General features: G+C 65.5%; 92 protein-coding genes and 2 pseudogenes (1 of these 94 running past the window's edge). 49 read left to right on the forward strand and 45 right to left on the reverse strand.

Annotation, left to right across the window (positions count from 1 at the left end; translation table 11 throughout):
• A protein-coding gene (gene proC / locus VHK65_00780; protein ID HVS04687.1) for a pyrroline-5-carboxylate reductase crosses the window boundary here: on the forward strand, positions 1-159 show its final stretch. It extends 711 nt beyond the left edge of the window; only the last 159 of its 870 coding nucleotides appear in the window; the start codon falls outside the window, past its left edge; the stop codon is at positions 157-159.
• Positions 160-175: 16 nt separating this feature from the next.
• On the opposite strand, the gene VHK65_00785 is transcribed toward proC, so the two are convergent.
• Genes VHK65_00785 through ilvD form a run of 3 tightly spaced genes read right to left on the reverse strand, consistent with a single transcriptional unit; the run spans position 176 to position 4100 of the window.
• Complete coding sequence (locus tag VHK65_00785; protein ID HVS04688.1) at positions 176-1756, reverse strand: ATP-binding cassette domain-containing protein; 1581 nt, start codon at positions 1754-1756, stop codon at positions 176-178.
• A gap of 20 nt (positions 1757-1776) precedes the next feature.
• On the reverse strand, positions 1777-2400 hold the full coding sequence (locus VHK65_00790; protein ID HVS04689.1) for a hypothetical protein: 624 nt from the start codon (positions 2398-2400) through the stop codon (positions 1777-1779).
• Positions 2401-2405: 5 nt separating this feature from the next.
• The gene (gene ilvD / locus VHK65_00795; GenBank protein HVS04690.1) at positions 2406-4100 is read right to left on the reverse strand and encodes a dihydroxy-acid dehydratase; all 1695 of its coding nucleotides are present in this window, start codon (positions 4098-4100) and stop codon (positions 2406-2408) included.
• Positions 4101-4183: 83 nt separating this feature from the next.
• Between ilvD and ppc the strand changes: the two genes are divergently transcribed.
• Positions 4184-6892: a phosphoenolpyruvate carboxylase gene (gene ppc, locus VHK65_00800; protein HVS04691.1), complete on the forward strand. Its 2709-nt coding sequence runs from the start codon at positions 4184-4186 to the stop codon at positions 6890-6892.
• Position 6893: 1 nt separating this feature from the next.
• Here ppc and pheA read toward each other — a convergent pair whose 3' ends face one another.
• Entirely contained in the window at positions 6894-7799 is a 906-nt protein-coding gene (gene pheA / locus VHK65_00805) for a prephenate dehydratase (protein ID HVS04692.1), read from the reverse strand.
• Positions 7800-7830: 31 nt separating this feature from the next.
• Here pheA and VHK65_00810 point away from each other — a divergent pair, with 31 nt between their 5' ends.
• The gene (locus tag VHK65_00810; protein ID HVS04693.1) at positions 7831-8160 is read left to right on the forward strand and encodes a hypothetical protein; all 330 of its coding nucleotides are present in this window, start codon (positions 7831-7833) and stop codon (positions 8158-8160) included.
• Between the two features lies 1 nt (position 8161).
• Here VHK65_00810 and VHK65_00815 read toward each other — a convergent pair whose 3' ends face one another.
• Positions 8162-9547, reverse strand: a complete 1386-nt coding sequence (locus VHK65_00815; GenBank protein HVS04694.1) for a glycosyltransferase family 39 protein — start codon at positions 9545-9547, stop codon at positions 8162-8164.
• 94 nt (positions 9548-9641) lie between these two features.
• On the opposite strand from VHK65_00815, the gene VHK65_00820 reads away from it, so the two are divergent.
• Both VHK65_00820 and VHK65_00825 read left to right on the forward strand, forming a co-directional pair.
• Complete coding sequence (locus tag VHK65_00820) at positions 9642-10067, forward strand: hypothetical protein (protein ID HVS04695.1); 426 nt, start codon at positions 9642-9644, stop codon at positions 10065-10067.
• Between the two features lie 55 nt (positions 10068-10122).
• A pseudogene (locus VHK65_00825) lies at positions 10123-10410 on the forward strand (MmcQ/YjbR family DNA-binding protein).
• Here the strand turns inward: VHK65_00825 and VHK65_00830 are convergent.
• The 4 genes from VHK65_00830 to VHK65_00845 form a co-directional block, all read right to left on the reverse strand.
• Positions 10407-12581: a glycogen debranching N-terminal domain-containing protein gene (locus VHK65_00830; protein HVS04696.1), complete on the reverse strand. Its 2175-nt coding sequence runs from the start codon at positions 12579-12581 to the stop codon at positions 10407-10409. The pseudogene VHK65_00825 and the gene VHK65_00830 overlap by 4 nt on opposite strands.
• Before the next feature lie 79 nt (positions 12582-12660).
• Complete coding sequence (locus VHK65_00835; protein HVS04697.1) at positions 12661-13695, reverse strand: nitronate monooxygenase family protein; 1035 nt, start codon at positions 13693-13695, stop codon at positions 12661-12663.
• Positions 13696-13748: 53 nt separating this feature from the next.
• Complete coding sequence (locus VHK65_00840) at positions 13749-13937, reverse strand: hypothetical protein (GenBank protein ID HVS04698.1); 189 nt, start codon at positions 13935-13937, stop codon at positions 13749-13751.
• Positions 13938-14199: 262 nt separating this feature from the next.
• The gene (locus VHK65_00845) at positions 14200-15408 is read right to left on the reverse strand and encodes a hypothetical protein (GenBank protein ID HVS04699.1); all 1209 of its coding nucleotides are present in this window, start codon (positions 15406-15408) and stop codon (positions 14200-14202) included.
• Positions 15409-15521: 113 nt separating this feature from the next.
• On the opposite strand from VHK65_00845, the gene VHK65_00850 reads away from it, so the two are divergent.
• Complete coding sequence (locus VHK65_00850; protein HVS04700.1) at positions 15522-16298, forward strand: LuxR C-terminal-related transcriptional regulator; 777 nt, start codon at positions 15522-15524, stop codon at positions 16296-16298.
• On the opposite strand, the gene VHK65_00855 is transcribed toward VHK65_00850, so the two are convergent.
• Both VHK65_00855 and VHK65_00860 read right to left on the reverse strand, forming a co-directional pair.
• Positions 16295-16999 (reverse strand): response regulator, encoded by a 705-nt coding sequence (locus tag VHK65_00855; protein HVS04701.1) that lies wholly within the window; start codon positions 16997-16999, stop codon positions 16295-16297. The genes VHK65_00850 and VHK65_00855 overlap by 4 nt on opposite strands.
• On the reverse strand, positions 16996-18603 hold the full coding sequence (locus tag VHK65_00860) for a sensor histidine kinase (GenBank protein ID HVS04702.1): 1608 nt from the start codon (positions 18601-18603) through the stop codon (positions 16996-16998). The genes VHK65_00855 and VHK65_00860 overlap by 4 nt, the downstream gene beginning before the upstream one ends.
• A 113-nt stretch (positions 18604-18716) precedes the next feature.
• On the opposite strand from VHK65_00860, the gene VHK65_00865 reads away from it, so the two are divergent.
• Genes VHK65_00865 through VHK65_00875 form a run of 3 tightly spaced genes read left to right on the forward strand, consistent with a single transcriptional unit; the run spans position 18717 to position 21472 of the window.
• On the forward strand, positions 18717-19526 hold the full coding sequence (locus VHK65_00865) for an ABC transporter ATP-binding protein (protein ID HVS04703.1): 810 nt from the start codon (positions 18717-18719) through the stop codon (positions 19524-19526).
• A 37-nt stretch (positions 19527-19563) separates the two neighbouring features.
• Positions 19564-20412: an ABC transporter permease gene (locus tag VHK65_00870; protein ID HVS04704.1), complete on the forward strand. Its 849-nt coding sequence runs from the start codon at positions 19564-19566 to the stop codon at positions 20410-20412.
• A gap of 16 nt (positions 20413-20428) precedes the next feature.
• Entirely contained in the window at positions 20429-21472 is a 1044-nt protein-coding gene (locus VHK65_00875; GenBank protein ID HVS04705.1) for an ABC transporter substrate-binding protein, read from the forward strand.
• 64 nt (positions 21473-21536) lie between these two features.
• Here the strand turns inward: VHK65_00875 and VHK65_00880 are convergent, their stop codons facing one another.
• The 4 genes from VHK65_00880 to VHK65_00895 are packed head-to-tail and all read right to left on the reverse strand — an operon-like array spanning position 21537 to position 25970.
• Positions 21537-22112 carry a DinB family protein gene (locus tag VHK65_00880; GenBank protein HVS04706.1) on the reverse strand — a complete coding sequence of 192 codons (576 nt, stop codon included), beginning with the start codon at positions 22110-22112 and terminating at the stop codon, positions 21537-21539.
• 48 nt (positions 22113-22160) lie between these two features.
• Positions 22161-23744: an FAD-dependent oxidoreductase gene (locus VHK65_00885; protein ID HVS04707.1), complete on the reverse strand. Its 1584-nt coding sequence runs from the start codon at positions 23742-23744 to the stop codon at positions 22161-22163.
• The gene (locus VHK65_00890) at positions 23741-25165 is read right to left on the reverse strand and encodes an NAD(P)/FAD-dependent oxidoreductase (GenBank protein HVS04708.1); all 1425 of its coding nucleotides are present in this window, start codon (positions 25163-25165) and stop codon (positions 23741-23743) included. Before VHK65_00890 ends, VHK65_00885 begins: the two co-directional genes overlap by 4 nt.
• Positions 25158-25970 carry an MBL fold metallo-hydrolase gene (locus VHK65_00895; GenBank protein HVS04709.1) on the reverse strand — a complete coding sequence of 271 codons (813 nt, stop codon included), beginning with the start codon at positions 25968-25970 and terminating at the stop codon, positions 25158-25160. The genes VHK65_00890 and VHK65_00895 overlap by 8 nt, the downstream gene beginning before the upstream one ends.
• A gap of 133 nt (positions 25971-26103) precedes the next feature.
• On the opposite strand from VHK65_00895, the gene VHK65_00900 reads away from it, so the two are divergent.
• From VHK65_00900 to VHK65_00925, 6 genes are all read left to right on the forward strand, one after another.
• Positions 26104-27420, forward strand: coding sequence for an adenylate/guanylate cyclase domain-containing protein (locus VHK65_00900; protein ID HVS04710.1), 1317 nt, complete (start codon positions 26104-26106; stop codon positions 27418-27420).
• Between the two features lie 3 nt (positions 27421-27423).
• Entirely contained in the window at positions 27424-29529 is a 2106-nt protein-coding gene (locus VHK65_00905; protein ID HVS04711.1) for a sensor histidine kinase, read from the forward strand.
• A gap of 128 nt (positions 29530-29657) precedes the next feature.
• Complete coding sequence (locus VHK65_00910; protein ID HVS04712.1) at positions 29658-30407, forward strand: ABC transporter ATP-binding protein; 750 nt, start codon at positions 29658-29660, stop codon at positions 30405-30407.
• Between the two features lie 4 nt (positions 30408-30411).
• Positions 30412-33300 (forward strand): ABC transporter permease, encoded by a 2889-nt coding sequence (locus VHK65_00915; GenBank protein ID HVS04713.1) that lies wholly within the window; start codon positions 30412-30414, stop codon positions 33298-33300.
• Positions 33301-33310: 10 nt separating this feature from the next.
• Positions 33311-36109, forward strand: a complete 2799-nt coding sequence (locus VHK65_00920; protein HVS04714.1) for an FtsX-like permease family protein — start codon at positions 33311-33313, stop codon at positions 36107-36109.
• Position 36110: 1 nt separating this feature from the next.
• On the forward strand, positions 36111-37397 hold the full coding sequence (locus VHK65_00925) for a GAF domain-containing sensor histidine kinase (GenBank protein ID HVS04715.1): 1287 nt from the start codon (positions 36111-36113) through the stop codon (positions 37395-37397).
• Here the strand turns inward: VHK65_00925 and VHK65_00930 are convergent.
• The 4 genes from VHK65_00930 to VHK65_00945 form a co-directional block, all read right to left on the reverse strand.
• A complete protein-coding gene (locus VHK65_00930; GenBank protein HVS04716.1) occupies positions 37384-38160 on the reverse strand; it encodes a cupredoxin domain-containing protein in 777 nt (258 codons plus the stop codon). The genes VHK65_00925 and VHK65_00930 overlap by 14 nt on opposite strands.
• On the reverse strand, positions 38157-38951 hold the full coding sequence (locus VHK65_00935) for a cyclic nucleotide-binding domain-containing protein (protein ID HVS04717.1): 795 nt from the start codon (positions 38949-38951) through the stop codon (positions 38157-38159). Before VHK65_00935 ends, VHK65_00930 begins: the two co-directional genes overlap by 4 nt.
• 335 nt (positions 38952-39286) lie before the next feature.
• Positions 39287-41038, reverse strand: a complete 1752-nt coding sequence (locus VHK65_00940) for an FAD-dependent oxidoreductase (GenBank protein HVS04718.1) — start codon at positions 41036-41038, stop codon at positions 39287-39289.
• A gap of 3 nt (positions 41039-41041) precedes the next feature.
• Positions 41042-41710: a response regulator transcription factor gene (locus VHK65_00945; GenBank protein ID HVS04719.1), complete on the reverse strand. Its 669-nt coding sequence runs from the start codon at positions 41708-41710 to the stop codon at positions 41042-41044.
• Between the two features lie 114 nt (positions 41711-41824).
• On the opposite strand from VHK65_00945, the gene VHK65_00950 reads away from it, so the two are divergent.
• Together VHK65_00950 and VHK65_00955 are read left to right on the forward strand one after the other, a co-directional pair.
• The gene (locus tag VHK65_00950; protein ID HVS04720.1) at positions 41825-42199 is read left to right on the forward strand and encodes a response regulator transcription factor; all 375 of its coding nucleotides are present in this window, start codon (positions 41825-41827) and stop codon (positions 42197-42199) included.
• A gap of 34 nt (positions 42200-42233) precedes the next feature.
• Positions 42234-42779 carry a hypothetical protein gene (locus VHK65_00955; GenBank protein ID HVS04721.1) on the forward strand — a complete coding sequence of 182 codons (546 nt, stop codon included), beginning with the start codon at positions 42234-42236 and terminating at the stop codon, positions 42777-42779.
• On the opposite strand, the gene VHK65_00960 is transcribed toward VHK65_00955, so the two are convergent.
• The 4 genes from VHK65_00960 to VHK65_00975 are packed head-to-tail and all read right to left on the reverse strand — an operon-like array spanning position 42776 to position 51265.
• Positions 42776-44788 carry a hypothetical protein gene (locus tag VHK65_00960; GenBank protein HVS04722.1) on the reverse strand — a complete coding sequence of 671 codons (2013 nt, stop codon included), beginning with the start codon at positions 44786-44788 and terminating at the stop codon, positions 42776-42778. The genes VHK65_00955 and VHK65_00960 overlap by 4 nt on opposite strands.
• A complete protein-coding gene (locus VHK65_00965) occupies positions 44785-46953 on the reverse strand; it encodes a histidine kinase (GenBank protein ID HVS04723.1) in 2169 nt (722 codons plus the stop codon). The genes VHK65_00960 and VHK65_00965 overlap by 4 nt, the downstream gene beginning before the upstream one ends.
• On the reverse strand, positions 46950-49112 hold the full coding sequence (locus VHK65_00970) for an ATP-binding protein (GenBank protein ID HVS04724.1): 2163 nt from the start codon (positions 49110-49112) through the stop codon (positions 46950-46952). Before VHK65_00970 ends, VHK65_00965 begins: the two co-directional genes overlap by 4 nt.
• Positions 49109-51265, reverse strand: a complete 2157-nt coding sequence (locus VHK65_00975; GenBank protein HVS04725.1) for a histidine kinase — start codon at positions 51263-51265, stop codon at positions 49109-49111. Before VHK65_00975 ends, VHK65_00970 begins: the two co-directional genes overlap by 4 nt.
• Positions 51266-51405: 140 nt before the next feature.
• Here VHK65_00975 and VHK65_00980 point away from each other — a divergent pair, with 140 nt between their 5' ends.
• Both VHK65_00980 and VHK65_00985 read left to right on the forward strand, forming a co-directional pair.
• A complete protein-coding gene (locus VHK65_00980; protein ID HVS04726.1) occupies positions 51406-51912 on the forward strand; it encodes a pyridoxamine 5'-phosphate oxidase family protein in 507 nt (168 codons plus the stop codon).
• Entirely contained in the window at positions 51902-52369 is a 468-nt protein-coding gene (locus tag VHK65_00985) for a hypothetical protein (protein ID HVS04727.1), read from the forward strand. Before VHK65_00980 ends, VHK65_00985 begins: the two co-directional genes overlap by 11 nt.
• On the opposite strand, the gene VHK65_00990 is transcribed toward VHK65_00985, so the two are convergent.
• A complete protein-coding gene (locus VHK65_00990; protein ID HVS04728.1) occupies positions 52287-54389 on the reverse strand; it encodes a sensor histidine kinase in 2103 nt (700 codons plus the stop codon). The genes VHK65_00985 and VHK65_00990 overlap by 83 nt on opposite strands.
• A gap of 21 nt (positions 54390-54410) precedes the next feature.
• Here VHK65_00990 and VHK65_00995 point away from each other — a divergent pair, with 21 nt between their 5' ends.
• The 4 genes from VHK65_00995 (at position 54411) to VHK65_01010 (ending at position 59872) form a co-directional block, all read left to right on the forward strand.
• A complete protein-coding gene (locus tag VHK65_00995; GenBank protein HVS04729.1) occupies positions 54411-56576 on the forward strand; it encodes a glycogen debranching N-terminal domain-containing protein in 2166 nt (721 codons plus the stop codon).
• Between the two features lie 159 nt (positions 56577-56735).
• Positions 56736-57983: an ABC transporter substrate-binding protein gene (locus tag VHK65_01000; protein HVS04730.1), complete on the forward strand. Its 1248-nt coding sequence runs from the start codon at positions 56736-56738 to the stop codon at positions 57981-57983.
• Between the two features lie 62 nt (positions 57984-58045).
• Complete coding sequence (locus tag VHK65_01005) at positions 58046-58993, forward strand: sugar ABC transporter permease (GenBank protein HVS04731.1); 948 nt, start codon at positions 58046-58048, stop codon at positions 58991-58993.
• A gap of 9 nt (positions 58994-59002) precedes the next feature.
• Positions 59003-59872, forward strand: a complete 870-nt coding sequence (locus VHK65_01010; GenBank protein HVS04732.1) for a carbohydrate ABC transporter permease — start codon at positions 59003-59005, stop codon at positions 59870-59872.
• Between the two features lie 42 nt (positions 59873-59914).
• Here the strand turns inward: VHK65_01010 and VHK65_01015 are convergent, their stop codons facing one another.
• The 5 genes from VHK65_01015 to VHK65_01035 are packed head-to-tail and all read right to left on the reverse strand — an operon-like array spanning position 59915 to position 66194.
• Positions 59915-60985: a glycosidase gene (locus tag VHK65_01015; protein HVS04733.1), complete on the reverse strand. Its 1071-nt coding sequence runs from the start codon at positions 60983-60985 to the stop codon at positions 59915-59917.
• A 23-nt stretch (positions 60986-61008) separates the two neighbouring features.
• Complete coding sequence (locus VHK65_01020) at positions 61009-63054, reverse strand: hypothetical protein (GenBank protein HVS04734.1); 2046 nt, start codon at positions 63052-63054, stop codon at positions 61009-61011.
• A gap of 12 nt (positions 63055-63066) precedes the next feature.
• Entirely contained in the window at positions 63067-63975 is a 909-nt protein-coding gene (locus VHK65_01025; protein HVS04735.1) for a carbohydrate ABC transporter permease, read from the reverse strand.
• A gap of 2 nt (positions 63976-63977) precedes the next feature.
• The gene (locus VHK65_01030; GenBank protein HVS04736.1) at positions 63978-64892 is read right to left on the reverse strand and encodes a sugar ABC transporter permease; all 915 of its coding nucleotides are present in this window, start codon (positions 64890-64892) and stop codon (positions 63978-63980) included.
• Between the two features lie 21 nt (positions 64893-64913).
• A complete protein-coding gene (locus tag VHK65_01035) occupies positions 64914-66194 on the reverse strand; it encodes an extracellular solute-binding protein (GenBank protein HVS04737.1) in 1281 nt (426 codons plus the stop codon).
• Positions 66195-66322: 128 nt separating this feature from the next.
• Here VHK65_01035 and VHK65_01040 point away from each other — a divergent pair, with 128 nt between their 5' ends.
• Positions 66323-67582, forward strand: coding sequence for a Gfo/Idh/MocA family oxidoreductase (locus VHK65_01040; GenBank protein ID HVS04738.1), 1260 nt, complete (start codon positions 66323-66325; stop codon positions 67580-67582).
• On the opposite strand, the gene VHK65_01045 is transcribed toward VHK65_01040, so the two are convergent.
• Complete coding sequence (locus tag VHK65_01045; GenBank protein ID HVS04739.1) at positions 67579-68280, reverse strand: class I SAM-dependent methyltransferase; 702 nt, start codon at positions 68278-68280, stop codon at positions 67579-67581. The two genes, VHK65_01040 and VHK65_01045, sit on opposite strands and share 4 nt — an antisense overlap.
• On the opposite strand from VHK65_01045, the gene VHK65_01050 reads away from it, so the two are divergent.
• Positions 68270-68818: a hypothetical protein gene (locus VHK65_01050; protein HVS04740.1), complete on the forward strand. Its 549-nt coding sequence runs from the start codon at positions 68270-68272 to the stop codon at positions 68816-68818. The genes VHK65_01045 and VHK65_01050 overlap by 11 nt on opposite strands.
• A gap of 7 nt (positions 68819-68825) precedes the next feature.
• Here VHK65_01050 and VHK65_01055 read toward each other — a convergent pair whose 3' ends face one another.
• A complete protein-coding gene (locus VHK65_01055) occupies positions 68826-69479 on the reverse strand; it encodes a hypothetical protein (protein ID HVS04741.1) in 654 nt (217 codons plus the stop codon).
• Positions 69480-69524: 45 nt separating this feature from the next.
• Here VHK65_01055 and VHK65_01060 point away from each other — a divergent pair, with 45 nt between their 5' ends.
• Positions 69525-70271, forward strand: coding sequence for a hypothetical protein (locus tag VHK65_01060; protein HVS04742.1), 747 nt, complete (start codon positions 69525-69527; stop codon positions 70269-70271).
• Positions 70272-70315: 44 nt separating this feature from the next.
• Positions 70316-70765 (forward strand): hypothetical protein, encoded by a 450-nt coding sequence (locus VHK65_01065; GenBank protein ID HVS04743.1) that lies wholly within the window; start codon positions 70316-70318, stop codon positions 70763-70765.
• Here the strand turns inward: VHK65_01065 and VHK65_01070 are convergent.
• The 3 genes from VHK65_01070 to VHK65_01080 all read right to left on the reverse strand — a co-directional run bounded on the left by VHK65_01070 (position 70758) and on the right by VHK65_01080 (position 77438).
• Positions 70758-72839: a sensor histidine kinase gene (locus VHK65_01070; protein ID HVS04744.1), complete on the reverse strand. Its 2082-nt coding sequence runs from the start codon at positions 72837-72839 to the stop codon at positions 70758-70760. The genes VHK65_01065 and VHK65_01070 overlap by 8 nt on opposite strands.
• A gap of 91 nt (positions 72840-72930) precedes the next feature.
• Positions 72931-74073 carry an RNA polymerase sigma factor RpoD gene (gene rpoD, locus VHK65_01075; protein ID HVS04745.1) on the reverse strand — a complete coding sequence of 381 codons (1143 nt, stop codon included), beginning with the start codon at positions 74071-74073 and terminating at the stop codon, positions 72931-72933.
• Between the two features lie 143 nt (positions 74074-74216).
• Positions 74217-77438: a PAS domain S-box protein gene (locus VHK65_01080; protein ID HVS04746.1), complete on the reverse strand. Its 3222-nt coding sequence runs from the start codon at positions 77436-77438 to the stop codon at positions 74217-74219.
• 206 nt (positions 77439-77644) lie between these two features.
• On the opposite strand from VHK65_01080, the gene VHK65_01085 reads away from it, so the two are divergent.
• Positions 77645-78187, forward strand: a complete 543-nt coding sequence (locus VHK65_01085; GenBank protein HVS04747.1) for a hypothetical protein — start codon at positions 77645-77647, stop codon at positions 78185-78187.
• A gap of 48 nt (positions 78188-78235) precedes the next feature.
• Entirely contained in the window at positions 78236-79243 is a 1008-nt protein-coding gene (locus VHK65_01090; GenBank protein ID HVS04748.1) for a winged helix DNA-binding domain-containing protein, read from the forward strand.
• A gap of 51 nt (positions 79244-79294) precedes the next feature.
• Here VHK65_01090 and VHK65_01095 read toward each other — a convergent pair whose 3' ends face one another.
• Together VHK65_01095 and VHK65_01100 are read right to left on the reverse strand one after the other, a co-directional pair.
• Positions 79295-79462 (reverse strand): hypothetical protein, encoded by a 168-nt coding sequence (locus VHK65_01095; GenBank protein HVS04749.1) that lies wholly within the window; start codon positions 79460-79462, stop codon positions 79295-79297.
• Between the two features lie 254 nt (positions 79463-79716).
• On the reverse strand, positions 79717-80529 hold the full coding sequence (locus tag VHK65_01100; GenBank protein ID HVS04750.1) for a hydrolase: 813 nt from the start codon (positions 80527-80529) through the stop codon (positions 79717-79719).
• 26 nt (positions 80530-80555) lie between these two features.
• On the opposite strand from VHK65_01100, the gene ilvA reads away from it, so the two are divergent.
• The 5 genes from ilvA (at position 80556) to clpX (ending at position 89200) form a co-directional block, all read left to right on the forward strand.
• Positions 80556-81797, forward strand: coding sequence for a threonine ammonia-lyase IlvA (ilvA, locus tag VHK65_01105; GenBank protein HVS04751.1), 1242 nt, complete (start codon positions 80556-80558; stop codon positions 81795-81797).
• Between the two features lie 1629 nt (positions 81798-83426).
• On the forward strand, positions 83427-84473 hold the full coding sequence (locus tag VHK65_01110) for a sodium:calcium antiporter (protein HVS04752.1): 1047 nt from the start codon (positions 83427-83429) through the stop codon (positions 84471-84473).
• Positions 84474-84699: 226 nt separating this feature from the next.
• On the forward strand, positions 84700-85083 hold the full coding sequence (locus tag VHK65_01115; protein ID HVS04753.1) for a hypothetical protein: 384 nt from the start codon (positions 84700-84702) through the stop codon (positions 85081-85083).
• Between the two features lie 305 nt (positions 85084-85388).
• On the forward strand, positions 85389-87923 hold the full coding sequence (locus VHK65_01120) for an ATP-dependent Clp protease ATP-binding subunit (protein HVS04754.1): 2535 nt from the start codon (positions 85389-85391) through the stop codon (positions 87921-87923).
• Positions 87924-87931: 8 nt separating this feature from the next.
• The gene (clpX, locus tag VHK65_01125; protein ID HVS04755.1) at positions 87932-89200 is read left to right on the forward strand and encodes an ATP-dependent Clp protease ATP-binding subunit ClpX; all 1269 of its coding nucleotides are present in this window, start codon (positions 87932-87934) and stop codon (positions 89198-89200) included.
• A 59-nt stretch (positions 89201-89259) separates the two neighbouring features.
• Here clpX and VHK65_01130 read toward each other — a convergent pair whose 3' ends face one another.
• Together VHK65_01130 and VHK65_01135 are read right to left on the reverse strand one after the other, a co-directional pair.
• Positions 89260-90153 (reverse strand): TIGR03621 family F420-dependent LLM class oxidoreductase, encoded by an 894-nt coding sequence (locus VHK65_01130; protein ID HVS04756.1) that lies wholly within the window; start codon positions 90151-90153, stop codon positions 89260-89262.
• A gap of 72 nt (positions 90154-90225) precedes the next feature.
• Complete coding sequence (locus VHK65_01135; protein HVS04757.1) at positions 90226-90585, reverse strand: hypothetical protein; 360 nt, start codon at positions 90583-90585, stop codon at positions 90226-90228.
• A 105-nt stretch (positions 90586-90690) separates the two neighbouring features.
• On the opposite strand from VHK65_01135, the gene VHK65_01140 reads away from it, so the two are divergent.
• Together VHK65_01140 and VHK65_01145 are read left to right on the forward strand one after the other, a co-directional pair.
• Positions 90691-92430 (forward strand): ABC transporter ATP-binding protein, encoded by a 1740-nt coding sequence (locus VHK65_01140; GenBank protein HVS04758.1) that lies wholly within the window; start codon positions 90691-90693, stop codon positions 92428-92430.
• On the forward strand, positions 92430-94397 hold the full coding sequence (locus VHK65_01145) for an ABC transporter ATP-binding protein (protein ID HVS04759.1): 1968 nt from the start codon (positions 92430-92432) through the stop codon (positions 94395-94397). Before VHK65_01140 ends, VHK65_01145 begins: the two co-directional genes overlap by 1 nt.
• 1064 nt (positions 94398-95461) lie before the next feature.
• Here VHK65_01145 and VHK65_01150 read toward each other — a convergent pair.
• Both VHK65_01150 and VHK65_01155 read right to left on the reverse strand, forming a co-directional pair.
• Positions 95462-96091, reverse strand: a complete 630-nt coding sequence (locus tag VHK65_01150; protein ID HVS04760.1) for a histidine phosphatase family protein — start codon at positions 96089-96091, stop codon at positions 95462-95464.
• Positions 96092-96123: 32 nt separating this feature from the next.
• Positions 96124-96534: a cyclic nucleotide-binding domain-containing protein gene (locus VHK65_01155; protein ID HVS04761.1), complete on the reverse strand. Its 411-nt coding sequence runs from the start codon at positions 96532-96534 to the stop codon at positions 96124-96126.
• Positions 96535-96825: 291 nt separating this feature from the next.
• On the opposite strand from VHK65_01155, the gene VHK65_01160 reads away from it, so the two are divergent.
• Together VHK65_01160 and VHK65_01165 are read left to right on the forward strand one after the other, a co-directional pair.
• Positions 96826-97293, forward strand: coding sequence for an adenylate/guanylate cyclase domain-containing protein (locus VHK65_01160; protein HVS04762.1), 468 nt, complete (start codon positions 96826-96828; stop codon positions 97291-97293).
• 100 nt (positions 97294-97393) lie between these two features.
• Positions 97394-98410 carry a twin-arginine translocation signal domain-containing protein gene (locus VHK65_01165; GenBank protein ID HVS04763.1) on the forward strand — a complete coding sequence of 339 codons (1017 nt, stop codon included), beginning with the start codon at positions 97394-97396 and terminating at the stop codon, positions 98408-98410.
• A 7-nt stretch (positions 98411-98417) separates the two neighbouring features.
• Here VHK65_01165 and VHK65_01170 read toward each other — a convergent pair whose 3' ends face one another.
• Positions 98418-101477, reverse strand: coding sequence for an ABC transporter substrate-binding protein (locus VHK65_01170; GenBank protein HVS04764.1), 3060 nt, complete (start codon positions 101475-101477; stop codon positions 98418-98420).
• A gap of 53 nt (positions 101478-101530) precedes the next feature.
• Here VHK65_01170 and VHK65_01175 point away from each other — a divergent pair, with 53 nt between their 5' ends.
• The 8 genes from VHK65_01175 to VHK65_01210 all read left to right on the forward strand — a co-directional run bounded on the left by VHK65_01175 (position 101531) and on the right by VHK65_01210 (position 108119).
• Positions 101531-102226: a L,D-transpeptidase gene (locus tag VHK65_01175; GenBank protein HVS04765.1), complete on the forward strand. Its 696-nt coding sequence runs from the start codon at positions 101531-101533 to the stop codon at positions 102224-102226.
• Between the two features lie 126 nt (positions 102227-102352).
• A complete protein-coding gene (locus tag VHK65_01180; protein HVS04766.1) occupies positions 102353-103237 on the forward strand; it encodes a C39 family peptidase in 885 nt (294 codons plus the stop codon).
• Positions 103237-104265, forward strand: coding sequence for a peptidoglycan bridge formation glycyltransferase FemA/FemB family protein (locus tag VHK65_01185; protein ID HVS04767.1), 1029 nt, complete (start codon positions 103237-103239; stop codon positions 104263-104265). Before VHK65_01180 ends, VHK65_01185 begins: the two co-directional genes overlap by 1 nt.
• A gap of 40 nt (positions 104266-104305) precedes the next feature.
• Entirely contained in the window at positions 104306-104836 is a 531-nt protein-coding gene (locus tag VHK65_01190; GenBank protein HVS04768.1) for an RNA polymerase sigma factor, read from the forward strand.
• Positions 104836-106017, forward strand: coding sequence for a hypothetical protein (locus VHK65_01195; protein ID HVS04769.1), 1182 nt, complete (start codon positions 104836-104838; stop codon positions 106015-106017). Before VHK65_01190 ends, VHK65_01195 begins: the two co-directional genes overlap by 1 nt.
• The gene (locus tag VHK65_01200) at positions 106014-106775 is read left to right on the forward strand and encodes a crotonase/enoyl-CoA hydratase family protein (GenBank protein HVS04770.1); all 762 of its coding nucleotides are present in this window, start codon (positions 106014-106016) and stop codon (positions 106773-106775) included. The genes VHK65_01195 and VHK65_01200 overlap by 4 nt, the downstream gene beginning before the upstream one ends.
• Before the next feature lie 84 nt (positions 106776-106859).
• Positions 106860-107564 (forward strand): hypothetical protein, encoded by a 705-nt coding sequence (locus VHK65_01205; GenBank protein HVS04771.1) that lies wholly within the window; start codon positions 106860-106862, stop codon positions 107562-107564.
• A gap of 75 nt (positions 107565-107639) precedes the next feature.
• Positions 107640-108119, forward strand: coding sequence for a hypothetical protein (locus VHK65_01210; GenBank protein HVS04772.1), 480 nt, complete (start codon positions 107640-107642; stop codon positions 108117-108119).
• A 3-nt stretch (positions 108120-108122) separates the two neighbouring features.
• On the opposite strand, the gene VHK65_01215 is transcribed toward VHK65_01210, so the two are convergent.
• On the reverse strand, positions 108123-108908 hold the full coding sequence (locus VHK65_01215; protein ID HVS04773.1) for a maleylpyruvate isomerase family mycothiol-dependent enzyme: 786 nt from the start codon (positions 108906-108908) through the stop codon (positions 108123-108125).
• A gap of 18 nt (positions 108909-108926) precedes the next feature.
• On the opposite strand from VHK65_01215, the gene VHK65_01220 reads away from it, so the two are divergent.
• Positions 108927-109946, forward strand: a complete 1020-nt coding sequence (locus VHK65_01220) for a hypothetical protein (protein ID HVS04774.1) — start codon at positions 108927-108929, stop codon at positions 109944-109946.
• Here the strand turns inward: VHK65_01220 and ligD are convergent.
• The 3 genes and pseudogenes from ligD to VHK65_01235 form a co-directional block, all read right to left on the reverse strand.
• Positions 109943-110899: a non-homologous end-joining DNA ligase gene (ligD, locus tag VHK65_01225; GenBank protein ID HVS04775.1), complete on the reverse strand. Its 957-nt coding sequence runs from the start codon at positions 110897-110899 to the stop codon at positions 109943-109945. The genes VHK65_01220 and ligD overlap by 4 nt on opposite strands.
• Positions 110865-111143 (reverse strand): annotated as a pseudogene (locus VHK65_01230) (thioredoxin family protein). Before VHK65_01230 ends, ligD begins: the two are co-directional and overlap by 35 nt.
• Positions 111144-111155: 12 nt before the next feature.
• A complete protein-coding gene (locus VHK65_01235) occupies positions 111156-111620 on the reverse strand; it encodes a hypothetical protein (GenBank protein ID HVS04776.1) in 465 nt (154 codons plus the stop codon).
• A 648-nt stretch (positions 111621-112268) separates the two neighbouring features.
• Between VHK65_01235 and VHK65_01240 the strand changes: the two genes are divergently transcribed.
• A complete protein-coding gene (locus VHK65_01240; GenBank protein HVS04777.1) occupies positions 112269-113222 on the forward strand; it encodes an NAD-dependent epimerase/dehydratase family protein in 954 nt (317 codons plus the stop codon).
• Positions 113223-113247: 25 nt separating this feature from the next.
• On the forward strand, positions 113248-113650 hold a 403-nt coding region (locus tag VHK65_01245; GenBank protein HVS04778.1), incomplete at its 3' end, for a GNAT family N-acetyltransferase.

A 113650-nucleotide genomic window follows, 5' to 3' on the forward strand; every position in this document is an offset into this window, starting at 1 on the left:
GGGACGTCAGCGGCGGCGCTGCACGAGCTCGAGCGCGGCCGCCTGCGCACGGTGCTGGCCGATGCCGTCTGGGCCGCCTATCGGCGGACGATGTCCTTGTCGGACAGCCTCAGCGCCGGCAAAGATCCGGAGCCAATGCCGCCCCGCTCGGATAACTGACGCCGTCGCCTGTCCCTCAGTTCCAGGTCGGGTCGTCAGACTCCTTCACCAATCCGTCTGAGCCGAACACGAGAAAGCGCTGAAAGGACTTCAGCAACCAGCGGTCGTGCGTGACCGCCAGGATGGTGCCCTCGTACTTCCAGAGCGCGTACTCGAGCGCATCGGCCGAGGCGACGTCGAGGTTGTCGGTCGGCTCGTCCAGGACGAGCATCGTCGATCCGCGGACCTCCAACACGAGAATCTGCAAGCGGGCCTGCTGGCCGCCCGAGAGTTTCTCAAACGGGACGTCGGCGGCGCCGTCGAGTTCGTAGCGGCGTAGCGTCCCCATGGCGGCGGTGCGGTCGACCCCTTCACGGCTCAGGACCGCGAGCGGCGCGGCGCGGGCGAGGTGCGGCGAGTCGTGCAGCTGCGAAAAGTAGCCGACGGTGACGCGGGCACCCAACATCCAGTCTCCCGTGTGTTCGACCGCGTGACCTGCGAGCAGCCGGACGAAGTGACTCTTGCCCGTCCCGTTCTTGCCAATCACGCCCACGCGCTGACCGAAGAGGATCTCGGTGCTGAACGGTCGCACGAGCCCCGGGAAGGCGAGCTCCTTGATCCGCAACGCGATCGTGCCGGTGCGGCCCCCGCCTAACCGGATCGTGACTTTCTGCTCGCGCGGCCGCTCGACCAGCTCGGTTTTTTCGTCGAACAGGCGAAGCCGGCTCTCAGCCGCTCGGACTTTCGGGCCCCACACGTCCGAAGATTGCGCACGGCGGCGATACTCCTTGAGCGTCGCGATCAATGCCGAGCGCTGCTCCTGATAGCGGCGGTGATCCTCCTCCAGGCCGGCGATGCGTGCTTGACGCGCATCCTCATAGGTGCCGAACGGTGCGGGATGCGTCCAGCTGCCCTTCGCCTCGAGGGTCACGATCTGCGTCGAGGTGTTGCCCAGGAATTCGCGGTCATGGCTCACATAGAGGATCGTCTTGCGGCTGGCAGTCATGGTGGCCTCGAGCCACTCCTTGCCGACGACATCGAGGAAGTTGTCCGGCTCGTCCAGCAGCACAACTTCCGCATCGGAGCGAAACAGCGCTTCGAGCAGGACGCGTTTCAACTCGCCGCCCGAGAAGGTGTGTGCCACGCGCGCGCCGATTGCCTCGAACGGCTCGCCCATGGCTGTCATGGACGCGGCGTTCCAGCTGACTTCGAGCTCGTAGCCACCGAGCTCGCCCCAGCGATGGACGGCATCGGCGTACGCGACGCCGGCAGCCTCCGTCGCGCCAGCCTGCATGATGCGCTCGGCCGCCACCAGCGCCGCCCCCGCACGCGCCAGCTCGACTGGGGCCTGGGCGAGGAGCAGCTCGCGAAGCGTGGCGGGGGAGTGGGGATCGTGGACGAGCTGCGGCATCCGGGCCAGCCGCCCGATCACGCGGATCAGGCCCTGATGCGCCTCGTCGGCCTCGGCGATCAACCGCAATAGCGTGGTCTTACCCACGCCGTTGGCGCCGACGAGGGCCACGCGCTCGCCATCGGGGACTTTGAAGGAGACCTTGTCGAACAGGGTCCGGCCACCGGGAAAGGCGTAGCCGACCTCGACCAGCTCGATGAATCCCACGCGGTTAGCCTACGGCGCCGTCAGCGGGACGTGATCGTGCCGCAGTCGAATGACCCACTCATCGTCACCGGGGCCGCGGCGATCGCTCGCGCGTTCATCAGTACCGCGGTGATCTGCCCGGATTTTTGATCCGCGTTGAGCGTGAGCGAGACCTGCCCCACCGGGGGTTGGTGCCCGGCGTTGACCTGCGACGTTCGCGCGAACGCTGGGTTCGGGTTGCTGCCGTATTCCGTGGCCGTCGGAGCGTTTGGCGGGATGGTTCCGAGGACGACGTGAACCGGCGCGCCCACCCTTGGACGGATGCCGGTCCCCTGGTAGAGCGTGCGCGTGTCGATGACAGCCGGATCCGCGTACTTTCCCGGCCCGGTGTAGGGACTCACGCTGATCAACAACACCATGTGATCCCTTCCGACGACACTGACAAAACCGCCGTTCCATTGTTGCGTGCCCTGGACCCTGCTGGTAAAGCACCCCGAGTTGAAGTCGCGATAGTTCAACAGCTGGGTCATCTTTCCACTCAAGGCTCCCGAAACAGTGAGTCCCGCCGACGGGTGGTGGGTTAGCTGACTGAGGAAGGGACCGACGAGCAGAATGGTGGCCACGGCAAGCCCCACGCCGACGATCAGCCAGAACCGCCGCAGCACACGCCCTAGCGCGGTCGAGTAACGGCTCCCTCGCTGGCTGACGAGACCAGCGCGGCGTACTTGGCAAAGACACCCTGGGCATAGCGCGGCGCCGGTGGCTGCCAGTCGTTGAGCCTCCGAGCGATCTCGTCCTCGGACAATTCGACATTCAACTGGCGATTGGTGACATCGACGACGACGGTGTCCCCATCGCGGAGGGCTGCGAGCGGGCCGCCGCGCGCGGCCTCCGGTGCGATGTGGCCCACCATCAGACCGTGCGTCGCGCCGGAGAAGCGGCCGTCGGTGATCAGCGCGACGGCATCGCCGAGGCCTTCACCGACGAGCGCGCCGGTCACGCCCAGCATCTCACGCATCCCGGGGCCGCCGACCGGTCCCTCATAACGGATCACAACCACATCGCCCGCCTTGATCTTGCGCGCTTGGACCGCGGCGAACGCCGCCTCCTCGCTGTCGAAGACCCGAGCCGGGCCCCGATGCAGGAGGCGTTCGTGGCCGGCGAGCTTGACCACGCAGCCTTCGGGCGCGAGATTGCCGCGGAGAATGGCAAGGCCGCCGGTCGCCTTCAAGGGCTTGGCGAGCAAGGTCACCACCTTCTGGCCCGGCGTCTCCACCGCGGCGGCGGCCACCTGCGCCATCGTCCGGCCGTCGACCGTGCGGGCGGCGCCGTTGATCAGCCCGCCTTCGGCCAGGCGCTGCGCGACCAGCGCATTGCCCCCAGCATCGTGCAGGTCCTTCGCGACGTACGCGCCGCCCGGTTTGAGGCTCGCCACGACAGGAGTGCGCGCGGCGACGCGCTCGAAGTCGTCGATGCTCAACGGCACACCGGCCTCTCGCGCAATCGCGAGCAGGTGCAGGACGCCGTTCGTCGATCCCCCGGTCGCGGCGACCGAGGCAATGGCGTTTTCCAGGGCGGCCCGTGTGACGATCTGGCGCGGTCGAACGTCCTTGGTGATCAGCTCCATGACCAGCCGGCCTGCCTGCTCCGCCACATCATCTTTGTGCGGGTCGAGCGCGGGGACGTCATTCGCCCCCGCCGGGCTGATCCCCAGGAACTCGATCGCGGTCGACATCGTGTTCGCGGTGAACTGGCCGCCGCAAGCGCCTGCGCCCGGACACGCGCTCTCTTCAACCTCGCGCAGCTCCGCGGCGTCCATCTTGCCGGCGGCGACCGCGCCGACCGCTTCGAAGACGTCCATCAGCGTGATGTCGCGGCCACGATGGCGGCCGGCGGCGATCGTGCCGCTGTACAGGGCGAGTCCCGGGATGTTGATCCGGACGAGGGCCATCACGGCGGCCGGGATCGTCTTGTCGCAGCCGACGATCAAGACCAGGCCGTCGAAGAGGTGCCCTCGCGCGACCAGCTCGATCGAATCAGCGATCACCTCGCGGCTCACGAGCGAGGCTTTCATGCCCTCGGTGCCCATCGAGACGCCGTCGGAGACGGCGATGGTGTTGAACTCCATCGGCGTGCCGCCCGCCGCACGGATCCCGGCCTTGACCTTTTCCGCGAGGCGCCGATGGTTGAAGTTGCAGGGCATCGTCTCGATCCAGCTGTGCCCCACCCCGATGATGGGCTTGGCCAGGTCCTCACGGGAGAACCCAATCGCCCGCAGCATGGCGCGCGCGCCCGCTCGGTCGTCGCCCTCCGTCAATCGCGCGCTCTGCCGCTTGAGCGGCGACGCGCCGATTGGGTCCGGCATGGATTCACCCTCCTTCGAAGCCCCGATTCTACCGTCCGAACCGGTACGATGCGACGACACACAGCGAGGACAGCAGTACCCAGATGAGCGCCAGCACCACCGAAGCGATCCTCCCCGAGGCCGGTCTGCGCGCCGAGATCCGCCTCCTTGGGCAGCTGCTTGGCGAGACGCTGCGCGAGCACGAGGGCCTGGCGTTGTACGAGTTGGAGGAGTCGATCCGGCTGCGCACGAAGGAGCTCCGCCAGCGCTACGACGCCAACGATGAGGTCACCCTGGTCGCCGAACTCGGGCGCATCCCGCTCGAGGACGCCGCCCGGCTGGTCCGGGCTTTCGCCACCTACTTCCAGCTGGTCAACCTCGCCGAGCTCGAGCGCCAGGCTCGATCCGTGGCGGAGACAACGGAGGACGCTGGGGAGCTGGACCGATCCGTCGCTCGCTTCGCGGCGCAGCGCATCTCCGCCGACCGGCTGACCGCCACGCTCCAACAGCTGGAGGTGCGGCCGGTGCTCACCGCGCATCCCACGGAAGCCGTCCGGCGCAGCATCCTCGACCACCAGGACCGAATCGGCCAGGAGCTGGCGCAGCTGCGCGCACCGCTTTCAACCCGTGAGCGCGACCGAGTCAGGCAACGGATGGCCACCCAGGTCGAGGTCCTCTGGCATACGGATGAAGTCCGATCGGTCCGTCCGCGCGTGCTCGATGAAGTCGGGAATGCGCTGTTCTACCTGGAGCGCACCTTCTTCGACGCCATTCCGGACGTGCATCAGCAACTCGCCGAGGCGCTGGTTCGGCACTACCCGGGCATCCAGGTGCCGCTGGACCCGCCGATTCGGCTTGGCTCGTGGGTCGGAAGCGATCAGGATGGCAACCCCAACGCCAATGCCGCGATGCTGACCGAAACGCTGCGGCTGCAACGGCGCACGCTCCTGACCCGCTACCGGGAGCGCGTGCGCGAGCTGGCGCGGGACCTCAGTCAATCCACGCGCCTGACGCAGGTGAGCGACGAGCTGACGGCGTCGATAAGGCGCGATGAGGCGGTGCTGGCGGACTATGCCGAGACCCTCTCACCCGGGACTAAGGACGAACCGTACCGGCGCAAACTCTCCTTCGTCTGGCGGCGGTTGGGCGCCACGCTTGATGGAGAACCCGCGGCCTACGCGTCGGCCGATGAGCTGGCCGCGGACCTCGACCTGCTGGACGTCAGCCTTCGCCGCCACGCCGGCGCCGCTGTCGCGGACGGCGATTTGCTTCGCTTACGCCGCCAGGTGCGGGCCTTCGGATTCATCGGCGCCCGCCTCGATGTCCGCCAGCATCGCGCCGTGGTCCGCGCGGCTGGGATCGAGGTGGTGAACCGCCTCGGGGCTGCATCGGATCGGCGCCGATCCGCGACGCTCAACCCACCGCCGATCTCGCTCGACGCGGGCCGCTGGTCAGCCGCGACGGGCAACCTGCTCGCCACACTTTCGGCGATGGCAGCGGCGCAAAAGGCGGCGCCCGGCTCAGCCCAGACCTTCATCCTGAGCATGACCGAAAGCGGCGACGACATCCTGCAGGCCCTCTTCCTTGCGGGCCTCGCGGGCCTTCACGACCTCTCTGCCGACCCGCCGAGGAGCGACCTCGATATCGTGCCGCTCTTCGAAACCTCCGAGGCGTTAGAACGCGGCCCCGCGATTATCGAGAGCCTGTTGAGCGATCCGGTCTATGCCCGCCAGCTCGACGGACGGGGCGGGATCCAGGAAGTGATGCTCGGCTATTCGGACAGCAACAAGGAGGTCGGGTATCTTTCCGCGGCCTGGGCGCTGGACCGCGCGCACCAAGCGATCGCTACGGTCGTCGCGCGGCATGGACGGCGGCTGCGGATCTTCCACGGGCGCGGCGGAACGGTTGGCCGCGGCGGCGGCCCAACCCATGAGGCCATTCTGGCTCAGCCGGCGTCCGCGCCGGATCCCAGAATCAAGATCACCGAACAGGGCGAGGTCATCCATCGCAAGTACGCGCGCCCCGAAACCGCGCGCCACAACCTGGAGCTGGTACTTGGCGCCACGCTCGAGCACGTCTTGATGCCGGCTGAGGTGCGCGAACCGCATCCGGCGTGGCGAGACGCGATGGACGCGATGGCCGAGGAGAGCCGCCGGCAGTATCGCGCGCTCGTCTACGAGGACCCGGGCTTCCAGTCGTACTTCCAGCAGGCGACGCCGATCGAGGAGATCGCCCAGCTCAACACCGGCTCACGTCCGGTAAGTCGCGGCGGTACGCTCGCCGTCCAGGATCTGCGAGCCATTCCCTGGGTGTTCGCCTGGATGCAGAACCGGCACCTGCTGCCGGCCTGGTATGGTGCCGGCTCGGCATTTGCCACGTACGCGCAGCGACCTGGCGGCCTCGAATGCCTGCGCGACATGTATCAGCACTGGCTGTTCTTCCGATCGCTGGTGGACAACCTCCAGATGGTGCTGGCCAAGGCGGACATGCGGATCGCCCGGCAATACGCGAACCTGGTCGCCGACGCGGGCGAGCGGGACCGCCTCTTTTCGATCATCGAGGCGGAGTTTCAGCGGGCGCATGACGCGGTACTGCAGATCACTGGCCAGGAGTCTGTCCTCGAGCGGCAGCCCCAGCTTCTGGCGAGCCTCCGGCTTCGAGACCCCTACATCGATCCGATGAGCTACTTCCAGGTGCGTTTGCTGCGCGAGCTGCGCGGCCTCCCCGCCGGCGATTCGCGTCGCGCCGCACACTTGCAGGCGGTGCTGCGGACGATCAATGGCATCGCGGCCGGCATGCAAAACACCGGCTGATTTACGGTTCGGCGGGCGAGCGTCGCTTTCGGCTACGGCGTTTCGGCGGGGCGGCCGGTGGGAGGGCTCGGGTGTAGGTCCCCATCACCTGCAAGAACGTGGTAGCGTGCCGCGCCGCCCGCAGCGACTCCGCGACATGCTTCTCGGATCGGCCGCCGTCCAGGTCGAGGTAAAAGAGGTACTCCCACGGCGGGTCGCGGCGCGGCCGTGACTCCAGCTTGGTGAGATTGACGCCCGTGTTGGCAAAACAAGCGAGCAAGCGAAAGAGAGCACCAGGCTCGTTGGCGACGGCGCAGACCACGGAGGTCTTCTTCCCGTGGCGCGGGCGCTTGATGCGCGGTGGCTTGGGCCGGCGCGGACCCCGCCGGGTAATGAGGAAGAAGCGGGTGATGTTCTCCTGCACCGTCTGGATCCGCTCCGCCATGATTTCCAATCCGTACAGCTCGGCGGCGCGACGCCCGGCGATCGCCGCCTGGTCCTTGCGGCCCTCCCGTTGAATCTGCTTCGCGGCCCCGGCCGTGTCATAGGCAGGGATGGGTTCGAGATGTTCTCGCACGATGAAGGCCTCGCACTGCGCCAGTGCCTGCGGATGTGACAGGACGCGGTTGATCCGGCCGCGCTCGGCGCCTGGCATTGCCAGGAGGCAGTGGTCGACCTGGAGGGCCACCTCCGCGACCACGAGCGCGCGGTACTCGAGCAGGAGGTCGTAGGTCTCGAGCACGCTGCCCCCCTGCGAGTTCTCGACCGGGACCAACGCGAAGTCCACCGACTGGTCGGCAACCCGGTGGAAGGCATGCCGCAGCGTTCGAAACGCCTGAGGCTTCGCGGTGGGGAAGGTGGCGTGGAGCGCCTCTTCGGAATAGGCGCCCGGTTCCCCCTGGTAGCCGATCGTGAGATCGCTGGCGATCTCGCAACTCTATCGAACCTAGGATCTATTCATGAGCCAGGTCAATGTCATCGTGATCCACGTGCGAGCGAAGCAAGCGGCCGAGTATGAAAAGTTGTTCGTCGAACGTCAGCTGCCGCGGTGGCGCGACTATCACAAACGGGGCAAGTTCATCAGTGCCCGGTTTTTCCGATCACAGTTCGGTTCGGACGAACGCAAGTCTGTTGTCAAATACGTCATCGTCGTCGAGGTTCCCAGCATGGCGGAGCACCACGAACATGACTCGGACCCCGACTTCCAGGAGTTCGATCGGCTGGCCGACGAGTTTCAACCGGAAGGCCCCCTGGTTTTTGGAGGAGATCTGATCCACTCCGTGGGTTGAGCTAATCGAGGGCTTTCAGGCGCGGCCAGGCCTGGTCGAGCGGAACCAGCGGGCTGCGACAGATCCAGATCGCCTTTCCGTATTCCTCGTTACGCAGTCCGTAAGAGTTCGTGATGGTGCCGGCCTGCTGGATGTCGCCAAAGAGCGTCGCCAGGTATCCCCGTGGATAGCCGACCACGATGACGGTCGACGGCGCCATGTGCGCCGGCGCCCAGTAATAGTAGGTAAGGTGTGCCGACACCACCGGCGGCAGGCCGTGCCCGTAGAAATCGAGCGCGCCGGCCTCGCCGTAGTTGCTCGCCAGGATCATCACCGAACTGCGGTCGGATAACGGCAGCCGCTGGTAGACGGTGGTCACCTGTTCGACCAGGTCGGGCCAGCCGTACATGTCGGCAAAATCTTTTCGCGCCTTCCAGATGCCCGAGTCGGCCATGGCCTTCGCAGGCAGGATCGGCAACCCAATGGGCAGGAGGACGAGCGTGATCGCCACGGCGACCGACACCGCGACGCGGCGGATCCAGCGATGGCGCACCGCCTCGACGAACCAGATGGCCCCCGCCGCGTAGGCGAGCGGATAAATCGGCGCGGGATAGTAGGCCTTTCCGCCGACGAGGAAGAAGAACAGCTCGACGGCAATGATCGTGACCGCGGCCGCCTTGAGGCGTTCGTCGCGCCAGAGCCACCACACACCCATGACGATGGGAGGGAGGAGCTGCGGACCGGCAAGCAGGAGTTGCTGCAGGACGTAGGCGATGGGACCGTCGGTGGCCCCACGGTGGTGGATCGTATACGCGACGCTGTCCCAGTGATGCCCAACCTGCCAGACGAGGTTCGGCACCAGGAGAAGGATGGCGATGCCGAAGCCAAGCCACGGCCAGCGGCTCGCAAGATGCCAGCGGGCCTTTGTGGCGAGGAGTCCGACCAGCATGGCGATGCCGAGGCCGATCACGGTGTACTTCGTCTCCAGGCCGACGCCGAACACCACTCCGAGCAGCAGCCACTCCCTCGGGTCGGCTCCGCGGAGCAACCGGACGAAGAGCAGGCACACGACTGCCCAGACGAGCTCGTCGAAGCTGACCGTCTGGTAGAGGATGTTGGCCCCGACGAACATCGGCGAGATCAACACGGCCAGCGCCGCGAGCGTCTGCGCCAGCCGATTGCCGCCAAGCTCGCGGGCAATGAGGGCCGCGACGACGATGATCCCGGCGCCGGCCAGCACAGTGAGCAACCGTAGCGCCGGCAGCAAACCCGGGAAGATCGCCTGGTCGAGCCTCGCCAGCAATGGGGTGATTGGCGGGTAGTCGACGTAGCCGAGGGCGAGATGCTGGCTCGACGCCAGGTAGTAAAGCTCGTCTCGGTGCCAGCCGTAGCGGTCCGCGACCGCCATCGTCACCCCCACCTTGGCAGCGACCAGCAGGAGCAGGGCCGTCCAGGGTGGGCTTGCCTTGATGGTGCCAAGCTAGCACAGCGATAATTGCTTGATGGACTCAGAGGGACAAACGGGCGTCACGGCGGCCGACGAACAGTTCCTCGCCGCGTTCGAGGCAGGAAAGATCGCCAATCAGGACTTCCATCATCGCGACCACCTTCGGCTGGCCTGGATCCAAATCCGCCGGCTGGAACTCGATCGAGCAGCCGATACCGTCGCCGGGGCGATCCGGCGATTCGCCGCCCACCACGGGCATGCCGACCGCTACCACGAGACAATGACGCGCTTCTGGGTGCGCGTGGTCGGCATGGGAATCACCCGTCACCCGACGCTGTCCTTTGACGACCTGCTGGCCGCTGAACCGCACCTCCTCGACAAGAACCTGCCGTTCCGTCACTGGTCGCGGGAGCGCATGGCCAGCGATGACGCGAGGCGGCAGTGGTTGGAGCCGGATATCAGGCTGATGCCCGCGTCGTAGTCCTCATCCCGAACGTCTCAAACGCTCGCATGGCACTGAAGCGCCGCTCGCGTGGGCCGACGGGCCCGGGGGCGAGCGGACGATCAAAGTCCGCGGCAAGATCTTTGCCTTTCTCAGCGAGGACGGGGAGAAGCTGTACTTGACGGTCAAGCTGCCAGAATCCTCAGAGGCCGCGCTCGGTTTGCCGTTCACCTTCCCGACCCGCTATCGCCTTGGTCGGAGCGGCTGGGTTTCGGTACGGTTTCCGAAGGGCTCCGCGATCCCGGTGGACATGTTCCGGGATTGGATCGCAGAGAGCTATCGTGCGGTCGCGCCGGCGAGCCTGGTCAAAAAACTGGGCTAGGTCCGCGCTAGCGGCGTTTCCTGGAGCGGCGGTCGTGGCATTCGACCGTGGACGATCTCGAATCCCGTCGTATTGCTCAGGACGTCGACCTCGTCGCGTTTCAACCGCAGCTGGGCGGCACCTTTACCGGCGCGCAGATTGGTCAGCGTCAGGTCGGGCAGCCAGTCGGGTAAGTCGGGATTCACATAGATGACCTTCGCGTTGCCGGCGGTATGAATCCCACAGAGGACGGCGACCAGTCGAAAGATCGCGGCGGCCGCCCAAGCTTGGGGCACGTTGGTCCCGAGATAGGGGACCGGATAGGCTCCCGGCTCGCGCGCAACCCCCGCCCACAGCTCCGGCAGGCTGTAGTGTTCGAAGCGCTCGGCGGCGGCGAAGATGCCCTCCGCGATCTGGTGCGCCTCGGTGTGCCGGCCGGCACGTCGAAATCCGCCGGCGATCGTGGCGTTGTCGTGCGGCCAGACCGATCCCAGGTGATAGGAGTTGGGATTGTAGGAGGGATGCTTCATCGAGAGCGTGCGGATGCCCCAGCCGCTCCACATATCGGGCTGCATCAGGCGGTCGACAACGCGGTTGGCACGATCGGGTGGGACGATGCCGCTGGCGAGGCAGTGCCCCGCGTTCGACGCCACCGATCGGATGGGCCGTTTCTCACCGTCGAGGCCCAGGTAATAGGTGCCCTCTTCCTCCCACCAGAACCGCTCGTTGAACTCTTCAAAGAGGCGGATGGCACGTTGTCGCAGCTCCGCGGACCGTGCGTCGTCGCCCCAGATCTGATAGGCCTCCGACATGCGCAGCAGCGCGTCGAAGGCGTAGCCCTGGAGCTCGCACAACGCAATCGGTAGCGGGGCAATCGTGCCGTCCTCGTGCTGGATGCTGTCGTGCGAGTCTTTCCATCCCTGGTTATAGAAGCCGACCGGCGAGCGTGTCTTGTATTCCTGGAAGCCATCGCCGTCACGGTCGCCGTACTCGAGCATCCATTTGAGCGCGGCCTCGGCATTCGGCCGGTAGCGGTTGAGGATCTCCTTGTCGCCCGACCATTGGTAGGCATAGGAGAAAACGATCAGGAACAGGAGCGTGGCATCCGCCGTGCCGTAGTAAGGCGTGAAGGGAAGGAGGCCGAGGCTGGCCAGTTCCCCATAGCGCAGCTCGTGCGGGATCTTGCCTGGTTCTTTGTCCTGCGTGGGATTGTCATCGGTCGCCTGCACCCGCGACAGCCGATCGAGGGCGCCGAAGGCGAACTCGGGAAAGCCGCTGATGCTTTCCATCGCGACCACCAGTGAGTCACGACCGAAGAGCGTCACGTACCAGGGGATGCCGGCCGCGGGAATGTAGACGCCGCGGCGCACCGCGAAATCCGACATCCGGAGTGCCTCCATGTCGGCGACGGCTTGACGCCAGATGCGGGGCAGCGTCGCGTGGCCGGTGGCGGCGACGGCGACCGCCGGCAGCACGCCGGTGGCCATCTCCGGGTCGCGGTTCTGGATGGCACGGCAGGGCAGCACCCGGGCGCGCTTCCCACCGATGACGGGCAGCCACTCGATGCAGGTGTGCCAGGTCTGCTTCGGTGCGAGGTTGATGACGAACTGCATCCGGCCATTGGCGAACTCGGGGTGCGAGTCTTCCCGTTCGACACAGACATGCAGCTCGCGCTTGAACGAGCCGTTGGTGTAGGTCGTGCGCAACTCACCGGCTTTCTCGTGCCACGAACTCTGCAGGTCGCCGCGGCGCACCAGCCGCTTTCGCCGCACGTCGAAGATGTCGGCGAAGTCCGACTCGATGGCGACTTCCAGGATCAGGCGGACCGGATGCGCCGCGTAACTGACCAGGTCGTAGTCCTCGTGGACCCCTTCGAAGATCGTGCGATCGAGGCGGAAGCCGATCGCCCGTTCTTTGAGGACGATGTCGTGTTCGGCGCCATTCTGCGTGCCGGCCAGCGGAAGTTCCGGGGTGGTGAACTCGTGGCGCACCGAAAAGTGATCGATCGTGCTGGCGTCGAGCAGGAGCGGGACCCGCCCGTTGATCGTGACGGAGTAGCTGGACACGAAACGGGTATCGCGGGCGAAGAAGCCGAAGGCGCCAGTCGGATCCAGCGTGGCGTTGGGGTCGGAGACCATGAACTGGTGGTCGTGGTTGATGGTGATCGTCGGCAAGCCGTGGGTGACCGGCATCTGCGGTGTCTCCTAGCGTAGCTGGAGGTTGGCGTCAACGCCACTTCCACGCGTCGTCACCCGTTGTCTGCCTGCGCCGTCACCGAGCCGGGATCGCCTGCGGGGCCATGCGAATACGCGCCAGGCGGTCGATGACCTCCTCGGCTTCGCGGACGATATCGCGCACGATCTGGCCCGCCGGTTTGATGTCGTGTACGAGGCTGACCGACTGGCCGGCCCACCAGGCGATGGCTTCGAGATCGCCAGTGAAATTGGTACTGGGCATGACGGCTCCGTAGCGTGGAACCTCCCAGGTCTTGCCGGCGCGCGTGATGCTCCCCACGATCTTCCCTTCGCCGGGGCGATATCCGCTCCGCGGCCTTCCCGCCGCCTCCCATTCGCGCACGATGGCATTACGCAGGACCCGGTGTGGGGCGTCCTTCCAACCGACGTCGAATAGGTCCTCGCTGTAGATGGTGTCTTCCGCCCGTCCGGTCACGATTCCCTCTTTGTAGATTTGCGGGACGAAGGCCTCGACGCTGGCGACGAATCGGGTGCCCAGCGAAACGCCCTGCGCGCCAAGGGCCAGCGCCGCGACCAAACCCCGTCCGTCGGCGATACCGCCGGATGCAACCACCGGAACCGGGGCGATCGCGTCGACAACGGCGGGAACAAGGACGGAGAGTGCCGTCGTGCCTCGCACATGGCCACCGGCTTCGACACCCTGGGCGATCACGAAATCGACGCCCGCGTCGGCCGCCGCGGCCGCCTCTTGGACCGAGCCGACCTGGATGGCCACCTTCACGCCATTTCTGTGGGCCGGCACGACGTACGGTCGAGGATCACCCCAGAAGAAGACAAGCAGCGGGACGCGCTCATCGATGCATGTCTCGATCGGGCCTTCTTCAATCTGTTCGAGGATGACGTTGACACCGAATGGCTTCGCTGTCAGGGCTCGCACCCGCTGGATCTGTTCGCGCAGGTAGGGGAGTGGATAGCGAGCCCCGCCGCCCAACACGCCGAAGGCACCGGCGTTCGACACGGCCGCAACCAGCTCTGGCCCGGCACCGGCGCCAAAGCCCACCGAAAGAATCGGGTGCTCGATGCCAAGGCGCTCGCACAGCTTCGTCTTCATCGAATTCCCTCCTTGCCGCCCGGCTTGCCGGACCGGACACCGCTCAGCCTAGGCTAGCGCGGCGGCATAATCGGCGGAGGCGCGAGGTTCATGTCGTTGAAATCCGCATGCGTGTTGACGTAGGACTCGCTGTCGACGATCTGCGTCTTGAGGAGCGCGAGCCTGGCCGCGCTGTCGCCCAATTGGCACCTGGCATAGCGGTGCCTTAGCTCGTCCCAGAACATTCCAACCGTGAGATTCACGCAGGAGCCGCCGGTGACCGCCGAATGATCGCCGACCTGGTCCGACGTCGATTTAACGCGCTCGAACGTAGGGCATTCCCGGAAGTCATCCGGAAAGGGACGCGAGTAGGGGCAGGCATCGTTTGGGAGCTTCCCGATTCCTTATCCACACCACGTCTGGACCGTGTGTGTCAACGCGTCGAGTTCACGCCGGCACGTTATTGCTGAGCTTGGTCGCGGGGCGCGGGCCCGGGCCCAACGCGGGGCCCGGGCTCCCAGACCGTTAGCTACCGACCGTGATCGTGCCGGTCATCCAGTCGTGGATGGCGCAGAAATATTGGTGCGCGCCCAGGGCGCCGGCCTTGACCGACCAGTGATCGGCGCCCAGTGCGCCGTAGTACTGGGCGTAGCTGGAGCCAACGATCAAGCCGGAGTCGGTGGTGTCCGCGAGCAGCGCGCCGGAGACCTGGCTTCCCGGATCGCCGATGAGTTCCACCGGGAAAATGCCTGGCTCGGGCTCGGGTGCACCGGACGGGCAGATTGGCTGCTGGTCCGGGCCGGACAGCGGCGCATAACTCGTCTCACAATCAACGCCGAACGGCGAGACCGGTGCGAACTCTACCGTGTGAATGACGTTCGTCTGCCACTGATAGCGCACCATGTCGCCGGGCTTGAGGCTGAGGTTCGAGGGCAGCATGTCGTGGATCGCGATGTGCCGATCGCGGCTGGTGACGCCAACGTGGACGTTGTACACCGTGGGCCCCGAATCGTGTTGCTCTGCCTCGACCTGGTTGGCCTCGTTATACAGCGCGACGGCCTCGCGCTGAGCGCGACGGAACTGCACCGCCGCCAGGCGGTCGATCTGACTCTGAGATTGAATGTCGCGATTGCCCCGCACGACGTTGAGCGTGCCGCGCATTCCCGGATGAAGGTGACAGAAGTAGGTATATGTTCCGGGCGCGGCATCGATTTGGATGAACCAGTCCGGCGACTTCGCGACAAAGCCGGGATCCGATGGGGCTGTGCCAATGAAGACACAGTGGGTCTTCGCCGTTTGGCCACAGGATGGCGTGCCGCCGAAGCCCAGAAAAACCGCGGGCCCGAGCACGATTTTCGGTCCGCCCGAACCGAGCGCGTTTCCTTCGACGGCGGTGACCTCGTCAGGTGTGAACAGCGGCAACGCCTGCCGGGCCGCAGCTTCGTTCGACGCCACCTGGATCAGGTGGTCGGGGATGGCGAAGTGGAAATCCACGGTATCGCCCTGATGGACCTTGATGGACCTCGTGAAGAAGTCGGTGTACTCGAAGACCTTCGGCTGCACGCCGGGGGGCGCGGTGGAGCGCCCGTTGGAATCGAGTTGCTGGTTCGCCGGATCAGCATGGTCGACGCCGATGGTGAAAGTCTGCGCCGACGCTGCTGACGCGGTCACAGGGACCCCCATCCAGATCACGGTTGATAGGCCGGCGATCCCGGCCAGCGCTCGTAGACGCATGTTCCCTCCTCGGTGCCCTGGGCACCACCTACCGTCGCCCCCAGCCTGTCTACGCTGGACGATCCGTGGCGTCAATACGCCACAAGGCGTATGCTGCCTGCCAGGAGAGGGCCTTGGAGCGGTTGGGACCGTCGGACTATCAGTCGGTGCTGAACGTCGTACGCGAAATCCATGAGATCGAGCGTATGGACGACTTTCCGCATCGGGCGATGGCCGGCATCGGCCGCCTCATCGAAAGCGACCTGCTGACCTACAACGAGATCGATACGCGGCGTCGGCGCGCCTTTATGGTCCAGGAGCCTGCCGGTGCCATCGGTGCTACCCAGCTCCAGACCTTCGAGCGGCTTGCCCACCAGCATCCCTTGATCAACCACTACGCGCGCATCCGCGACAGCCGGCCCCGAAAGATTTCCGACTTTCTCAGCCTCGCGGAATTCCGGCGGCTCGACCTGTACCAGGAATTCTTTCGCGATGTCGCGGTCAGCTATCAGATGGCCGTGACGATCCCCTCCGCAAACGCCCTGGTCATCGGTATTGCCCTCAATCGTGCCCGGCGAGATTTCTCGGAGCGTGACCGATCAGTGCTCGACCTATTGCGGCCGCACCTGGTGCAGGCGTACCGGAATATCGCCGAACGAGGCACACTCCAAGAGCGCGCCGAAGCCGCTGAGCGAGCGATCTGGGCCGAATCGGCCACCGTCCTCGCCTCGCTGACGACGCGAGAACACGAGATCCTCGTGCTCGTCGCGGGCGGCAAGACGAACCCGCAGATCGCCGGCCGCCTCTTGGTCAGCCCGCGGACCGTGCAAAAGCACCTCGAGCACGTCTATGACAAGCTCGGCGTCCGCACGAGGACGGCGGCCGCGATGAAGTTGGGCCAGGCCTCCTAGGGCGTCGGTCGGGCCATCGAGCCGGCCGCGACCAGGTGATAGCGGTGCTCGGGCCGCCCGGGTGATCCGTAGCGCATCACGACTTCCACCCGGCCCGACTGCACCAGGTGGTCGAGATAGCGCCGAGCGGTGACGCGGCTGAGGCTGGCGACGTCGGCAACCTCGACCGCCGCCAGGTCGCGCCCGGCCTCCTGCAGGATGCGAGTGACCAGGTCAAGCGTCGGTCGCGAGAGGCCCTTGGGCAGCGTCTCGCCGCCGCCGCCGTGCCTGAGGATCGTGTAAAGCGTGTCGACCGCGTGCTGATCCGCCTCTGAGAGTTGCTTGAGCCGCTGGTGCATCGCGGCGTAGCTGCGCAGCTTCTCCTCGAGAGCGGCGAATCGAAACGGCTTGATCAGGTAGTGGACGACACCGCCGTGCATCGCGGCCCGCAGACTCTCCACGTCGCGGGCGGCCGTAATGGCGATCACGTCGACGCGAGACGCGCCGCCTTCGCGGATGGTGCGCATCACGTCCAGTCCCGAGATGTCTGGCAGATAGATGTCGAGCAGGACGAGGTCGGGTTTGACTTGTGTGATCAGTCGCAACGCATCGCCACCCGTTCCGGCCTCCCCAACGACGGTGAAGCCCGGCATCTTCTCGACGTAGGCGCGGTGCAGGGCGGCTACCCGGAAGTCGTCATCGACGATCAGGGTCCGGATCAAGGCGTTGCCACCGATACCGGTTTTGTGAAAAGGGGCAGTCGGACGGTAAACAGGGCGCCACCCTGGTTGACGACGGTGACCTCACCGCCGCGACGCGCGGCGACCTGCTGCACGAGAGCGAGGCCGAGTCCGCGGCGCGAGCCGGGATCCGCCACCTTTGTCGTGTAGCCCTCGGAGAAGATCTGCCCTAGGTGAGCCGGTCCGATCCCAGGGCCGGAATCGTGCACCTGGATCACGACGTCGCCGTCGGCCTTGTGGATCGAGACTTCAACCCAGCGCGCGCCACCGTTCGACGAGGTGGCGGCCGCGTCCAGCGCGTTGTCGATCAGGTTTCCGACCACCGTGATCAAGTCGCGCGGGTGACCAGCGTCGCCGTCGAGGCGGCTCTCGGGCGACAGCCGAAATTGGATGCCGCGCTCGGCGGCCACGGCAGACTTTCCGAGCAAGAGCGCGCCGAGCACCGGGTCGCCCACCCGCTCGAGCAACGACTCGGTGAGTTCCTGCGACACGCTCGATGATTCGGTCGTCAGCTGGATCGCTTCCTCCTGGCGTCCGAGCTCGATCATCCCCGCGATGGTGTGCAGCCGATTGGAGAAGTCGTGCGCCTGTGCGCGCAACGCCTCGCTCACGCTGCGCGCATTGTCCAGCTCGCGCAGCAGGTTCTCGAGCTCGGTGCGATCCCGGAAGGTCGCGACATGTCCGATCGTGCGCCCGCGCACCACGACCGGCATCCTGCTCACCACCAGCACACGGTCGGCGGCGAGCACCACCTCGTCGGCGCCGGTGATCTCACCGGTCAGCAGTTCGCGGACTCGCCCCGGAGGCAGAACCTCCGTGAGCGGCCGTCCCTGGCTGTCCGCGGACAGCCGGAGCAGTCGGCGTGCCTCGTCGTTGATCAGCGTGATGCGGCCTTCGATATCGGTCGCGACGGTTCCTTCGCGGATCCCATGCAGGCTCGCCTCGCGTTGTTCGAGGAGCGCCGCGATCTCGCCCGGCTCCAGGCCGAAGGTCTGCCGCTTGAGCCGCTGCGCAAGAAAGATTGATCCGGCGACGCCGAGGGCGAGGGCCACGAGCATGTACAGGACAAGCTGCGGAAGCATAGCCGCGAGCTGCTGCGAAAGTGTTCCTTCGGTGAAGCCGACCGACACGATTCCGATGACGCGGCCCTGCCCGTCGAAGATCGGTGCCTTTCCGCGCGCTGACGGGCCGAGGGTGCCCTGCTCGACACCCTTCCATGGCTTTCCGGCGAGGACGGTGCGGAAGTCCTCATCGATCGGCTTGCCGATCAATGCCGAATTCGGGTGGGAGTAGCGGACCCCATTCACGCCGGCGATCACGACGAAGCTTGCGCCCGACGCCTTACGGATCCCCTCAGCGAGCGGCTGTAGGGTTCGGGACGGATCCGAGTCGCGGAGTCCGTCGCCCACGGATGGCATGCCGGCTACCGATTGCGCGATGGTGAGCGAGCGCTGCTCGTAGCGCTGATCGAGCTGCCGGCTTTCGTTGAGGTAAGACGCGGCGGCGCCAATAATCAGCGCTCCCAGTACGATCGCGAGCTGGAAGACGAGGATCTGCGACGCCAGGCTGAGGCGAGGTCGGCGCACCGACCTCATCGTATCCCGTCGTCACGAGTGCCGGCAGCGACCATAACGACCACAACGGTCGCAAACTCCGCAAGGCTATTCAGCGGCCGTCCGGCCCATTTACGGTAGCGGCAATGGCCGGGCCGGCGATCGAGCTGCGTGGCGTCACGAAGCGCTTCGCCACGCCCAAAGGGGGCATCTACACGGCGTTGCGCGACCTGACGCTGGACGTGGCGCCGGGCGAGTTCTGCGCCGTGGTCGGGCCGACCGGCTGTGGGAAGTCGACGACGCTGGCGCTGATTTCCGGCCTCGAGCTGGCCAGCGCCGGCGAGGTTCGGGTCGAGGGCCGCCCGGTCAAGGGCATCACCGAGGGCGTCGGTTACGTCTTTCAGAGCGATGCCGTCTTCCCCTGGAAGACCGTCCTGGAGAACGTCGCGGCCGGTCCCCGTTACCACGGTGCAGCGGGCCGCGACGCCCGGGTCCGGGCGAGGGAGTGGATCACTCGCGTTGGGCTTGCCGGCTTCGAGGATCGCTACCCGCACCAGCTGTCCGGCGGCATGCGCAAGCGGGTTGGTCTGGCGCAAAGCCTGATCAATGGTCCACGCATCCTACTCATGGACGAGCCGTTCTCCGCCCTCGATGTCCAGACGCGGAGCCTGATGGAGAACGAACTGCTGTCCCTCTGGTCATCGACGTCGGCGTCAGTGGTTTTCGTTACGCATGACCTGGAGGAAGCGATTGCGCTCGCCGATCGGGTGGTTGTTATCACCGCCGGTCCGGGAACGGTCAAGGGTACTTATGAGGTCGACCTGCCCCGGCCGAGGAACGTCGCCGAGATTCGCTTTCAGCCGCGATTCACCCAGATCTACGAGGCGATCTGGAGTCAGCTGCGCGACGAGGTGTTGGTGAGTTATGAGCGTCAGAAGCACGCTGCCGCGGTCTAGCGTGGTCGGATCCAACCCGAACCCGCCTCTGCAAGCGGTGGAGGCGAATCCGATCGATGCCGAGCTGACGGCACGCCGGGCACGGGCCGCGCGCCGCCGGCGCGTGATCGTCTACACGCTGCGCCTGGCGTTCGCGGTGGTCTGGATCGGCAGCTGGGAGCTATCGACCCGCCTTAACTGGGTGGACCCCTTCTTTGTCGGCATGCCATCGGGCGTGGTGCAGCGGTTGTGGACCTGGATCACCGACGGAACAGCCCTGGGGCCGCTCTGGCTGCAGGCCGCCGTGACGATGGAGGAAGCGGTCGTGGGCTTCATCATCGGCTCGGCGCTGGGCGTGGTCTTCGGCATCCTGCTGGGCCGCATCGAGCTTCTGGCGGAAACGCTCTCGCCCTTCATCAAGGCCGCGAACGCCATCCCGCGTGTCGTTCTCGGCTCACTCTTCGCCATCATGTTCGGTTTGTCACTCTGGGGCAAAGCGGCGACGGCCGTGGTGCTCGTGTTCTTCGTCGTCTTCTTCAACGCCTTCCAGGGCGTGCGTGAGGTGGACCGCAACCTGATCGCGAATGCACGGATCCTCGGGGCCAACAACCGCCGCCTGACGACCGAGATCATCATCCCGTCGGCCCTGTCCTGGATTCTCGCCAGCCTCCACATCAGTTTCGGCCTCGCCATCGTCGGCGCCGTGGTCGGGGAACTGTTCGGCGCAACCGCGGGCCTCGGCCAACTCATCTACAACGCCGGACACACCTTCGACGTCAATGGCGTGTTCGCGGGCATGTTCGTGCTGGCTGTCCTCGCGCTCATTGCGGAGGGGCTCATCAGCGCGCTCGAAAACCGGCTCATCAAGTGGCGACCCAGTCGTGTCAGCGGCGAAATACCGATTTAGGGAGGAGAAACGATCAATGCACGGACTCAGTCGTAAAGCGTTTCTGGCGGCGGGGGCGATGGTTGTCCTCGGCGCCTGCGGAAGTTCGGCGAACAACGCCGGCGGAGGCAGCTCGCCCGCCGCGATGACGCCGGTCGACCTCAAGATGATGGTCGGCGGACTCAACAAACAGATTTATCTGCCGAACATGCTCGCTAAGCAACTCGGCTACTTCGACGAGCAGAAGATCAACATCACCCTGGTGGACGAGGGGTCCGGACAGGGGACCGAGCTCGAGGTCGTCGCCGGCAACGTCGACGCGGGCTCGGGCGCGTACAGCCATCCGATCGAGCTCAACGCCCTGGGGAAAAAGATCGAGACGATCTGCCAGTTCGGCATCGCGCCGGGTGAGGCGGAGATGGTCGCGAGCAGCAAGGCCGGCTCCATCAAGTCGGCCGCGGACCTCAAGGGGAAAAAGCTGGGGGTCACCGACATCGGCTCGGGTACACACACGATCAGCCTGGCGCTCCTCGGGAAGGCCGGCTACAAGGGATCCGACGCAACCTTCGTGGCGGTCGGCGCAGGCAACACGTTCATCGCGGCCATCAAGAACGGTCAGATCGATGCCGGCATGACGACCGAGCCGACCATCACCCGGCTGCTGCAGAGTGGCGACGCGAAGGTTCTGATCGACCTCCGCACGCCTGAGACGACCCGCGCGGCCCTTGGCGGTGACTACCCATTCATCGGCATCTTCGCCAAAAACGACTGGGTGAACAGCCACAAGGACGTCGCCCAGCGGTTGGTCAACGTCTACGTGAAGACGCTGAAGTGGATGAAGGCCCACACGGCGGCCGAGATCGCCGACAAGATGCCGGCCGACTACCTAGTTCCGAGCAAGGACCTGTATGTGTCGGCGCTCCAGAACCAGCTGTCCATCTTCGGGACCGACTGCAAGATGCCGGCCGCCGGGCCGCAGACCGTCTTGAGTATCGAGCAGAACTTTGTCTCGAGCTTCAAGGGCAAGAACGCCAACCTCCCGGAGACGTTCACGAACGAATTCGCCAACAAGGCGAGCTAACTCGCGTTGACGACCCCCACCCCGACCCTCCCCCCCACAAGGGGGGAGGGGACGGGTGAGGCGCCTACTCGGTCTTTTTCGCCCGCAGGCTTTGAAGCACGATATCAATCTCGCCGGCGTGGACCCGAATATGTGAAACACACGGGCGGGCGAGGATCTGCCAGGTTGGAAGTCCGGCGAGATCCCTCACCTCGCTCCAGACCTCAGGCGTCAGATAGCGGGGCTTGACCCGCTGGTGGGCCTCGAGGTCGGGCGCGCGGTCCAGGTCTTGGTCGCTCAGATCCCCGAACCAGCCCAGCGCGGCCTGTCTGACCTCAGCGATGTATCCAACCATGTCTGTAGGGTTGACGGAGTGAGCGACTGAGTCGGCTTCCTGCTGTGAGATACCGGCCCCATAAGCGAGCTCGGTCGCGTGAAGCCCGCTCCATTGGGGCCGGTCGGCGACCTCGGGCACACCCTGAATCGCGCAGTGAATGCCCCAGTCGATGATCCGCGCCGCATGCCAAAAGGTAAAACCGGGCAGGCTGGTTCCTGGAATCTCGCGAGCAATCCATTCCTGGTCAGTGACCGACGCCAGCCGGTCCCGCAAGATGTTCAAGGAACCCGTGAGTTGCAGCTCGAGGAGGGTTTTCCCGGTCATCTTGGCGTCTGGCTCACTGAAGAACTTAGCAGGTGTCAGGAGTGGTGACTACTTCAGGTCGTCGGGCGGTCCCAGCGCATCCTGCAGCGCGGGCAGGTGTTCAACCAGGGCAGCGAAATCCTGCCGGGCCAGGCTCAACACGCTGGTGTCGGTCACGGTCCGCACGGTCGCCGTCCGTCGCCGGTTGCCGAGCAGCGCGATCTCGCCGAAGTGGTCGCCCGGGCCGAGCCGGCGGATCAGGCGCTCCTTGCCGTCGACTTGCTGCACGACCTCTACCTGGCCTGAGGTGATGATGTAGAAGCGCCCGCTCATGTCGCCTTCGCGCACGATCAACTCGCCCGCGCCGAACCGCATCGGGATGACGGTATTGCTACGACCGAGCGGCAGCGGCGTCAGGTGGTCGGGTAACACGGCGCTGCCCATCCAGTGCAGCGCCAGGGCGAGCCGCCGACGCCAGGTCGGCATGAAGGAGAGGAACAGTCCGCGGGAGACGACCGACGCGGGCCATCCATGCAACGCGATCCCTCGGACCTGCGCGACACCATAGCGACGGCTAAGCAATGCCACCTCACCGAAGCGCGCCGGGTGGCATGGCTCCAGTGGCTGGCCGCGCACATCGGCCACGATGTTGCGCGCAGCCTGTGACCCCTCGCCGAACGCGACCATGACCATCGCGCCGTAGGGTTGGCCACTGCCGGGGTCGGGGACCGCGGCGTTGTCCCCGACGGCATACACACCCGGCCAACTCGGGACTCGACAGAACGGGTCGCAGGGGATGCGTCCACGCTGCAGCTCGAGCGGCATGGTCCTCACCAGGGGATTTGTCCCGATGCCGACGGTGGCGATGATGCTGCGCGTCTCGATCCGCGAACCGTCGGCCAGCACGATCGCGCTCGCCGTCGCGTCCTTGATGCCGACGCCGAGCCGGAGCTCGATGCCGCGTTGCCGCATTCGGTCGAGTACGCGTTGGGCGAGCCCATCGTTGAAGGTGGGAAGAACACGAGTGAGGATGTCCACCGTGATGATGCGCAGCTCGGACGGCGAGATCATCGGATAGGAGCGGAGGGAGGCTCGCAGGAACTCATTTGCCTCGGACGCGATCTCCACTCCGGCGTAGCCCGCGCCGGCGATCACGAAGGTCAATCGTCGCTGTCGCTCGGCGGCGTCGGTTGTCACGCTGGCCGCCTCCAGCATCTCGATCAGGTGGTTGCGCAGATGGATGAAGTCACCGATCGTCTTGGTTTGCAGCGCGTGCTCGGTCAAGCCAGGGAATCGCGAGAGGTCGGTGACCGAACCGAGGGCGATGACGAGATAGTCCGCGTCCAGCACCACCTCGTCCCCCTCGCCATCGAGGCTGAGCGTGGCTCGCCGGTTGACCGGGTCGATCGATTCGATCTCTCGCGTGTAGATCGTGACGCCGGGAAGGATCTCGCGGAGCGGGATGAGCACGTGCTGCGCCTGCAGCACGCCGGAGACGATCTGGGGCATCAACCCATGCCAGACCTCGACGTTCTCCCGGCTGACGATGGTGATGTCGATCTCGTCGCCGGTCCGCCGGTGTTTGATCAGCTCGCGGGCGCATCGGACGCCCGCATGACCGCCACCGAGGATCAGGACCCTCTTTCGGCTCATGACCAGCGGGCCCGTTCGAGCGCTTTGCGCGCCCCGAAGTAGCCGCACATCCCGTGCACGCCGCCGCCCGGCGGCGTCGAGGCCGAGCACAGATACAGCTGCCGGTTCGGTGTGGCGTACAGGCGCGGCGTTGGACGGATGAAGAGCTGCCGCAGGTCGGCGATGCCGCCGTTGATGTCGCCACCGACGTTGTTCGCGTTGTGTCGTTCGACGTCGGCCGGACCCATGACGTGACGAGCGAGGATCCGGGACGTGAAACCGGGGGCGAACCGCTCGACCTGCGCCTCGATCCGCTCGCGCATGTCGACGGTCGATCCGTTGGGAACATGGCAATAGGCCCAACCGACATGCTTGCCGGCCGGGGCGCGCGTCGGGTCGGCCATCGTGGGCTGGGCGAGGATCACGAATGGCCGCTCCGCCACGTCGCCCGCGGCCACCGCGTCCTCGGCCGCCACCACCTCGTCGAACGCGCCGCCAACGTGGACGGTGCCGGCCCGCCGGCAGGCCTCGGCGCGCCAGGGGATGGGGCCCTCGAGCGCCCAGTCGACCTTGAACACGCCCGGCCCATAGCGAAACCGTTGCAGCTGCCGGCTGAAGCCGTCCGGCCACTGGCCGCTCGCGATCGGAAGCACCTGGCGTGGTGTCAGGTCGAATAGCACAACCCGACTGCCTGAAACCTGGGCCATGCCGTCCACGCGGCAATCAGTGTCGATCGTCACGCCTCGGGCTCGGAGTAGGGCGACGAGCGCGTCGGCGACGCGTTGCGAGCCACCATGGGCAAACGGCCACCCGTAAGCATGGCCCGCCGCGGCGAGGACCAGGCCGAACGACGCGGTTGCGGGCCGGCGGAGCGACAGCATCGAGTGCGCCCCTAGTCCCGCGAAGAGCGCGCGCGCGTGCGCGGTCCGGAAGCGGCTGGCGGCCAGCGCCGCCGCTGAACGCAGCGCCGGAATGCCAAAGCGCGCCAGCGTCACCAGGTGCAGCGACGGGCGCGGGGGACCTAGGAACTGCCTCGTTAAGAGGTCTGCGTGCCGGACGATCGGTTCCATCAGGCGGCGGTAGGCCGCGCCGTCCCCGCCCAGCCCGCTCGCCGTCACGTCAACCGACCGATCGAGCACTGCCGCCGAGCCATCATCGAGCGGGTGGGCCAGCGGGATCGCCGGATGGTCGTACGTCAGCCCGTGCTCCGCCAGCGGCAGCGTGCGGAAAAAAGGCGACGCGTGCGCCAGCGGCAGGACCGATGAGCAGACGTCGTGAATGAAACCGGGAAGCGTCAGCGCCTCCGATCGCGTACCACCGCCGATGGTTGCTTCCGCCTCGAGCACACGGACCTTCTTGCCGGCGCCAGCGAGGACGATGGCCGCCGCGAGCCCGTTCGGTCCGGCCCCGATGACGACGGCGTCGACCTGGCCGTCAGCCAAGGTCGATGACAGTGCCCTCCGCGGCGGCTTCGACCGGGATGGCATTGCCGCGATGGGCCGCGACGATCGCATCGATCTGGTCGTCGGTCCGCGCCGGGTCATGGTGAAACAGGAGCAGCCGCTTGACGCCGGCCGCTTCGGCAAGGCCGACGGCGTAGTCCACGGCCGAGTGCCCAAACGGCGAGAGCGTCGGGAACTGGGCCTTTGTTAGCTGCGCGTCATGGATCAGGAGGTCCGCCCCCCGTGCCAGGGCTATCGCGGCGGGATGATAGGCGCCCAGCCCGGCCGGTCCGGGCCCGAACGCGATCGGGCTGTGGTCCGAGAGGTAGGCGATGGTCGCTCCGGCGCCGGTCACCCGGTACCCATAGGTCAGGCCGCCCTTATGCGGGATCTCGCGGGCGACGACGTCGAATCCCTCGACAGCCCGAGGGCCTTCCTGGATTCCGAGGAAGCGCCATTTGCCGCGGAGCTCCGCCGGTTTTATCGGGAAGTGGGGCGGCGACATGACCCGCGCCAGCACATTGGCCGGATCACCCTGCGCCGGCATCACGAGTGTGACCTCGGCGTCGGGACGGTCGCCGGCGGCAAAGAACGGGATTCCATGGGTGTGGTCCCAGTGCAGGTGCCCGAGCAGGATCGAGCCTCGAAACGGGCGACCGTCAAGCAGGGGGGTCAGCCGCTGCAGGCCGGTGCCGGCGTCGAGCACCAGGGTTGGCGCTTGCTTATCGTGGGCGAGCGCGATGCAGGAGGTATTGCCTCCATAGCGCACGAACGCAGGCCCCGGCGATGGCGTCGAACCTCGCACTCCGCAAACGAACAAACGCACCGAAGGGGAGTGTACGGGTTACAGGCCGTCGCGAAGAGGTGGTCAGTACGAAATGGAACCTCGTAGCTACCTCCCTTGACCGATCTGGCTCCGCAGGCTCAAATAGGGGGGCATGCCTGAGCCCAGGATCACGGTATTCCTAGCGGACGACAACTTGATCGTCCGGGAGGGGGTGCGAGCGTTGATCGGCAGCGCTCCGGACATGGAGGTCGTGGGGGTCGCCGGTGACTACGACGGACTCGTCGCCGGCGCCGAGCAAGCCGCGCCGCAGGTGGTCGTGACCGATATCCGGATGCCGCCGACCTTCCAGCGTGAAGGAATCGAGGCGGCCAAGCAGGTGCGCAAGCGCCACCCGGGGACCGGGATCGTAGTGCTGTCGCAATATGACGAACCCGATTACGCAATCTCGCTGCTGAGCGAAGGGGCTGCCGGCTACGCCTACCTCCTGAAAGATCGAGTCGCCGAAGGGGACCAGTTGTTCCGCGCAATCCGGGCGGTCACGACCGGCGGCTCGATGCTTGACCCGCGGATCGTCGAGGCGCTCGTACGCCCGGCGAGCCAGGGTACGGACCTTTCATCGGAGGAAGAGGAGTTGCTCCAGGAGCTCGCCGAAGGTCGGCCGATGAAAGCGATCGCGGTTGCCCACGGGACGACGCCGGCCGACGTCGACGACGCGATCCAGAAGCTGTTCCTCAAGCTGGCGCAGGCCGCCAGCAGCGGCGCGGCCGGCGCGCTGCGGCGGCTGAAGCTGCTGCACCAGGCGATCGTCGACCGGGAGGAGCAGGGTGAGAGCCTGAGCCGGCTTCTCCCCACCGGGATCGCGGAGAAACTGCGCCGCGAGGGTCGCAACATAAGCGGAACCGAGACCCTCACGGTCACCGTCCTGATGTCGGACATTCGGGGCTACTCGACGATCGCGGAGGACGCCGACCCAACCGTCCTGGCCCGCCAGCTCAACGAGCATCGTGCCGAGATGAATCGTGCGATCCTGGCGCAGAGTGGCACCGTGATGCAATTCGTCGGCGATTCGGTGATGGCGGTCTTCGGCGCCCCGATCCCGGAACAGGATCATGCGCAGCGAGCGCTTGCTGCCGCCCACGCCATGCACGAGGCGCAGGCGGAGGTCAACGCGCGCTGGGCCGGGGAGCGGCTGCCGGCATTTCAACTCGGGATCGGCCTGTCCACGGGGCAGGTGGCGGCGGCGCTCCTCGGGTCGGAGGAGCGACTCGAGTATTCGGTGGTCGGCGACAGCGTCAACCTCTGCCAGCGTTTGCAACAGTTCGCCAAGGGTGGCGAAACGGTGCTGAGCGACGCCACCTATCGCGCGTTGGATGGCTCGGTCGACGCCGATGCCCTGCCGCTGGCCCAGGTCAAAGGACGGCACGCGCCGGTCCAGGCTTACCGGGTCGCCGCGCTGACGCCCGCCTGACCAATGACGATCGCCGTTCGCCGAGGCACGACACCCACGCTCCGCCGGTCGTTCGTCGTGCCAGCTTTGCTCTGGGTCGTGCTGATGGCTCTGCTGGTGTTTCAGTTATTCCTCACCTTCGGCTTCGACTGGCGCAGCGCACCGGCCACATTTCGGCCGAACGCTTCGTCGGTCGCCGGCTTCGTAGCGATCCTCGCCATGAGCAGCGTCGGCGCTCTTCTTGCCTGGCGCCGTCCGTCCAACCGCATCGGATGGTTGTTGCTGGCAATCGCACTGAATGCGATTTTTATCGACGTCCCTCGTCTGTACGTCGGCGTCGCCGTTTATGTGCATCCTGGTCTGCTACCGGCCGCGCTCTGGGTGGCCTGGCTTGGTCAAGTGGTCTGGATCTTTCTCTTCACGCAGCTTCTTGTCGTGCTCCCGTTGGTGTTCCCGACCGGAACCCTCTTGAGCCGCCGCTGGTTCTTCGTTCTATGGCTGGCCGCGATCCCGGTGCTTCTGGTAGTCATCGCCTCGCTCGATCCGACGGCGACGGCCCCGCTTCCGAACCCGATGGGGGTCAAGGCAGTGGCGGGATTCCTCAACAGCTCGCTTCAAGTCCCATTTGGCGTCACCTTCTTTGCGACTTCCGTGTTGGCGACCGCCTCGCTCATCCTTCGCTTTCGCCGGGGCGACGAACGAGAGCGACAGCAGATCAAATGGTTGCTCGCCGCGGTTTTGCTGGTGCTTGGATCTTTCATCGCTCAGTCGTTGTTCCCGCAACTCCAGAATGCGCCGCTGCTCCCCTTGGCCGCCGCGACCCTGCCCGTGGCGATCGGGATCGCGGTCTTACGCTACCGCCTCTATGACATCGACGTCATCATCAACAAGGCGCTCGTGTTCGGGGGACTCGCGGCCGTCATCACAGCTGTGTACGTCCTGCTCGTCGTTGGCATCGGGGCGCTGATTGGAAGCAATCAACGGTTCTTGCTCTCATTGGTCGCAACCGCCGTCATTGCGCTCGCGTTCCAGCCACTGCGTCACCGAGCTCAGCGCCTTGCCAACCGGTTCGTTTACGGGACGCGGGCGACGCCCTACGAGGTGCTCTCGCAGTTCAGTGAGCATCTCTCAGCGACGTACTCGCACGAAGACATCCTCGAACGCATGGCACGAATCCTGGCGCAGGGCACCGGTGCGGAGCGAGCCGAGGTCTGGGTCCGGGCAGGGCAGCGGCTCTTGCTCGCCTCCTCTTCACCGCAACCGGCCGAGCCGCTCATGCCGCTGGTCATGCAAAATGGCGCCCTGCCCGACATGCAACGCGACACGGTCGTCCCGGTCAGTCACGCGGGAGAGTTGCTCGGCGCCCTGGCGGTCAGCAAGAAACGAGGCGGGACCATGAACAACGTCGAGCAGAAGCTGGTCACGGATCTCGCCGGCCAGGCCGGCCTGGTGCTGAAGAACGTTGGCCTGAACCAGGAACTGCTCGCAAGGCTCGACGACCTTCGGGCGTCCCGGCAGCGCCTCGTGACGGCCCAGGACGAGGAGCGCCGTCGGCTCGAGCGCGACCTGCACGACGGGGCGCAGCAGCACCTGGTGGCCCTCAAAATCAAGCTCGGGCTTGCGGAGGCGGCGGCCCAGCCCGAAACCAAGGTCCGCGCCCTGATTACGCAGCTTAAGCAGGACGCTGACGCCGCCATCGACACCATGCGCGACCTCGCCCGAGGTATCTATCCGCCACTCCTGGCGTCGGATGGCCTCGAGGCCGCACTGCGCGGGCAGATCCGCCGCAGCACCGTCCCCGTCGACCTGGAGGTCGACGACGTATCGCGCCAGCCGCGCGAGGCCGAGGCCGCGGTGTACTTCTGCTGTCTCGAAGCGCTTCAAAACGTAGCCAAGTACGCGCAGGCCCACCGCGTCCGTCTGCGGCTGTGGACGGAAGAAGCCGATCTCGCCTTCCGCGTCGAGGACGACGGCAAGGGCTTCGATGCCATGACGGTTCCCCAGGGCTCCGGCCTCCAGAACATGAGGGACCGAATGGAGGCGCTCGCTGGCTCGCTCGAGGTCCGTAGCACGCCTGGCGGCGGGACCACGATCGAGGGGCGAATTCCGGTAGGGCTAGCTTCCCCCTGATTTGGGGGCAGGCACCGGCGACGCGGCCCTCGTGGTGCGCCAGAATGCGGGTGCACGAATGAGCCAACCAGCTATGGACAACCCGCCGGGTGGCGGCTACCCTCTCGATACCGGAGGGGAAGGGAAACATGATCGAAACGGAAGAGCCTGAGGTTTTGAAGGCCGAGGTCCCCGACCAGGCAATCGTGACGGCGCGCCGGGTCCGCAAGGTCTACCGGAGCGGGACCGAGGTCGAGGCGCTTCGCGGCGTGGACTTCGAGGTGGGCCGCGGCGAGATGGTCGCCGTGGTGGGGCCGTCGGGGTCGGGCAAGACGACCCTCCTGAACTGCCTCTCGGGGCTGGAGCGGATCGATGGTGGCCAGATCCTGGTCGACGGCTCTGATCTGGAAAAGCTGTCCGACAACGCCCGCACGGGGTATCGCGCGCGCCACATGGGCTTCGTCTTCCAGGCGTTCAACCTGCTGCCGGTGCTGACCGCGGTCGAGAACGTAGAGATTCCGCTCCTCCTGCTCGGGCAGCGGCCGCGGCCGGCGCGCGAGCAGGCGATGGCGATGCTGGAAACGCTCGGCCTCGCTGACCGCGCCAAGCACCGCCCCGACATGCTATCGGGTGGTGAGCAACAGCGAGTCGCGGTCGCCCGGGCGCTGGTGCATCAGCCGGCCATCGTCTGGGCCGACGAGCCCACCGGCAACCTCGATACCGAGGGGACGGAGGTCGTCGTCGAGCTGTTGGTCCGGCTCAACAAAGAAGGCCAGACCATGGTGCTGGTCACGCACAATCCGGCCGTTGCGGCCAGGGCGCAGCGGACGGTGCGGATGCGGGACGGCCGCGTCGAGGTGCCGCCGCAGCCAGCACGGTCGACGGCTCCGACCAGCTGATCCGATGAAAGGGCCCCTCCTCCTTTTCGGGGGGCTGTTCGTTGTCGCCTACGGGATCCTCATCCTGATCGCGTTCCGCCGTCCGCTGTTTGCCCGGATTGCGATTCGTGAAGCCACTCGCCGGCCGTGGCAGTCGGCGCTAGTCGTGGCCGGACTGATGATCGGGTCGGGAGCCATCCTCGTCTCCGAGGTGATGCAGAATTCGGCCGACGACTCATTAACCGCCGGAGCGTTTCAGTCATGGGGCCGGGTCGACCTGACGGTGAGCGCGCCCGACAACGGCTACTTCGACCCGACGATCGCGCAAACGCTGGCGAACGATCCGCAGGTGCGCCAATCGGCGGCTGGCGTCCAGGCCGGCGTTGAGCTGGTTGGCTCCGTTGCCAACATAGACCGTGGGTCGAGCGACGCGTTCGTCCGCGTGATCGGCTTCGATCCCGCGACCCAGCCGGCCTTCGGCAGCTTTCGTCTCGTTGATGGGGCAGAGACCTCCGGCGAAAACCTGCAGGCGGCAGAGGTCTTCATCGGCCAATCGCTCGCCACGGCGACCGGCGCCAGGGTTGGCGACCACCTTCGCGTCTCGATCGGACAGCGTACTGGCGAGGCAATGACCGGCGCCGTCGTGGTGGCGGGCGTTCTCGCACCCGTCGGACCAGGTTCATATGGTCTACGTCCGGCGGTCTTCGCGCCGCTCGAGACGGTGGCAGGCGTCATCGGCACGCACCAGGTCAACATCATTCGCATCGCAGCGCCCGGCTCTGGCCAGCCGGAGCTGGATGCCGGCCACAGGCTCGTCCCGACCGTGGCCGCTGCGCTGACGCGGCTACCCGGGGCATCGCAGCTCCAGGTACGAGAAGCGAAGGCCGAGGACATCACCGCAGCGCGGCAGAAGCAGGATCCTGGCAATGCCACGGGCGGTTTCACGGGGGTGTTGAGCATCATCGTGCTACTCGCCGGCCTCGTTCTCGTGGTGAACCTGATGGCCACGCTCGTCGAGGAGCGCCGCCCGCGGCTCGCTGTCCTCCGCGCGCTTGGCCTTTCCCGGCTCGGCTTGATTGTGGCTCTCTGCACGGAGGGTGCGCTGTACAGCCTCGTTGCTGCCGTGCTCGGGATCGTGCCCGGGCTGCTGGTCAGCTGGGTGTTGGTCGCCGCGACGGTGCGGGGAACCGGTGGTGTGGGCGCCGGGGCTGGTATCGCCGTCGGCCGCGACCTGCTCGTTCAGTTGTCGGTCAGACCGAGCGCGCTGGCGCTGGCGATCACAGCCGGCGCCGCGGTCACACTGGCGGCCGTGATTCTCGCCGCCGTCCTTCGGTCCGACATGACGATCGCGGCTGCCATCCGCGATCTGCCGGACCCAAAGAATGTCAACCGCAGTTCGCTGCCGTCGCGCCTGCGTACCTTCGGTGTCGCGCTTGTCGCGCTGATCGCATTGTTCAATCCATTGCCTGAGTTCCCTGGCGCGCCTCTGCGCCTCCTCGGTGGCACCGGGCTCATCACGTTTGCGGCGCTCGCCATGCGCGGCCGTGTCCCGGACCGAGCTCGTCTGACCGCGGCGGGGCTGGCCCTGGCCGCCTGGGCCCTGACCAGCCTGACCATTTCCTACTCGACCTCGACGTCGCAATCGGGAGGCTTCGAGCTGTTCGTTGCCATTCCCGTGACCGCCCTCGGCTTGTCGCTTGCCGTCGTCAGCAACGTGCGCCTCCTCGAGAGCGCCGCCTCCGTGGCCGGAGGCGCATCAGGGCGGCTTCGCGCGACGCTGCGACTGGCGCTCGCCTATCTGGTTCGCGGGCCGGTGCGGGCGAGCCTCACGGTCGGCACGATGGCCATGCTCCTGTCGGTCATCGTGATCTACAACATCTTGATCGCCGATTTCACGAATCAGACGCGGCAGTCCGATGCGCGCGCCCCGTATGACATCAGCATCTTCATGCCGGCCCAGCGCTCGATGGTTTTGCCAGCGGCGCTCCAAGGTCAGGTGGCGACCTCGCTGTCCGTCCCGACCCGTTCGTATCTGGGTCCGGTGCAGGTGAGCTCGCCGGTGGGGACCCCAGCCCTCTGGCACCAGGAGCGCATGTCCTTGTACGAAGTGACGCCGGAGCTGGTCAGCAGTCCGCCGATGGGGAGGGACATGACCAACCGTGTGCCGCAATTTCCAAACGATGCGGCGGCATGGCGCAGCGTGCAAAACGATCCGGGCTGGGTCTTCTGGACACGCTTCAATACTGATGTCCGGCTCACCTTCGTCGGTCCGCAAGGATTGGTGACCAGGTATGTTGCGGGCGACTTCGGCGACCCGATCCTCGACGGGATCATCGGCTCGCCCCAGGCACTCGCGCCGTTCGGGAATCTTCCGCTTGGCACCACCGTCCTGATCAAGGCGAAACCGGGTGTGGATCCGCACGTCCTGGCCGTTCAGCTGCGTCAGGCGCTCCTGCCGTCGGGTGCCGAGGTGACCGCCATCGCCGACCTGCTGCGGCAGCGGGCTGTCTCCTTTGAACTCTTCGCGTCGGTCCCGATCCTCTTCATGCGGATGGGCATGGTGATCGGCATTCTTTCCCTGGCGATCCTCGCCTTCCGCGCGGTGGTGCAGCGACGGCGTGCCATCGGCGTCCTGCGGGCGCTTGGGTATCGCCGTGGCGAGGTGGTCGCGGGGATCATGACAGAGGCGACCCTGACGACGACCGTCGGGGTTGCGGTTGGGATCGTCACGGGCCTCGCCGCCGGTTACGTCTATCTGAACGGCACCAGCTCGACCGGGCCCTTCAGCCTCGACCTCGCGAGCCTGGCCGGCACGCTGGCGTTGATCTACGCGGCCGTGCTCCTGGCCACGTTCGGTGCGGCGCTGGCGGCGGCGCGAACGCCGCCGGCACAGGCGCTGCGGCTGCAGGAGTAGGGGAGCGGCAATGAACTTCCTCACGTTGCTGGTTGCGATCTTCCTGCTGAGCTACGGCGCGCTGGCGCTCATCATCTGGCGCCGCCCGCTGGTGGGCCGGATCGCCTTGCGGGAGGCCGTTCGCCGGCCGGGCCAGACTGCGGTGGTCGTGGGCGGGCTGATGATCGCCGGGGCCTCGATCTTCCTGATCCAGGTGATCAGCGACAGCATGTACGAGTACAACCGCGCCTCGGCTGTTCGCAGTTGGGGACGGGACGACATCGAGGTTACCGCCGGCGGAACGTTGTTTGATCCGGCGTTGACCCAGAGGCTGACTACCGATCCGTCGCTGAGCTCCGCCGCGGCCTTCCAGAGCACCGTAGTCGTGTCGGGCTCTGTGGTGGACGTCGACCGGAACCTCGGGAAGCCGGGCATTCAGCTCACCGGCTTCGACATCGGGGTCCAGCGCCGTTTCGATCCATTCGTTCTCGCCGACGGCCGATCAACCTATGGCGACGAACTCGCCACCGGTGGTGTTTTTTTGACGCAGGCCCTTGCCGACGACATCGGCGCCCGCCTGGGTGACCATCTCAGCGTCCAGGCAAGTGGGCCGTCACCTCAGCTGGCCACGGTCGCCGGGATTATCCAGCGACAGGGCGCGGGCGCCTACGGCAACCGGCGATCAGCCTTTGGGTCGCTGCCGACGATCCAGCGTCTGGTCGGGTCAGATCGCATCAACCTTGTCCGTGTGTCCGCACGGGGCGACGGTGATGCTGAGGTGGCAGCGGGCCGCCAGCTCGCGCCGCTGGTCCGGGCGGCCGTCGCCGGCGACGGCGTGCAGGTGCTGGAGACCAAGCGTGGGGCGCTGGAGCTCGCCAGCCAAATGCAGAACGCGTCACGGGGCTTCCTCACGTCCTTGGGGGTCATCGTGGCGCTGGCTGCAACCGCCATGGTTGCGAACCTGGCGGTGATGCTGGCGGAGGAACGGCGCCCGCGGCTCGCCGTTCTACGCGCCCTCGGCCTGACCCGTGGCGGGCTGGTCCAGCTTTCTCTAACGGAGGGAGCGCTCTACAGCCTGGCCGCGGCCCTGGTGGGGGTCCCGGTCGGCCTGGCGCTGGGGGCGCTGATCGTCTCGCACCCGCAGAACTCAGAAGGTACCGGGTTCGTCCTTTCGGTGGTGCCCGGGTCGCTCTTCGGATCGGTCGCCGCCGCCGCACTGATCAACCTGGTCACGGTGCTCATCGTTTCCATCGGCACGTCTTCGATGGCCATCTCGGCAGCGATCCGCGACCTGCCCGAGCCGCAGCGACCGAGGCGCTCGTCGCAACGGCGGCTGGCGGTACTGGCGCTGATCGGGCTCGGCGGGCTGGCCGCGGTCGCGTTCGGCAACCCTTTCCTCCGCGTGTCGGGTGGCGCGCTCGTGATCGCCGCCGTTTCGGGGCTGCTCCGGGGTCGGGTCTCGGACCGCATCCGTTTCTCGGGCGCTGGTCTGGCGGCCGCCGCGTGGGCGATCGCGTACTGGTGGATCGTCAGCCGCACGATATCGGCAGCCCAGGGGACGGGGCCCCTTGCGGGAGCGCTAGTCGTTTCGGTCGTGGGCCTCTCCGTGCTGGTGGCGTCGAACCTCGGCTTGCTGGAAAAGGTCGGCGGGGTCCTTGGCCTCCTTTCTGGTTGGCTGCGGGCAACGCTGCGACCCGCGCTGGCTTACTCGTCGCGCCGCCCGCTGCGCACCGGCCTTGTCATCGCGGCCTTCTCGATCGTTACGGCCGTGCTGACCATCAGCCAGGCCGCAGTGAGCGGCGCAGAGCGCGATTTACCAGCCAGCACAGGTGGGTGGGATGTCCGGGCGACCGTGGTGGGGACAAATGAGCTCGCGCTGCCGGCGGAACTCGCGCCGAAGGTGGCGCGGCAGGAGAGCGTCTCCAATCGCACCTTCCTGGGGCCGGTTAAGTGGACCTTTGCGGACTTCAGGGGCGCGGTCGACTGGCACCAGGAAGCGGTCACGGTCAACGGGTTGAGCCAGGAGCAGCTCGCCGGCGGCATCATGCCCCTCATCGATCGCGACCACCGCTTCCAGAACGACGCGGCGGCCTGGGCCGCCATCAGCAACGACCCCGAGTTGGTGGCGTCACCAGAGCCGGTTGGCTCGGTGGCCTACCTGACGACTGGCCAGGGGACATTGCGGTTCAAGGTCGTCGCGCAGCTCCCCACCGTGGGCAATGGGGCACCAGGGATTCTGCCGGGACTGACCGGTTCGCGGCGGGCGCTCGCATCACTGGCAGGCTCCACGCCGGGCGCGACGCTGCTGTTGAAGACCGCCCCCGGCACCACGCCGCAGGGCCTTGCCCGCGATGTACAGCGGGCGCTGCTGGCGCAAGGAGCCGAGGCAAGCCCGGCGCTCCAGTTGGTGGAGGAGCAGTACGCCGCCAGCCGAGGCGTCCTCGATTTCTTCGTCCTTCTGATGCGGGTCGGACTCCTGGTCGGCATCCTGGGCCTGGGCGCAGTCGCGCTGCGAGCCGTCATCGAGCGTCGCCGGGCAATCGGTGTCCTGCGCGCGATTGGCTTCCAACCGCCGCAGGTCCTCACCGGCATGCTGATCGAAACGGCGCTGATCGCTAGCGCTGGGCTTGCCGTCGGCCTGGCTGTTGCCTATGGGCTTGGAGGGGCGCTCTTCACCAAACTGTCTCCGGACGCGCCCTTCAGGCTCGATGGCGGTGGATTTTTCCTGACGGTGGGGCTCGTCTACGCCGCCGTCCTCCTCGTAACTTTCCTGCCCGCCCTGCGCGCCGCCCGGCTCCGGCCCGCCGAGGCGCTCCGCGCCGTGGGCTGAGATGCCCCAGCTCGACACCGGGACGCTGCTCCTCGGGGCCATCCTGGCGGCAATGGCGCTCGCGACCGTCGGCTACGTCGCCGTCACCGCCGTTCGCGGGCAGCGCCGTGATGCGGCGCGCCTCGGTGCGATCGGCTTCGTGCGAAGCAGTTTCGCCAGCCGCCTCGATCGCACGATCCCGTTGAACGAAGTCCTGCGCGACATGACCGAGTCCCTTCGTCGCAACCTCGGGCTGGACGCCGCCGAAGTCTGGACCGCGTCCGGGGGAGCGCTCGAACGCACGATCTCCGATCCCGAGCGGGGACCGGCACGTTTTCCGCTGACCGGATCTGAAGAGTCGATCGTCGCTCACGCGCCGGTCTCGGGGATCGCCTGGGCGAAAGTCTGGCTGCCGGCAGTGCTCGCGGGGAGAAATGGGGCAGCGATCCGCATTGCGCCGGTGAGCCACACCGGCCACCTGCTGGGGCTGATCGTGGCGGAGCGCCGATCGGGCGCGCCGGCGTTGCCGGCTGAGGCCGATGCGACCCTCAAAGAGCTCGCCCGCGAAGTCGGGGTGGCGATCAACAACGCCCGCCTCGACTCGGCGCTCGAGGCCACGCTCGAGGATCTGCGGCAGCACGCCGAGGCGCTGGAGGCGTCACGGGCTCGCGTCGTGGTGGCTGCTGACGCCGAGCGTCGGCGGATCGAACGCGACATCCACGACGGGGTGCAGCAGTATCTGGTCGCGATTTCTGTGAAGGCGCGCCTGGCCCGCCAGCTGAACGACCGTGACCCGAAGCGAGCCGCCCAGCTACTTGAGGAGCTCGGCCAGGATATCTCGAAAGCGCTCGATGAGCTGCGCACGCTCGCGCACGGTATCTATCCGCCGTTGCTCGCCAGCGAGGGACTCGGTGCCGCGATGGTGGCCGCGGCGCGCCGGGCGGTCATTCCGACGCAAGTGCACGCGGACGGTATTGGTCGCTACCCTGCCGAGCTGGAAGCGGCCGTCTACTTCTGCTGCCTGGAGGCGTTGCAGAATGCCGGCAAATACGCCGGCGAGGGCGCCACGGCAACGGTTGGGATCCGGCAGGAGAATGACACCCTGCTGTTTGACGTTCAGGACACCGGTGCCGGCTTTGATCTCTCGACGCAGGCGCGTGGCGCCGGCATGACGAACATGATGGACCGCGTTGGCGCCGTAGGCGGCACGCTGCGGGTCGATTCCTCGCCGGGCCACGGCACGACCGTCTCCGGAGCGGTACCGCTGCGAACAGCCGTGGAAGGTCCGGCAAACGCTACGGGATCGTGATCGTGCCGACCATCCCGGCCTGACGATGCCCGGGGATCCGGCAGTAGAACGTGTAGGTGCCGGACGGCGCTGTGAACGTGATGCGCCGGTGGCTCCCGACCGGTAGCGGCAGCTCGACGGCGAGCTGATCGATGGTGACCGTGTGCCAGAAGAGGTCGTCGTTGGTCACGTAGAGGGTGACCTGGTGCGAGGTTGCGGTGATGCTCGCGCTGGAGTACGCGGTGTTATGGATCCGAAGTGCCAGATCGTTCGGCCCCTGCGTCTGCTCCTTGCCCCAACCGGTGACCGCGGCGGCACCCAGGCAGAGGACGAAGGTCGCAATCGCCCCGATTGTCACCGCAGCCGCAGCGCTCTGCGCCGCCCGCTGCCGGCGGTCGAGAAGCCGGCCGGCGACGGCGATAAGCCCGGCGACCGAGGCGCACGCAAGCGCCAGCGGCTCCACGATGTAGAGCAGCTGCTCGTGATTGCGAGCGTTGCTCCAGGTGGCGGTGATCATCCAGAAGGCGACATCGGTGAAGAGCAGGCCGAGGACGATGACGGCCGCCGTGTAGACGCCGCGTCTTTGCCTTGCCCTGGCAAGAATCACCACGCCAATCGCGAACAGGACGGCGAAGGCGAGCGCCTCCCGGTCGAAATGGGCGATGCCAACGACGGCCTGCAGCATCGCGACCGCGATCGCGGCCCAGAGAAGGAGCCTTGACCATCCCGCGGGGGTCCCCGCCGTGCTCTCCTTCAAAGCGGGACGGTAAATTTCCGTTCTCATCTGCCGTCCTCCTCACGGCGGTGGCCCGTCGCCAGCTCTGCGAGCGCGTCGGGTGAAATCTGATCAGCGCTGGCCACCGCGACGCGGGCGGGAGTAAGCGCGCGCAGCGTGGCGGTTCGCCTTCCGCCTTCGAGCAATGCCCGCTCCCCGAGGATGGCGCCCGGTCCGACCTCGGCCAGGCCCTTTCCATCGACCTCCACCGAGAGGACGCCGTCGAGCAGCAGGAACAGCTCCTCCCCGGATTGACCCTGCTCGACGAGCGCGTCGCCCTGGTTGAGTTTCCGAACCTTTGGCTTGGCACCGCCCCGCATGATGGTCTGGGACAGTTCGCGTTCGAGCGCGGTCTCGACTTCGGTCACGAAGGCGGGCGAATCCTCGGCACCCCACGGCGTGCGCTCGCCGAAGATATCGCCGGACCAGCTCTTGAAATCGGTGACCGCCACTTTGTTCGCCAGGCGGCCGGCATCGTCATAGATCCAATGCCTCGGGAAGGGACTGGCGCCGACGACATCGGCCTTCGACGAACCATCGGCGTGGATCGTGAGCGCAAGTGTGGTCCAAACGAGCGGTGGCACGATCTGCACGAACGGGGGGCGGTTGAGCTTGCGGGGCAGCGGCATCGCGACGCGTCCGCCACTGGTCTGGACGAAGCGAACGGACAGCTTGCCGGCTTCCGGCTCCGAGCGGATATCGGGCATGCCGATCGCCGAAAAGAGAATTTTGCGCGAGCCGAACCCCAATTTGGTCTTGCCAATCCAGCCCCGGCCCGAATGCCCGTGGCCGACGATCAAGCCATTCTCGACCTCGACCCAGGCACGAAGTTCGTTGATGAACCGGACCGCCCCGGAACGCGACAAGGCCGGGATGTCGCCAAGTTGATCCCCGGGTGGATCGTCGTAGTGCACCGGACCCAGGTCAAATGGCAAGCGCATCATTCCCGGGATCGCTTCCGACGGTATCCAGGAGACCGAGGTTGTCGACGATTCGTAGCGCATAGCCAACCTCCCCTTGCGGTGTGTTCGGTTCTATCGCAAGGCTAGACGGATGGAAGATCGCCGTCCATGGTGGAAACAGGCCGCACAACGGGCGGGTACCACGAATCTGAAGAGGGTGGCCGCCCCCAGCCCTATTCCAGCAGCCTTCCGGCCACCTCCATTTCCTCGTCGGTCAGCTGCCGCTTCAACGTGGCCGGAATGGCGGGAACCGGCTCGCTCCAGACCGTCAACGGCCGGTCTCGCGCCTCCAGCCGGGTGTAGAAGTTGCGCTCCAAGGCTGGATCCAGAGCCGGGAAGTCGGATCGGTTATGAGCCCCGCGGCTCTCCCGCCGCTCGAGCGCGCAGCGAAGCGTTGCCTCCGCCGTTCGGAGTCCGGCGCGGAGGTCGAGTACATGGCCCAGCTCGAACCATCCTTCCTGCCCGGGCCGGATGTCGACCGTCTCCGCGGCCTCCGCGAGCTCGCCAACTTTTCGTAAACCGCCGCGCATTCTGGCCTCATCGCGAACGACCCCACAGTGCTCCCACATGAGATTGCGCAGCGCCCGCTGCAGTGGACGCGCCAGCTCGCTTCCCGGCTTGATCAGACGCTGGAGCTCGTCTTCCGCCTCAAGCACCGCCTTCTTGGAGCGACGCTGTACTTCGGATTCCTGCGAATGGGCGGCCGCGGCAGCGCCGGCCCGCCGACCGAAGATGACGGTCTCCGCGAGCGAATTGCCCCCCAGGCGATTGGCGCCGTGCAGACCGGAGGTGCACTCCCCAGCCGCGTAGAGGCCAACCACGTCGGTGGCATGCGTCTCCGGATCGACGGAGATGCCGCCCATCGAGTAATGCGCCGTCGGCGCCACCTCCATCGGTTGCTTGGAGATGTCGAGCATCTGGTATTCGATGAACTGCCGGTACATCCTCGGCAGCTTCTGGAGGATCTCGTCCTTGGGGTGATGGGAAATGTCCAGGAACACTCCACCGTTAGGGCCGCCTCGGCCCTCGATGATCTCGGTGTAGATGGCCAGCGCGACTCGATCGCGCGCGCTCAGCTCCATGCGCGCCGGGTCATAGCGGGTCATGAACCGCTCATGGTCCTTGTTGTAGAGATGGCCGCCCTCGCCGCGAACCGCCTCGGTGACGAGCGTGCCGGCGACCTCTTCCGGCATGACCATGCCGGTTGGATGGAACTGAACCAATTCCATGTCCATCAGGCGGCAGCCGGCCTCGAGCGCGAGGAACATGCCCTCGCCATAGTTTTCGTCACGGCGCGAGGAGCTGCGCCGCCAGAGCCGGGTGTGCCCTCCGGCCGCGATGACAACCGCGTCCGCCTCGAAGACCGTCCGCTCCCCGGATACGAGGTCGAAACCATAGGCGCCGAAGCAGTTGCCGTCGGCGACGAGGAGACGCGAGACATATTGATCTTCGATCACCGGGATCCCGAGCTGCTGCACTTTGCCGGCCAGCGTGTACAGGATGGCCCGGCCGGTGTAGTCGCCCGCGTAGCAGGTGCGCCGGTACTTATGCGCGCCGAAGAAGCGCTGATCGAGCCGGCCATCCTCGAGGCGCGCGAACTGGCAGCCCCAGTCGGCGAGCTCGCGCACCGCGTCCGGCGCCTCCCGGGCCATGATCTCGACCACGCGCGGATGGCCGAGGAAGTAGCCCTCGCGCAGCGTATCGGCGAAGTGTTGCTCCCACGAGTCCTGCGGATCGCGCGTGCCGAGAACGGCATTGATGCCGCCCGCCGCCAGGACGGTATGGGCGTCCAGCCGGTCGCGCTTGCCCACCACCAGGACCTGGCTGCCAGCCTCGGTCGCGGCGATCGCCGCGCGCAACCCGGCGGCGCCCGAGCCGATGACGAGCACGTTGCAGACCCGGCTGCGCGCCGATGCTGGGGGCATGGATTACCCCTTCTCTTCCGACAGGTAGAGCAGGGCAGCTCTGACTCGCCGGTGCGTGTCCTTCTCCTCGGCCAGGCTGAGCTTGGAAAAGATCGAGTTGATGTGCTTCTCGACAGCTCGCTCGGTGAGGAAGAGCGTGGCCGCGATCGCCGCGTTGTTCTTCCCCTGGGCCATGAGCGCGAGGACCTCGTGCTCACGCGGGGTGAGCTCGGCGAGCGGCGACTTTGGCTTGCGGGCCTTGGCCGCCACCAGGCTCTCGATCACCTTGGGATCGATGACCGAACCGCCGTTGGCCACCTCGCGGATGGCGGTCACCAGCTGCTCGATGTCGGAGACGCGCTCTTTTAATAGGTACGCGCGGCCGCTGGCGCCCTTCTGCAACAGCGCCAGCGCATAGTCCGGCTCGCTGAACTGGCTGAGGATGACGACGCCGATCCGTGGGTGGTGCTGGCGCAGCTGCTCGGCGGCTCGAATCCCTTCGTCGGTCCCGGTTGGCGGCATGCGGATGTCAGTCAGCACGACGTCCGGCTGATGCTGCTCGACCGCCGCTAACAGGGAGTCAAAGTCCGTGCACACGGCGACCACTTGGAGCTCCGGCTGGGCGTCGATCAGTTGCCGGACGCCTTCACGGACGAGGTAGTTGTCCTCGGCCAGCACGACGCGGATTGGCACGGCAACAGAATAGGGCTTCACGCGGGGTCCAGCGGGTCGAGCTGGCCGCCGAGCTCAGGGGGTGCTGGCACCATTTTTGCGGCCCTGAAAATCTGTCATTCTGTATCTGGTCACATGGCAGTACGGGTACTCATCGTTGACGATCAGGCGCCGTTCCGGCAGGCGGCGCGGGCCGTCGTCGAGGCGACCGACGGCTTCGAGGTGATTGCCGAATCCGAAACCGGCGAGGCTTCGGTCGAGGCAAGCCAGACCCTGCACCCCGACCTGGTCTTGATGGATGTCAACCTGCCTGGGATCAACGGCCTCGAGGCCACCCGGCAGATCCTCAAGAACTCCAACGGCACCGTGGTCGTGCTGCTCCTCTCCACCTACGAAGAGGCCGAGTACGCGCCGCGTGCCGCCGAATGCGGGGCATCCACCTACATTTCGAAGTCCAAATTCGAGCCCGACCGGCTTGCAGCTGCCTGGGAAGGTGCCCAGAAGCACTAGGATCTCGAGTCGCGTCGCGATCGCGTTCGCCACAGTGGCGGTGACGTTCGAGCTGGTGGCGGGTTTGATGTACTCCGCGGCCGCCGGTTTCTCCAACGGCCTGAGCGTCGACCCATCGAAGCTGCTCGCGTCAGGTCTCACCGGCGCCACGCTCATCCACTGGGGCAGCCTGATCGACATGTTCGGATACGTGTGCCTCGCCCCCGTCGTCCTCTACCTGCGCGATCGTTACGCATCTGCGAAATACGTTGATCTCTTTGCGGCGGCCGGCCTGGCGGTCGTCGTCATCGGGTCGATCGGCGCGGCCTCGATGGCGACGGCAGCCCCGGCAATGATCAGCGACTACGTCGCGGCGAGCGCGGCGCAGAAGCAGGTCATCGTGCCCGCCTTTGCGACCTTGTACCGCGTCGTCGTCCTGGGAATGTGGCAGACGCTGGAGACAATCCCCGCGGCAGTGTGGCTCCTCGGCACCGCGTACGCCGCGAGGAGAGAGGGGCCGCGGTCTGTCTTTGCGATCCTGCTTGTCATTGGAATCGTCAACGCGGCCATCGCGCTCTACCGGCTGGTTGCCGCCGGCTAGACCAACAGCCCAAGCGGGATTGACCCGCCGAGGGTGCCGTTCTCGAATTGCAACGAGCCTCCAAGGGCTTCGACCCGGTCCTCCATCCGCTGTAACCGACCGTCCAGAGGTCCGCAGCCGCTGATCGAAAAGTCGACGCCGGTATCGCGCCCCCCAAGGCGCACGGCAGCCGGACCGGTTGCGCCCTGTAATGCCTCGACACAGCAGTAGTAGATCGCGGCCTCGACTTCGGACGGATAACGGTCGATCGTGTCGCTGTCGATCGCCACGGCTGGACTCACTCTGGCGAGGTGCGTCCTGAGCGCAGCGGCGAGTCCCTCGTCTTGGAGTACCGGCGGGTAGATCCCGCGAGCAAGGTCGCGTAGCTCCTCGAGGACCGCGGTGGCCTGCCCGGTCAATTGCTCAAGGGTCACCACGGCAGCTCCCGGGTCGCTGGTCAATCCCAGCTCTACCGAGGTCAACGTCTCTCTGATGCGGATGAGCTCCTCCTCGCTACCGCGCCGGATCGTTTCCTCGAGGCGCCGACGCTCTTCGTCCTGCGCCGCGACGATGCGCTGACGGGAGGTCCGCAGCTGGGCGGCTTGCGACGAGATTTCCGCAAGGCGGCTCCGGAGTTCTACGGTCATCCGCACGTTGTGCATCACCAGCCCGGCCTGGGCTGCGAGGTCAGTTAGCAGCTTGCCCTCCGCCGGCGTGATCGGCTCGCGCGCGGCTTTGGCGACCGCGATTTCGCCCATCGCCTCGCCGCGATACGAAACTGGCAGAACTCGGTCGAATTGGTCAGCTTCCAGTCCGGCCGGCCAGGACACGACGCGCTCCGATCCATTCGGAAGGCCGAGGCGGATCCGGGTGGCCTTCGCTCCGACGCCGCGCGCCGCCGCCTCGGCCATCCTCGGCAGCACCTCATCGGCGGAAAGGGCGCCGGCCACCCGGTCGGAGAAATCGGCCATGACCTCGTACGGTGTTGCCCGCTTGCCGTAGACCAGCCGGTTGGCGATCCGTTGCACTCGCTCCCGCACCGGCTGAAACGCGACCGCCACGATCGCGGTCGCGACGATCGAGAGAGCCAGGTTGGGTCTGCCCGCGCTGCCGACCAAGGTCCCGATCCCGACCACGATCCCAACATAGACGCCGGTGATGAAAATCGCGAGGGTGCCGAACACCAATGACTTGTTGATAACGATGTCGATGTCATAGAGCCGGTATTTCAGCATCGCGATCGCGATGCTGATTGGCAGCGCTGGAATGAATAGCGTCAGCACGACCGACTGGATCTGCTGCGGAATTCCGGAACCGTGCATCATGAAGGGGACGATGACTAGCACGCCGCCGAACACAAACCATTTGAGCTGCTGACGCTCCTGACCTCGCGAACGCCTGAATCGCACCACCAGGGAAGCGACCGCGCCGGCTACCGCGATGAACAGGGGGATGACGCCGACGTTTGCGAGGGTGGTTAGGAGGGCGGTCTGACCGACGAGCCCCATCGGGTTGTTGATGCCGTGAAGGCCCGATAGCGGTCCGGGAACAAATGCATTGCCGATCCCGGCCAGCACGATGAACGGGATCGCAAGCCAGGCGGGGAAGCGCCATCGCGGCGACAGGGCGCGGCCGGTAGGGAAGAGCAGCGGGACGAAGACGACGAGCAGTGTGCTGATCGGAATCCAGAGCCAACCCGAGGTGAGCCAGGCGATGGCGAGGCCGCCGGGCCAGGATCCGTGCTCTCGAATCAGCGCGAACGCCGCATAGACGGATCCGGCGTAGTTGAAGGTGATCAGCAGGCCAATAAGGGTGAAGACCCATCCCAGCGCGTTTCTCGGCTGACGTGAAACAACCAGTGCTCCGATCGCTGAGAGGGACAGCGCCCAGAGCATCGGATAGAACGACCACACAAGCGATGTCGACACCCCAAGTCCAGGCACCGTGTCGAGTAGGGAGCCGCCGATGCCCAGCGCGGCGGACAGCCCGGCGGCGCTCCAGGCGATCCGGGCCGCAGTACGGGTGGTCACAACACAGCCTCCATCGCCCCAATGGGGACCGTTCCGCGGACACGTGTGCCGCCGTTGGCCGTGGAGCGGATCTCGAGCCAGCCGCCCATGCCTTCGATCCGATCCATCATGTTTCGAAGTCCGGAACCCCTGGCTTCCCTGGCCACGTCGAAGCCGGCTCCGTCGTCGCTCACCTCAAACGAGAGCTCATGGATAGACGAGCGCAGGTTGATCTCGACGCGAGAGGCCCGGGCGTGCTTGGTAACGTTCTGCAGCGCTTCGAGGCAGACGAAGTAGACGGCGGCCTCGACCTCGACCGGGTAGCGTTCGAGGTGACCAGCGTGGAGGGTGACTGAAAAGGGCAGCTTCGCCACCTCGACGCGTATCGCCGCAGCGAGTCCTTGCTCCCGAAGCAGCGGTGGGTAAATGCCGCTCGCTAATGCGCGGAGCGTCTCCAGCGCCTGATCGCTATCGGACTCGAGCGCCTTCACCGAAGCCCGCGCGCGCTCAGGATCACGCTTGGCCAGGCTGGTGGCGAGGCGCAGTCTTACGGTCAGCGCCACGAGATTCTGCTGAGCGCCGTCGTGAATGTTTCGCTCGAGCCGGCGCCGCTCCGCATCTTGCGTCGCCACGATGCGCTGCCGCGACGCCCGCAGCTCGACGGCCTGTTGCGAGATCTCCGTCAGTCGCGCCTGCAGTTCAGCCGTGAGGCGGACGGTCTGCAGCACGAGGCCCGCTTGCGCCGCCAGATCGGCGAGGAGCTTCTCTTCGATCGGTGTCAGCAGTTCACCGGTGCGCTTGTTGATGCTCAGAGCCCCGAGCAGCTCCCCCTGGTGCCGAACGGGCACGATGCGGCTGACCCCGGGGACCGCCGGGAGCAGCTGGCCGCTGATCGCGACGCGCGGCGACACAGGGCCGTCACCGGAGGGCCAGGAGGCGGCGGGCGCAATGCCATCACCGAGCCGAATCCACACATCCGCGCGCGATGCGCCGGTGCCCTCGGAGAGCACGCGAGCCATCCGCGGGAGGACGTCCTCACTCGAATAGGTGCCGGCGACGCGGTGCGAAAACTGCGAGAGGACCTCATAGGGAGTGGCGCGTTTGCCATAGACCAGGCGGTTGGCCAGGCGCTGGACTCGCTCGCGGACGGGCTGGAAGGCAACGGCGACGATCGCGGTAGCAAGGACCGACAAAGCGAGGTTCGGCCGGCTTCCGCTGCCGAGCAATCCGCCGATGCCCACGACGATGGCGACGTAGACCGCCGTGATGAATGTCGCCATCGCCCCGAAGACGACCGACTTGTTGATGACCAGGTCGATGTCGTACAGGCGGTATTTGAGAACCGCGATGGTCGTCGCCACCGGTAGTCCGTAGGCCACGGCATAGGCGCCGACCGTCCATTCGATGTCACCGACCCAGTGCGAATGAGTCAGGGCGCCGAGAGGTATCGCGATAAGGACGTCCACGCAAACAAGCACCACCACGTAGAGAAACCACTTGAGCTGTTGCCGCTCTTCGCTCGCCGCCCGGCGAAATCGGGAGAGCATGCCGGCGCCGCAGGTGAGGATAAGCAGGACGAGACTGATGTTGAAGACCGCCAGCGCGATGTTGATCAGGCCCGCCAGCTGCGGCAAACCGGTCGGGTTCGGTAGGAGAGCGAACTGGTGATAGATTCCCTGATTACCGGCCCGAAGCTCAAGCGGCCGGACCATGTAGACCACCCCCTCGAGGGCAGCCTCGATCACGATCAACCAGAGGATCGGCCGCCACCGCGGTGACGGCGGCCGCCCGGTCGGAAACAGCAGAACCAGGAGCGGAAGAATGGCCCCCGTGGCCACCTGACCGACCCATGGATAGAACCAGGCGACGAAGGCGGCCGCGGGGAGAGACCCGGGCGCGATGACAAAAGCGCGGAGCGCGTACTCGCCGGCGAACGATTGGATCTGGATCCATAGGGCAAACCCCAGGACGAGCCAGCCAATCGGATTCTCGGGCCGTCGCAAGGCGATCAGCAGGCCGAGCGCGGGAAAGACCAGGAAGAACCCGAGTCCCAGGCCCACGAGAACAGGGTTGCCAAAGCCCACCGCTGTGCTGTCGATGATGGTGAGAGCGAGGAAGGCCGCGCCGATGGCGAGCGTCAAGCCGAGGAGGAACCAGGCGAGCCGCCGGGCCTTACGCTGATTCACGCGATCGGCTCCAGGGCGCGCGCCGGAATCCAGCCTTCGACGGTGGTTCCGGCACCTCGCGCCGATCGCACCTCGAGGCTGCCGCCCAGTGCGCGGACGCGGTCGGTCATCGTTTGCAGGCCGGGGCCTGGTTCGCCATGTTGCTGCTCGAACCCTGGGCCGCTGTCGGTGATCGAGAATGTCGCGCGGCCGTCTGTCGCGCTTAACCAGACAACCGTCGGGGCCGCGCCGGCGTGCTGGGCAACGTTTTGCAGGGCCTCGACGCAACAGAAGTACACGGCACCTTCGACCTGCTCATCGAAGCGATTGGTTGCGAACTCTCGATCCGTGTCGAGCTGGACGGGGACGCGGGCCTTTTTCAGATAGGCCTGCAGCGCCGCGACCGCTCCCTTGTCGATAAGCAGCGGAGGGTAGATGCCGCGGGCCAAATCGCGCAGCAGCTCGAGGATTTCGTTGGCCTCATCGGTCAGTTGGCCGAGGACGGTGGCCGCCCCGGCGGCGTCGCGCTGGACCAGCTGGCGGGCGCCGGCAATTCGGCCCGCGATCGACAGCAGGCGTGGCTCGGTTGCCGCCTGGATGTTGCGCTCCAGCTGACTCCGCGCGACGTTCCCCGCGGCCACCAGCCGCTGGCGCGCCGCACGCAGCTCGGCAGCTCGAGCGGAACTCTCACGAAGTCGCGCCTGGAGCTCCACTGTCAGCCGCACATTCCGGATGACCAACCCCGCCTGGGCGGCCAGGTCGGTCAGCAGATTCTCCTCGACCGGCGTCAGCCCTTCCCCTGGACGCTTATTGATACTCAGGGCACCGAGCAATTCCCCCTGGTGCCGAACCGGAACGATCCGGCTGACGCCCGAGACCGGCGGAAAGCCCTGTCCGGCAATCGAGACCGGCGACGGGGTCGGACCGTCGACCGCCGGCCACGCCGCCGCGGGAACGATCTGGTCGTCCAGGCGGATCCAGACGTCCGCGCGCGAGGCACCCGTCGCCTCGCCCAGCACGGTGGCCATTCGAGGCAAGACCTCTTCACTGGAATAGACACTGCCGACGCGGTCGGAAAACTGCGACAGCACTTCGTACGGCGTGGCACGTTTGCCATAAACGAGGCGGTTGGCAAAGCGCTGGACCCGGTCACGAACTGGTTGAAATGCCACCGCCACGACGGCCGTCGCAAGAATCGATAGGGTGAGATTGGGTTGGCCGGCCGAACCGATGAGGTTTCCGATGCCGACAACGATGCCGACGTAGACCGCGGTAATGAAAGCGGCAAGGGCAGCAAAGACGACCGACTTGTTGATGATGGGGTCGATGTCGTAGAGACGATATTTGAGGATGGCGACCGCGGCCGCTCCGGGGAGCCCTATATCCAGGGCTAAGGTCAAGAGCGACCAGCCCACGGCCGACACCAATCCGGTCCCGCTGAAAACCGGAGTGATGGAGACGACGAGGACCGCACCTGCATAAGCAAGCCACTTGAGCTGCTGCCGCTCCTCACCTCGCGAGCGAATGAAGCGCAGGACGAGCGCGCTCAGCGACGCGATCCCGATCACAGGAAGAGCCAGTTGCAGGGCCGCTGCGCTCGTCAGCAGCAGGGCGCGCCAATCGTTGACGCCGGTCGGATTCATGGCGAGGTTGAACCGATGTCCCTCGCCAAGGTTGGTGCCCAGGATCGGGCCCGGTGTGAGGATCGCGACGATCGCTTGCAAACCCGCGACCGTCAGGGCGAGCCAGGCGACGACCTTCCAGCGACCCGACAGCAGCCGACCGTTCGGGAACAGCAGGAAAAACAGCGGCAGCCCGCCATCGAGGGCCAGATACAACGGCCAGAATTGAAGCCACGCGACGAATGTCGCGGCCGGAAGCGACCCGGGCGCCGTGTGCAGGCCGAGGATCGCGTACTCCAAACCAAAGAACGCAATCGCGTAATTCAAGCCGAGGACAGCCAGGATCCATCCGACCGGATTCCTGGGATGGCGAACCGCAATGAGGGCACCAAGTGTGCTGTATGCCAGGCCCGGAAGGAAGATCGTTGGAACGACGATAAAAGAGGCGCCGCCCAGCGTGGAACGGTTGGGGAAAAGGAGCAATAGCCCGGCGGCCGTAAAAACGAGAGCGACGCCCCAAATCGACAAGGCGAGCCGGCGCGCCGCAGGCGCGCTCATACGACCGGCTCCAAGTTGCGGATAGGAACGCGACCCTGCACCGACGTTCCGCCTTCGCGCCCGGGAATCACCGTCAGGTGACCACCGAGGGCTGCCAGCCGGTCGGCGATATTCTGCAAACCAGAGCCGTGGCGGACGCGCAGCGGGTCGAACCCGCCCCCGTCGTCGTCGACGGAAAACGCCAGTTCACCGCCTCGGTCCTCGAGACGGATTCGCACACGTGTCGCTTTGGCGTGCTTCACCACGTTCTGGAGTGCCTCGAGACAGCAGAAGTAGACCGCGCCCTCCACCTCGGACGGATACCGCGTCAGGCTGGTCGCTGAGACGTCGATAGGGAGGGGAAACCGCGCGCCCTGGGCGCGGACGGCCGACTCCAATCCCAGCTCGCGAAGGATCGGTGGATAGATGCCCCGCGCCAGCGCGTGAAGCGTCTCGAGCGCCTGGTGGGTCTCCCCCTCGAGCTCGTCAAGGAGCCGGGCCGCGCGAGCGGGGTCGCGTTTCGCGAGCGTCGCCGCCAGTCGAAGCTTCACGGCGATCGCCACCAGGTGCTGCTGCGCACCGTCGTGGATGTTGCGTTCCAGCCGGCGCCGCGTCGAGTCCTGGGCGGCGATGATCCGGGCGCTGGACGCCTGCAGCTCAGTGGTTTGGGCCGAGATCTCGGCCAGGCGCGCCTGAAGTTGCCGGGTCAGTTGCAGGTTGCGGAGGACGACGCCTGCCGGTGATGCGAGATCGGCCAGCATCTTTTCATCGACTGGCGTGACGGCTTCGCCACGGGCCTTTCGAATGCTGAGCGCGCCGAGCAGTTCCCCCTGGTGCTGCACGGGAACCATGCGATCGCTGCTTGACCGTTCGGTGATCGAAGGCGCCGTCATCGCCGACCCATTTGGTGCGGGCCAAGAGGCGAGGGTGGTATTTTCAGCGCCCTCCTTCGCCCAGATCACGGCCTGTACGGCGCCAGTCGATTCGGCGATGGTTTGCGCCAACCGCGGCAGGACCTGTTCATCCGAGTAGGTCGATGCGAGGCGGTCCGAAAACTGCGACAGTGCCTCATAAGGAGTGGCGCGCTTCCCGTACACGAGCCGGTTCGCTACACGCTGGATCCGTTCACGAACAGGTTGGAACGCAACCGCCACGAGCGCGGTCGCCAGGATCGAAAGCCCAAGATTTGGCTTACCACTCGTGCCCACCAGGCGGCCGATGCCGACCACGATCGCGACGTAAACGGTCGTGATGAAGATGGCCAGAGCGCCGTAAACGAGCGACTTGTTGATCACGAGGTCGATGTCGTAGAGCCGGTACTTCAAGACGGCAATCGCCGTCGCGACGGGGAGCCCAACGACGAATCCGGCCAGGAGGACGGCAAAGGAAAAGTCCTGTAGTGCTGGGTTGCCTGTAAAGCCAAATGGACCGCCGCTCCCCAGGAAGGCCGACCCGAGGACTCCGACAGCGATGAACGACCCGACGTAACCCACCCATTTGAGCTGCTGACGCTCATCGCCTCGTGCCCGAACGAGTCGGATCACAAGTCCAACCGCCGCGATCAGGATCAGCACGAACGCTCCCATCCGTCCGACGATGTCGGCCAGGTCGAGCGCCCCGCCGAGCGCGCCGATGCCGAATGGATTCTGGACGCCGAAGTCGGTGCCTGGCCCGCTCGGCGGCCGGAGCGCATCGCCCATGCGGCCGGGTGAGAACATCGAGCCAACCACCATGAGCAGGGCGCAGCTGATGCTGACCCAGACCAGGGGCCGCCAGCGCGCTGACGCCGGCCGGCCGGTCGGGAAGAGCAGCAGCACGAGGGCGATACCGGCGGGGAAGACGAACCAGAGTGACCAACGCTCCAGCCAGGCGAAATACACGGCCCCGGGCAGCGAGCCCGGATGGTCGACCAGGCCGCGGATCGCGTACTGCTGGGAGAAGGTGGTCAGGGCTCCCAGGAAACCCATGGCGCAATAGAGCCAGCCGATCGGGTTAGCCGATCGCCTGGATGCGATCACCGCTCCCGTCGTCGACAGGGCAAACCAGGCGGTGGCGTTCCACCAGGATCTGTTGGTCACGAGCAGCACCAGGGTTGACACGCTCAATCCCAGGGCGAGAACCCACAGCGACCAGGCCAACCAGGCGGCGGTCGTCGGCCTCAGTTTCCCGAGCACGCCTCGATCCTGAGCCATATTCGGGATTCCGTCGAGGGGGGAGTCACCTACCCGGCCGTAGGGCTAGCCCCCCTTTTCTTGGGGAGGCTGCAGGGTTTCCCGCGACGAGTCGAGGCAATAGGCTGGCGGCAGGAGGCGAGATGACCCTTCCGATTCCGGCAGAGGTGGAGGCGGTGTTTCGGGAATTTCGTACCTGCGAGTTCTCGACCCTGGCGGCGGACGGCACGCCGATCACATGGCCCATGCTGCCGTTTTTTCGGGGATCGACCGGCCAGTTCATGACGACGACCTCCATCGGCTTGCCGGACAAGGCGTTCAATATCCGGCGCAATCCACGGGTCTCCCTGCTCTTCTCTGACGCGACGGGAAGTGGGCTCTTTGACCCGCCGGCGGTGCTTGTCCAGGGTGACGCTGTCGCCCCGGATGTGGTCAAGACCTCGATCGGCGGCTTCGAGAACGAGGTGATGCTGGTCTACCGCCGTCAGCCCGCCGGGACAATGTACACCAGTAACCGCGCGATGCGCTGGTTCTCGGACTGGTATTTCATGCGCCTGGAGATCACGGTCACGCCTGCGCGCATCCTCTGGTGGGAGCACGGCGATCTCTCCAGCGAGCCGAAGGTTGTTGAGGCGATCCATGTGGGCTGAGGTCCGGCGACTCCTGCCGGGCTTTTCCGGCCCTGTCCTGACCGGCGTGGACTGTGACGGCTACCCGTTCAGCATTCGGTGCATCCCCTCGCTGGATGAGGAGCAACAGGTATTGCGTGTGTCTCTACCGGAGTGGAGTCGGATCGCGCCGGGGCCGGCCAGCCTGCTGTGCCATGGCCATAACCAGTTGCTCTGGGACCTGCGCAGCTTCATGATTCGCGGCACGCTAGAGCCGAGCGGCGAGACCTGGCTGTTCCGACCGTCACGTTTCGTGCCAGGCATCGGCATTGGCGGCCTGGCAGGAATGGTGCGGTTCGCCCTGGCCAAACGGCGGGCCGCCGGGCGTTACCTGGATCGGCGAGGGCTGGCTCGACCTAGGATCGATTGGGCGCAACTGAAGGCGGTGCAGGCCCGAGCTTGCCAGCCGTCGCCGGCTCAGCGGCAGCCGCCGGGATAGAACCGGTCACGCGCGTACCCGCTCCCGGCGAGCTCACGACCTGAAGCTCGCCACCCAGCACCTCGATCCGGTCCCGCATGTTCTGCATCCCCGAGCCGGATCGTGCCCGCTCGGGATCCAGCCCGCGGCCATCATCGGTGACGGAGAAAACCAGGCGCCCATCGCGTTGCTCGATGCGCACCGCCGCCTTTGTCGCGTTGGCGTGCTTCACCATATTCTGCAGCGCCTCCAGTACGCAGAAGTACACGCCCGCCTCGGTCTCCTGCGGGTAGCGGGGGAGGGGACCGCCCTCCACCTCGACGGGTACGGGGGTTCGGCGGGCTTGCGCCTCAACGGCGGCGAGCAGCCCGTCCTGCGCGAGGATCGGTGGATAGAGCCCGCGAGCCAGCTCACGAAGCGTCTCGATCGCCTCGTTAGCGTCCCCCGTCAGCTCATCGAGGGTCGCCTGGGCACGCTGCGGATCCGTCGCCGCCACGTTCTTCATGAGGGCGATCTTCAACTTCAGCGCAACGAGGTTTTGCTGTGCGCCGTCGTGCAGGTTGCGCTCGAGGCGCCGCCGCTCGGTGTCCTGGGCACTGACCAGTCGTTGCCGGGATGCTTGCAGCTCATCGAGACGCTGCACCAGCTCGGCGGTGAGACGCGTGTTCTTCAGGACAAGCCCGGCCTCGCGTGAAAGGTCGGCGAGCAAGCGGCTCTCTGTGGCGGTCATCGGCTGCCGCTTGGAGACGGCCAGCGCTCCCAACAGCTCGCCCTGGTAGCGGACGGGCACCGCCTCCGCAACCCCGCTGATCAGCGGCAGCTCATCGCTCGATAGGGGGAGGGTGCTCGGGCCGCCGGCGCCGGCCGGCCATGACGCCGCCCGCCGAAGCTCATGCCCGACCCGCAGCCACACAGTGGCGCTATCCGCCGCGGTTCCCTCGGCCAGCACCTGCGCCATCCGAATCGGCAGCTCATCACTCGCGTACATTTCCGACACGCGCTTGCTGAACTGCGAGAGCACTTCATACGGCGTCGCGCGTTTGCCGTAGACGAGGCGGTTGGCCAGCCGCTGAAGCCGGCGCCGAACTGGCTGAAAGGCCAGGGCGACGATGGCACCAACGGCTACCCCCGCCGCAGGGTCGTTCCGTGGCAACTGTCCTACTCGGCTGCCGACGGTGACGACCGTGATGAAGTAGATGACGCTGATCAGGACGACGAGCGTGCCGTAAACGAGCGTCTGCCGGATGAGGACGTCGATGTCGTAGAGGTGGTATCTGAGTACGGCGATCCCGATCGAGCCCGCCAGCGCAGTGAACGCCAGTGGCGTCAGCACATCAAAGATTGGATTGAAGACGACGGTGTTGTTGTGGTAAACGAGCGACCCGACGACGACCCCGGAGAGGGCGACGACGACCAGCAGTAGTCCGGCGAGCGCGAACCAGCGGATTTGCTGGCGCTCATCCGCACCAGCACGGCGGTAACGGATGAACAGGCTGGCATTCGCGAGCACCGAACCGACCAGACCCATGAGCTGGCCGACATAGATCCCGAACAAAGCGAGCCCGAAGCCCCCGAGGACGAGCGGGACGAGGAGCCACCAGCGGGGCGAGACCGGCCTCCCATCGGGGAAGAGCAGGGGCAGGAAAAACAGCATCAGCACGACCGGCAGCGCCCATTCCCATTGCTCCAGCCAGCGAACGAAGTCAAGAGCGGGGAGTGATCGGTTGACGTATGTCCCAAAGGTCTCGTACCCTAGCCCGAACTCGTAGACGGCGGTCAGCAGGCCGATCCCGCACGCCACCCAGCCGATGCGGTTGCCGGGCCGGCGGGCGACGATCAGCGCACCGACGAGCGCAAAGGCGAGCGCGTACAGCAGGCTGAGCCGAATCCACCACCCGTCGATGACCGCCAGGACCTGTTGCGAAATCAGCGGGGTCGGCGTCGCGCCCCGAAGCGCGTTGCCGGCAATGAAGAGCGCCAGGGTCCCGATGACGCTCCCCCACGCGAGCCAGTCTGAACGGCGGCGCAGAGCGGGAACCATTTAGGGTATTTTGCCTAGCGGATGCCAGTCACGGTTGGGCCGTCGACCCTGACCATCAACTACGATCGACAGTTCCTGATCAGCCAGCCCAACGCCACCATGCTCCCCCAGGATGACGTCGGCTTCTACGCGAGCGACACGCGATTCGTCAGCGGATACGGCCTCACCCTTAATGGGCGGTCCCCGAAGTTACTCGACGCCATCGCGGTCGAGCACTTCTCCGCACGGTACGAATTCATGACGCCGGAGCTTCCCCTCGGTCCCGGCTCGAATGCCGGTGCCGATGGACTCCTTCCGGAAGGCTCGATCGGGTTGCGGCTGGAGCGCACCATCCTCGAAGGGATCCATGAGGACTACGACCTCACGAACTACGCGATGTATCCCGTGCGGCTCGTGCTCGAAATCGCCATCGAGTCGGATTTCGCCGACGTCTTCGATGTCCGGAGTCACCGGCTGATCCGCCGTGGCGACCTGCAGACCACTTGGCTGCCCCGCATGGGGGAGTTGCGCAGCACCTACCGGAACCGCAGTTTCCGGCGCGGCCTCCTGGTCAAGGTCGAGAAGGCGGGATCCAAGCCGGAATACGCGAATGGTCGACTGGTGTTCCGGCTCGATCTCGCCCCCAGGGCGGAATGGCATACCTGTCTGAAATGGCTGCCGGTGATCGGTCCGCGGCCGGCTCGCACGCTGCCCTGTCACGCCCTCCTCCTTGACGAGTCGCGCCGGATGCACAAGCTTCCGCCGCTCGAGATCGTGACCAGTCATCCCACGCTTCCCGCGATCTGGCGACAGGCGGTGGAGGACACCGATGCGCTGCGCATGGTCGATACCACGGTCAGGGGCGGCATGTTCGTGCCCGCGGCCGGCATCCCCTGGTTCGTGACCCTGTTCGGCCGCGACTCGCTGGTCGTCTCCATGGAAAGCATCAGCGCCTTTCCCGAGTTCGCGCTCGGAGCGCTGCGGACCCTGGCCCGGCTGCAGGCGACCGATGACTCAGCGGAGCAGGACAAAGAACCGGGAAAGATCCCGCACGAGATCCGCACCGGCGAGTTGGCGAGCTTGAAGCTCCTGCCCTTCGCGCCCTACTACGGCACGGCGGATGCCACGCCGCTGTTCATCATCGTGCTCTCTTACGCCTACCAGTGGTCGGGGGACGTTGCCTTGCTGCAGCGCTATCGCCGCAATGCTGAGGCCGCCCTGAACTGGCTGCTGCAGTACGGGGATCGGGACGGTGACGGGTTCCAGGAATACTCGCGGCGCTCGAGCCAGGGCATCTTCAACCAGGGATGGAAGGACTCCTGGGATGGGATCCGGCATGGGGACGGTTCGATCCCGGAGGCACCCATCGCGCTCTGCGAGCTGCAGGGCTACGCGTTCGACGCGCTACTGCGGATGGCGGAAATCTACGACCTGCTAAAAGAGCCGGACAAGGCGGCCGACCTTCGCGAGCGCGCCCGGCAGCTGTACCAACGGTTCAACGAGGTCTTCTGGTGGGAGGCGGAGGGCACCTACTATCTCGGGCTCGACAAGGACAAGCGGCCGATGGAGACGGTGGCCTCGAACGCCGGCCACTGCCTCAGCAGCGGGATTGTGCCGCCCGACCGCGCCGAGCGGGTCGTCGACCGGCTAATGGCCGACGACATGTGGAGCGGCTGGGGGATCCGGACGCTGTCGAGCAAGCACCCCGGCTACAACCCGTACTCGTACCACTGCGGATCGGTCTGGCCGCACGACAACGCGACAATCGCGGGCGGCTTCCGCCGGGCCGGCCGGCACACCGAGGCCCAGCGAGTGGCGGAAGGGATCTTCGCCGCCGCCGAGCGCTTCGACGCCTACCGGCTGCCCGAACTGTTCAGCGGTCTGCCGCGAGATGCCGGCGCCTTCCCGGTGCCGTACCTTGGGGCAAATGTCCCACAAGCCTGGGCCGCCGCCGCGGTGTTCCGTCTGGTTGCCATCCTCTGCGGCATCCATACCGTCGGCCGGACGCGGACGATGTACGTCAATCCCGACCTCCCCGACTGGCTGCCCTCGCTGACCCTGCGCAACCTGCGGGCGGGCCGGGGGGCGATGGAGCTCCATCTCGAGCGCAACCGGGTCCAGGTCGCGGGCAATACCACCGGCTTCAAGGTGGTGCACGGCCGGCTGCCCCGGCCGGCGCTGGTCGAAGCGCCACTGGCTCGCTCCTGAATCGGGGCACTCGCCTATTTGGAGCCTAATGATTTCCAACAAAGGGTCGCCGGTGTTGACAGAAGATGGTCCACCGTGAATGCTTATAGCTATCCGGTCTTGGACGGACCCTGGGACAGGAAGAGGACGGGAAATACTGGAGGTGTTTTCATGCGTTCAATGCGGCTTGGCTTAGCACTGGCTGCGATGTCGGCGGTGCTACTGACGGCCTGCGGCGGTGCGTCGCAGTCGGCGGGCGGCGACATCAGCAAAGCATCGGGGACGATTCGATTCAGCGGATGGACCTCGACGCCGGCGGAGGACCAGCTCCTCAAGGATGAGCTCGCGGCGTTCAAGGTGAAGTATCCAAATATCAATGTCACCTACGAGCCGGTCCCCCAGGACTTCCGGACCAAGCTGAAGGCCCAGTTGGCCAGCGGCACCGAGCCCGACGCCTTCTACGTTGAGCTCGGAGACGCAGCCGGCTTCATGCAGAAGCATGTCCTGCTCGATCTGCGCAACGAGATGGCGAAGACCGGCACAAACGCTTCGGATTTCTCCGGCCAGGTGCTTAGCGCCTTCAAGCAGGGCGAGGCGATCTACGGCGTCCCGAAGGACTCCAACACGCTGGCGCTCTTCTACAACAAGGACATGTTCACCGCGGCCGGCGTGGCCCCGCCGACCAAGGATTGGACCTGGGCGGACCTGACGTCTGCGGCCAAGAAGTTGACCAAGCCAGGCCAGTGGGGCCTGATCACCAACGCCGACTCCGCTCGCTGGGCGCCCATCGTCTACCAGAACGGCGGCCAGGTGCTCAACGCCGACAATACGAAGTCGATGCTCCTCGATCCCGCCACCGTCGAGGCAACCAAGTATTACCTTTCGTTCAAGCAGAACGGGAGTGGCACCTACTCGGGTGCCCTCGGAGCCGGGATTGGTTGGCCAGGCGACGCGTTCGCCAAAGGCAAGGCGGCGATGGTCATGGAGGGTGGCTGGCTCATCCCCTTCATGAAGGACTACCCGACAATCAATTGGTCGGCGACCGAGCTGCCCCAGGGCAAGAAGCGTGGGAACCTGGTCTTCACAGTCGGGTACTCAATCTCGGCCAAGTCCAAGAACCCGGACGCGGCGTGGGTCCTGCTCAACTACCTCACAAGCCCCGACAATCAAAAGACCGTTCTTCACTCCGGCTTCGCGCTTCCGACGCGGACCGCCCTCGCGAGCGATCCGTACTTCGCGACCCATCCGGCAGAGGCGGCAATCTTCGCCGGCAATGCCTACGCAAAGCCGTTCTCCTGGGGCATCAACTCCGGCAAGGTTGCGGACGCGATCAGCGCAGCCCTCGAACGGGTCCTGCTCGGGAAACAGTCGGTCGATGATTCGCTGAAGCAAGCCGACAAAGAGGTAACCGACGCGCTGGCAAGCTAGCTAGCTACGATGGTGAGGAGGCGCCAAGGCGGCGCCTCCTCAATTCGGAGGGAGGAGGACCAATGGCTGTAGGGACCAGTCCGGTGGTTGCGATGAATGCGGGGCTGCCCACCCCGGTAAAGGTGGGGGCCCCCCGACGCGGACGTCCCTGGCGCGAGTGGCTGACCTCGTACGCCTTCCTCATTCCGGCCTTCATCGTCATCGGCGGCTTCACGTTTGTGGCAATGGTGATGGCCGTCTTCATCAGCTTGTTCAAATACGACGGCTTCACGCTCGAGTGGGCCGGCCTGAACAACTACGCGAAGGCCCTTGTGAACGCCGACTTCCACCGCGCCCTTCTGAACGTGGTCTATTACATGGTGGTCGTCGTGACCTTCCAGACGATCCTGGCGCTGACGATGGCCCTGGTCCTCGACCGCATCATGGTGGGCCGCGGCGTCTTTCGCACCATCTATTACCTGCCCGCGATCACCTCGTCGGTGGTGATGGGGCTGATCTTCAGCTGGCTCTTCTCACCCGGTGGGTGGGTTGGCGGCCTGCTGGGTATCGTCATCCCCGGGGCTCGCCAATTCGGCTTTCTCCTCGACCCTGGAACAGCCCTGCCGGCCATCATGACGACAACCATCTGGTCAACGGCCGCCTCCTTCATGATCGTGTTCGTGGCGGGCCTCCAGGACATCCCGACCCATGTCTACGAGGCGGCGAAGATCGATGGTGCGGTCGGTTGGCGATCCTTGTGGAACATCACGATACCGCTTCTCCGGCCGACGATCTTCCTTGTTGTCGTGCTGGGCACAATCGGGACGCTCCAGGTCTTCGACCAGGTCTACGTGATGACCAATGGCGGTCCGCTGAAGTCGACGCTCACTCCTGTCTTCCTGATATACACCAACGGGTTTCGAGATTTCAGCTTCGGGCTGGGGAGCGCGGAAGCGTTCATCCTCTTCGCGATCATCTTCGCCTTCACCCTCATCCAGCGCCGTTTCATCGACACGACGGTCGAGTACTGAGGAGCGACGATGGCAGCTATCACGGTCGACAAGGTCGCGCAACAACGCAATCCCCGCGGGGCCATCGTGGCCAAGCAGGTCGCGCTCTACGTCGCGATGACGATCTTCGGGCTCATCATGCTGGGCCCCTTTATCCTCGCAATTTTCGGCGCGTTCAAGACCGACGTCGACGTCACGTCCTACCCGCCCACGCTCTTCCCCAAGACCTGGCATCCGGAAAACTTTCTCAACGTGGCCAAGCTTTTTCCGATGTTTCCCCGCTGGTTCGTCAACAGCATCGGCCTCTCGACGGCGGTCACGGTGCTCAACGTTTTCTTTTGCGCGCTGGCCGGCTACGCCTTTGCTCGCTTGCGGTTCCCGGCAAGGAACGTGCTGTTCCTGGCCGTGCTCGCGACGCTAATGATCCCGCTTCAGGTGACGCTGATCCCGAAGTTCCTCATCATGAAGCAGCTTGGACTGATCAACACCTATCCCGGCGTTATCCTGCCCAATGTCTCGACAGCCGCGGGCATCTTTTTGATGACGCAGTTCATGAAGGCCATCCCGAACGAACTGGAGGAGGCCGCCGTCATCGATGGGGCCAGCAAATGGACGGTGTTCAGGCGGGTGATCCTGCCACTCTCCGCCCCGGCGTTGACGGCGCTCGCAATCTTCAGCTTCCAGGGCCAATGGAACGACTTCCTCTGGCCGCTCGTCATCCTTAACGACCCTTCGTTGTTCACGCTTCCCTTGGGCATCGCCGGGTTCGGCACCCAGTACGTGGCACATACGAACTGGGTGCTAGTCGGCTCGATCTTCACGACCATCCCGATGGTGCTCCTGGTGTTCTTCTTCCAGCGCTACATCATCAAGAGCGTCGCGACCACCGGCGGCAAGTAGGGGCCCCCACCATACCCTCCCCCGGAACCGGGGAAGGGAAAATTAGGTAATGCGACGGAGCCGCGCTGCCCCGATCCGGGTGTCGGCCATCCCGTAGTAGACATCAGCCTCGCCGCCATCGCGCACATCGATCGCGGTTGGGAAGACGACGTTCGGGACCGTTCCCTCGCGTTCCTCTTTCGTCTCCGGCTCGAGCAGCGGGAGTTGGGAGCGACTGAGGACGCGGCTGACGTCCTGAGGATCCAGCACCATCGCGCCGGCGACGTAGCGCACGGGGTCGCGCGGTCCGGGATGGGCATCCATGCGGGCGGTTACGCCGTGGTAGATGATCAGCCATCCCTCCGGGATGCGAATAGGGGGGGTGCCACCGCCGATCTTGGTCGCTTCCCACGGCTGCTGAGGCTGCGCCACCTGCCGGTGCTGGCCGAGTCGTGTCAGGGCATGCAAATCATTCATGACCGCCTCAGCGGGAGCGAACGATACCCATATGCTCTGGCGTTCATCCGTCACGCCCACTGGGAGCGGCCGGCCTGCGTTCGGGCTAATCCAGGACAGGTTCCACATGGGGCGGTGCAGCATGGCATAGGCGGGCTTGCCATCCGGGCCGGGCACGGCTTTCGGGAAGAACATCGCGTCCTTGTTGGGGTAAAGGTTCAAATCCGTCCGCAGGGATGGCTGGTAGTCGAACGACACCGGGCCCATCCGCTCCCAACTGAGCAGGTCCCGACTGATTGCGAGCCCGATGCGCGGACCGAGCGGCCCATAGGCGGCATACGCCATCACGTAGGCATCCAGACTGTCGACGAACGTGATCCGCGGATCCTCGACGCCGGCCGTGGCTGGATTCCGCTCCCACGCCTCGTCGGGTTCCAGAGCGATACCGAGCCGCTCGACGCCCGAGGGCTTGCCACCTTGATCGAATACGACTCGCGCGCGCCCGATCCGCGAGTAGTTGCCCCGGGCCACCATCCGCGGGAAGAGGTAGAGCTCGCCATCGCGGGCGCGCGCGGTTGCCGGGTTGAGCACGCCCTCAACCTCCCGTGGCTCCCCGGGCAACGGCTCCATCACGATGCCGAGGCGCTCCAGCCGGTATGGCGGCGCCTTTACCGCCATACCGCTGCCAGCTTCTGGAGGCGTCACTCCCCAGAAGCGATCGTGTAGCCGAAGGGAAGAACCGGCACCGTGCTGATCGGGTCGGACTCGGATGACACGCGCTGGACCAGCCTGCCATCGCGGTCGTACACGAGGACGACCCACGTGTCAGTCGGCGTCGGAAGGACGACCCGGGACTGGACATTGGTAAGGCTCTTGTATGCGGCCAGGGTGGCACCGTCAGCGCCTTCCAGGACCTTGCTCTCGATCACCGGCTGCCACAGAATCGCGTCGATCTTCGCATGGGTGCCGCCGTTGCCGGCGTATTTCAGTGTGACGGTGTGCGCGCCGGCCTTCAGCCGTTGCGGCACGGCCAGGCTATCGATCCAGAGGTAATCGGGGTTCGGCGAAACGCCCTGGGTGCCGGCCCCACCTTGATTGTCGCGGCCTGCCGGAACACCATCCACGCTGACCGTGACACCCACGGAGTCGGGCCGCCCCATCTGTTTGTCGAAGACAAGGTAGACCAGGTAGCTTCCGTCGGCGGGCGAGGTAACCGTGATGCGATCGCTGCCGCCCTTCCCCAGGTCCACGTACTGACCGTTGCTCCAGAGCGCTTCGCCGGTCCACGCCGAAGCTGGGGTCACCACCGCGGCTGCGCCGCTGAGCGCGCCGGATTCAGCCTCGACCTTTTGATACGTCGTCTGTGCCAGGAGCCGGTCATAGCGAAGATAGCCTCGAGCCACCGGGTCATTGACCACGTTCATGAGGGCGAGCAATCCCTCGATCGTGGATTCCGCTCCCGAGTTGCGGTTGATGCCGCCGTCGCCGTTGAGACCGTCGTAGACGACGCCGGTCGCCGGTTGATACATCGCCACCCCGGCTCGGTTATTTCCAAAGAACCAGGTCGCGGCGATGCCGGCCCAGCGCCGATAGACATCGTTGCCGGTGGCCCGGCCTAGGAAGAGAAGACCGTCGACGGTGGTCTCCGCGCCATAGGCGATCTGGGACAGATCGTCGGGGGCAGGCAGGAGGCCGTTGATGGCGCCGAACGAGAGCTGCTGGTGGGTTTCAAAGGAATTCGCGTCGCGCTCCGCCGGGGAGAGCCACTCGCGATGTCCGAGCTGGGGTCCTGCTGTTGCCAGCGCCATGACCATATGCGCGCCCCACGCGTGCCAGAGGCTTACCGATCCGGTGAAGGGGAGCAGTGCCTGCCAGGCCCAGTCACGGAAGCTGCCGAGCCGAAAGCCGGCGATGCCATTCCCGAAGGCCACCCCAAGCTTGCGCGCCTCAGCCTTGCCGGTCGCCGCGTAGTAGGCGCCCAGCCCGAGCAGTGCCTCCGAGGACGCGTCGGCGCCGTCGGCGATGAACCACGCGGGCGTTTGATAGCCGTGCAGCGTGTTGTAGCGACCGTTATTGGGCGCGACGAGCTCGGCATCGAGCTTGGCCAGCGCCAGGTCCATCCGAACGGCGAGCGCACGTGCAAAGCCGGGGTCAACCGTGCGGAACGTGGCGTAGCCTTCGCCCAGCGCCCAGATCGAGCGGGCCAGCCAGAAGGAGGCGCCGGAATCCGCGGGGTTGGGCGAGTCGGGCGGCGTTGGCGTGAGATTGAGCGCGCCGCCGGGCTGCATCCAGAGCACGAAGTTTCCCGCGTTCGGGCCGGTCGCGGTCTGCATGTACATCACGAAGCGCAGCGCGCCGCGCGCCAGCCTGAGGCTGTGCTGGTCGTGGTAGTAGCGGTAGTGCGTCAGGTACGCGACCGCCGCGCGCGTCACATCGTCGGTGTCGAAGGCCCCCTGCCCGTAGGTGTGGGTCGATGGATTGTAGGACCCACCCCCGGTCCTTGTGTAGGTCCCCGTCGCGGAATCGTAATTCGCGTAGACCCACCAGGTGTCGATCGCGGTGCCTGGCTCGGTCGTGCTGTGCCCGGCCGGAGGCGTGCCTGGATACGGCACCGAGTCATGCAAAAAGTCGAGGTGAGCGAGGTTGACCGGGCCGGGTCGAGCGCTGTCCTGGGCCCCGGCCGAAATACCGCCAATCGCGCCGATCAGCACCACCGGAACCGCCACAAGCGCTGCTCGTAGACGCATGACCGTCCTCCTTTACCCCTTCACGCTCGAACCGACCGACGATTCGATGAACTGCCGCTGGAATATCAGGAAGAGAATGACCACCGGGATGGCCAGCACGGTGGCCCCCGCCAGGATCGTTCCGTACGGGTTGGCGGCCCGCTGGGCCACTGTGGAGATGTAGTTGGCCAGCGCCACCGCCAGTGGTTCGAGCTCCAGTCTCTTGGTGATCAAGAATGGCCAGAGGAATTCGTTCCAGGGACCGATGAAGGTGATCAGCGTCGCGGTCAAGATCGCGGGCCTGGTCAAGGGCGCGACCACCCGGGTCAGGATTGCCAGCTCGGAAGCGCCGTCGATGCGCGCCGCCTCTAACATCTCACTGGGAATTTGCATAAAGAACTGGCGGAAGATGAAGACCGCGGTCGGGTTGATGGCGAACGGCAGGATCATGCCCAGGAGCGTGTCGCCGAGGCCGAAGTTCCTGGCGATCAGAACGTAGAGCGGGATCATCAGCAATTGGAAGGGGAGCACGAGTAACAGAATCAGGGTGTAGAAGAGCGCCTGCCGCCCTCGGAAATGAAGTTGCGCCAGCGCATATCCGGCCAGCCCGCCAAACACCAGCGTTCCCAGGAGCACGCCACCCGTAAAGAGGCCCGAGTTGAGAAGGGTCCTTAAGAGATTGATCGCGGTGTTGATGGCGACGAAGTTGTCAAAAGACAGGCTGCCTGGATTTGGGAAGGCGCCCGAGATGTTCGGGTTCGGCTCCCGCTGCAAGGCGCTGACCACCATGTAATAGAAGGGGAACACGAACACTAGCGCCCCAAGGGAAAGTGCGAAGAGCCTCAACCACGGTGCGGACACCTTTTTTCGATGCTCGGGCGGCCCCTGCGCTTCGACCTGCTGCGTGGGCGCCCCGACCAGATCAGTCGTCGCGGTCGCCATAGCTAAGGCCGCTCCAGGACGAAGCGGTTGATGCCGGAGATGAGCAGCACTCCAATGGCCAGCAGGATCCCGATCGCGGCCGCGTAACCAGGATGGTTCTGCTCAATACCGAACCGGTAAATCAAAAATACCGGCGAGACGGACTGGTTCTCCGGGCCCCCGCCCCCGGTCAGAAGGTAGGGCTCTGTAAAGAAGTTGGCCCCGGTGATGACGGCGGTAACGATGACCAGCAGGGTCGCCGGCCTCAGTCCGGGCACGGTCACCGCAAAGAAGCTTTGGATGGGGCTGGCGCCGTCTACCTTTGACGCCTCGTAGAGCTCCTTGGGGATGGTCTGCAGGGCGGCGAGATAGACCAGGATGTAGAAGCCAAGCCCCTTCCAGGTGACGTAGAGGGCGATGATCGGCATCGCCAACAGGGCATTTATGAGGAACGACGGGTTGGGGGCGAGCGGCCCAAGGAGCTTATCGACCAGGCCGAAGCCGCTGAATAGCCAGAGCCAGATACCCACCGCCGCGACGCTCGCGGTGATGTAGGGGACGTAGTAGGCGGCGCGGAAGAAGGTGCGGAACCGAATCGCACTGTTGAGTGCGGTGGCCAGCACCATCGATAAGCCGACGGTCAGTGGGACATTGATCACAAGAAAGATGACGACGTTTCGAATAGCGATGTGGAACAGCGGGTCCTGCAGCACTCGGGCGTAGTTCCCCAGCCCCACGAAGGGGCGAACGACCTCTGCCCCTGGTGCCGAAAAGAAGTAATCGAAGAACGACATGTAGATCGCGTAAAAGAACGGGTAAGCGTAAATCCCTATCAGGAAGAGCACGAAGGGGGCGGCGAACAGGTACCCGATCGGGTGTTCCCCAAACAGGCTCCGCAATCGGTTACGGGGTGCGCGCGCTCGAACCGCCGCCGCCACTGCCACGTTATTGCCTTCGGGTTACGACTTGACGAGGGTCTTGATCTGGGCGGCTGCGTCCTTGAATGCCTGGTCGACACCTTGGCTGCCGAAGATGACCGACTTGGAGTATGCGGCCCGGAAGTCCTGCCACATTTCCACCGAGTTCGGCACGTTGGGGACTTCGACCGAGCGTGCGGCCTGGTCGGCGAACAACTTGTAGTCAGGGTGGGCTGAGAAATAGCTCGGGTAGGCCGACGCAAGGTCGCTCCGCATCGGCATCTGGCCGGTAAGGTCGAGCAACTTGCCGTCGCTGTCCTTGCTGACGGCGAACTTCAAGAACTCCCATGCGGTGCCCTGATTCTTGCAGCTCGAGTACATGCCGATCGACTTCTCATCGGAAAAGGTGTGGATGGCGCTCGCATCCATCCCGTCCTTGGTCGGAACCGGGGCCACGCCCCATTTCACCTTGCCGGTATAGACGGGAATCGCCCACGGCCCCACGATTGCCATCGCGCTCTGACCGGTGGCAAAGGAATCGCCCTGGGCCGCTTCCTTGGGGGCGAGGTTCTTTGTGTAGAGCTGCTTCCAGAAGTTTGCGACCGCCAGACCGTCGGCGCTATTGAACTGCGGTTCCCCGTTCTCGATCAGCTGCTTGCCCTTGCTCTGGGCGATGAACAGCGGATAGAAGTCGAACCAGGGCTGGTAGAACTCAGAGGTCGGCGACGGCCAGATCGCGGCCTTGGCGCCGCCTTTGCTGACGACGGCCTGCGCGGTGCTCAGGAACTGGTCGTACGTCTTGAGCGGCGGGTTGGTCGCATCGATGCTCGCCTTCGTGAAGATATCCTTGTTGTAGAAGATCATCACCGGGTTGCTCTTCCAGGGCATCTGGTAGTAGCTGCCATTGGGAGACTTGTATTGCGAGGCTCGGTCACCAGTGCGCCCCTCGATGAAGGAGTTTCCGTCGGAGAAACTGCTCAGACTGACCAGACCGCCCTGTTTCTGGAACTGGGATACGGCCGCCGGGGCCGTGTTGAAGATGAGGCAGGGGGTCGTGCCCGCGGTGATGGCGGCTCCAATGACTTCCTCCGAACTCTTCCCGGCCGGGATCTGCTCGGCGGTCACCTGCTCGCTCGAATGGCTCTGGTTCCAGGCAGCGACAACGGCGTCCCCCCACTTCACCTCTTCGGCGTTGTTGGAGTACCAGATCTTGATCGAACCCTTTGTGCTGCCCGTCGCGGCATTGCTGCCGCCTCCACACGCGGCAAGGCCGAGACTCAGGACGACTCCGGCGGCGAGGAGAGCATGGCGTGAACTCATCATCAGTACCCTTCCTTTGGAGTGCCAGCCTCGGAGAGTCGCGTCTCGCCAGACGAGGCAAGGCTCAGCCAATTCGACACTAGCACTGTAGATGTGTTTCAGCTAACTAAGCGATCTCAGCGTTCGTTCAAATGAGCCAGTCACCAATGAGCCAGTCACCGCCGCTTGCCCCCGGTCGCCTGGGACTAGGCATGGTCGGCTGCGGTCGTTTTGGCGAATTCTGTCTCACCGCGTTTCGGACCATCCCCAGCCTGGCGCTGGTCGGGGTGACCGACCGGGACCAGCGCCGGGCGGAGGCAACCGCCGAGGCCTTCGGTGTCGCGGCATATTCGGACTATATGGCTCTGCTCGCAGACCCCCGCGTCCAGGTGGTAGCCATCAACACGCCGCCAGCGCTGCACGCATCAATGGCGGTCGCGGCAGCCGCAGCTGGCAAGCATGTCTTTTGTGAGAAACCCCTGGCCACGACCATGGACGACGCGACGGCGGTGCTTCGTGCCGTCCGCGATGCGCGCGTTCGGCTCGCGGTGGACTACGTCATGCGCTGGAACCCGCTTTACGGTCTGATGCGCCACCTCGGATCGCTACCGGCAGGGAGCGGCCTATTGCTTGGTCGGCTACGCCGGTTCGCCCTGGAAAACTACGCGGCAGACGAGGACCTCGCCCTGGACCATTGGTTCTGGGACGAGGCGATCAGCGGTGGCATCTTCGTTGAACATGGCGTGCATTTCTTCGATGTCTGTGACTGGCTGATGGGCAGTCATCCGCTGGCGGTCCAGGCGCTCCAGGTTCGGCGACCTGGCGCCGGTCCGATCGACACCGTGGCGGCGACGTGCACCCACGAAGGCGGGGCAACGTCCAGCTTCCTGCATGCCTTTACGCACCCGAACCGTGCCCAGTACCAATCGATCACCCTTGATTGGGGATTTGCTCACGGCCGGCTGACCGGATGGATCCCGGTCAGCCTCGAATTGGAGGTCTGGACCGACGTCCATGGACGGGCGGTGCTCGAGCATCTTCCGACCGACAGCGGGGAACTTCTCAACGTGCCAGGATTCCGGCTGTCAGGTGACGAAACCGTAGAGGTCTCCCAGGTCGAGACGTACGGAAACCGGGGACCGTGGCGTGCACGCAGCGAGAGCCGGGATGTCAGCACGCGGGTGCGGGTTCGCGCCAGCCTCGGAGGCGAGCCGGCCAAGGAGCACGTCTATCGAGAGAGCGTTCGGGCCGGAATGGTCGACCTGGTCTCGGCCATCCTGGAGGATCGGTTGCCGCGGGTAGCCGGCGTCGATGCATGGCGCAGCCTGGCGACCGCGGTGGCGGCCCGAGAAGCGGTCGAATCGGCGCAGCCTGTGGTGCCGGCCACGCTTCCGGTCGACCTTAGCGGCTAGACGTCCTGCTGGCCCCAGTAGAAGCGACGACCAGCGCGGCGGACCTCGACATTCCATCCGAGTGTTCGGAGCTTCGTCTCGAGCTCAGAGGGTTCGTAGAAGACCTTCACCGCGCGGAATTGTCGGCCGTCTTCCAACTGACGGAGCACGGCATCGTCGTCGACTCGCGTTTCCAGGCCCCACGATCGCTTCAGCTCGTCGATGAAGAAGACCTGGCCATTCACTGCCAGCGAGTCGCGCACCAGTTGCCAGAATGCGGCGAACCGATCGTGCGGGATGTGGGACATCCAGAAGGCGAAGAACACGAGGTCGTACTGTCGATCTGGTCGCCACGAAAAGATGTCGGCCCGTACGTACCGCACGTTGGCGGCTTTAACGCGTTCGCGATTCAGCGCGAGCATCTCCTCCGCGGCGTCGACGGCCGTGACCTGCCGGGCGTGGTGGGCGAGCCACTGCGTCCACCAGCCGGTGCCGCACGCCAGCTCCAGGACGGTGTCAAACGGACGCATGCCGTCCAGCGCGTTGAGCAGGATGGCGACCTCCTTTCTATCCTCATCGTCCGGCCGCCCGGCGACGGTTCCTCCCAGGCTGACGTACCGCTCGAGCTGTCGTAAGTTTTCGTCGTACTCGCCAGCACGTGCACGGTAGTAGGCGATCTGATCAGCGATCAGCGCGTCAGCGTCAGTCTTGTCGGCCATTCCACTCACGCGACGACTCACCCATGCGCTCCACGATACGGAGCCCGGGGTGGTGCTGCCAGAAGCGAACCTTCGCCACGTTGTCTTTACCATGACGCCCGATGTCCCAAAGTCGCTGAAGTACCTGCGAGCACTCCTGCTTATCATGGCCGTCCTGCTGGCCCTGAATACGCTTGGCCGCCTCGGCGTTGTCTGGCGCTACGGCGTTCCCCCCGGGAACTCGCCCGTTGTTGGGGCGGCAGTCCTGGCAACGGTGGGCATCATATTTCTTCTCGCGTGCGTCGGCGCCTTTTTACTGCTTGGCGTGCCGGCGAAGCGTCATTGGTGGCTCAGCTTCCTCCTGCCATTACTGACGATCGCGAACATTGCCAGCGCATTTGCCATCATTCCGTCGGAGCATGTCGGCGTCGGACTGGTTCTCGATGCCTATCTGTGCAATGGGCTGCTAACTGTGGTATTGGTCATACTCCTGCTGAAGCGCCGGGTCCGTGCTTACTTTGGCATCAGCCGCCCAGCGACGCGCGCGAAAGCGGCCTGAGCCGCAGTCACCAGTCCCGGTCCGGCTGAAGCTGGTCTTCCAGGCGGCCCCGACAGACGCTGCAGACGTAGGCCTCATCGTCCTTTACCTGCCGATACTCGCCCTGGTCAAGAAAGGCATCAAGCACCCGTCCGCAGAGCTCGCACGCAACCTCATGACCGGCGCAATCCGTGCAAATTCGCTCTCCGGGTTCGAACTCGCTGAATGTCGCACTGTTGACGCCGAGTCCCGATGCCCGCAGGAGGGCAATCATGCGGCTGTCGAGCTCGATCTCTCCGACGTCGAGGGTCGCGATGCCGCAGTACTTGCAGGCCGCGACGTCGTGCTGATGGCGCCGCTCCAGAATCTCCTGGGCGATGTCCGCGAGGCTTTCTTGTGGGGGAGCGGTCTCGGCGTCAGACGGCGCTGCGGCGGCGTCGTGAGGCAGGAGACTCGTCTTCTGCCTGAGGTAGTCACGAGCGTCTTCGGCGTCCTCCGCCGGCACGCTCACGGTGAGCGCGCCGGATGTGTCGTTACTCGGACCGAAGATCCCCGGCGCGTTGCCGCCCTGAACCCAGACGCGATAGCCGGCCACCTCTAACGTAGTCCGGACCAGGTCAGCGTCGCTCGGGGACGGTGTCTCGTAGATGCCCGTCCATTGAGGGTCCTTACCGGCCGTCATGACTTACTACATTCTCATTTCTCGTGACGGCTAGAATGCCCGCACTTGGCTGAGGTCGCCATCGACCGGCGTTACGAGGGAATCCCCGGAGTGTCCCACGGTGGTTACCTGGCGGGATTGGTCGCAAAAGAAGTCGGGCCGTCGGTCGCCGTCACGCTGACGAAGGCTGTCCCTCCGGGATCGATCGTCACCCTCGAACACAGCGAATCGCATGTGCTGATGCGGCTCGACGGCGAGCTGGCGGCAACGGCGGCTCCATCTCAACTCGAGACGACCGCTCCCAAGGCGGTCGCGCCAGAAGAAGCTGAACGGGCATCCGAACGCTACCCAGGGTTCAGCCGCCACTTCTTCCCGAACTGCTTTACGTGCGGTACGGGTCGAGCATCCGGCGACGGCCTGCATATCTTCCCCGGGCCTGTGGAGGGCCGGCCAGTCGTCGCGACGCTCTGGCGTCCCCCATCCTCGGTGTGGCGAACCGATCGGACCGTTGCATCTGAGTTCTTGTGGGCGGCCCTGGACTGCCCGGCGATCTGGGGCCACATCGTGCACGGTGGTGCCCAAGCTGACGACCGCGCTGTGAGCGGTCGCCTGGAGCTCCATCAGCACGCGCCGGTTCAGGGCGACGCCCCGGGCATCGTGGTCGGCTGGCCGATCGAGCGCCAGGGCCGCAAGGTCATCGCGGGCGCAGCGATCTTCTCCGAATCCGGCCAGCTGCTGGTGGAGGCGCGGCAAACGATGATCCTGACCCCGAACGGGGTTCCGCTGCACCTGACGGCCTGGGCGCGCGCCTAATGACCTGGCTGCATTTCCCGCGGAGGCGCTGGACTCGGTTGGCTTTGTTCACAGCCGGCGGAGTTCTCCTGGCGATCCTGGCCGTGGTCGCGTTCATCGCCCTCGCCCGAGGCATCGCCCCAGTGAGCGAGGCCAGTTCGCTGCCCTGCTCGCCGCAGCCATGCCTCGACGTGCAGGACTACACGATGTGGATCTCGAACGTCAGGGACGCGGACGGTGTCGTCCGGATGGACGTAACCTTCCGCAATTCGAGCGCCGCGACCCACGCGTCGCCCGAGGATCTCCAACTGGTCGACGCCAACAAGCAGACATCGACGGCGATTCAGGACGTGGCGGGCTGCAGCCACTGGTCTCGCACCGAGTTCAGCAACGGGGCGAAGCTGGGGCCACTTACCATCTGCTTTCGGCCGCGGTCCACATCCTCGCCGCTGACCCTGCGCTGGACGCCCGATCTGGGACTGATCTGCTGCGAGGCCAGCCTCAAGATCAGATGACGGGCACCGGGACGTGCCCGGTTACCAGGGTGCCGGTGCCAACGGCCGACTCGATCTCGAGCCGGCCGCCCAACGCCTCGACCCGATCGATCATGTTCTGCAGGCCGGCACCCGGCTTCATCCGCAGGGCGTCGTAACCGCGACCGTCGTCCTTGACGGCAAAGACGAGCTCGCCATTCTCCTGGCTGAGCTGAATCTGCACCAGACTGGCACCTGAATACTTGGCGGCGTTCTGCAACGCTTCCAGGCAACAGAAGTAAATCGCCGCCTCGAGGTCCGGACGGTAGCGGCCGGCCCCATTGGTACTGAGCTGGACGGGGATCGACGCCCGACGCCCTTGCGCTTCTAGGGCGGTTGCGAGACCCTTCTCGGCCAGCAATGGAGGGTAGATTCCGCGTGCCAGCTCTCGCAGCGTGTTCAATGACTCATCCGCATCGGCAACAAGCTCGTCGAGAAGCGCTTCCATGCGTTCGGGCTGCTTCTTCCACGTATGCCGCGCCAGACCGAGCTTCACCTTGAGCGCGACCAGGTTCTGCTGGGCTCCATCGTGGATGTTGCGCTCGAGTCGCCGCCGCTCGGCGTCCTGCGCCGAGACGAGGCGCTCGCGCGATGCGCGGAGCTCTTCGAGTCGCCGCCGCAGGTCGGCCGTCAGTCCCACGTTCTTCAGGACCAACCCCGCCTGACGCGCCAGGTCCGCCAGCAGCTTCTCCTCGATCGGCGACATCGACTCCCCCTTCCGCTTCCGCACGGCCAGCGCGCCGAGCAGCTCGCCCTGGTGGCTCACTGGGGCGACGGCATCGGCGCCGGCGATCTGCGGCGACCCCCCGGGCGGGAGTGGAACCGGCTCGGGACGCTCAAATGGTTCCGGGTACGCCGCGGCACAATGCAGAGTTGAAGCGCCGCGCAGCCAGACCTCGGCTCGGGTGGCGCCCGTCCCTTGGGCCAGCACCCGTGCCATCTGGCCAAGCGTTTCATCGCTGGCGACCGTGTCGGCGATCCGCTCCGAAAACCGCGACAGGACCTCATAGGGCGTGGCGCGCTCGCCGTAGACGAGGCGGTTGGCGAAGCGCTGTGCGCGGGCGCGGATGGGCTGGAAGACGACTGCCACCAGGGCGGTGGCGGCGATCGAAAGGATGAAGTTCGCCTGGCCACCCCGGCCGACCAGGCTGCCCACGCCGACCACCACCGCGACATAGATCAGGGTGATCGCGAGCGCCAGCGCGCCGTAGGCAAGCGTTCGATTGATCACCACGTCGATGTCGTATAGCCGGTACCGAAGAATGGCGATCGCCATCGCGATCGGCAGCAAGACGATCGTCAGGGTGCCCAGGCCGAACACGCTGGACGCTACGGCGCTGGTAAAGAATTCGTGCGGAAGCAATGCGACTGTGGCCGCCGGGAGGATCAGCACGCACACCAGGATCACGGCGGCGGCGAACGCGACCCACTTGATCTGCTGCCGGCGATCGCGGTCGGCGCGACGATACTTGACCACGAGTCCGACGATGGCGACCAGGACGGCCGGCAACGCGAGCGTCGAGGCGACCGGAGGTCCGGAGCTCGGGCTGCCGGGTGCCGTATAGATGGTCTGAAGCAGTCCACTGATGGCGATCAGTACACCGGCGGCAATGGCAACGGGACGCCACCGCGGCGACGGCAGGTGACCATCGGGAAAGAACAGCACGATGTTGGTGAAGGCCAGCAGGAAGAGCGCCTCGCCCAAGCCACCGGCGAGCCAGCCAGTCTCGGTCGCGCCAGGGAGCGGACCGATCCGGGAGGCGGTCCAGCTGTACTCGGTCATGAGGGATTGGATCGCCGCCTCGATGCCGCCGCCCCAGAAGATCCATCCAACCGGGTTGCGCGGCTGGCGGGATGCGACCAGCGCGCCGACCAAGACGAAGGCCACCCCGAAGATGGGGATCTCGATTCGAAGAGCTAGGCTGTCTGGGCCGGCCGCGGTCGTGCCGATCGAGCCTGCGTTCAGCGCCAGGAGGACGAAGTCGCCCACGATGGCCACGACCGTCAGGTACGCAGCCGGCCAGATCAGGCGCTGGGCCCGAACGGAGGCTGTCACGGCCCGATTGTCGCCGCAGGCCCGCAAGCTGGCAAGGGTGGAAACACGACCCCGTCTATTCGCGGTGGCATCAGCCGCCGCCGGCTAGGTCCTAGGAGACGGCCTCGGTTTCTCGGACGCCGACGCGCGTGCTCTGGCCCCCGTCCTCGGTGTAGTCACGGAGGACTTTCGACCGGCTCGGATGCCGCAGCTTGCGCAGGGCGGTCGCCTCGATCTGCCGGATCCGCTCCCGGGTCAGGCCCATGCGGCGACCAACTTCCTCGAGGGTACGCGGCTCATCGTCAACCAGGCCGAAGCGCAGCTGAACCACCCGGCGCTCGCGCGGGCGAAGCGTTGCCAGGATGTCCTCGACCTCGTTGCGGAACATGGCCTCGCTGGCTGCCTCGAGCGGCGCGATGGCCATCTTGTCTTCGACGAAGTCACCCAGGTGCGAATCCTCCTCCTCACCGATCGGCGACTCCAGGGACACCGGCTGCTGCGAGATCTTCTTAAGCTCCTGGACCTTGTCGACCGTGATGCCCATGCCGTAGGCGAGCTCTTCCTCAGTCGGCTCGCGGCCGAGCTGCTCGAGCAGCGCCCGGGAGACGCGCGCCAGCTGGTTGAGGGTGTCGACCATGTGGACCGGAATGCGGATCGTGCGTGCCTGATCCGCGATGGCGCGAGTGATCGCCTGGCGAATCCACCAGGTCGCGTAGGTCGAGAACTTGAAGCCACGCTTGTAGTCGAACTTCTCAACAGCGCGCATCAGCCCGAGGTTGCCTTCCTGGATCAGGTCGAGGAAGCCCAGCCCGCGGTTGAGGTATTTCTTGGCAACCGACACCACCAAACGGAGGTTCGCCTCGGTCAGGTGATGGCGCGCCTCCTCGGAGCCGGCCTCCATCTCCTTGGCCAGCTCGACTTCCTGCTTGGCGGTGAGCAGGTTGACGCGGCCGATCTCCTTGAGGTACATCCGAACCGGGTCGTCGAGGGCCACCGAGCTGACCACCTCGACCTCAGTAAGGGCTTCCTCCTCGTCGGTGTCCTGTTCGGCCTCCCCGTCGGCGGTCACCGAGATCCCCATCTCCTGGAAGACCGCGGCTACGCGAACGAAGCCGTCGGCATTGCCCTCGATCGAGGGAAACGCCTTCATCACGTCGTCGGGGGAGAGGTAGCCTTGCTCCTTCCCCTTGAGGATCAGCGCTTCCGCGCTCAGTACCAGCGGATCGACTTGGACCCGCGCCTTAACCTTTGTCACCCGGGTTTTGTACCCATATGGTGCGCTATTCAAGCTACGTTCGTCTAGTGGTTCTTTGATTCATACACTAGCGCTATAACCTTTCCAATAGTTGACATTGGCCAATTCGCCATCTATGGGCTTTTTGCCCAAAAAGAGGCAAGTCAGGCGGCTTCCTCGGCAGCCTTACCCGGGGCCGTCTCCCACCGCGAGAGCCATGGAAGCACCTGCTCGGCGAGCATCGGCCGGCTGATGAAGTAGCCCTGCGCCAGGTCGCAGCCCAGCAAGCGCAGCAGGTCCCACGTCCGGGCGTCTTCCACACCCTCGGCGACACTCTCGAGTTGCAGGCTGTGACCGAGCTCGACCGAGGCTCGCACGATGTTGGACCGGCTCGCCTGCCCGCCCATCGCCGCCACGAAGGACTTGTCGATCTTGATCTCGTGGATCGGAAGCCGGTGAAGGTAGGCGAGCGAGGAATAGCCGGTGCCGAAGTCATCGACCGCAAGGCGAACGCCCAGCATCCGCAGCTCGGTCAGCGTGTTGATGGCCCGCTCGGGCTCGGTCATGATCAGGCTCTCCGTGATCTCGAGCATCAGCGAGGACGGCGGCGCTTGCGATGCCTTGAGCAGCGTGGCGATCGTTTCTGGAAATTCGGGATCGACGAGGTCGCGCATCGAAATGTTCACCGACACGGGGATCAGGCGTCCATCACGCTCCCAGCTGACGGATTGTCTCAGGGCCGAGATGAGCACCCACCTGGTCAGCGGCTTGATCAAGCGCGTCTTCTCGGCGAAGGGCACGAACTCCATCGGTGGCACCAGCCCGCGTTGAGGATGTCGCCAGCGGACCAGGGCCTCGACACCCGCGAGGCTGCGATCGCGAAGTCTGACCAGAGGTTGGAAGTCCAGGAAAAGCTGGTCTTCGTGCTGCAGCGCCTCTCGCAGATCGGCCATCAGGGTCAGGCGGCTGGCGCCCTGTCGTTCATGTTCGGGCGCGAATCGCACGAAGGCGCCTCGCGGCTGCTTGGCAACGTACAGCGCGATGTCCGCGCGGCGAAGCAGTGTGTTCGGGTCATCACCGTCATCCGGAAAGATCGCGATGCCGATACTGATGGCGACGTCGAGGTGCTGGCCCTCCACCTCGAACGGCCGCTCCAGTGCTTCGAGTAGACATTGCGCCTTGACAGTTGCCGCCGTCGCATCGGTGTTCGTCATCAGCACCGCGAACTCGTCACCGCTGAGCCTGGCGACCATGTCCTCGGCTCGAATCTCGGCCCGCAGGCGCGGCCCAACCTGTTCGAGCAGGCGGTCACCGGCCTGCATACCAAACGTTTCGTTGACTTCCTTGAAGTGATCCAGGTCGATGATCAGCACCCCGACCTGCTCGCGCGCCGCCCGAGCCGAAACCAGCGCCTGCCCCAACCGATCGGCCATCAGGAGCCGGTTCGGTAACCCCGTCAGCGCGTCGTGAAGCGCCTGGTACTCGAGGGCCTTCTGGTCGCGGCGCCGCTCCGTTATGTCCGTCACCATCGCCAGTGATCCAGCGTAGTGCCCGGCGGCGTCATGGTTTGGGCTGATGCTGAGCAAGGTCCAGCAATCGGTGCCGTCTTTTCGCGTGTACCGCACTTCGCGTTGCTGCGATTCACCCCGGAGGCGGCCAGGTTGGTTGGAGATGAAGGACGCTTGCGAGTCGGCACCAAGGAACTCAAATAGCGGTCGGCCGGCCATCTCTTCAACGGTGTAACCCAGCATCTCGGCCATCCGGGGATTGACAAAGGTCGTCACGTTCTGCGCGTCGATCAACCATATGCCCTCATACGCGGTTTCGACGATCCGCCGGTAACGCTCCTCGCTGGCACGAAGTGCCTCCGCGGCCCGCCTGGTGGTGGTGATATCTCGATGAATCGCAGCGCACGCGACGATTGTGCCGTCCACATCGGTCAGCGGTGCGAAGCTGATCGAGACTTCCACCAGACTCCCGTCCTTTCGTTTTCGGATCGTCTCGAGCTGTTCGATGGGCTCACCACGTCGCACGCGATCCATCAGTGCGGCCGATTCGCTGGATTTGCCATCCGGCACGATCGTCCCGATGCTTTGACCGATGATTTCCTCGGCGGAGTAGCCGTACAGGCGCTGGGCGCCGAGGTTCCAATTCACAATCAACCCCTTGACGTCGACCGCGAGGATCGGATCGATGGAGGTAGCGACCATCGCCGCCATGCGGCGAAGGTCTCGCTCGGCCCGCCGCCGCTCGGTGACGTCGGTCACCATCGCCAGCGATCCCCTGTAGCTCCCGGCCGCGTCCAGGTCCGGACTCGATTCCAACAGCACCCAGAGCTCCGAGCCGTCCTTCCGTCGAAATCGAAACTCGTGCTCCGCCTGGTGGGCCTCCTGCCGCCAGTCGCGATTGGCCGCGAAGGCGGCCTGTGCATCGGCGTCCATGAAATCGATGACCGGCTTCCCCAGCATCTCCTCAGGGGCGTAGCCCAGCATGTCCGCCATGCGCCGATTGACAAAGGTCGTCCGGTTCTCGCCGTCGATGACCCAGACGCCTTCAAATGCGGTCTCGACGATCTTCCGGTACCGCTCCTCGCTGGCGCGGAGCGCTTCCTCAGCGGCGTGGCGTTCGGTGATGTCCCGCACGTAGGCGCTGAATAGGTGGCTGCCGCCGGACCGGGTCGCCGAGATGGAGAGCTCGATTGGGAACTCGTGACCGTCGCGATGCAGAGCCGCCAGCTCGAGTCGCTTATTGAGAACCGGACCCTCGCCGGTCGCGAGAAAGTGGCGCAGACCAAATTGGTGCGCGCCGCGATAGCGAAGCGGGATGATGGTCTCGCTCACCATCCGGCCCACCGCTTCGGATCGTGACCACCCGAAGATGGTTTCGGCCATCGGGTTCCAGTCGGTGATCACGCCGTCGGCACCCATCGTGACGACCGCATCTAGCGCGGAATCGAAGATGCTGCCAAGCCGCCGGAGGTACTCGCCCTGGGCCGCACGGGCGGCCTTTCGTTCGACCGCGGCACGGACCTCACGCTCCACGGCCGGGCGCAGCCGGGACAGATTGTCTTTGAAGATATAGTCGTGCGCGCCACCCCGCATCGCGGCGACGGCCGCATTCTCACCGGCGGACCCAGATACAACGATAAACGGGATGTCGAGGTCGGCCTGCTTGAGCAGGTCAAGCGCGCGCGGGGCACTGAATGAGGGCAGGTGGTAGTCGGCGATGATGAGGTCTAATCCCGTCCCCAGCTTGGCCGCGAATCCAGCCTCCGTATCGACCCGCTCCCAGGCGATGGTCAGCCCGGCGCGCCGCAGGTGCTCGGCAACCAGCAGGGCGTCATCGGGCCGGTCCTCCACGATCAGGACGCGCAGCGGTTCGGACATCGCGCTCAGGAGGCCATTGCTGCTAGCCGCGGGCCCCCGTAAAGCTTAGGCACAGACATATGTAACGTAACGTGTAGAAGTGAGAAGGTGCGAGTCCTAAATCGGCAGACGCAGAACGTTGCCCCATCGTGACAAAAATCCGCCCGTTTCTAGGTAAGCCTAGGCCCCTTTACCTAGGTAATTGAGCACGGATCTAGACTTGGCTCATGCGACCCATTTCCGACAGTGCCGGCGAGGAGCTTCTCTGGATCCAACCCGCGGCTCGCCGCCGCGAGCACGAGTTGCGCGCGGGCGATGACGTGGTCGCGACCCTGCGCTTTCAGCGCGGAAGCCTTGCCGATGCCGAGGCCGAAGGCCATCACTGGACATTCAAACGGCAGGGCTTCTGGCAGCCGCGCGTCACGGTGCGCGTTTCAGGATCTGATGCCGATGTCGCCGTCTTCCGACCCCACTGGGCCGGCGGGGGAACGCTCGACTTCGCAGACGGCGGCAGCGTGCGCTTGAGCTCGGCCAACTTCTGGCAGTCCCAATGGGTCTGGCAGGAGAAGGATCAGCCGCTAATGCTCTTCAAGGGGCGGCATGGCATCGTAAAGGCCAAGGGCGCTGTCGAAATCGAGCCTGGTGCCACTGGCCGTCCGGATACTCCGCTTCTGGTCCTGCTCGGCTGGTACTTGATTCTGCTCCACGCGGAAGATACCAATGCCGCGGCCGGGAGCAGCGCGGCGGCGGTGGCCGCAACCAGCGCCTAAACGAAAAGCCCCGAGCGCATCCTTACCCCCCGCGAGCTCAATCGGGCCTTGCTCGCCCGCCAGTTCTTGCTCGAGCGCTCTTCCTTGCCATTGGTACCCACGCTCGAACGGGTTGGCGGGCTGCAGACCCAGTACGCACCATCAGGATATGTCGGCCTCTGGTCGCGCATGCGCGACTTCCGGCGCGATGCGCTCACGACCGCGCTGGAGCAGCGTCGCGTGATCCAGGGGACGCTCCTTCGCAGCACGATTCACATGGTTTCGGCGAGAGACTACTGGCTGTTCCTTGCCGCAGTCAGACAGCCGCGCCAGGAGTGGTGGCGCCGGGTCACACAAAAGGCGCTCGGAGACGTCGACATCGCTGCCGCTGCTACCGTGATCCGCGAACCGCTGGCGGCGGGGCCACAGCGCGCCAGCGACTTGAAGGAGCTGCTGGTGACGCGCGGTTTCCCACGAGCCACATGGACCGGCGTCGGGATATGGGTCGATATGGTTCGCGTTCCGCCGTCCGGCACATGGGACCAGCGCCGGGCGGATCTCTATGGGCTCGCTGACCAGTGGGTTCAACCAGCTACGCCGACCGAGGCGGCTGGACTCGAGCACGTCGTTCGTCGCTATCTTGGCGCGTTCGGCCCGGCGTCCGTGCGTGAGATCGCCGACTGGGCGGGCATCCCTCACACGAGATTGCTGCCAGTGATCGACAGACTCTCGCTCATACACTTCCGCGATGAGAACGGGAAAGAACTCCTCGATCTTCAGCGAGCGCCGTTACCCAATCCGCAGACACCGGCGCCGGTGCGCTTCCTACCGACCTGGGATGCGACGCTGCTGGTCCACGCCCGGCGCACCCAGATCCTGCCCGAGCGTTACCGGCCGCTCGTCTTCAACACCAAGACCCCACATTCGGTGCCCGCCTTCCTGGTCGATGGTGCCGTCGCGGGGACCTGGCGCTACGAGGGCGGTCGCGTCGAGGTCAAGCCGTTCGAGCCGCTTCCCAAAGCCGCCCGCCGAGACGTCGACGATGAGGCGAAGCGGCTCGAGGCCTTCCACAAATAAGAAACAGCGCCCCACCGCGATGGGGCGCCGTTCTTGTCGAAGGTCGGAGCTTTAGCGGCCCTGTCCGGGCTGCGTCGGCCACGTCGTCGGTTTGTGCTCGGGCTGAGCGGCTGGCTTCTGCCACGGCTGGCCGGGCTGGCCACCCTGCTTCTGCGGGAATCCCTGACCTGGTTGCGGTTGCCCGCCCTGCTCGCCCATCTTCTTCTCGCGTTTGCTCATACGATTTTCCTCCTGCCGAATGAGTTCGCCGCCGATCGAGGGCCCTCAGGCTTTCCCTCCGTCTGAGAGGGTCGGGTGGGGGTCTCCGAGTGCATCGACTATATGGCCGTATGGGGCATTTCGATCCCCCGTCAGCGAGATTTCACCTGTTGCCGCAACTCCGCCACGGCTTGGCGCTGAGATGCAAAGGTCTCGGCCACGAACCATTTCCGGATCGGTAACGACTGTGTGAATCGCCGCAGGGAAGGGGGGGTCTATGACCCCTGGATCCAGCGGATGTACCGATCGGCCGACTTCTGGATGGCGGCCTTGGCGTCGCGATCGACGACCCGGTCCCACCAGCCACCGTAGATCCGGTCGAAGCGATAGGGCTCAACGGCCGCGACGATGCGCCGAACATGAACGGCCGAGAGTGGGATCTCGTTCGGGTAGCTGCGCATGAAGCTGACGAACCGGCGGTCGGCGACCACGGTGATCGTGTCACCGGTCAGCAGGGCACCGAGGCCGGCGGCTCCGCCCGCCCAATGGAGGACGGCGCTCCCTTCGAAGTGGCCACCGGACTGGATGAGTGTCAGCCCGGGGAGTGGCTCGATGGCGCCCTCCCAATTCTTGACGGCCGGGTCGGGTCGCATCACCCACTGGCGGTCCGCGGTCGGGATATAGATCGGCGAGGCGCCGAAGGCGCGACTCCACTCCACGCAGACGCCATAGAAATGCGGGTGCGACATCCCGATGCCGTGGAGACCGCCCCGTGCGCGGACGGCCGCGATGCCCTCGTCATCGATGAATCCCAAGCAGTCCCAGAGGAAGTTGCCGGCCGGCGTCTGGACCAGCAGCGCGCGCTGGCCGATGCCGACGGGCGGGTCGGCGCCGATCCCGGTGAGACCCGGTTCTAGGTCGCGCACCTCGATGCGGTGGCCCTCGCCGCGGAGTCCAGTCAGGGTAACCCAGCGCTGCCCACCGGGTGGAACGTATTGCCGCTCGTCGTCGCAGATCGCGCAGTGTGTCGGCGGATTCTCGCTTTCCGCCTGCTGCACGCCGCATGTGCGGCAGATGTACGCCTCCACCGGCCTAACAGTACAATCGCCAGACCATGGAGATGGTTCGTGCGGTCGAGGAGGCCGAGCAGCGCCTCGAGGGCATCGCGTCGACGACGCCGCTGCAGCCGTCGATCCGGCTCTCCGAACAGTACGGCGCCACCATCCTGATCAAACGCGAGGACATGCAGGCGGTCCGCTCCTTCAAGATCCGCGGCGCCTACAACAAGATCGCATCGCTCTCGGCCGAGGATCGCAAGCGCCCCATCGTCTGCGCCAGCGCCGGCAACCATGCCCAGGGCGTGGCCTTCGCCTGCGCCCACCTCGGCATTGGCGCCACGATCTTCATGCCAAGGATCACCCCGACGCAGAAGATCGAGCGGGTCGAGCACTTCGGCGGTGAGTTCGTCGAGATCCGCTTGGTGGGCGACTCCTACGACGAGTCGAGTGCGGCCGCGCAGGAGTACTGCGACCAGAAGCGAGGGATCTTCGTCCACCCCTTCGACGACCTGCAGACGATCGCCGGCCAGGGCACAGTTGGCAAGGAGATCTTCGATGCCACTGGCGGTGATCTCGGGGTCGTTATCGTCCCGATCGGCGGCGGCGGCCTGGCGTCGGGCGTCGCATCCTATATAAGGGAAAAGAATCCGGCCGTGACCGTGATCGGCGCTGAGCCGGCCGGGTCACCGTCCATGTACGAGTCCCTGAAGCAAGGACGGATCGTCGCGCTCGACGAGATCAACACCTTCGTCGACGGGGCCGCGGTCCGCAAGGTCGGCCAGCGCACCTTCGATCTCTGCCGGCGGTTTGTCGACCGGATTGTCATCGTCCCGGAAGGCAAGGTCTGCACCACGATGATCGAGCTCTACCAGAACGAGGGCATCATCACCGAGCCGGCTGGAGCGCTCGCCCTTTCGGCGCTCGACGACGTCACCGAGGAGATTCGCGGCAAGACAGTTGTCTGCGTCCTGAGCGGCGGCAACAACGACGTCCTAAGGTACCCCGAAATCCTGGAGCGCAGCCTCGTCTACCAGGGTCGCAAGCACTACTTCATCATCGAGTTCGCCCAGAAGCCCGGTCAGTTGCGCCAGTTCGTCGACGACGCGCTTGGTCCCACAGACGACATCGTCCGCTTCGAGTACATCAAGAAGACGAACAAGGAACGTGGGGCAGCCCTGGTCGGCATCGAGCTGAAGGACAGGGCCGACCTGGAGCCTTTGCTGAAGCGGATGGAACAGATCCAGCTGAACTTCCGCCCGCTTGGCAGCGAAGAGCTCCTCTACCAATATCTCGTCTAACTCACGCCAGTCCCAGTTGAGAAGGGGGCCTGGTAGCAAGGGTGTACGGCAACTTCTAACGCCCAAACCCAGGCTAGAGTGAGTTCCTTACGTCATGCGGTTTCCCGCAAGGGAGCCGAAGCATGCCTACCTAACGCGTACCGCCCCGATTTGAATGCACGAGGAGGTCTGCAAAACCCCCACCGCGGGTTCGAATCCCGCACTCGCCTCCAGTTTTCAAATACGAATCAGCCGTCGTTAACGTCGCATTCCGCGCCTTCGGACAGCAACAGTGACGGCAACCCCGCTGGGGCATCCGGGAGGAGGAGTCCGCTCAGCCAGTCGGCTTCGAGCTCGACGGTTGCATCGCGATGCCGGAAGCCCAGAGCGTCCAGGGCCGGAGCCGGAGGATGGAGTAGAGAGCCTGCGAGCGCTCATTGGAAGGTTGCTTCCTGGCGGCCCGGGCTGTGCGCGCGGTTATGAGTAATCACGCGGGCAGAGCGGTCGGAAGATAGTGACCGCCGATCTGCTTGCGCGCCTAGTATGCCGGTTGCGCATGAGTATGGCTTGTCATCACTGCGACTAGCAGACCGATGACGACGCAGCCGAGACCTGCTGCCAGGACTAGCGCTGACACACGAACAGCTCTGTTTTCACCCCGGCGTGCAAGGATCACCATGAGAGTCCATGACATTAGGACGGGTATGAACACGGCGAGACTCATTGACCCTGCCCACCACACGGGCGGCTCGGCGGCTGCGTAGCCAGGGCCCCCTCCCGTAAGCGCAGTGATCGTCAGCCACTGGGGACCATCTCCAGCGTCAAGCTGCAAGAGAAAGGCGCCGAGAAGTAGAACGTCAGATATTGACATGATCGCGAGAGCAAGCCAACCGCGTTTGAGTAGACTGCGAGCGCTTAGAGAATGCACCAAGAAATGGATACCGCAAATAAAGAGGTAAGGGATTCCGAATATCAGCAGGCCCCAGCCCCCAGTCACCACTTTGAGCAGCAGCGACAACACGATAGTGGCGGTGGCCAGCCCGAGCACGAGTGAGCGATCGGGTTGCTTCTGCGCCGGTCCTGGGGACCCAACGACTTGCTCGGTCATGTCCGTTTGCTCCTGTCGTAAGAACGTTGCGCGGTCAGCCTACGTAACGCTGCGATGGCAACGCGAACCCCCAAGCCTCCTCCAAGCCTTAGGGCTGCCGTCGCTCCGATGTGCGAGCGGGCTTTTGACGGCAACGTTGACGGCAACGCCGCCGAACTCCGGCGAACGTCCGCGAACTCTAATGAACGCTAGAGCTCGCCACCGAATACGCAATGAACTTCAGCGAACTCTGGTGAACTGCAGGCTGCGGGCTTCAAAACCTCCACCGCGGGTTCGAATCCCGCACTCGCCTCCAAATTTCGTATTCGGATTGCCACCTCATTGCTGACCGCGTCTAACAATTGACTGGCATTCTGACTGGGAGGCCCCGCAATAGTGGTGCCTCTGTGTGTTTTTTCTGACTCGGCCGGGGACCCGGACTCTTGCGGCCCGCGGGACCCTGCCTCTACAAATGCAACGAACGAGGGCTTGGGAAATCGACAATAACGTCGGAGCGGCTGGGCGGTGACGGCCAGCGACGCTAACGCGTCGCGGTCCGGGTGATGGGGCACGTCGCCCTCCCGGTCCTCGGAGCCGTGTTCATCGTTTCGGCTGCTGTCATCTGGTTCGCCGGCATCCAGCTTTCAAGGACCACCGACGAGATTGACTCGCGCTTCGGGCTCGGGGAAGCGCTGGGCGGGCTGATCCTGTTGGCCTTCGCCACCAACCTGCCCGAGATCGCGATCGTGAGCGCGGCGGCGGTCCAGCACAACTTCGACATCGCCACCGGCAACATCCTTGGCGGCATCGCCATCCAGACCCTCGTCCTGGTGGCGCTCGACGGGTTCGGCGTCCCCCGCCGCCCGCTGACCAATGCCACCGCTTCCCTGGTGCAGGTGCTGGAGGGAACGCTGGTGATTGCCGTGCTGGCGGTGGCGATCGGGGCGATTCTGCTCCCCAAAGGAGTGGTCGTGGGCCGCATTGACCCCAGCGCGCTACTGATCGTGCTGCTCTGGGCCGGCGGCCTCTACGTCGTCTGGCGCGCCAGCAAGAGCCTTCCCTGGAAGGTCACTGGCGGTGCCGGGCCGGACGCCGGCCCCCGGCGTCGGGCGAAAGCGGGCAAGCCGCGACCAACCGGGGTGACCCTCGGCATCTTTGCCATCGCGGGGCTGGCGACACTTGTCGCCGGAGTCCTCATCGAGGAAAGCGGCAGCGCCATCGCCACACAGATCCACCTCAGCGGCGCGGTCTTCGGCGGGACAGCGCTGGCGGCCGCGACGGCACTCCCCGAGCTATCCACCGGCCTGGCCGCCGTACGCATCGAGGATTTCGAGCTCGCGGTCAGCGACATCTTTGGAGGGAACGCCTTCCTGCCGGTGCTCTTCTTCCCGGCCACCTTGCTCGCTGGCCAGTCGGTGCTCGGCAACGCGGCCAAGACAGACGCCTTCCTGGCCGTTCTGGGAATCCTGCTGACGGCGGTCTACGTCGCCGGGCTGGTGATCCGCCCCAGGCGACAGTACCTGCGGCTCGGCCCGGACTCACTGCTGGTCCTGATTCTTTACGGCGCGGGCATCGCCGGCATGGTGCTGGTCAGCCAGTCAGCTCACTGAAGAAAAACGCGGCGGAATAGCCCTCCCTGCCGCCGTCCAGAGCGCTTGATAACTCTCCAATCGGGGTATACACGCGTTGACTCAGTGGCCCACCTTGTGGCCCCCTCTCACACAGAGAACCGCGACGGCAAGAAGAACGAGCCGGAAGACGGCCAGTGAGCGCAACCGCAATTTGGTCGCCTAGGCTTGATCAGCTGGCCGCCGTTGGACCTGCATGGAGGGAACCGTGAGCGGTCGGAGCTGGACGGGACGATGGGGTGTCGCGCATCGAAATCGGCAGCAGCGCGGGCTGTCGGCGCAGGGGCCGATCCTGAATCGCCTGGCAGGCCGAGAGTACCGGATCAACGAGAGCCGTGACGGTGAGTGGACGGTGAAGTGGCTTGACGCGGACGGCGACGTGGTGGCGTGGTTTGGTGGCGACGTCAGGTTAGTGTTTGTGGCCCTCGATCATTTCGCCAGCAGGACCGACAGCGAGTTTGGGATCGTCGTGGATCGGGTGTGGCAGAGGGAGCCGGAGCTCTCCGCCGAAATGCGATCGTTGAGCAAACGGGCCGCGGCGGCGCCGCAAACCGATTTGAAAAAGCGAGTCAAGCAGCCGCGACGAAAATAAGCTAGCCGCTAGTCCCACGCGGCGCGCAAGACGCCGGCCAGTGCATTGGGATTCGTCTGAGCGTGATAGACTGAGGCCCGCGACCGTAGGTTGCTGAAACTAGCCTCGTGAGCAAGGACTGCCCTTAGTCAGGGCGCGGCTCGGCGAGGTTCATCTCGTAGACGGCAGGCGGAACCCAGCCGTCATCGACCAGAGGAGATGAGTTTCATGTTCGCACGCATTGTTGCAATGACGAGCGACCCGAACCAGCGGGACAAGACGACCGAGATGGTCGGCTCCGTCGCCTAATCACCCGGGGTCCCTGGATGTATCCGTTTGAACGCTTCACGGAGCGAGCGAAGAAGGTCCTGACGTTGGCCCAGGAAGAGGCCGAGCGCTCGCACCATTCCTACATCGGCACCGAGCACCTGCTTCTGGGACTGCTGCGGGAAGGCGAGGGGCTGGCCGCCAAGGTCCTGAACAACCTGGGCGTCGAGATCAACAAGGTCCGCGCCACCATCGAGTCGGTGCTGGGCCGCAACGAACGCAGCATCGTCCAGCAGATCGTCCCGACTTCGCGGGTGAAGAAGGTGATCGAGATCTCCTTCGAGGAAGCCCGCCGGATGGGCAACAACTACATCGGCACCGAGCACCTGCTGCTCGGACTGCTGATGGAAGGTGAGGGGATCGCCGCCCATGTCCTCGAGGACCTGGGCGCCAACCTGGAAAAGACCCGCGGCGAGATTGATCGCCTGCTCAATGAGAGCGGCCCGAACGAGGAAGCAACCACCGCCAAGAAGCCCTCGAAAACACCGCTGCTCGACCAATTCTGCCGTGACCTGACGGACCTGGCCGCCAAGAACACCCTGGATCCGGTCATTGGCCGCGAGACCGAGATCGAGCGGGTGGTCCAGATCCTGTCGCGGCGCACCAAGAACAACCCCGCCCTCATCGGGGAGCCCGGCGTTGGCAAGACCGCCATTGCGGAGGGCCTGGCGCAGCAGATCGTCCTGGGCAATATCCCCGAGTCGCTTCGCGGCAAGCGCGTGCTCACCCTCGACATGGGCGCTTTGGTCGCGGGCACCAAGTACCGCGGCGAGTTCGAGGAGCGCCTCAAGAGGATGCTCGACGAGATCCGTTCGAGCGGTGAGGTCGTGCTGTTCATCGACGAGCTGCACACCCTGGTCGGCGCCGGTGCCGCCGAAGGTGCGATCGACGCCGCCAACATCCTCAAGCCGGCGCTGGCCCGCGGCGAGATCCAATGCATCGGCGCGACCACGCTCAATGAGTACCGCAAGTACATCGAAAAGGACGCGGCGCTGGAGCGCCGCTTCCAGCCAGTCTTCGTCGATGAGCCATCGCTGATCGAGACCATCTCGATCCTGCACGGCTTGAAGAGCCTTTACGAGAAGCACCACCGGGTCACGGTCACCGACAAGGCGATCAAGGCCGCGGCCGAGCTCTCGGTGCGCTACGTCTCCGACCGGTCGTTGCCGGACAAGGCGATCGACCTGATGGACGAGGCTTCAGCGCGCGTGCGCATGAAGCTGACCACCACCCCGCCCGAGATGAAGACCATGCAGAAAGAGATCCGCGACCTTCAGATCAAGAAGGAAGACGCGATCGTCAACCAGGACTACGAGACGGCGGCTTCCTTCCGCGACAAGGAGAAGAAGCTCAAGGACAAGTACGTCAAGGAAGAGTTGGAGTGGCGCGACAAGCTCGGCGCGACGGTTCCCGAGGTCAACGAGGAGCACATCGCCGAGATCGTCAGCGCCTGGACCGGCGTGCCCGTTTCCCGGCTGGTCGAGGAGGAGTCCGCCCGCCTGCTCCGTATGGAAGACGAAATCCACGCCAGGCTGATCGGCCAGGACGACGCCGTCAAGCTGATCTCCCAGGCAGTGCGTCGCGCGCGGGCCGGCCTCAAGGACGCACGGCGTCCGATCGGTTCGTTCATTTTCCTTGGACCGACCGGGGTTGGGAAGACCGAGCTCGCCCGGCAGCTGGCCCGGTTCCTCTTCGACAACGAGGATGCCATCGTCCGCCTCGATATGTCGGAGTTCATGGAACGGCACACGACCGCGCGGCTGGTCGGCTCGCCGCCCGGCTACGTCGGCTACGACGAGGGCGGTCAGCTGACCGAGGCGATCCGTCGCCGGCCCTACTCGGTGGTCCTGTTCGATGAGATCGAAAAGGCGCATCCGGAAGTCTTCAACATGCTGCTCCAGATCCTGGAGGACGGCCGGCTTGCCGACGCCAAAGGCAAGCAGGTCAACTTCGCGAACACGATCGTGATCATGACTTCGAACATCGGTGTCTCGAACCTGCAGCAGGCGACGACCTCGATGGGCTTCCAGCCGGCGATGCCGAGCACCAGCCAGGAAGAGAAAGAGCACGGCAAGATGCGCGAGAAGATCATGGACGAGCTGAAGAAGACCTTCCGGCCCGAATTCTTGAACCGGGTGGATGCGGTGGTCGTCTTCAAGGCACTCTCGCCCGCCGAGATGCGGCAGATCGTCGATCTGCTGGTCATCAAGGTGGCGCAGCGCCTCGAGGAGCACGAGATGAAGCTCGAGGTCACGAGCGAGGCCAAGGATTTCCTGGCCAAGGAAGGCTACGACAAGCTCTACGGCGCCCGCCCGCTGCGCCGCGTGATCCAGCGCCTGATCGAAGACCCACTGTCCGAGACGCTGCTCACCACCAAGTTCGGCGCCGGCGACTCGGTCCTCGTGGAGATCGCTGAAGGCCAGATCAAGCTGACGCCGATCATCACGCCGCGCGAGCCGAAGGCCGAGAAGCCGGAAAAGCCCGAGAAGCCGCCGAAGGAACCTGTTGGCGGCAAGGGCACTGGTGAAAGCTAAGGCGATCAATGAACGAGCGCGAGAACCGGCGGCATACGCGCTGTTCCTTCTGCGGTAAGGACCAGTCACAGGTCCGAAAGTTGGTCGCGGGACCGGGGGTCTATATCTGTGACCTCTGCATCCCCCTCTGCCGGGAGGTCCTGGAGGAAGACAACAAGACCACCTCGCAGAAGCGGACCAAGGGTGGCCTCATCCCGAACCCCAAGACCATCTGTGCCGGCCTTGACCAGTATGTGGTCGGCCAGGACAACGCCAAACGTGTCCTATCCGTCGCGGTCTACAACCACTACAAGCGCATCGCCCATGGCAAGATGGCCGGCGACGTCGAGTTGCAGAAGTCGAACGTCCTGCTCGTCGGGCCGACCGGGTGTGGCAAGACACTCCTGGCACAGACCCTCGCCAAGATGATCGACGTGCCGTTCTCGATCGCCGATGCTACGTCACTGACCGAGGCCGGCTACGTTGGTGAGGACGTCGAGAACATCCTGCTCCGCCTGCTCCAGGTGGCGGACTTCGACATCGCCCGCGCCGAGCGCGGCATCATCTACATCGACGAGATCGACAAGATCGCCCGCAAGTCGGACAACCCCTCACTCACCCGCGACGTGTCCGGGGAAGGGGTTCAGCAAGCGCTGCTCAAGATCCTCGAGGGCACCATTGCGAATGTCCCTCCGCAGGGTGGCCGCAAGCACCCGCACCAGGACTTCATCCAGGTCAACACCACCAACATCCTCTTCATCTGCGGCGGCGCCTTCGACGGCGTGGAGCGGCTGATCGAGCACCGCATCGGCCAGAAGCAGATCGGCTTCGGCGCGGAAATGCATGGGAATCGCGACAAGGAGAGCACCAAGATCCTCGCGCAACTGCAGCCCATGGACCTGATGAAGTACGGCTTGATCCCAGAGTTTGTCGGCCGTCTTCCGATCACGGTCACCGTCGACTACCTGGATGAGGCCGACATTATTCGCATCCTGACCGAACCGAAGAATGCGTTCGTCAAGCAGTATCAGAAATTCTTTGCCCTGGACGATGTCCAGCTGGTGTTCGAGCCGGCTGCGCTGACGGCGATCGCCCGCAAGGCGCTGCAGCGCGGGACTGGTGCCCGGGGCCTGAAAAGCATCATCGAGGACATTCTCTTGAACTCAATGTTCGAAGTTCCGTCACGCCCGGAGGTCAAGCGATGCGTCATCACCGAGAAGTCCGTGCTTTACGGCACCGAGCCCGAGATGTACGCGGAAGAACAGCTCGAGCCGATCGTCCCGGAGCAAACTGCATAGCAGTGATACTTGGTCACCTGCCGGCCGTGACGGGCAATCCCGCCTGAGACTGACGGCGATCAGCGACCCGCAAGTCGCTCCACGACTGGCGCCAGCCCCTCCATCAGCTCATCGCTGACGGCGATATACGAGATACCGAGCTTCTCGCGGCGTCGCTGCAGCCCCTCGACCATCTCGTCGGTCGTGCCCGTCAGCGCCGCGATAGCGCCGGCGCGCGCCAGGCTCTCAGCCGTCAGGCCCATCTGGCTCGAAATCCAGCGCGGCACCTGTGCGCCAACGGCCATCAGATTCAGATTGAGCTCCAGCTGATCGAACCGTGAGCCGGCGGCCTCGCGGATCCATGCAATCCGTTCGGCGACTCCGGCCTCGGTCTCGGTTGGCGCGATGCCGAGCGCGATGATGTCGGCCTCGCGGGCAGCCAGCTCGAGGAGCCGCCGCTTGCTGGCGGCGACCAGGATAGGAGGCCTTGGCTGCTGCACGGGCCGGGGTGAGATCTGCGCATCAGCCCCCGCGTAGTGTGGCCCGGTCGCCGTCGCCGTCTGTCCCGACAGCAACGCCTTGAGCAGCGCGAGCGATTCCGCGAGCCGCGCAACACGCACCGCGCCCGAATCGAAGGGGATGCCGAGCATGCGGTTGTCCTCGGCGGCGTCGGGCCGGCCAACGCCGATACCCAGCTCGAAGCGGCCGCCCGAAAGCACATCGACGGTCGCCGCCTCTTTCGCCAGGAAGACCGGGTTCCGATAGTCGTTCGCGATCACGTAGGTTCCCACCCGCAGCGTGCGGGTCGCCACCGCGGCTGCGGTCAACGCCGGTAGGGGAGCAAGAGTGTACCGCAACCCATCCGGCATCAGCAGGGTCGCGTATCCCATCGACTCGATGCGGCGGGCCTTCACGGCCCACTCCTCGCCCGAGCGCGCCATCGCCGCGACCACGCCAAACCGGAACGGACGCACAGCCAACGACCCCAACCCTAAGTTACCCTCCCCCGGTCGCGGGGGAGGGCCGGGGTGGGGGTTGAAATACCCTCAGGCAATCGTCGGATCCTGCGGCTTGGTCGCTGGGGGCGTCGTCTGTGGCGTCGTTGGCGCCGGGTCGTGGGTGTGATCGTGGTAATGCTTCCCACCGTAACCCCAGGGACCGCGTCCCCACGAGCGCCACATGAAGAGTCGGAAGAAAAAGAACCCGATCAGCAGCAGCCAGAACAGGCCGAAGAAGGGGAAGAAGCCGAAGCCGTCATAGCCGCGGTAGATGACCTCACTGCCGCCCGGCGCTGTGGTAACCACCGTGGCTGTCTGGCCGGCGTGATAGGCGATCGCCCCAACGATCGCCGCGATGGCCGCCGTCCCGAGCCCCCAGATCCATAGAAAACCGAACCGTCGATTCATGTATGAGCCTCCTTTGTTTCTGAGGTTCATCATGCCCACCACTTGTGAACGACTTGTGAATCGGCGACGAGCGCTCGATAAAAGGTCGGGATATCATCAGGCGACATGCCCAGCCTCCTTCGCGTGCTCGCCACGTACCTTCGCCCCTATGCCCGCCCCGTTACCCTGGTCGTCGGCCTGCTGCTCATCCAGGCCATCACCAACCTCTATTTGCCCAACCTCAGCGCCGACATCATCAACAACGGCGTCACGAAGGGGGACCTGGGCTATATCTGGCGGATAGGCGCCATCATGCTCGCGCTGGCGGTCGTCGTCGGCATCCTCGCCATCGTCGCGGTCTACTTTGCGTCCCGGGCGGCGATGGGTTTCGGCCGTGACGTCCGGCGGGCGGTCTTCGAGCGCGTCCAGCAGTTCTCCGCCACGGAGATGAACCGCTTCGGCACGCCGTCGCTGATCACGCGAAACACCAATGACGTCCAGCAGGTGCAACTCTTCGTCCAGATGGCGCTCACCATGCTGGTGACGGCGCCCATCATCCTGGTCGGCGGCATCATCCTGGCGGTCCGTGAGAACGTCACGCTGTCGGCCATCCTGATCGTGATTCTTCCGCTGATGATCGCGGTCTTCGCGGTCCTGATGTATTTCGCGATTCCGCTCTTCCAATCGATGCAGCGGAAGATCGACCGCATCACCGAAGTCCTTCGCGAGCAGATCACGGGCGTTCGTGTCATCCGCGCCTTCAACCGAATCCCCTACGAGCGCGACCGCTTCAAGGCGGCCAACGTCGACCTCACCACGACCGCCCTGCGCGTCAACCGGATCTTCGCCCTGGCGCTGCCGGCATTGCTGGCCATCATGAACCTCTCGAGCGTCGCCGTCGTCTGGTTCGGCGGTCATCTGATCGACAGCGGCCAGATGCCGGTCGGCAACTTGATCGCGTTTCTCGCCTACATCCTGCAGATCATGTTCGCCGTGATGATGGCCGTCATGATGATCATCTTCATCCCGCGTGCGGCCGCCAGCGCGGCGCGACTCGAGGCGGTCCTCAACACCCAACCCGCGATCACCGATCCCGAGCAGCCGGTTGAGCCCACGGCCATAACCGGCGCGGTCGAATTCCGCGACGTCACGTTCGGCTATCCGGGCGGCGAGAAGCCGGTGCTGCACGGCCTCTCGTTCGAGCTGCGACCAGGTGCCACGACGGCGATCATCGGCGGCACGGGCTCCGGCAAGACGACCCTCTTGAATTTGATTCCCCGATTCTTCGACACCACGGACGGCGCGGTCTACGTCAACGATGTCGACGTACGCCAGCAGCCGCTCGAAACCCTGTGGAGCTCGATCGGGCTCGTCCCTCAGCAGGCCTACCTTTTCAAGGGCACGATCGCGCAGAACCTGCGATTCGGCAAGGACGACGCCACCGAGGCCGAACTCTGGCACGCGCTCGAGGTCGCGCAGGCCCGCGACTTCGTGGCCGCGATGCCGGAAACGCTCGAGGCACCGGTGGACCAGGGTGGGACCAACCTTTCGGGAGGCCAGCGTCAGCGCCTGGCGATCGCCAGGGCGCTCGTCAGGCGACCAACCCTCTACCTGTTTGACGATTGCTTCTCGGCACTCGATGCCGGGACCGATGCCCGATTGCGCTCCGCCCTCAAGCCGGAGGCGCGTGACGCCGCGGTGGTGATCGTGGCGCAGCGGGTCAGCACCATTCTCTCGGCCGACCAGATCATCGTCCTCGACGCCGGGCGGATCGTCGGCATCGGAACCCATCAAGAGCTGCTGTCCAGCACCGAGGCCTACCGCGAGATCGTCGCCTCGCAGCTGGGCGAGGAGGCGGTCGCATGATGGCGCGCGGCGCGGGCGGGCGACCGCCGGCGCGGCCCGGTTTCGGCGGCGGCTTCGGCGGCATGATGCCGCCGCAGAAGACGAAGGACCTCGGCAAGACACTGCGACAATTGCTCGCGCGGCTTCAACCGGAGCGGATGCGGATCATCGTCGCCGCCGTCCTGGCACTGGGCAGCGTCGCCGGCAGCGTCATCGGCCCGAAGATCATCGGCAACGCGACGAATGTCATCTTCGACGGCGTCATCGGCAAGAGCCTGCCCGCCGGGATCACCAAGCAGCAAGCGGTCGCGGGCCTTCGGGCGCAGGGCCATGGCCAGATCGCCGACCTCGTGTCGGGGGCGAACGTCGTGCCCGGCCGTGGGATCGACTTCACGCAGCTCGGTCAGATCCTCGCCCTGGCCGCACTGATCTACCTGCTGGCCGCCGCCCTGACCTGGATGCTCTCCTACATCATGGCCGGCGTGGCGCAGCGCACCGTCTACGGGTTGCGCCGGGACGCCGACGCCAAGCTCGCTCGCCTCCCGCTGAAATACTTCGATAGCCACGCCCACGGCGACATGCTCAGCCGCGTCACCAACGACATCGACAACATCACGACCACCTTGCAGCAGGGCATGAGCCAGTTCCTCACCTCGACGTTGACCATCGTCGGGGTCCTGGCGGTGATGGTCTGGATCAGCCCCTTGCTCGCGGCGGTGGCCCTGGTCACTGTCCCAGTCTCGATCGTCGTCACCCTGCTGGTCGCCCGCCGATCGCAGAAGCATTTCGCCGCGCAGTGGGCGCGTACCGGCATGCTCAACGGCCAGGTCGAGCAGGTCCACACCGGACACGCGCTGGTGCAGGTCTTCGGCCGCCGCCAGAAGGCGATCGAGGAATTCGATCAGCAGAACCAGGCGCTCTACGAGGCCGGCTTCATGGCGGGGTTCCTCTCGGGCATCATCATGCCGGCGATGGGGTTCCTGGGCAATCTCAACTACGTCGTCATCGCCGCCGTCGGCGGCTACCGGGTCGCAACCGGCTCGATCACGCTGGGCGACGTCCAGGCCTTCATCCAGTACTCGCGCCAGTTCACGATGCCGATCAGCCAGCTCGCCGGCCAGTTGAACCTGCTGCAGTCTGGGCTGGCGTCGGCCGAGCGCATTTTCGAGTTTCTCGGAGAAGAGGAAGAGACGCCCGACGCAGTCGTTTCGCCTCACTCGCTCGCAGGGGAGGGTCAGGGAGGGGGCGCGGTGACCATGGAGCACGTTTCATTCCGCTACGAGCCGGAGAAGCCCTTGATCACCGACTTCAATCTCGAAGTCCGGCCGGGCCAGACGATTGCGATCGTCGGGCCGACCGGCGCGGGCAAGACGACCATTGTCAACCTGCTGATGCGCTTCTACGACATCGACGAGGGGCGGATCTGCCTCGATGGCATCAACACGCGCGACCTCCGACGCGATGACGTTCGCCGCGTGTTCGGCATGGTGCTGCAGGATACGTGGCTCTTCACCGGCACGATCCGCGACAACATCGGCTACGGGAAGATCGGGGCGAGCAACGAGGAGATCGTGGCCGCCGCGCAGGCCGCCTACGTGGACCAATTCGTCCGGACGCTGCCCGACGGGTACGACACCGTGCTGACCGATGATGCCTCCAACATCTCCGCCGGGCAGAAACAGCTGCTCACGATCGCGCGCGCCTTCCTTGCCGATCCGACCGTCCTCATCCTCGACGAGGCGACGAGCAGCGTTGACACGCGCACCGAGGTGCTGATCCAGCAGGCGATGGCGCGCCTCCGGCAAGGAAGGACGGGCTTCGTGATCGCGCACCGGCTGTCGACGATCCGCAACGCCGACAGCATCGTCGTGATGGATCAGGGCAGAATCGTCGAAATGGGCAGCCATGCGGAGCTGCTCCGCCGCGGCGGCTTCTACTACACGCTGTACAACAGCCAGTTCACGGACGCGCTCGCCCAGGCCAGCTAGGACTCCTGGATTCTCCCTCCACCTTTGGGGGAGGATCGGGGTGGGGGCCGCTAGACCGAAACGGCTTGGCTTCCGCGCTTCCGCTTATCCACGAAAAAGGGCCGGCGTCGAACGGAATCTGCGGGCGAGGCATACCCAAGAAGTAGCGGCCGAACTCAGCTTCGCGGAGGGCGGATTCCTCCCCGGCTCCCGCCTTGAGGGTCACCAACCGCGTAGAAACCGACGTTCGCGCCTGCTGCTTCCGGCTGTGTGTGGGCGCGGTCCCCCCGAGAGACTTAACCGCTGGTGCAATCGGGAGGGGTAAAATAGGCCAGAGCTAACTACAGGGGGTCGGGGGCGTTGAAAACCTGGATACCTTTAGTCGTCGGCTTAATAAGCCTCGGACTCATGGCGGACAGTTGCTCAGCCACCGGTAACACGGCAGCGTCAACCCCAGCGGCGACTAACGGCGCAAGCGCCGCCACTACCACTAAGGCGACTGCCACTCCTCCGCCCAAGCCAAAATTCGCCACATTTCACGACGGGACAGAAAGGGTCGGGAAGGACATTCAGCCTGGAACGTATCGGACAAGAACCGGCTCATCGGGCTGCTACTTTGCGCGCCTCAAAGGCTTTGGTGGATCGATCGACGACATTCTCGCCAACGACAACACCGATGCCCCGTCAGTCGTGACAATTGCCGCGACGGATCAGGGCTTCCAGTCCAATAACTGTGCGACGTGGACAAGCGATTTGTCGGCTATCACGAAAACGCGCACAACGTTCGGCGATGGAGATTACATCGTGGGGACTGACATCCAGCCGGGGACCTACCGAAGCACAGGACAGTCCGGTTGCTACTGGGCGCGGCTCAAAGGATTCGGCCATACAACCGATGACGTTCTCGCCAATGACAACACCGATAACCCGGCGGTCGTGACCATCGCGGCAACAGACCAAGGGTTTGAGTCGACTCGTTGCGGGAACTGGACGGGGGGCTGAGATCGAAGTCCACTTGTGCGAGTAGTCAGTTCCGATGATGAGGGCCGGCAACTAACTCGTCGGACTGGGCGCGGGGGGGAGGGCTATACCGCGGTTACCTTCGGCGCCGGAATGTAGCGTGTCCACACGACACGGTCGCCCTCGAAGTCAACCTCGAGGATCGCCGCCTTGCCGACCTGCTTGTGATACATCTCGCGCTCGGTCTGGGGCCGGCCGTCCAGCAGGATCCAGGCGGCCTGCAACGGGTCGGCATGACTGATCAGGAGCGACACCTCGTCCGGGTGCTCGTGGGCGACTCGGTTGGCAACATCCAATACCCGCCGGCCCAGCGTCTCGATCGATTCGTCACCAGCCTGGCTTCCGCGCCGGAGCTTGTGCACGAAGAAACGCGGCCGTCGAATCGGAATCTGCCAGCGCGGCACGCCCTGCAAGTAGCGGCCGAACTCGGCCTCGCGCAGGGCGGGCTCGGGGATCAGCGGCACGGGAGCCGGCAGCTGCGCGTTGACGATCTCGGCGGTTTCGCGGGCGCGGTCGAGCGGACTGTGGACGATTCGTCGCACGCCACTATCTCGCAGCGACTGCCCGACCGCGGCCGCCTGCGCCCGGCCGAGCTGGCTGAGACCAAAGCCCGGAAGGTGCCCATAAATGACCCCCTGCGGATTTTCCACGTCGGCGTGCCGCATCAGCAACACCTGGGTGGTTGGCGCGCTCACCGGTTCGAACGGAAGGGGGAGCGAATCCTGGTTCAGGTGCTCTCGTTGGTGCGAAGTCGCTTCGCCATCGCCGCGATCACCTGGAGCGCCAGCGTGGAATTGCCTTTGATCGCATCGGCGAACTGGCTATGGCTCAGCACCATGGCCTCGACGGGACCGTCGGTCACCACGGTCGCGGTCGCCCGTCCCCGGTCGAGCATGCCGATCTCGCCGAAGAAGTCACCGGGGCCAAGCCGGGCCGCCGGCTTGCCGGCACGGGTCACCTGCACGTGGCCGCTTTCCAGGACGAAGAAGGACTCGGTCGGCTCTCCCTCTCGGATCAGCGTCTGACCCGGCTTGAGACTGACCTCATCGACGCGACTGGCAACGAACTCGAGGTCGCGTTTCGAGATCCCGGCGAAAAGCGGCACGCGGGTCAGCCGCTCGACCTTCGGATCCGGCACGTTAGAAAACATACCACCTAAATCCCCCTCCCCCTATGGGAATCGCGGTATCTCCCTCCCCGCTCGCGGGGGAGGGTCGGGGTGGGGGCTCATGCTCCTATGGGACAATGTCTGGCACCGTCGCGGCGGGAAGATGGCCCAGGTCAATCTCGATAACGCGCTGAAATCGGGGCGCGAAGCAGTTCGCCGCCACGCCTTCTCACCGGCATTCGACCGGCTCCGGAGCCCGATCGCGTCCTCGCCACCGTCCTGTTCACGGACATCGTCGGGTCGACCGAGCGAGCCGCAGCGATCGGCGACAATGCGTGGCGTGACGTGCTGGAGCAGCATCACGCTTCGGTGCGTCGCGAGCTCACACACTTCCGCGGACAGGAGATCGGCACGACCGGTGACGGGTTCCTTGCCACCTTCGACGGGCCGGCCCGCGCCGTCCGCTGCGCGGTCGCCATCCGCGACCGCCTCCGCGAGTCCGGCCTCGAGGTCCGAGCGGGCGTTTACACCGGTGAGTGCGAGCGCATGGGGGACAACATCGGCGGCCTTGCCGTGCACATCGGCTCGCGTGTCGCCGGGTTGGCCGGCCCGGGTGAAGTCCTCGCCTCGAGCACGGTCAAAGACCTTGTATCCGGTTCGGGGATCGTCTTCGAGGACCGCGGAGCGCATCCGCTGAAGGGATCCCTGGCGAGTGGCGCGTGTACCAGGTCGCCGCAGTCTGAATTTCCCCTCCTTCGCTTGCGGGGGTGGGTCAGGGTGGGGGTCTAGCCCAAAAAACTGGTACTTCTCCGGGGGACAGGCGGACCCTTGAGCTCTACGCTCGCGGCACTCCGGACGCCATTTCATGCCGGGGGAAGAGGAGTCTGCCATGAACCAGCTGAGGCTAACCCGTCGGGATCTTCTGAAGGGAGCGGCGGCTGCCGGCGGCCTGGCCGCAGCCGGTGCGCTGCTCGGTCCACTTGGCGTTCTGGCTGAACAGGAATCAGACGGTGAATCAATGGCGTTCGGGCCGTGGTCGCCTCCGCAGCCGATCGCTGAGCTGGCTTCGACGCACAGCGACTACCATCCCGCCATCTCGAGGGACGGGCGAAGCCTTTACTTCACCACCGATCGTGACGCGCCGAGCTTCCCGGCCGAGATCATGGTCTCGCAACGAGAGGACGACGAGGCACCCTGGGGACCGCCGGTTGCGGTTGATGCCCTCAATCGACAGGGCTTCAACAGCGGCGTGCCGAACCTCGAGCCCAACGGTCACGTCATCTACTTCAACAGCAATCGTGGAGAAGGCCCGGGCGGCGGCGATCTGTATGTCTCACGGCGCCACGACCGGAAAGATGACTTCAGCTGGGAACTGCCAGTTCCACTCCCCGGCCAGCTCAACACGACGGCGAACGAATCCGGCCCAACCTACTTCAAGGAACGTCAAACCGATGTCGCGAGGCTGTACTTCACCCGATTCAGCGGGAAAGGTAGCCTCGGAGAGGCGAGCCAGGATTGGGATGTCTACTTCAGCCTTCAGGCCGACGACGGCAGCTTCGGAGCTGGACAGATCGTCCCCACCCTGAATTCCCCTTACGGACCGCCGTGGTCGCGGGATACGCGCACCGCGATCCGGCGCGACGGGCTCGAGATGTTCGTGACGACCAACCGTCACGCCGGGCTGGCCACGCCTACGGAGAACATCTGGGTGGCCACTCGCACAGACACCACTTCAGAAGACTGGACGATGTCGGTTCAGGCCGACCCCAACCTGAACAGCGGGCAGGGTGACGGTGGGCCGGCGCTGTCATGGGACGGTACGACGCTCTACTTCTTTTCGCAGCGAACGGCCAGCGACAAGCCAGGCAAGCGGCAATTGTGGATGAGCACGCGAGAGCGACTCTAGCGGCGATTCACGGAGATGCGAGCAAAGGGCGTACCGCGATCTGATCGAGAGCGGGGGAGTCCGATGACTGGTCGTAGGAGTAACGCGTCACGCGCGGGGGAACGACCTCGGCGACGTTCTCCAGCGTGTAGGGAGCGATCGGCACCACCTGCTCCATCACATAGACGTCGAGTGCCGTCCAGCACTCCGCGCTGCGCGCGTCTCCAAACATCGACATACACTCGTTGATTCGTGCGTCGACTGTAGGCACGTCGCTGACGCTGTATCCCCGCGCGCGCAGTTGTTCAGGCGTCGCGCCGAGCAACGCTTCGTTCCGAGGTCCGGACAGATCGCTGGGGAAGGTCGATGACGCGCTCATGAAGCTCGGCGCCAATCCTTCAGTGAGATAAATCCCGACCCGCTTTTCAGGACTTGTCGGAAAAGGCATCCCGACCACGACGTCAAGGTTGATCCCGAGCTCGCTCAGATCGGCCGCGATCATCCGTCCCAGCATTGGAAAACCGCCGAGCTCGGGAAACGGACCGGTGGCGCCTTTCCGCGCGACCGCCAGCACGTGCGTGCAGATCGGAACGGAACAGCGACCGATATGTTGCGGGTCGTACCGCGAGAGCTTCATCTCCCGGCTTGCCAGCTCGAGGTTGCCCGCCGCTGCGTCGGTCGCATAAGGGTCGTAGTTGCTGAGCGCACCCGCCTCCAGGCTGTCGGGCACGTAGTGGGTCGCGACGGTGCCGGCCAGGCCGCCTCCATGCGCATTGGTCAGCGCGCGTTTGTTGATGACGTAGTTCACCGCGCGCCGCACGTGGACGTCGTCGAAGGGGGGAACCGCCAGGTTCATCATCACGGTACGGAGGAAGTCGCGCGACTGGACGTCGATGTGGCCGAGGTTGGCGTCCGACTGCACGGATTGGAGCAGCGAGGGCGCGAGTTGCGGCGGCGGAGAGGCGCGCATGATCAAGTCTGCCTTGCCACCCTCCAGCAGGCGCGCCGCCTCAGCGTCCGACATACCGATCGCGAACTCGATACGGTCGACGAACGCGGGGCGCACGGGATCCATCTCTGGCTTCCACGAGGGATTCCGCACCAGCGTCAAGGAGCTGCCCAAACGGAAATTGCTGATCATGTAAGGGCCCGATGCCACGAGGAACGGTCCATAGCCGGCATCGTGGCCGCTCGCCATGCCCAGGGGCTCCGCAACATCACCGGATCTGGGTGGAGTGGGCGCGCTCTGCGTGAGAGCGAAACGCGCTGCCAGGTCACCGGCGGGCTGGTTGAGTCGGACCGTGAGCGTGTATCGGTCGGGCGTTGAGAGTCCCGCGATGGTGGCGACGTCCTGTGAGCGGTAGGCGTCAAAGCCCTCGATCACCGAGTAGACGTCGGCTCGATTGCCGGCTAGGCGAGCGTCTCGCATGAGCGCACGCACGATGTCGGCTGAGATGATGTCCGAGTGTTCCATCGGTGGGGCGTACTTCATCCCCGGCCGGATCCGGAAGGTCCAGGTCCGGCCATCCGCGGAGACCTGAGGCCACCCCTGCGCGAGGTCGGGGTGCAGGTCGGCGCCGCCGTCCTGGTATGGGCGTCCCGGATGGGTGAATAGCGTTCGAACCAGACAGCAGCGAAGCAGCTCAGCCGAATCCAGCCCGTTGGCCAGCTGCGGATCCAGAGCAGAAGGTCGCGGGTCCGGGTTGGCCAGGTCCGAGATGCTCCAGCCTGGGATGACGACTCGCAGGGTCCCGCCACGAGCTGCGAGCTGAGATGGTGCCACGGCGCTTGGCGTGGCCTGGATGTGCGCCGACACCCAGACGTTAGGCCCATCGGATCCGATCCCTTCCGCGACGCCCCTCAACGCAACCGTCGACACGCGAGCGCTGTTCGGGTCGATCCTGGCGACACCGCCGGCAACACCTTTCGAGACCCAGACGGCCCCGGCGCCGATCGTGATGTCAGACGGAGCGGCTCCAACAGGAATCTCAAGGGTCGCATTGGTGGCCGGAGTTATGCGCGTGACCAGCTGCGCAGGGTCGCTCGCGACCCAGACGGCGCCGTGGCCGGCCGCAATCGCGGTCGGCGCGCCTGGCAGCGGAATCGTGGCAACAACCGCGGCTGAGCTGCCGTCGATCCGGGAAAGCGTCCGGTCGACGCCGTTGCCGACCCACACCGTATCCCCGCTGACGGCGATGGGTTCAGGGCCGTCTCCCACCGGGATCCGAGCCGTCACTCGCTCGGTCAAGGGGCTGATCCGATAGACGGCGTTGTCGTTCTTGTCCGTGACCCAGACCGCGTTCGCGCCAAAAGCGATGCCCTGGAGGCCGCTCGCAACTTCGATCGGCGCACCAAACAGTTGTGCTTTGGGATCAAAGCGGAACACGGATTTTGAGCCGTACGCTGTCGCCACCCAAACGGCATGGTCTCCGATTGCAATGCCTACCGGGGGTGCGCCATTCGTGATGCCGTAGGTCGTGACCTGCTGCGAACGCGGGTCAATGCGTTTGAGCGTTCGCCCAATGTAGCTGATCTGCCAGACATAGCCGTCGCCAACGGCAATCTGACTGCCGCGCGTGCCGGTCGGGATGGTCTGGATCAGCCGCATCGTCGTGGCATCGAGCTGCGAGATGCCGTCAACGGGCGTCGGGAGTGCCGCGGCCGGTCGGCTCATGACGTACGCGAGTCCGCCGCCGCTGAGGAGCAGCGCGGCCGCCACGATCAAGGTCAGCGCTCGAAGTCGCGGTTCGACGAGGAGCCTTCGTCGCCGGAGCGGAGCCGGAATGGTGACGACCGCCTCCGCCTGGCTCGGAGCCGAATGGCCGTTGACCTGCGTCGCCCAGGCGGCAATCTGGCTGCGGGTATGGAAGCCCAGCTTGTTGCGGATCTGTTCGACGTGGTATTCGGCGGTGCGCTCGCTGACGAACAGCTTCTCCGCGATCTGCCGATTGGTCAGGCCCTGAGCGACGAGGTTCGCGACTTCCTGCTCGCGGCGGGTCAGCGGCCGTGCAGGGCTGCTGGCGTCGTGTCGAGCGGCGCCTATCGGACGGACCTCGTCCGAAACCCTCTTCGTGGGAGCCCTCCGCACTCATTGTGACATGCGCCGTAAGCCCTGTTTCGTGCGTCTGATGGGCGGAATTCATGAACCGCACATCGGAGGAACTCGAAATGGCCGCTACGCAACCGACCCGCAATCATTCGTTTCGTCTCGGACGCACATTGGCGATGCTGGGCATCGCGCTGGCATTGGTCACGGGTGTCTTCGCCGCCCGGGCGGCGGCGTCGCTCGCCCAACCCGGCCCCGACTATGGGTGGGCCGGGTCTCCGCTGGCGGCCGCCCCGTCGGACACGTCGCCCGTCCCCACGCCGGATCCGACGCTAACGCCGGACCCGACTTTGGCGCCGACGCCGACGCCGGCGCCCACACCAACGCCGGATCCTCGGCAAACCGGAAAGGTGATCGTCGTTTCGATCGCCCAGCAGCGGCTGGTCGCGTACCAGGACGGCGCGGCCGTGCTCACCTCGAACGTGGCAACCGGCATGCCGGCCCTTCCTACGCCGACCGGCACCTTCCACATCATGAGCAAGTCGTCGCCGTACAAGTTCGTCTCGCCCTGGCCGCGCGGTAACCAGTACTGGTACCCGACCGAGTGGGTCTCCTACGCGATGCTCTTCGCCGATGACGGCTACTTCCTACACGACGCGCCCTGGCGGACTGTATGGGGCGCCGGCGCAAACCTGACCCACGGGAGCCACGGCTGCATCAACGTTCCGAAAGCGGCGATGGCCACCCTGTACGGCTGGGCGACCGACGGCACGACCGTGATCGTCGAATAACCGCGAACGCTGACTCTCGGGAGGCGCTTTTCCCCGGCGCCTCCCTTTTTGTCTTCCTGCGCCGCAACCCCGGTTTCGCGCGTCTGATGGGCGGAACTTATGCGGCATTCGTCGGAGGAACGCGACATGAAAGAAGTCAACTCGACTCGCAAGCGATCGATATTCAACCGGCCCCGGCGGATCGCCTTGGCCGCTGGCGTATTGGTAGCCGGCTTCCTGGCCGGCGGCTGGTTCGCCTACGCGCTGCCGAATCAGCCGAGCACCCGCACGGTGCTGGCGGATACGGGCGCCACGCCGACGCCCGTCAGCACACCTGTCGCCACGCCGACACCTGACGCGACCCCGGCCCCGACGGTGGTCCCGACCGTAGTGCCGACTGTTGCACCGACGGACCCGCCCGTGGTTCGGCCGCCGCAGACGACCTTCACGATCGCGGTGCCGGTCATCCGCCAAACGATGGTGCTGGACTGCGAGACGGCCGCGCTCCAAATGGGGCTGGCGACCTACGGCTATTACTACAGCCAGGACACGCTGTTCGCCCGCGAGAATGCGGACCTGCGGGCGCCCGTGATGGGACCCAACCACACCGTTCTGCAGTGGGGCGATCCGTACACGAACTTCGTCGGCAACGTCAACGGCAGCGACTGGACCCCGACTGGTTACGGCGTCTACTACCCGGTCATCCTCAAGATGGCGCGCGACATCGGCCTGACGAACGCCTATGGCGGCGAGGGAATGTCCGCGGCGACGATCTACGATGCGCTCTCCACCGGACACGCCGTCGAGGTCTGGATCGAAACCAACTGGACCCGCCCCGGCGTCGGGACATGGACAGCATGGGACGGCCGAAAGATTCGCTACTCGTACGCCGAGCACGCGGTGACGTTGAGCGGTGTCTCACCCAACCAGGTTCGCGTCAACGACCCGCTGCACGGCACGCAGTACTGGGTCAGCAAGGCGACCTTCGAAACCTCATGGGCCGACTTCAACAACATGGCGGTGGTGTTCTGATGATCGCCACCCACACGATCGGTGCAGGCACGCTGGTTGCCTGCACCGACCCCGTCATCTGGGACGCCTTCGTGTCGGCCGCCAGCGACGGCTCGATCCTCCAGTCCTGGGCCTGGGGCGAGTTAAAGGCCCGGTACGGTTGGGAGCCGACCCGATACCTCTGGACTCGTGAGGGCCGGGTGCGCGGTGCCATCTCGGTACTCCGCAAGCAACTCCCTGGCGGTCTTGCGATGCACTACGCGCCGCGTGGGCCTGTCCTCAACAAACAATTTGCTGAGTGGCCACTGCTCTGGGATCAGCTACGGCGCCGGTTGGCCTTGCAAGGTGGCACGGTTCTCAAGGTTGACCCGGAGTGGCCCGATCAGGGTCAGTACGTTCTGCAATTTACTGGCGCTCGACCCACCCATTCGATTCAGCATGAGGCGACCGCCCTGGTCGATCTGCGCGGTGGGGAAGGGGTGTTCGAGCGGATGAGCGCCTCAGCGCGGCGCAACATGCGACAGGCGGCGCGCGCCGGCGTCATCGTCCAATCCAGCGTTCAGCTCGATGCGCTCGACCGCTTCTACCAGATGCTCGCGGCCACCGCGGACCGGCAGGAGTTCACCATCCGCCCGCGCAGCTACTATCGCGACCTCTTTCAGGCCTTTGGAGATTCGGCCCGCGTCTATCTCGCCACCAACCAAGGGGTCACCATCGCCGGCAGCGTGATCGTGAACTACGGCGACCGCCTCATCTATCTATTCAGTGGGAGCAGCGACGAGGGCCGCCGCCTGAAGGCGCCCTACCTCATTCAGCAACATGTCATCCGGGATGGCCAGGCGCTCGGCTGCCGAACCTACGACCTCTGGGGCATCCCGATCGACCCGCAGTCCGGAGATCCGGGGTGGGGTTACGCGCACTTCAAGGCGATGCTGGGTGGCGTCCCCGTCACGTTTGCCGGCTCCTGGGACCTTCCCGTGAAGCGGCCCCTGGCCGCGGCCTACCATCTCGCGGAGCGCGTCCTCGCCCGGCCGGCGGTGGCGGTGTAGCCATGCGGCAGCGATTTGCGACAATCACGTCCACGATCCGATGGCTGGGGAGCAAACCACCTTATTACGCGATGCCGTCGCGGGCGATGAACGCGCCTTCGATGCGCTCATTGGTCCTTTGGTGGACCCCGGCTACAAGCTGGCCGTCAGCATCCTCGAAAACCGCGAAGAGGCCGAAGACGCCGTGCAGGAGGCGACCATCAAGGCCTGGCGCAACCTTCACCAGCTCAAGGACGCGAGCGTGGCCAAGTCCTGGTTCTTCACGATCGTCGCGAATCAGTGCCGGTCGGTCCGGCGGAGCCGGTGGTGGTCGGTGGTGAAGCTCGCGGCGCCGGAGCAGCCGAAGAGCGGTCCGGAGGATGAGGCGGTGCAGCGCACCGACCTCGAGCGTGCCCTGCGCACCCTCAGTCCGGACGATCGGCTCGCCCTGTATCTTCGCTACTACATGGACCTGCCGCTGAACGAGGTGGCGTCGGTCCTCGGCGTCTCGGAGACGGCCGCCAAGTCGCGGATCCACCGCGCCGCGCAGGGATTGAGACCGGCGGTCGACGTCCCCGAGGGGGTGACCTGATGGCCGACTTCGAAGACAAGGTCAAGGCGGCGTTCGACGCCGAGTTCGAGCGCAACCGCCCGCGACCGGGCTTGCGTGGACGCGTCATCGCGAACGCGGTCGCCACTCCCCGTGTCCAGCGCCGGGGCTTTGGCGCCTGGCTGACACCGCCGCGCCTGGCCCTCGCCGGTACCGCCGCCGCGGTTCTCGTCGTGGCCGGCGTCGGTCTCCGCGTCGCCACGCAGGGCGGCCCGCCCGTCGCTGTGAAGCCGACGCCGACCTCGTCGCCGTCGGTGCTGGCGTTCGGCAAGCTGCCACCGCCAGGGCTCCATCCTCCGCTGGGACTCGGAGCCGGGGGCGGGAGCCCTTCCACGGTTATTCCCTACTTTGGCCCGGCGACGATGACGTGGTCGGGACTACTGCCAAAGGTCCCGCCTGCAGCACCGGTCTATCGCTCCACCGTGCCGACGGCGGCCGATGCTGACGCATTCGCCGCACGACTTGGTGCCACGCTGCAGCCGTCTTCGCCGAAGGAGCCCGACAGGATCTATCGGGGACCCAACGCCTACCAGATGCGGATTTCGTTGGAGGATCCCGTTGCCGGAGAACCGACCTACCGGATCATCCGCCAAAGCGGCTCTAGCCCGAGCCGGCCGTTTACAGAGGCCGCGGCCCATGCGGCCGCCGACGCCGAACTGACAAGGCTTGGCCTGGTGCCGTTCTGGAGCTCGACTGTCCAGGTGTCACGGCTCAACGAATCCGGTGACCAACCATTGATCTTCCTCGTCCAGTATCAGCGCGCGTTCGCACTCGGTGGTGGCGTCGTCGCCCTCGAAGTCGATGGTAACGGCGACCCTTCCGGCATCCAGGTGCTGGTGGACTCGGCTGGCCAAATCCTGGAGATTACCGGGGTCCTCCGGCAGGCCGAGGAGCCGGCGACCTACCCGCTGCAACCTCCGTCGGCGGTGGTGAATGCCGCCGTCACCGCCACGCCTGCTGTGAGCGCCAATCCAAGTCCTGTGCCGGCTGTCACGCTTACCAAAGTGACGCTCGTCTACACGACGGTCAGCGCCAACGGCATCGGTTACCTCGTGCCCGCCTACCTTTTCACCGGCACGTTCGAGCTGAGCGGCGCCCAGCTTGAGAAGCGGGTCCTCGTTCCCGCCCTCGCACCTCGCGCCATCGCCGCATCGTTGCCGTGACGGTTCACATCGATCGCTCTGATGCGGTCATGGTGGTCACGATCGACCGGCCCGATCGACGAAACGCGGTCGATGGCACAACCGCGCGCGAACTATCGGCCGCATTCCGGAGCTTTGACGCCGATCCCGCACTGCACGTGGCCGTCCTGACTGGGACGGGCGGCAACTTCTGCGCCGGCTTTGACCTGAAGGCCCTCGCCGACGGCAGCGGGCCCGAGGTGAGCGAAGGCGATGGTCCCATGGGGGTGACGTATCTGCAACTCACCAAGCCGGTGATCGGGGCGATCGAGGGTTACTGCGTGGCCGGCGGGATGGAGCTCGCACTGTGGTGCGACTTGAGGGTCGCGGGAGCCAATGCCGTCTTCGGAATCTTCAATCGCCGTTTCGGTGTGCCGCTGGTAGACGGCGGCACAGTCCGCCTGCCTCGCATTGCGGGCCAGGGCCTGGCGATGGACCTGATCCTTACCGGTCGCCCGATCAGCGCCGATGAAGCGCAGCGACACGGCCTGGTCAACCGGTTGGTCGAGCCCGGCCGGGCGCTGCCGGAGGCGGTAGCGCTGGCACAACGGATCGCCGCCTTTCCGCAGGCGGGGCTACGCCACGACCGGCTTTCGCTGCTCGAGCAATGGGGGCTTCCGCTCAAGCGGGCGCTGGAAAACGAACTGCGATGGGGACGCAAAACGATCGACAGCGGCGAGCCGCTGGCCGGCGCCCGTCGTTTTACCGACGGCGAGGGTCGGAGCGGCTCCGGCATCTGAGCCGACGCCGGCGGGAACCACTCCGCTTCCAGAGTGGTAATTGAGCTGATGCCTCAACAGGGCTGGCGCTCTCGGCGCGTCGCCGTGGCCGTTGCTGTCGGCGCCGTCGTGGTCGGGGTATCCGTCCTGTTCATCGTCGTTGGCAACCGCAATCAGGAGGCCGCCGACGCCGCGCCTCTACCGCCGATCATGCCGACCGCCGCCGCGCCCTACGCGTCGTCCGAGCCACAATTCCACATTCCAGCCGCGGTCACCGCGTCCGACGACGCCAGGTCCAAGATTGTCCTTACACAGCCCGAGATTCACTGGGTTTTCGCCGACGGGCCGAACTTCCCGCCGCTGGTCAGCCCCTGCGGCGGCTACCTCACGAGCGACAGCGCACGGGTGGGTGCCCACCAGCTTGCGCTCGTGTCGCCCACCCTTTGGAAGCTGAGTCGCATGGTTGTCTACCGCGACGTCAACGCTGCCCAGCAAGCGATGGCCGAACGCCGCAGCGCGGTCCAACAGTGTGCCCACCATGACGATGGAAACGGGGTCGCGACCGTCTGGATCTGGCAACCGCTACAGATCGGCGACGAAGCCATGGCCATCGGCAGCCAGCGGTATCGCGGCTCGACAGCCCTACCCGGTCACCAGCGCGGAGTCGTGATGCGCCAGGGAAGGACGCTCGTGATGTTTGTCGATTACGGGCAGAGCCGCACCCCACTGACCTTTACCGAAATCGGAGGCTATGCGAGCGTGGCCAAGCCCTTTGCGACGACACTCGCCTCGGCGCCCTGGAACCAGTAGCCTCTCGTCATAGGTCCACTGCTCGTAATCGCCGCTCTGCTCGCCGGCCTCGCGGCCAGCGTTTGCCTGTCACTCATGACAAGTGTTGTGGCCTATTGGGGCCCCCATGGGGGCAGCTATTTCCTCGGCGGAAACAGCGCCCTCCAACTTTCCTACGAGCTGGCACCAGCACTCGTGAGCGGCGGCTGGTGCATCCTCGCCCTGCACTCGAGAGGCTATCGGCACGCTGTGCTCCTAGGTGCAGCTGCCGGCCTTCTCGGCGCCGGTTTGATCTGTGTGTATTGGGCCGTTGCGATCCTTACCGGGCTCGATTTCGGTTTGGCGGCGGTCGGGGCTTTGCTGTGGGATCTCACGGCGCCCGTCCTCGCGCTGGTTCTGCCGCTCAAGGGGATCAGGGTCCCGGTCCGTAAACCCGCCGCCGGCCTCGGGTGGTACGGCGCCGCCGCCGTGATCCTGTTCTTGGCGATCGCGGTACCCACAATCAGGTTGGAGCAGTGCGGTCCTGCGCTCGGTTTACCAGAATCGCCGCGGCAGTTCGTCCTCTGCACGCCCTAGCGGCTACGGGCCCGGGAACCACTCCTTGAAGGCGGCGGCGAGCGCCTGGTCGCCGTGCACCTCGACGCCGTGCTCCTCTGGCTTGCCGCGACCCATCAGCACCCAGTAGAGGCCTTCGGCGGTTCCCCGCATGGCGACGTCGGCCTTGGCATGGCCAGGTACCACCATCGCCTCGCCGCCCACGGCGCGCAGGATCCATTCACCCTCGCCGTCGGTGCGGTGGAGGTGGAAGCTCGCCGACTTGCCTTTGTGCGGCGACCGCGGATGGAGCCGCACCATCCTTGTGACAGCATCGCTCAGCGCCCGCTCGGAGAACCAGTCGGGGATCGGGATCGACCGCCCGATCGCGGGCATCAGGTCATGGCCATGAATGATGTACTCATTCAGCCGCATGCCACGCAAAACGGTCATCGGGACCCGTCCGATCGGCATAGTAACGATGGCCTCGGGCGCCGTCTGGACCGCCTCGGCGACGGCTGCGACCGTCTGCTCGGACTCCTTGTGGGCCATCACTTTCAGCTTCGCGGGCTCCCAGGTCGACGCGACCTCGAATCGTTTGTGACGATCGGCGAAGTCGACCGGCAGGTCCTGGCCGTCGCGCCCTTTCCCGGTCGCGTCCCACACGAGTCCGCGAATCAGCTGATCGCCGGTCACGACGTGGGCGACAACATTGGCGGCGGTCCATCCCTCGCACAGCGTAGGTTTGGTCCAACCACTCGTCGAGAGCGCATCGACCTGCTGTAAATACCAGCTTCCGGCCTGAGCGAGCCTGCTCGGCTGTGCTTCCACTTCAATTACCTTACGCCTGTGAAAGCGAACACCCGCCGGTGGCGTGTCATCATTCTGGTCCTGGCCGCGATGGCCGCCGGATGTGGACCCTCCCGATCGGCGGCGCCTTCCGCGGCGACCAATTCGCCCAAGGCGTATGCGACACCGCCGGGCCGGTCGGGTCCGGCCATGGCGTACGACACGCGTACCCACGAACTCGTGATGTTCGGCGGATTCGCACAGTCCGGGTTCCTCAACGACACCTGGGCCTGGGACGGCAAAGGCTGGACGGCACGTAAAGCCCAGCTTGACCCACCCATCAAGAATCCGTCCATGATCTACGACCCGGCGAACAATGAGCTGCTGTTGGTTGGTTCCGATGTCAGCCTCCAACAGCAGAATTCTCTGTGGGGGTGGAAGGACGGTGGGTCGGGCTGGGTCCAGCAAACCGTTTGGATCACGCCGAGCTGTGGCAAGAGTTGCGCGCCGTCGACGGCCCTGCCTTTCGCTGCCGGCACCATGACGTACGACAGCGCCCGAGGCAGGACCCTGATGCTCGCCTACGCGGCGACCGGCCCCGGCAATGAGACGTGGACCTGGGACGGAGCTAGGTGGATCCAAATACCGACAGCCCATCGGCCGAGTCTGGTGTCATGCTGCCTCACGACCGACCGCGCGACCGGCCATCTTCTCGCGCTCGGCTATTCCGGCAACTACGGGGGGATCAATCGCCTCTGGATCTTCGACGGCACCGATTGGGCCCTGACGTCGACGTCGGTGCCGAATGGCGATGCCATGATGATTGATGATCCAGCGACCAACAGCCCACTACTGGTCCGGTCCACCGACGCCGCCGGCAATCCGTCGCCGGAAACCTGGTCCTGGAACGGGAATGCCTGGCAGCGGCTCGATGTGACGTCGCCTGCTTTCCCGAACGGTTCCGGGCTCGGCTACGATGCCGCGGACAAACAGGTCATGGTGTTTGGTGGCCAGGCGGCCAGTCAGTTTGCTAGCGACACCTGGATCTGGAACGGCCGCTCCTGGCACAAGCAGCCTTAAGATCCCTTTCGACTCACGCCTTTGCGGCGGCCCGATCGGTCTGGAACCTCTGATTCCTTCAGGCGCGGTAGCGGCTTCTGCGAGCGGTCCATGGACTTCCAGGGATCGTCGCGCCCTTTGAGCCATTGCGCAACGGTCCGGATTCCGACGCCATCGGGACGGAGTCCGTCGCTCTCGACATCGGACCAGGGAACCGGCACAGCGATCGGTGCTCCACCGCGCGCGCGGACGGCGTAAGGCGCTACCGCCGTTTGTGCGTAGGCGTTGCGGTTGACGTCGAGAAAGAGGCGTCCTTCGCGCTTCTGTTTGGTGAACTCCGTGGTCAGATGGTCGGGATCACTCGCCGCCAACAGTTGCGCGACGCCATCCGCAAAGAGGTGGACCTCCTCAAACGTGGGACCAACGATGATCGGCGCGACCACGTGGAGGCCCCGCGAGCCCGTGGTCTTGACGAATGGGACGAGCTTCATCTCCTCGAGCATCGCCTTTAGCGTGAGGGCCGTCCTACGAACGAGCCCGAAGTCCCCATCGGCTGGATCGAGGTCGAACATCACCTGGTCGGGCTGGTTGGGCGCCTGGATGCACGAGAGCCAGACGTGCACCGTCACCACGTTGTACTGGGCCAGGTAGACGAGAGCCGCCGCGTTGTCGATCACGGCGTGCGTGATGGTGCCACCCCTTTGGAGATCCAGCGTCGCCCGCTTGATCCACGCCGGAAACGAGTCAGGCACGCGCTTCTGCTGAATGGGGTTGTACTGAATCCCGCCAGGGAATCGATTCATGTGCAGCGGACGATCCCGGACGTGAGGAATCATGCGCGGCGCAATCGACTCGTAGTACTCGGCCAGCTCGCCCTTGGTGATGCCGTCGGCAGGGAAGAGGACCTTATCGGGGTGGGTGATCGTGATCGCGTGCCCGTCAACGAGCGGAATAGTTGATCTCTCCCTCAACATCCTCCCCCGTTTGCGGGGGAGGGTCGGGGTGGGGGCTTGCAACCCCGGCACCCTCGAGGACGGCGGCGACGAAATCCGGCTCGGGTAGAGCCCCAACGAAGGAAGCCTTCCGATTGATCACGGTGTGCGGCACGCCCCGAACACGGAACTGGTTCGACAGGTAGGGGAATTCGTTCGCTTCGACGCAGACTGCTTTGATCTGTGGCGAGGCCAGCGCCAGCCGGTTGGCCAGGCTCACGGCCCGGGGACAATAGGGTCAAGTCGGCGTGGCAAAGACCATCACCTCGGTAGGCTCGGTCAGCTTGGCAAGCGCGGCCACGCTCTCCTCGCTCAGGCCGTGCTCGGCCCGCGAGACCCGCTCGATGGCATCGATCAGGGCCGGGAACTCGGTGCCCGTCGCAAGTCCCTGGAAACGAATGCGTCCGCTCGCGGAGTCGGAGGCAACCGCGATGGTCGGAACGTCCACGACTTCATCGACGAATGCACGGTCCTCATCCCGAGCGACGTCGACCACCTCCATCGTGATCTTTTCCGGGGCGGCGTCACGCAATAGCTCCGCCATCTGACGGGCGTCCTCGCAGGTGGCGCAGCCGACGCCGGCCGGGAGGATGAGCCGCGACGAGCCGGGGCGAGTGTAGACCGTCAAATGGACCGGGCCGGTGAGCACGGACTCGAACCGATCCTTGAGCTGCTGGCGAACCTGGTCGGGGATGACTGCCATGTGAAATTCATACCAGACATCGAGGTGTTGCTTCTCGATCGAATGGGCGCAATCAGAAAGCCGAACCTGCTCTGGTCTCGATACTAGATTGGCGAGATAGCCAGGTAAACGGGAATGCCTCGCGGTTTGCGCTGAAGTCGCGCGACCAATCCCAATCCGCCGAACCACGCACGATAGACAATGACGTACTTGCGCCGCAAGGCCTGCTCGGCCTGCTTTCGTTCGTCCCGATCCTCCACCAGGCGTGCTTGCGCAGTGACCGTCCCCCCCCGTGTGTTTTTCCGAGCCCGCTTGATGCCATCAGCAGCACACGCGGCGTGTGTCGGATCCGCCTGACCTTGCCGCTCTCCGGATCCGTGCGGACATAGTGAGTGCCGTCCACTGTGGCAAACCAGACGGTGGTTGTGACCGGGTTTCCGCTTCGTCGGTAGGTCGTCAGGCCAAGGTACTGCGCCTTCTCGAGTGCGTTCACATCCACTCTCGACAGTTTGCGCCGGACCGCCAATTGGTCGCTCCCGATGGACTGACCCCGGCGGCACTGTCCGTCATTGTCGCCGCGACCTCGGTGGTCGGCCTTGTGCTCTTATTCTGGCGCCAGGATCTCACCAGCATGCCGGCCCGTGCGATGAGCGTGGTAGGAGGGAAATCATGACTAACAGTCAGGAGCCGTGGTACGTCATTTTTGGGACAGGACCGTTAGGACTTGCCGTCATGCGACGGCTGGTATCGACGGGGAAGCGAGTCAGGATCGCCAATCGAAGCGGCCAGGCTGAGGTACCCGAAGGGGTGGAGGTGATCGCCGCCAACGCCGCGGACCCGGTCAATGCTCGCCGGGTGTGTGAGGCTGCGGCCGTCGTGTTCCATTGCGCCAGCGGAGCCTATGGCCAATGGCCGCAGACGCTGCCGGCAATCATGAATGGGATCATCGAGGGAGCCGCCGCGGCCGAGGCCAAGCTGGTCTACGGGGACAACCTATATATGTACGGACCGGTGTCAGGCCCCATGACCGAAGACCTCCCGAACCGACCGGTTGGTCCAACCACGGGTGTCCGAGCTCAAGTGGCCAACACCCTCATGGACGCCCACACAAGCGGCAAGGTGCGTGCCACCATCGGCCGGGCTTCCGACTTCTATGGGCCGCACGTCCACCAATCCAAGGTCGGCGACGGCATCTTCGCCAGGGCGTTGTCAGGCAGGCCCGCCCAGGTGCTCGGCGATCCCGACGCTCCACACACCTACACCTTCATCGACGATTTCGCCGGCGGGCTCGTGACGCTCGCCGAACGTGACGAGGCCCTCGGCCAGGTCTGGCATATCCCCAGCGCCGAGACCATTAGCACGCGACAGTTCATTGAAATGGTCTTCCGGGAGGTTGGGACTCCCACGAGATTGCAGGCGCCGCCAAAGGTCGCGATCACCTTGCTGGCCGTCTTCAGCCCATTCATGCGGGCGGCCAAGGAGACGCTCTACCAGTCTGAACGCCCGTTCGTGCTGGACCACAGCAAGTACGCCCGAACTTTTGGCAGCAGCCCAACGCCCCACGGCCAGGCGATCGGCGAGACGCTCAAGTGGTTTCGGCAACATTCGCCTGCCGAACGCTGATGTCGGCCTGTGGTAGAACCTGCGCATGGGAGGTCGTGCGCAAGGCGGTGCGGCGGAGGAAGGACCGACGGCCCTGACCGTTCGCATTGCGAGCTCGGCCGATGCCGAGGCGGTCGGTCAGCTCCTGCACGATTTCAACAGCGAATTCGGAGAGCCGACACCGGGGCCGGACCGGCTGGCCGAACGGATCCGTCGCCTGCTGGCCGTCGGCGACACGATCATCTTGCTCGAAGGGACGGGGCCGGACGGCGTCGCGGTGCTGCGCTTCCGGGCGGCGATCTGGAGCGACGCTCCTGAGTGCTATCTCGCCGAGCTGTACGTCGTGCCGCAGAGCCGGGGGCGCGGGCTGGGCCGGTCCCTGATGGAAGCCGCAATCGAAGCCGCCCGCGCCCGCGGCGCGGATCACATGGACCTTGGCACGAGCGAGG

The organism is Candidatus Dormiibacterota bacterium, assembly GCA_035544955.1.
Classification (GTDB): Bacteria; Chloroflexota; Dormibacteria; order CF-121; family CF-121; genus CF-13.

Bases quoted from the DNA above. Each gene is read 5' to 3' on its own strand.
- ilvD (HVS04690.1), bottom strand. From the start codon at position 4,100: ATGCCGGACCCAATCGGCGCGTCGCCGCTCAAGCGGCAGAGCGCGCGA.
- ppc (HVS04691.1), top strand. From the start codon at position 4,184: ATGAGCGCCAGCACCACCGAAGCGATCCTCCCCGAGGCCGGTCTGCGC.
- VHK65_00810 (HVS04693.1), top strand. From the start codon at position 7,831: ATGAGCCAGGTCAATGTCATCGTGATCCACGTGCGAGCGAAGCAAGCG.
- VHK65_00815 (HVS04694.1), bottom strand. From the start codon at position 9,547: ATGGCGGTCGCGGACCGCTACGGCTGGCACCGAGACGAGCTTTACTAC.
- VHK65_00820 (HVS04695.1), top strand. From the start codon at position 9,642: ATGGACTCAGAGGGACAAACGGGCGTCACGGCGGCCGACGAACAGTTC.
- VHK65_00830 (HVS04696.1), bottom strand. From the start codon at position 12,581: ATGCCGGTCACCCACGGCTTGCCGACGATCACCATCAACCACGACCAC.
- VHK65_00835 (HVS04697.1), bottom strand. From the start codon at position 13,695: ATGAAGACGAAGCTGTGCGAGCGCCTTGGCATCGAGCACCCGATTCTT.
- VHK65_00845 (HVS04699.1), bottom strand. From the start codon at position 15,408: ATGCGTCTACGAGCGCTGGCCGGGATCGCCGGCCTATCAACCGTGATC.
- VHK65_00865 (HVS04703.1), top strand. From the start codon at position 18,717: ATGGCCGGGCCGGCGATCGAGCTGCGTGGCGTCACGAAGCGCTTCGCC.
- VHK65_00875 (HVS04705.1), top strand. From the start codon at position 20,429: ATGCACGGACTCAGTCGTAAAGCGTTTCTGGCGGCGGGGGCGATGGTT.
- VHK65_00880 (HVS04706.1), bottom strand. From the start codon at position 22,112: ATGACCGGGAAAACCCTCCTCGAGCTGCAACTCACGGGTTCCTTGAAC.
- VHK65_00885 (HVS04707.1), bottom strand. From the start codon at position 23,744: ATGAGCCGAAAGAGGGTCCTGATCCTCGGTGGCGGTCATGCGGGCGTC.
- VHK65_00900 (HVS04710.1), top strand. From the start codon at position 26,104: ATGCCTGAGCCCAGGATCACGGTATTCCTAGCGGACGACAACTTGATC.
- VHK65_00905 (HVS04711.1), top strand. From the start codon at position 27,424: ATGACGATCGCCGTTCGCCGAGGCACGACACCCACGCTCCGCCGGTCG.
- VHK65_00910 (HVS04712.1), top strand. From the start codon at position 29,658: ATGATCGAAACGGAAGAGCCTGAGGTTTTGAAGGCCGAGGTCCCCGAC.
- VHK65_00915 (HVS04713.1), top strand. From the start codon at position 30,412: ATGAAAGGGCCCCTCCTCCTTTTCGGGGGGCTGTTCGTTGTCGCCTAC.
- VHK65_00920 (HVS04714.1), top strand. From the start codon at position 33,311: ATGAACTTCCTCACGTTGCTGGTTGCGATCTTCCTGCTGAGCTACGGC.
- VHK65_00925 (HVS04715.1), top strand. From the start codon at position 36,111: ATGCCCCAGCTCGACACCGGGACGCTGCTCCTCGGGGCCATCCTGGCG.
- VHK65_00930 (HVS04716.1), bottom strand. From the start codon at position 38,160: ATGAGAACGGAAATTTACCGTCCCGCTTTGAAGGAGAGCACGGCGGGG.
- VHK65_00940 (HVS04718.1), bottom strand. From the start codon at position 41,038: ATGCCCCCAGCATCGGCGCGCAGCCGGGTCTGCAACGTGCTCGTCATC.
- VHK65_00950 (HVS04720.1), top strand. From the start codon at position 41,825: ATGGCAGTACGGGTACTCATCGTTGACGATCAGGCGCCGTTCCGGCAG.
- VHK65_00970 (HVS04724.1), bottom strand. From the start codon at position 49,112: ATGAGCGCGCCTGCGGCGCGCCGGCTCGCCTTGTCGATTTGGGGCGTC.
- VHK65_00980 (HVS04726.1), top strand. From the start codon at position 51,406: ATGACCCTTCCGATTCCGGCAGAGGTGGAGGCGGTGTTTCGGGAATTT.
- VHK65_00985 (HVS04727.1), top strand. From the start codon at position 51,902: ATGTGGGCTGAGGTCCGGCGACTCCTGCCGGGCTTTTCCGGCCCTGTC.
- VHK65_00990 (HVS04728.1), bottom strand. From the start codon at position 54,389: ATGGTTCCCGCTCTGCGCCGCCGTTCAGACTGGCTCGCGTGGGGGAGC.
- VHK65_00995 (HVS04729.1), top strand. From the start codon at position 54,411: ATGCCAGTCACGGTTGGGCCGTCGACCCTGACCATCAACTACGATCGA.
- VHK65_01000 (HVS04730.1), top strand. From the start codon at position 56,736: ATGCGGCTTGGCTTAGCACTGGCTGCGATGTCGGCGGTGCTACTGACG.
- VHK65_01005 (HVS04731.1), top strand. From the start codon at position 58,046: ATGGCTGTAGGGACCAGTCCGGTGGTTGCGATGAATGCGGGGCTGCCC.
- VHK65_01010 (HVS04732.1), top strand. From the start codon at position 59,003: ATGGCAGCTATCACGGTCGACAAGGTCGCGCAACAACGCAATCCCCGC.
- VHK65_01015 (HVS04733.1), bottom strand. From the start codon at position 60,985: ATGGCGGTAAAGGCGCCGCCATACCGGCTGGAGCGCCTCGGCATCGTG.
- VHK65_01020 (HVS04734.1), bottom strand. From the start codon at position 63,054: ATGCGTCTACGAGCAGCGCTTGTGGCGGTTCCGGTGGTGCTGATCGGC.
- VHK65_01025 (HVS04735.1), bottom strand. From the start codon at position 63,975: ATGGCGACCGCGACGACTGATCTGGTCGGGGCGCCCACGCAGCAGGTC.
- VHK65_01035 (HVS04737.1), bottom strand. From the start codon at position 66,194: ATGATGAGTTCACGCCATGCTCTCCTCGCCGCCGGAGTCGTCCTGAGT.
- VHK65_01040 (HVS04738.1), top strand. From the start codon at position 66,323: ATGAGCCAGTCACCAATGAGCCAGTCACCGCCGCTTGCCCCCGGTCGC.
- VHK65_01045 (HVS04739.1), bottom strand. From the start codon at position 68,280: ATGGCCGACAAGACTGACGCTGACGCGCTGATCGCTGATCAGATCGCC.
- VHK65_01055 (HVS04741.1), bottom strand. From the start codon at position 69,479: ATGACGGCCGGTAAGGACCCTCAATGGACGGGCATCTACGAGACACCG.
- VHK65_01080 (HVS04746.1), bottom strand. From the start codon at position 77,438: ATGTCCGAACCGCTGCGCGTCCTGATCGTGGAGGACCGGCCCGATGAC.
- VHK65_01085 (HVS04747.1), top strand. From the start codon at position 77,645: ATGCGACCCATTTCCGACAGTGCCGGCGAGGAGCTTCTCTGGATCCAA.
- VHK65_01095 (HVS04749.1), bottom strand. From the start codon at position 79,462: ATGAGCAAACGCGAGAAGAAGATGGGCGAGCAGGGCGGGCAACCGCAA.
- ilvA (HVS04751.1), top strand. From the start codon at position 80,556: ATGGAGATGGTTCGTGCGGTCGAGGAGGCCGAGCAGCGCCTCGAGGGC.
- VHK65_01110 (HVS04752.1), top strand. From the start codon at position 83,427: ATGGGGCACGTCGCCCTCCCGGTCCTCGGAGCCGTGTTCATCGTTTCG.
- VHK65_01120 (HVS04754.1), top strand. From the start codon at position 85,389: ATGTATCCGTTTGAACGCTTCACGGAGCGAGCGAAGAAGGTCCTGACG.
- clpX (HVS04755.1), top strand. From the start codon at position 87,932: ATGAACGAGCGCGAGAACCGGCGGCATACGCGCTGTTCCTTCTGCGGT.
- VHK65_01135 (HVS04757.1), bottom strand. From the start codon at position 90,585: ATGAATCGACGGTTCGGTTTTCTATGGATCTGGGGGCTCGGGACGGCG.
- VHK65_01140 (HVS04758.1), top strand. From the start codon at position 90,691: ATGCCCAGCCTCCTTCGCGTGCTCGCCACGTACCTTCGCCCCTATGCC.
- VHK65_01145 (HVS04759.1), top strand. From the start codon at position 92,430: ATGGCGCGCGGCGCGGGCGGGCGACCGCCGGCGCGGCCCGGTTTCGGC.
- VHK65_01165 (HVS04763.1), top strand. From the start codon at position 97,394: ATGAACCAGCTGAGGCTAACCCGTCGGGATCTTCTGAAGGGAGCGGCG.
- VHK65_01175 (HVS04765.1), top strand. From the start codon at position 101,531: ATGAACCGCACATCGGAGGAACTCGAAATGGCCGCTACGCAACCGACC.
- VHK65_01180 (HVS04766.1), top strand. From the start codon at position 102,353: ATGAAAGAAGTCAACTCGACTCGCAAGCGATCGATATTCAACCGGCCC.
- VHK65_01185 (HVS04767.1), top strand. From the start codon at position 103,237: ATGATCGCCACCCACACGATCGGTGCAGGCACGCTGGTTGCCTGCACC.
- VHK65_01190 (HVS04768.1), top strand. From the start codon at position 104,306: ATGGCTGGGGAGCAAACCACCTTATTACGCGATGCCGTCGCGGGCGAT.
- VHK65_01195 (HVS04769.1), top strand. From the start codon at position 104,836: ATGGCCGACTTCGAAGACAAGGTCAAGGCGGCGTTCGACGCCGAGTTC.
- VHK65_01210 (HVS04772.1), top strand. From the start codon at position 107,640: ATGACAAGTGTTGTGGCCTATTGGGGCCCCCATGGGGGCAGCTATTTC.
- ligD (HVS04775.1), bottom strand. From the start codon at position 110,899: ATGTTGAGGGAGAGATCAACTATTCCGCTCGTTGACGGGCACGCGATC.
- VHK65_01235 (HVS04776.1), bottom strand. From the start codon at position 111,620: ATGGCAGTCATCCCCGACCAGGTTCGCCAGCAGCTCAAGGATCGGTTC.
- VHK65_01240 (HVS04777.1), top strand. From the start codon at position 112,269: ATGACTAACAGTCAGGAGCCGTGGTACGTCATTTTTGGGACAGGACCG.